Source organism: Micromonospora yongxingensis, assembly GCF_052601155.1.
Window position 1 is genome coordinate 1 of sequence record NZ_JBQXEO010000009.1, and the last position, 111,186, is coordinate 111,186.

Sequence of the window (111,186 nt, forward strand, 5' to 3'; positions counted from 1 at the left end):
CCACCCCCCCCCCCCCCCCCTTCCGCGTCCCCCCCACCCGGCCCGGCCGGAACCCCCCGGTTGATCATGAAGTTGTTGCCGGTTTCATCGGCGGGTCGAGGCAACAACTTCATGATCAGCGGGGCTGGGGCTGGGCCGGGGGGTGAAGGGGGTGCCTAGGTGGGGGGTGGCCAGGAGGGTGGGGGAGTGGGTCTGGAGGGCTCCTGTTCGCGAGAGGCGGGCGAGATCCGGGTCCACCTCGTGGGCGTATGCCAGGTTGGGATCTATCAGTTGCACGACGTGCACCAGCAGGTCGCCGGTGAGCAGCATGCGTTCGTCGGCCGACGTCAGGAGCACCGACTGGTGGCCGGGGGTGTGCCCGGGGGTGGGCAGCAGGCGTACCGACGGGGTGAGGGTGGTCTCGCCGTCGACCACCCGGAGCTGGCCGGTGGCGCGCAACGGCGCGACCAGGCCGGCCGGCAGCCACGGGTTGATCGTCTCCGCCGCGTCCAGCTCGGCGCGCTGCACCAGGTAGCTCGCGTTCGGGAAGTACGGCCGCGACGGCGTGCCGGTGACCGCCCAGCCGATGTGGTCGCTGTGCAGGTGGGTCAGGACGACCGTGTCGACGTCGTCCGGGTCGATCCCGGCGGCCGCGAGTTCGGCGGGCAGCCTGCCGGGGACGGGTGCCCAGCTCGCGGCGGGCGCGTCGGCCGGACCGATCCCGGCGTCGACCAGGGTGACCGGCCCGTCACCGGCGCGGATCGCGAAGCTGCGGAACGGCAGCCACCACTGCCCGTCGGCCGTCACCGAGGAGGGGTCGCGCCGGTCGGCCTCCCGCCAGTGCGCCGCCGTGGCGTGCGGGAACGCCTCCGTCCGGGGCTGGAAGAAGGCCCCCTCCCCGTCGGTGAGCGCGGTGACCGTGATAGACCCGAGGGTGCGGCTCAGTGGCATCGGGCGATGATGTCAGGGAACTTCTGCGCCGTGCAGCCCGGTTTCGCCGGCCGGTCGAGGCCGGCTGGGGGCTGCCGGCCCGTTTCCAGTACGCTCGTACTGCTTGGCTTGAGCACGTGTCCCCCGAGAGGAGCGCCGGCCGATGGCGAAGATCAAGGTAAACAACCCGGTCGTGGAGCTCGACGGCGACGAGATGACCCGGATCATCTGGAAGCAGATCCGGGAGCAGCTGATCCTGCCCTACCTCGACGTCGACCTGCACTACTACGACCTGTCGATCCAGCACCGCGACGAGACCGACGACCAGGTCACCGTCGACGCCGCCAACGCCATCAAGGAGCACGGCGTCGGCGTCAAGTGCGCGACCATCACCCCGGACGAGGCCCGGGTCGAGGAGTTCGGCCTGAAGAAGATGTGGCGGTCGCCCAACGGCACCATCCGCAACATCCTCGGCGGCGTCGTCTTCCGCGAGCCGATCATCATGTCCAACGTGCCGCGGCTGGTCCCCGGCTGGACCAAGCCGATCATCATCGGCCGGCACGCCCACGGTGACCAGTACAAGGCCACCGACTTCGTCGTCCCCGGCCCGGGCACGGTGACCATCACCTACACCCCCGCCGACGGCGGCGCGCCGATGGAGATGGAGGTCGCCAACTTCCCGGGCGGCGGCATCGCCATGGGCATGTACAACTACGACGAGTCGATCCGGGACTTCGCCCGGGCCTCGTTCCGGTACGGCCTGGACCGCAACTACCCGGTCTACCTGTCCACCAAGAACACCATCCTCAAGGCGTACGACGGCCGGTTCAAGGACCTCTTCGCCGAGGTGTTCGAGAACGAGTTCAAGGCCGAGTTCGACGCCGCCGGCATCACCTACGAGCACCGGCTGATCGACGACATGGTCGCCGCCGCGCTCAAGTGGGAGGGCGGCTACGTCTGGGCCTGCAAGAACTACGACGGCGACGTGCAGTCCGACACCGTCGCGCAGGGCTTCGGCTCGCTGGGTCTGATGACCTCGGTCCTGCTCTCCCCGGACGGCCGCACCGTCGAGGCGGAGGCCGCCCACGGCACCGTCACCCGGCACTACCGGCAGTACCAGAAGGGCGAGAAGACCTCGACCAACCCGATCGCGTCGATCTACGCCTGGACCCGGGGCCTGGCCCACCGGGGCAAGCTGGACGGCACGCCGGCGGTCACCGAGTTCGCCAACACCCTGGAGCAGGTCATCGTCGACACCGTCGAAGGCGGCCAGATGACCAAGGACCTCGCGCTGCTCATCTCGCGCGACGCCCCGTGGCTGACCACCGACGAGTTCATGAACGCGCTCGACGAGAACCTCGCGCGCAAGATCGCTGCCTGATCCAGGCGTACCGCAGTACCGGAGCCCGTCGGCACCCGCCGGCGGGCTCCGGTGTGTCCCGGGTCGACACGCCGCCCGCGTCACCGCGACCGGCGCGCCTCGTTGACCAGGATGGACGAGATGCCAGTCGCGTCCAGGAAGGTTGACCGCGGTCGACCGCGGCATGCGTGCCGATCAGCCAGCCTTCCCGGCTGTGTCGTGCACAGCCAGCCGTCCCTTCCCTGCGGGGGGCCCTGTCCCGGGCCCCCCGCGCCCTGTCTCCCGCCCCGGCTCAGGCGGCGCGCAGAAGGTCGGCGGCCCGCTCGGGCGAGATGTCGTTGATGAAGACACCCATCCCCGACTCGGAGCCCGCCAGGTACTTCAGCTTGTCCTTGGCCCGCCGGATGCTGAACAGCTGAAGGTGCAGGTGGCCCAGCTCGCGGTCGATCCGCACCGGCGCCTGGTGCCACGCCGAGATGTAGGGCATCGGCATGTCGAACAGGCCGTCGAAACGGCGCAGCAGATCCAGGTAGAGCGGCCCGAAGGCGTCCCGCTCGCTGTCGCTGAGCGCCGGAATGTCCGGCACCACGCGGTGCGGCGCCACGTGCACCTCGAACGGCCAGCGGGCCGCCGCCGGGACGAACGCCGTCCAGTGCTCGTTCTCGACGACCACCCGGTCGCCGGCGGACCGCTCGGCGGCCAGCACGTCCGCGTACAGGTTGCCGCCGCCGGTCCGCTCGGCGTGCCGGCGTGCCGCGGCCAGCAGCGCCCGGGTGCGCGGCGTCACGAAGGGGTACGCGTAGATCTGCCCGTGGGGGTGGTGCAGGGTGACGCCGATCTCGACGCCCCGGTTCTCGAAGCAGAACACCTGCTCCACGCCGGGCAGCTCACCGAGCACCTCGGTCCGGTCGGCGAGCGCGTCCAGCACCGTGCGGACCCGGCGCGGGGGGAGGCTGGCGAAGGAGGCGTTGTGGTCGGAGGTGAAGCAGACCACCTCGCACCGGCCGAGGCCCGGCCGGACCGGGGTGAACGGCGTGATCTGCCCGGGCTCGTCGGCCACCCGGCCGCTCAGCGACGGGAACCGGTTCTCGAAGACCACCACGTCGTAGTCGGGGGCCGGGATCTCGGTCAGGCGGTCACCCACCGACGGGTCGAGGGGGCACTCGTTGGCCGGCGGGAGGAAGGTGCGGGTCTGGCGGTGCACGGCGACCGCGACCCACTCGTCGGTCAACGGGTCGTAGCGCAGCTGGGAGGCGGGAGGCGGCGGAGGCAGGTCCCGCCGGTCGGGCTGGTCGCGGACGGCGTCGTCGCGCTCGTCGAAGTAGATCAGCTCCCGGCCGTCGGCCAGGTCGATGGCGGTGCGCTTCACGGCGCCGTCCCCTCACTCGTCGGCGTGCCGGTCACGCGGCCCGCCCCTGTCGCCTTCACCATGATCAATTCGCCCACCTGTTCACCGAGTACCCGTCGTGCGGGCGGAGGCAACCGGTCGTCGCTGACCAGTAGGTGTGCCGCGGCCAACTCGACGATCGACGAGATGCCGACCGTGCCCCACTTGGTGTGGTCGGCGAGCACCACCAGCCGGTCCGCCGCCGCGACCAGCGCGCGGTCGATCTCCGCCTCCATCAGGTTCGGGGTGGTGAAGCCGGCCCGTTCCGTGATGCCGTGCACGCCGAGGAAGAGCAGGTCCAGGTGCAGTGCCCGGACGGCGGCGACCGCGAGGGGGCCGACCAGCGCGTCCGACGGTGTGCGTACGCCGCCGGTGAGCACCACGGTCTGGTCCGGCCGGCCGCCGGCGTGCAGGATCTCGGCCACCGGCAGCGAGTTGGTCACCACGGTCAGGCCGGGCACGTCCACCAGCCTGCGGGCCAGTTCGGCGGTGGTGGTGCCGGCGGAGAGCGCGACCGCCGCGCCCGGCCGGACGAGTTGGGCCGCCCGGTCGGCGATGGCGGCCTTCTCCGGCAGTTGGCGGACCGACTTGGCGTGGAAGCCCGGTTCGTCGGTCGAGCTCGGGCCGGCCGCCGTGGCACCACCGTGCACCTTGGCCAGCAGCCCGCGCTCGTGCAGCGCCTCCAGGTCGCGCCGGATGGTCATGTCGGACACGCCGAACTCGGTGGCCAGCTCGGTCACCCGGACGCCGCCGGTCGACCGGACCCGCTCCAGGATGGCCGCCTGCCGCTGCTGAGCGAGCATCGCCGTGCCTCCCCGGGGGTCCACGTACTCTCACGCGGTCAAACGTGTTCCAACAAGAATGAACACTAGCGCGTAGCCCGCAGCGGTGGAAGAAACGGGGGTACGGCGACGCCTCAGGCCGACGGGACCTTCAGCTCCACCCAGCCGGTCTCGGTCAGGTGGTGCAGCACGGCCTGCACCGCCTCCGGCACGCTCAGGTCGGTGGTGTCCACGACCAGGTCGGCGTCGGTCGGCACCTCGTACGGGTCGTCGATGCCGGTCATGCCGGTGAGCAGCCCGGCCCGGGCACGCGCGTACAGGCCCTTGCGGTCCCGCTGCTCGCACACGTCCAGCGGGGTGGCGACGTGCACCAGCACGAAACCCGCCCCGGCGGCCAGGGCCATCTCCCGCGCCGTGGCACGGGCCGCCGCGTACGGGGCGATCGGGCAGCAGATGCCCACCCCCCGGTGCCGGGCGATCTCGGCCGCCACCCAGCCGATCCGTCGGACGTTGAGATCCCGGTCGGCCTTGCTGAAGCCCAGCCCGGCGGAGAGTTCCCGGCGCACCACGTCCCCGTCGAGCAGGGTCACCGTCCGGTCGCCGCTCTCCCGCAACGCGTCCGCCAGCCCTCGGGCGATGGTCGACTTGCCGGAGCCGGAGAGGCCGGTCAGGAAGACCACCAGACCTCGGTGCCGACGGGGCGGCCGGGCCCGCGCCAGCTCCTTCGCCACCGCTGGCGGCGTGTGCCACTCCGGCAGCGGGAAGCCCCGGTCGAGCAGGTCGTCGATCTCCTCCTGCGTCAGCGCGAGACGGCGGTTGCGCGGCGGGATGTCCTCCCGCCAGCGCCACTGCCCGTCCCGGTTGTCGTACGCCAGCTCACGCGGCACCAGCACGCGCAGCCCGGCACCGGAGAGCATCTCGCCGGTGGAGAGCAGGTGGGTCACGCCGTACGCGGCGGAGACCCGGGCGCGCAGCAGCGCGTCGCTGATCTCGTCCCGCCGGTGCGACAGCGGCACCGCCACCAGGGTGGCCGGGGGCATCCGGTCCCGGGCGGCGAAGATGCTGCGCACCAGCGCCTCCGGCGGGAGACCGCCGGCGCCACCCTCACCCACCGGGATCATCACCAGCAGGTGCGCGGCCAGGGTGCGGGCGGCGTGGGCGATCTGGGCGAGCTGGGGCCGGTGCAGGGGCCGGTCGGCGATAACCCCGAGCACCCGGCCCGGGGGCAGCAGCGCGCGGACCTCCTCCGGGCTGCGGCGCAGCCGCTGGAACGGGCCGTGGCCGCCGTCGCCCAACCGCCGGACCTGGCCGCCCACCCCGGCCACGCCGTCGCGGACCGGCCAGACGTCGGCCACGTCGAGGGCGGCCGCCGGCGCGCCCTCGCCGTCGGTCAGCACCAGCGCCCGGCGGGCCGGGTCACGCGGATCGAAGCTCTGCGCCAGCGCGGCCGGCACCTGGAGGGTCACGGCGACCTGCCACGACGTGCCGTCGGCCAGCCGACTGCGCCGGCTGACCGACACCAGGTCGGCGCGGGTCATGAAGCCGGTCAGGGGGGCGTACGCACCGGTCAGCAGCAGCTCCAGATCCGCCAGCTCACCGGGACGCGGCGTGTACGCCGGCGCGTCCCGGAGCACCTCGTCGGGCAGCACCCAGCCGTTGCTCATCCACACCCCCCACTCGCTGACCGGCACACAGTTTCGCAGCCGACCGCCGATCGGTCGAGGGTGCCACTCCACGACCGGGGCGGGCGGATCAGCGGCGGATCCGGCGACCCACCGCCGACCGCAGCCAGTTCCAGGGCATCCGCTCGTCACGGATCCGGGGCGGCGCACCGTCGGCCCGGCAGATGAACAGCATCGGTAGCTGGGCGTCCTCGGTCCAGCCGGCGTTGGTGACCCGTGCCTTGAGGAGCCAGCTGCCCCGGGTGCGGCCGCCGTTGAGGGCGCCGAAGTCGATCGTGGTGGTGGCCCGGTGCACCAGGTGCACGGTGTCCGCCTCGGTCGGGTCGGCGACACGTTCGGTGCTGAACTGCACCGGCAGGAAGATTTCGTCCCCGGTCTCCCGGCGGCGGGCGACCACGTCCAGCCGGGCCTTGCGCACCTGGGCCGTGGAGTCGAGCACCTCGGGGGCGATCTCGTCCACCGGCAGCACCAGCACGTCCCGGCCGTCGTCGGTACGGAACGAGATCGGCCGGTCCGCCGAGCGCAGTTCCGCGGCGACGGTCACCGTGACGGAACGGTCGGCCAGTTGGTGGTCCTCGATCCTGCCGTGCGCGGCGATGCCCGCCTCCCAACGTGCCAGCCGGCGCAGGTCCGCGAACCGGCCCCGCTCCGTCAGGTACGCCACGGCCCGTTGCATCGGCGGCAGACCCGCGGCGACGCCGGGGGCGAACCGGTCCTGGATGACCTTCTGGCTCTCCAGTGCGACCTGCTCCAGCCAGTCCTCGGGGGCGGCCAGCAGCCGCTTGCCGCGCAACCGGTTGAGCATCTCGTTGCGCAGCCACCGCCGGTGCAGCCGGTCCCGCAGCGGACCGGGTTCGGTGTTGGCGTCCACGATGTCCAGCGCGTCGCGGACGCTGGCGAAGTAGCTCGAAGGGTCCAGCCGGGCCGCGGTGACGTTGCGCGCGTCGCCCCGCTGCGCGTGGTGGTAGCAGGTGTAGTCGGACAGCACGGAGGTGTGCCGGGACAGGAAGTAGGCCCGCACCACCAGGGAATGGTCCTCCAGGCGCCGCTTGCCGCCCTCCGGGAACCGCAGCCCGTGCTCGTTGAGGAACGACCGGCGGAACAGCTTGTGGCAGGTGAGGCTGTCGATCAGCGGGGCGTTCTCCAGGGTGGCGTTGAAGCGGTTCTTGCGGAACAACTCCCGCGGCACACCGCGCCCGTGCCCGGCCATCTTCCCGATCACGATGTCCGCGTCGTACGTCTTCGCGCACTCGTAGAGCCGCTCCAGTGCCTGGTCGGCGAACCAGTCGTCGTCGTCGGCGAAGAAGACGTACTCGCCGCGGGCCCGTTCGATGCCCAGGTTGCGCGGGCGCGACGGCCAGCCCGAGTTCTCGGTGTGCAGCACCGTGATGTGCGGGTGCGCGGCGGCCAGCCGGTCCAACCGTTCGCCCGTGTCGTCGGTCGAGCCGTCGTCGACGAAGATCGCCTCGAACTCGCCGGCGGGCAACGACTGGCGCAGCAGCGAGGCGACGAGCTTCTCGATGTGCCGGCCGCAGTTGTACGCCGGCACCACCACACTCACCTTGGGGACGCCCACCTCGACCATCACGATCCCTCCCGCGTCGGCGGCCGGATATCCCCGGAACACTGCCCGGTGAACGGAGAGTGAATGGTGCCATCTTCGATGGACGATTCCGGCGGCGGGGTACGGCGAAACCACCGACCGGCGCAAACGTCGCCGACGGACCCTAGGGGTTCGTCGTACACAGGATCAGGGGAGTGCCGGGGGCGCGCCGGTGTCCGCGGTGGCCATGGACTCCCTACGCTGGGCACCGTGACACTGATCGCGACCCAGTCGCTCACCAAGACGTACGGAGGTCGGGTCACCGCGCTCGCCGACCTCACCGTCGCCGTCGAGCCCGGGATCATCGGCCTGGTGGGCGCGAACGGCGCCGGCAAATCCACGTTGATCAAGATCCTGCTCGGCCTGATCGCTCCGACCAGCGGCCAGGTCTCCGTGCTCGGCATCGACCCGACCGCCGACCCGGCGGCCGTCCGCGCCCGGGTCGGCTACATGCCCGAGCACGACTGCCTCCCGCCGGACCTGTCCGCCGCCGAGCTGGTCACCCACCTCGGCCGGATGAGCGGTCTGCCCCGCACCGCGGCCCGGGAGCGGGCCTCGGAGGCGTTGCGGCACGTCGGGCTCTACGAGGAGCGCTACCGCCCGGTCGGCGGCTACTCCACCGGCATGAAGCAGCGGGTCAAGCTCGCCCAGGCGCTCGTGCACGACCCGGACCTGCTGCTGCTCGACGAGCCCACCAACGGCCTGGACCCGGCCGGCCGCGACGCCATGCTGGCGCTGGTGCACCGGATCGGCACCGAGTTCGGCATCTCCGTGCTGGTCTGCTCGCACCTGCTGGGCGAGGTCGAGCGGATCTGCGACACGCTGATCGCCATCGACGGCGGCAAGTTGCTGCGCGCCGACCACATCTCCGCGATGACCACCGCCACCGACGTGCTCGCCGTGGAGGTCAGCGAGGGCACTGAGGAACTCGCCGCCCGGCTCGCCGAACTGAAACTGCCGGTCGCCCGGGACGGGAGACTGCTCCTCGTGCCGCTCGCCGACGACGGCACCTACGACCTGATCCTCGGTGCGGTCGCCGAACTGGACCTGCCACTGCACCGACTGGACCAGCGCCGGCACCGGGTGGCCGAACTCTTCGCCACGAGGGAGCTCACTCATGCCTGAGTCGACCGCAGCCGCCGTGCGCCCCGCGCCGACCGGCGTCATCCACGACATCGGCTACCAGCGCTACCGGGGCCTGCGGCTGGGCCGCCGACAGGTCTTCGGCGCGCTGTACCTGCACGGTCTGCGCACCGCCTTCGGCTTCGGGCGCAGTGCCAAGGCCAAGATCTTCCCGTGGCTGGTCGTCGGCATCGTCTCCCTGGTCGCGGTGGCCCTGGCCGCGGTACGCAGCCAGATCGGCGAGCCGGTCGCCACGTACGCCCAGTTCGCCGACGCGATGAGCTGGCTTGTCATCTTCTTCGTCGCGGTCGTCGCTCCGGAGCTGGTCTCCCGGGACCTGCGCAGCGGTGTGCTGCCGCTGTACTTCTCCCGGCCGCTGCCGCGCGCCGACTACGCGCTGGCCAAGCTGCTGGCGCTGGTCACCGCCCTGTGGCTGCTGCTCGGCGGACCGCAGTTGCTGATGTTCCTGGGTGCCGCCTTCACCACCAAGCAGGGCATGCGCGGGGTGTGGAACGAACTGCTCGACCTGCTGCCCGGGCTGCTCTACGCCGGGCTGTGGGCGGTGGTCTTCGCCTCGGTCGGTCTGCTGGTCGCCTCGCTGACCGGCAAGCGCGCCTTCGCCGCCGGTGGGGTGGTGGCGGTCTTCCTGATGACCACCCCGATCGTCGGGGTGCTGAGCATCCTGCCGTCGCGCGCCGCCAACGAGCTGGCCGGGCTCGCCTCGCCCTCCACGCTGGTGCAGGGGGTGGGCATCTGGTCGCTGGGTGACCTGCTGGTCGAGGGCGATCCGGGCGAGATGATGATCGGCGGGTTCGGCCCGGTCTACGCCCTGGCCGCGGTGCTGTTGGTCGCCGGCGCGACCGCCCTCCTGCTGGCTCGCTACCGGAAGGTCGCCTCCTGATGAGCACGCTGAGCCTGACCGGGGTGTCCCGGTGGTACGGCAACGTGGTCGCCGTCAACGACATCAGCATGGCCCTGGGGCCGGGCGTGACGGGGCTGCTCGGCCCGAACGGCGCCGGCAAGACCACCCTGCTGCACATGATGGCCGGGTTCCTCGCCCCGTCGCGCGGCACGGTCACCCTCGACGACGAGCCGACCTGGCGTAACCCCGACGTCTACCGGCGGCTGGGGCTGGTCAGTGAACGGGAGGCGGTGCAGGGTTTCCTCACCGCGTACGAGTTCGTGCTGGCCAGCGCGAAGCTGCACCGGCTGGCCGACCCGGCGGCGGCGGCCCGGCGGGCGATCGACCTGGTGGAGCTGGAGTCGGCGCAGGACCGCCGGATCGGCACGTACTCCAAGGGCATGCGGCAGCGGGCCCGGGTGGCCGCCGCATTGGTGCACGACCCGCAGGTGCTGCTGCTCGACGAGCCGTTCAACGGGATGGACCCGCGCCAGCGGCTGCACATGATGCAGCTGCTGCACACCCTGGGTGACGCCGGCCGGACGATCCTGTTCAGCTCGCACATCCTGGAGGAGGTCGAGCAGGTCTCCGGGACGGTCCAGGTGATGGTGGCCGGGCGGTTGGCGGCCTCCGGCGACTTCCGGACCATCCGCCGGTTGATGACCAATCGCCCGCACGTGTTCGCGGTGCGGTCGACGAACGACAGGGCGCTGGCCGTCGCGCTGATCGCCGAGCCGTCGGTCAGTGGGGTCGAGTTGGACCCGACCGGCCTGACCGTGCGGGCCGGTGACTACGGCGCCTTCACCCGGGCGCTACCCCGGATCGCGCTCAAGCAAGGCATCCGGGTGCGCCAGCTGGTGCCGTCCGACGAGTCCCTGGAGAGCGTCTTCTCCTACCTGGTGGAGGCCTGACATGTCGACCGTTACCTGGATCACCGCGCGCGGGCTGTTCGGCCGGCGCCGGTTCCTGCTGCTGCTTCCGTTGCCGTTGGTGCTGCTCGGGCTGGCCGTGCTCTGCCGGTCGCTGGGGGTGGACCCGGGCGAGTGGGGGCCGCCGGTGCTGGTCGGCCTCGGGCTGGCCGTGGTGCTGCCGGTGGTCGCGCTGATCATCGGCACGGGCGTGCTGGGCGCCGAGATCGACGACGGCACGGTGGTGCACATCCTGACCAAGCCGCTGCCGCGCTGGCAGATCGTGCTGCCCAAGCTGGCGGTCGCCGCCGGGGTCACCGCGGTCACCGTCGCGGTGCCGCTCTACGTCGCGGGCGTGCTCGCCGATTCGGTACGCCTCGGCCTGGCGCTGGCCGCCGCGGCGGCGCTCGGCGCGCTGGCGTACTCGGCGTTGTTCCTCGCGCTCAGCCTGGTCACCCGGCGGCCGGTGCTGCTCGGCCTGGTCTACGTGCTGATCTGGGAGGGGCTGCTGGGCAACTTCGTCAGCGGCACCAAGGTGCTCTCCATCCAGCAGTACGTGATCGCCCTCGCCGACCGGATCGCACCCACCGGGTTGCTGGAGACCACCGTCTCGGTGCCGGTGGCGTCGGTGATGACCGCGCTGGTCAGCATCGGCTTCACGGTGCTGGCCGTCGATCGTCTGCGCTCGTTCAGCGTGGCCGGCGAGACGAGCTGAGCCCGGTGCCAGCCGCTGATCCGGCCAGCCGCAGCCAGCCGGTAGGGCTGGCCGGATGTACCGGCGGGGGTGCCACGGGCCACGCTGGTGGGCGTGAGCGTCGAAGCGGAGCGGACGTCGTTGGCTGAGCCGTACTCCCGAAGCAGCCGGCCCTGGTTGACCAGCCTGGCGGTCGCCGGGCTGGCCTGCGCCACGGTCGCGACGGCCGCCCAGGGCAGCGGACGGTTCCACTGGTGGGCGGGGTTCGTCCTGATCCCGGGCGCGCTGATCGCGGCCAGCGGCGGGCCGCTGCTGGCCCGGCGCGGCGGTCGGGCCTTCGCCGGGTTCGTCATCGCCTCCGTCGGGACGCTCGTGTTCGCGGTGGGCGCGCTGCTGATGTTCGGCGTGATGAGCCGGGGCTGGCCGGTGCTGGTGGTGCTGCCCTGCCTGGCCGTCGCCGGCACCTACCTGTGGCGGGCGGCCCATCCGCTGGCCCGCGGCCTGCACCGGGCGGTGGCCCTGCTCGCGCTCACCGGCGCGCTGGTCGGGGTGACCCTGCAACTGATCCGGGCGGATCTGATCCACCTGAAGACCGGCTGGTGGGGCGGGTTCATGATGCTGGCCGGGGCGATCGTGCTCGGCAACGCGGTCGAGCTGACCCGGCACCGGATGCAGTACCGGCTCCAGGCGATCACCCTGCTGGTCGGGCCGGCGGTGGTCGCGATCCTGGTCGGCCTGCGCTTCCTGCGCGGCTGGTGACCGAACCGCCCACCGCCACCCCTGCGGCGCGGGTGGCGGCGGCGGGGGTCAGAAGGCGCAGGCGATGACGAGTTCCGGGGTGCGGTCGGGGAGCAGGTCGAGCTTGCCGATCCGGCCGGCCGCGCGCAGGTCGTCGGCGACCAGGGTGAGCTGCTCCAGCAGCGCCGCCGGTCCGAGTGCCTCGGCCAGCGGCACCTCCGCCTTCATCGACAGCTTCCGCTCCGACTTGGCCCGACGCACCTGGCTCAGCGCGTCGCCGGCCAGCCGCAGCAGCGCCGGGTCGCCCGTCCCCTCGATCGTCCGGGCCACCTCGTAGGTGGTGGGCCACGGCGCCTGGTGCACCGAGCCGTACCGCCACCAGGACCAGATCTCCTCGGTGACGTACGGCAGCACCGGGGCGAACAGGCGCAACTGCACCGACAGGGCGGAGGCCAGCGCGGCCCGTGCCGAGTCGGCGGCCGCTCCGGTGCCGTACGCGCGCTCCTTGACCAGCTCGATGTAGTCGTCGCAGAACCGCCAGAAGAACGCCTCGGTCACCTGCAACGCCGCCGTGTGGTCGTACGAGTCGAAGGCGGAGCCCGCCGCGGTGACGACGGTGGACAGTTCGGCGAGCATGGCCCGGTCCAGCGGGGCTGTCGCGGGGGTGCGCAGCGCGTCCGCCGCGCCCAGCCCCAGCGCGAACTTCGACGCGTTGAGCAGCTTGGTGGCCAGCCGACGACCGACCTTGATCTGCGCCGGGTCGAACGCCAGGTCCATGCCGGGCTTGCCGCTGGCCGCCCAGTAGCGCACCGCGTCCGAGCCGTGCTGCTCCAGCAACGCCAGCGGGGTCACCACGTTGCCCTTGGACTTGGCCATCTTCTTGTGGTCGGGGTCGAGGATCCAGCCGGAGAGCACGGTGTCCCGCCAGGGCAGCACGTCGTGCTCGAAGTGCGAACGGACCACGCTGTCGAAGAGCCAGGTCCGGATGATCTCCTGCCCCTGCGGGCGGAGGTCCATCGGGAAGACCCGGGCGAACAGGTCCGGGTCGGTTTCCCAGCCGCCGACGATCTGCGGGGTCAGCGACGAGGTGGCCCAGGTGTCCAGCACGTCCGGGTCGCCGACGAAGCCGCCCGGCTGGCCACGCTGCGACTCGTCGTAGCCGGGCGCCGGGTCGCTGGACGGATCGACCGGCAGCGCGGACTCGTCCGGCGTGAGAGGGTGGGACCAGTCCGGCTCGCCAGCGTTGTCGAGCCGGTACCACACCGGCACCGGCACCCCGAAGAAGCGCTGCCGGCTGACCAGCCAGTCACCGGTCAGGCCGGCCACCCAGTGGTCGTAGCGGTGCTTCATGTGTGCCGGCACCCAGTTCAGCTCCTCGCCCCGGGCCAGCAGCGTCGCCCGCAGCGCGTCGTCCCGACCGCCGTTGCGCACGTACCACTGCCGGGTCGAGACGATCTCCAGCGGCCGGTCGCCGCGCTCGTAGAACTTGACCGGGTGCGTGATCGGGCGCGGCTCGCCGATCAGGTCACCCGCGTCGGCCAGCATCCCGACGATCGTCCGGCGTGCGGCGTTGACGGTCTGCCCGGCCAGTGCCGCGTACGGCTGCGCCGGCACACCGGCCGGCGGCTCGGGGAGCAGCCGACCATCCCGGCCGATCACGACCCGGGTGTCCAGCCGCAGCTCGCGCCACCAGGTCACGTCGGCCAGGTCGCCGAACGTGCAGACCATCGCGATCCCGGTGCCCTTGCCCGGGTCGGCGAGCGGATGGGCGTGCACCGGCACCTCGACGTCGAACAGCGGGCTGCGCGCCGTGCCACCCACCAGGTCGGCGTACCGCTCGTCGTCGGGGTGGCAGACCAGTGCCACGCAGGCCGGCAGCAGCTCCGGCCGGGTGGTGTCGATGAGCACCTCGCGCCCGTTCGGCCCGGTGAACCGCAGCCGGTGGTAGGCGCCGGGGCGCTCCCGGTCCTCCAGCTCCGCCTGGGCGACCGCGGTGCCGAACCCGACGTCCCACAGCGTCGGCGCCTCCGACTGGTACGCCTCACCCCGGAGCAGGTTGCGCACGAACGCCCGCTGGCTGGTCGCCCGGGCGACCCGGCCGATCGTGGTGTACGTCAGCGACCAGTCCACCGACAGCCCGAGTCGCCGCCAGAGCGCCTCGAAGACCTGCTCGTCGGCGACGGTCAGCCGCTCGCACAACTCGATGAAGTTGCGCCGCGAGATCGGGGTGGGGTTGCGGCGTGCCGCCTCGTCGACCGGCGCCGCCGGTGGCCGCCACACCGGGTCGTACGGCAGCGCCGGGTCGCAGAGCACCCCGTACACGTTCTGCACCCGGCGCTCGGTGGGCAGGCCGTTGTCGTCCCACCCCATCGGGTAGAAGACGGCCTTGCCGCGCATCCGCTGGTACCGGGCCGTGGTGTCGGTGTGCGTGTACGAGAAGACGTGTCCCATGTGCAGCTCGCCCGATACGGTCGGCGGCGGGGTGTCGATCGCGTACACGTCCGCCCGCTGCTTCGAGCGGTCGAACGCGTACGTGCCCTCCTCCTGCCAGCGGCGCGCCCAGGTCTCCTCGAGCCCGTCCAGGGTCGGACGCTCGGGGACGCCGGCGCGGGCCGTCCTCGCCGTATCGGTCATCCTGCGATCGTAGGCACCGCAGGGGTGCCGGGCCACGCAGTTGCGGCCGGGACACGACGGCCAGTCCGGGACCGACTGCCTGCTAGCGGTCGTCGGCCGGCGGCTCCGGATGAAGCCGGTGGGCGATCGCGGTCAACTGGCGGATCAGGTCGCTGCGACTGTCCGCCGCCCAGGCCACGCAGACCCGGTTGGGGCCGATGTCGGCGATCAGGGTGTGCCGCACGTCGGGACGGCTGTAGAAGAGCGCGGTGGACAGCGGCAGGACGACCACGCCGCGCCCGGCGGCGACGTACTCCAGCTTCTCCTCGACGGTCCGCACGGACCGTTCCGGCAGGCGCTCGCCGGCCCGCAGTTCGGTGGCGACGTCCCGCCACTCCGGCACCGCCCCGGGGTCCTGGAGCAGGTGCTCGTCGGCCAGGTCGTGGATGCTCACCCGCTGCTTGCCGGCCAGCCGGTGGTCGGCCGGAACGACGACGACCCGTGGCTCGTCGAAGAGCGGCTCCAGGGCGAGGTCGCGCGGGTCCAGCGGCAGCCGGACGTACCCGGCGTCGACCCGTCCGTCCCGGATCACCTCGGTCTGGTCGTCCCATCCGGTGCGGACCACCTCGACCTCCAGGCCCGGGTTGGCCTCGCGCAGCGCGCGTACCTCGGCGGTGACGGTGAGGCCGGGCATGAACCCGATCCGGAAGGTGCGGGCGCCACCCCGGGCGGTGCTGAGCACCCGGCGGCGTAGCGCACCGGCCCGGGCCAGCAGCACCGACCCGTCCGCGCGTAGCTGCTCGCCGGCCGCCGTCAGCTCGGTGCGGCGCTGGTCCCGGTGCAGGAGCTGCGCGCCCAGCTCACGCTCCAACGCCCGGATCTGCCGGGACAGCACCGGTTGGGCGATGCGCAGCTCCGCGGCGGCCCGGCCGAAGTGCAGGTGCTCGGCGACCGCCAGGAAGTAGCGCAGTTTCCGCAGGTCGACATCGGCGCTCACGGCAATACCCTACGGGTATCACAGCCGACCAGGCGGGTCTTGGACGGTGCGGTGGGGGCGGACGCAGGGTTGGCGCAGGCAATCCGCGAGAGAGGCATCCACCCCATGAACACCAGTTCCCTGCGCTCCCGGCACGTCGTCGTCCTCGGGGGCACCTCCGGCATCGGCCTGGCGACGGCGCGCGCGGCCGCCGAGGCCGGTGCGGTCGTCACCGTCGTGTCCAGCAACCCGGCCAGCGTCGAGAAGGCGCTCGCCGAGCTGCCGGAGGGCGCACACGGCCACGCCGTCGACCTGACCGACGCCGCCGCCGTGGACCGGATGTTCGCCCGGCTGGTGGCGGAGGTCGGCCCGGTCGACCACCTCGCCTACACCGCTGGCGAGCCACTGGCCCTGATGTCCCTGGACGAGCTGGACGTGGACCGGGCGCGGCAGTTCTTCGAGCTGCGTTACTTCGGCGCGCTCGGCGCTGTCCGGGCCGCCGCCCCGCACCTGAGCGACGGGGGCTCCGTCACGCTGACCACCGGCACCGCCTCCGCCCGGCCCGGTCCGGGCTGGTCGGTGGCGGCCAGCATCTGCGGCGCGACCGAGGCGCTGACCCGCGCCCTCGCCGTCGAGCTCGCACCCCGCCGGATCCGGGTCAACGCGGTCGCGCCGGGCGTGGTCCGCAGCCCGCTCTGGGCCTCGATGCCCGAGGCGGACCGGGAGCAGCTCTACCGCCAGTCCGCGGCGTCCGTGCCGCTGGGCAGGGTCGGGGAGGTCGACGACGTCGCCTCGGCGTACCTGTTCACCATGGTCAACCCGTTCACCACCGGGACGGTCCTCACCGTCGACGGCGGGTCGGTGCTCGCCTAGACCAGTGAGTCGCGCCACTGCCGGTGCAGCGCCGCGTACCGGCCGCCGGCCTCGGCCAGCACGGCGGGCGGGCCGTCCTCGACGACCCGCCCACCGTCGAGGACGAGCACCCGGTCGGCGGTCTCCACGGTGGAGAGTCGGTGCGCGATCACCAGGGCGGTCCGGTCCCGCAGGATCGTGCCGAGCGCCCGCTGCACCAGCCGCTCGGTCGGCACGTCCAGCGACGACGTCGCCTCGTCCAGGATCAGCACGGTCGGGTCGGCCAGGAACGCGCGGGCGAACGCGACCAACTGCCGCTGCCCGGCGGAGAGCCGGCCGCCGCGCCGGTGCACCTGCGTGGCGTACCCGTCGGGCAGCGCGGTGATGAACTCGTGCGCGCCGATGGCCCGGGCGGCGGCCTGCACGGCGGCGTCGTCGGCGCCCGGCCGACCGAACCGGATGTTCTCCGCCACGGTGCCGCTGAACAGGTGGTTCTCCTGGGTGACCAGCACCACCGCGCGGCGCAGGTCGGCGTCGCTCACCGCACGCAGGTCGATGCCGTCCAGCCGCACGGTGCCGGTGTCCGGGTCGTGGAACCGGGCGACGAGCTTGGCGACGGTCGACTTGCCGGCGCCGGTCGGCCCGATCAGCGCGACGGTCTGCCCGGCGGGCACGGTCAGCTCCAGCCCGGAGAGGATCGGGGTGTCGGCGCGGTAGCCGAAGGTGACCGCGCCGAAGGCGATCTCACCGCGGCCGACGCCGGTCGGCAGCGGCACCGGCCGGGCCGGTTCGGCGACCGCCGGCCGCTCGTCCAGCACGCCGGCCAGCTTCTCCAGCGCCGCGGTGGCCGACTGGAGCGAGTTGTAGAACTGGCTCAGCTCCTGCATCGGCTCGAAGAAGCGGCGCAGGTAGAGCAGGAACGCGGCGAGGACCCCGACCTCCGTCCGCCCGCCGAGGACGCGCCAGCCGCCGTAGCAGAGCACCACCGCCACCGTGACGTTGCCGATCAACTTGATCGCCGGGGAGTACGTGGCGATCAGGCGGAACGCGTGCAGGCTGGCCTGCCGGTAGTCGTCGCCGAGCGCCACGAAGATCCGCTGGTTGCGGGGCTCCCGGCGGAACGCCTGCACCGCGCGGATGCCCCGCATCGACTCGACGAAGTGGACGATGACCAGGGCGACCGCCTCGCGGGTCCGCCGGTACGCGCCAGCCGACGCCCGGGCGAACCAGCGGGAGAGCCAGAACAGGAACGGGAACGCGAACAGCGTCACCGCGGCCAGCGGCAGATCCAGCCAGAGCAGGATGGCCGCCACCGAGAGGATCGACAGCGCGGCCAGCACCAGGCTGTCGATACCGCCGTCGACCAGCTCGGCGATCGAGTCCAGGTCACTGGTGAGCCGGGAGACCATCCGGCCGGATGTGTACCGCTCGTGGAAGCCCACCGACAGTCGCAGGAAGTGCCCGAACACGCGCTGCCGCAGGTCCAGCAGGACGGCCTGGCCGATCCGGGCGGACAGGGCGAGGAATCCGCGGCGGGCCACGTACTCGGTGGCCGCGGCGACGGCGAACGCCCCCGCCACGGCGGCCAGCGGCCTGGCGTCACCGGCCCGCAACGGCGCGATGGCCCGGTCGATGCCGACCATGACCAGGTACGGGCCGGCCATCGCGGCCGCGTTCTGGGCCAGCAGCAGGCCGACCGCGGCGGCGAGTCGACCCCGGTGCGGGCGGAGCAGGTCGGCCAGCAGCGTCCGGCTGAGCCGGCGCAGCCGGGTCACCGCCTCGGGGGTGGTGTCCTCGGCCCGGCTCCGGTCGGCCTCCGGGTCGGTGGCCGTCCCGCGCCAGCGGGAGAGTTCCGGTTCTTCCCCCGGCGGTGGGTCGGCCTCCTCCCGAACGGTCACGACCGCACCAGCCCCCACCCGTCCGACGTGGACGAGGCGGACGTGGTCGGCCCGGTCGGCGGTGGCTGCCCGGCCGGCGGCTCGGCGGCGAGGAGTGCCCGGTACTCCGGCACGGTGGCCAGCAACTCGGAGTGCCGGCCGATCGCGGCGATCCGCCCGCCGTCGAGCAGGGCGACCCGGTCGGCCAGTGCGATCGTCGACGGACGGTGCACCACCAGCAGCGCCGTGCAGTTCCGCAGCACCCGCCGCAGTGCCGCCTCGACCAGCGCCTCGGTGTGCACGTCGAGGGCGGACAGCGGGTCGTCCAGCACCAGCAGTGCCGGACGGCCGAGCACCGCCCTCGCCAGCGCCAACCGCTGCCGCTGCCCACCGGACAGCGACAGCCCCTGCTCACCCACGCGGGTGGACAGACCCCACGGCAGGTCGTACGCGAAGTCGGCCTGGGCGAGCGCGAGAGCGGCCCGGACCTCGTCGTCGCCGGCCTCCGGGTGCCCCAGCGTCAGGTTCTCCCGCACCGACATGGAGAAGAGCGTGGGCTCCTCGAAGGCCACCCCGACCAGCCGGCGCAGCGAGTCCAGCCGGAGGTCGCGCAGGTCGTGCCCGTCCAGGGTGATCCGACCGCCGGTCACCTCGTGCAGTCGGGGCACCAGGGAGAGCAGCGTGCTCTTGCCGCAGCCGGTCGCGCCCACCAGGGCCAGCGTCTCGCCCGGCTCGATGGTCAGGTCGATCTCGCGCAGCACCGTCTCCGTGGTGCCCGGGTACCGGAACGCCACCCGTTCGAACCGGAGCCGGCCGTGGACCGCGTCGCGTGCCATCGCGAGCGCCCCCGGCCTGTCCACGATCTGCGGTGGGGTGTCCAGCACCTCCTGGACCCGGTCGGCGGCCGTGGCCGCCTCCTGACCGTTGGCGATGATCCAGCCGAGGGTCTGCACCGGCCAGATGAGCATCAACTGGAGGCTGACGAACGCGACCACCTCACCGATGGTCAGCGCGCCCTCGGCGGCGGCGGCCGCCCCGGCGACCAGCACCACGCCCAGGGTCAGATTGGGCACCAGGTCCAGCAGCGCCGCGGTGTTGGCCAGCAGGCGGCCCTTGCGTACGCCGGTGTCGTGCAGCCGCCGGGCGCCACCGGCGAAACGGGCGGCCAACTCGGGCCCCCGGCCGTACGCCTTCATGGTGCGCAGGCCCTGCGCGGTCTCCTCGACCAGGGTGGCCACGTCGCCCTGCTGGTCCTGCATCCGGCGGGACGCGCTGTGGTAGTGCCGCGCGAAGCGCCGGGTGATCAGCAGCAGCGGCACCGTGCTGGCCGCCACCAGCAGCCCGAGCGTCGGGTGCAGGCGGATCAGCAGCACGACCACCACCACGTAGGTGGTCAGGTTGAGCACCAGGAAGAACACGCCGAAGGAGAGGAACCGGCGGATCACCGACAGGTCGCTGGTGATCCTCGACAGGAGCTGACCGGACTGCCAGCGGTCGTGGAAGCTGGTCGGCAGCCGCTGCAGATGGGCGTAGACGTCGGCGCGCAACGCCGCCTCCATGCCCACCGCGGAGGACGACTGCACCCAGCGCCGGATGAAGATCAGCACCGCCTCGACCACGCCGAGCAGCAGCGCGAGGCCACCGAGCTGGAGCAGCCCGGCGGGCTCGTGCCGCGCCACCGGCCCGTCGACCACCCGCTGCACCACCAGCGGTACGGCGATCCCGGCCGCCGTGCCGGCGAGCCCCGCGAGCATCAGCCAGGCGAACTCGGCGGCGTACGGGCGCAGGTAGCGGCGCAGCCGCCAGAGGTTGTGCACGGGGTTTGGGCCCGCGGCGACCCGGGCGGCCGGGTTGCCGACGCTGTCCGCAGGCACTACCCGACGGTAGCGTCTATGTCTGTCGATGCTTGTGTCAGCTTGTTGTCAACCGTCGCTCATGACCGAGAAGCCACTTCTTCACGTCCAGCCCCCAGCGGTAGCCACCGAGGCTGCCGTCGGTGCGCAGCACCCGGTGGCAGGGCACGAACAGCGCCGCCGCGTTGCGGGCGCAGGCGGCCGCGGCGGCCCGCACCGCCGGCGGCCGGCCGGCCAGCGCCGCGTACCCGGTGTAGGTGACCGGGGTGCCCGGTGGGACGTCGCGCAGCACCTGCCAGGCGTGCGCCATGAACTCGCCGCCCGTGCGCTGCCGCACCGGCACCGCGTCGATGGCGGTGAGGTCACCGTCCAGGTAGGAGCGGACGGCCGCGCTGACCGGACCGAGGTCGGTCCGCTGCCGAAGCGGCGCCCGCAGGGTCGGGTGGATCAGGGGCAGCAGCGCCGCCGGGTCCGGGGTGAAGCCGGCCGCCAGGACCTCGCTGTCGGCGTCGGCGAGGACGCTCAGCGGGCCGGCGGGGGTGTTCAGTGTGGTGCTGTCGATGGTCATGCCGCTCTCCAGAGTCTGATCGTGGCGTAGGACCGCCAGGGGCGCCAGCGGTCGGCGTACGCGTCGAGGGTCTTGGGGTCGCCGGGCAGGCCGAGCGCGGTCGCGCCGCGCCGGACCGCCAGGTCGGTGGGGAGCAGGACGTCCGGGTCCCCGAAGGCGCGCATGGCCAGGTAGCCGGCCGTCCAGGGGCCGATGCCGGGCAGCGCCAGCAACCGCCGAACGCTCTCCTCCCGGTCGCCACCGGGCGCGAGGTCCAACTCCCCGTCGACCACCGCCCGCGCCAGCGTCCGTATGGTCTCCCGCCGCCCGACAGGCATCCCGAACCCCTCATCCGGCACCCCCAGCACCTCCTCCGCGCTGGGAAACCCCCGGAGCCCCTCGTCCCGGTGATCATGAGGTTGGCCGGGCTCCAGGTCCCCGTCCGGCCCGCCGACATCATGATCGAGGCGGTCGCGGGCGGCCAGCAGGCGGGTGAGGGTGGTGCGGGCGGAGGTGACCGAGACCTGCTGGCCGATGATCGCGCGGACCGCCAGCTCGAAGCCGTCCACCGCGCGGGGGACCCGGATACCCGGTTCGGTCGCGACCGCCGGGGCGAGCGCCGGGTCGGCGGCGAGCGTGGCGTCGACGGCGGCCGGGTCCGCGTCCAGGTCGAGCAGCCGGCGGCAGCGGGCCACCGCCGGCGCCAGGTCACGCAGGTCCGCCAGCCGCAGCGTCGCCGCCACGTGCCCGTCCGCCGGGGTCAGCGCCACCTGACCGGCGCCGTGCGGCAACCGCAGACCCCGGTGGTACGTCCCGTCACGGACCTCCTCCACGCCGGGCAGCGCCCGCACGGCGAGGAAGTCCAGCAACGCCCGGGCGTGCAGCGGCGGGCGGTACGCCAGCCGGAGCGTGATGGTCCCCGCCCCGGGCGGCGTCTGGTGCCGGCCACGGGCCGCGCGCAGCTCGGACGGGGCGGTCGCGTACACCTCGCGGACCGTGTCGTTGAACTGCCGCACGCTGCCGAACCCGGCGGCGAACGCGATCTCGGCCATCCCGAGGCCGGTCGTCTCGATCAGGATCCGGGCGGTCTGCGCCCGCTGTGCCCGGGCCAGGGCCAGCGGCCCGGCCCCCATCTCGGCGCGCAGCATCCGGTGCAGGTGCCGCTCGGTGTAGCCGAGCTTCGCGGCCAGCCCGGGAACGCCGTCCCGGTCGACCACTCCGTCGGCGATCAGCCGCATCGCCCGGCCGACCACGTCCGCGCGGACGTCCCACTGCGGGGAGCCCGGTGCGGCGTCCGGCCGGCAGCGACGGCAGGCCCGCAGCCCGGCACCCTGGGCCGCGGCGGCGGACGGGAAGAACCGGACGTTCTGTCGCTTGGGCGTGGTCGCCGGGCAGGACGGCCGGCAGTAGATCCCGGTGGACGTCACACCCGTGTAGAACCAGCCGTCGAACCGCTGGTCACGGCTGTCCACAGCCCGGTAGCACCGCTCGAAGTCCATCTCCACGCCACCGATGATGCCCCGCTCGCCGGGCTTCCGGCTGGCGGGAATCGGACCTGGGCGTGCGCCACCCGGCAACCGCGCCCGGGTGGCCGTCAGCGGCGACGCCGATGCGGCTGGCCGGACCGCGCCGACTGGCCGGCCCGTGCGGGCTGGCTCGACCGTGCGGGCTGACCGGACCGGGCGGGTCGGGCGGTCAGCAGCGCCGGCCGGAACACGCCGTCCGGGTCGTACCGTCGCCAGAGCCGCCGCACCCGGGCGCCGGTCTCACCCGGGTAGATCCGGGCGAACCCGGTCGGGTCCGGCCGGCTCTCGAAGTTGACGTACGCGCCGTCGGCCCGGCCGGCGACGCCCCGCCACGCGGAGTCCAACGCCGCGCCACCCTGCGGAGGGAACACCGAGGCAACGACCAGGGTGTTCTGGTGCCGGTGTGCGTAGGCGGTCGCGTCCGGTGCCACGTCGTTGACCGCCCCGCCCACCGAGCGGAGCTGGACCACGGCCCGGCCGGGCCCGGTCACCGCGCGCATCAGGGCCCGTGCGCCGGCGTCATCCAGCCCCGTGAACAGGCCGTTGGTGGTCGTGCCCCGCTGCTGACCGACGTTCGGGTGCAGGTGCGCGGTCGGCACCAGGGCCGGGTAGGGCAGCAGGTCGGTGCGGTGTTCGAGGAGCTTCCCGATGGCCAGCAGCGGCTCCACGGCGGGTCGGGCGCGGCGCAGGCTCTCGGCGGCGACCACGGCGGTGATGGACATGAGGGCCGACCGTCCCTCCGCGTACAGCACGGCACCGGCGGACAGCTCTCGTGGAGCCTGCGCCAGGTAGTCCGCCCACTCCCGGACGGTTCGGCCGTCCGGGTGCGCCTCGACGACCAGCTGCGCCACCCCGACGTTGCGCTGCTCGGTGGCTTCGATCTCGAACGCCACCACGATCCCCGCCCCCGCACCGGCGCCCCGGACCAGCCAGAACAGCTCCGGCTCGTGCTCGGCGTCCGCGCGCACCTGCGTGCCGTCCGCGAGCACCACCTCCACCGCCCGGACGCGGTCGATGGTGAGGCCGGACGAGCGGACCAGCCAGCCGACACCGCCGCCGGTGGCCAGGCCGCCGACGCCGACGTTGCCGTAATCGCCCGAGCTGATCACCAGGCCGTACGGCGCCAGCGCGGCGGCCACGTTCGCCCAGCGGGCGCCGGCCTCGACCCGGACCAGCCCGGACCGCTCGTCGAGTACCTGCACCCGGTTGAGCATCGACAGGTCGATGACCAGGCCGCCGTTGTTGGAGCCGGCGCCGGAGAGGCCGTGCCCGCCGCTGCGGACGGCGATCGGCAGCCGCTGCTCGCGTGCGTAGCGGATCGCGGCGACGACCTGCGCGGCGTTCTTCGGCAGCAGGATGCCGGCCGGCGACGCCGTCGTGGTGTACGTCGAGCGCAGTTGCGCGTACCGGCGGTCGCCGGGTGTGACGAGCTGCCCGGTGAGCGACCCGGGGACCCGGGCCAGCGCTGCGCTCATCGCCGCCCCCGCAGCTCGCGGACCGCTGCTGCGGTGCGGGCCTGGTATGGCGTCGCGTCCCGTTCGTCCACGGACGGATCGGGGCTCAGGCCGACGGCGATCGGGTGTCCGTGAACGGTCATGGCCCAAGAGTGGGCGGACCACGCCCGTCTTTGCCAACCCGAGGTGACCAGGATCTCCGGCCGTCGCGCCCCGGCGGCTCGGTGCCGACGTGGTGGCTCCGACAGCGCCCGCCGGTCGGGCCGGGCGGGGGTGCGCCCGGCCCGACCGGCCCTGGTCATGTCGCCGGGCTGGGCACCGCGACCGGCTCGGACGGGCTCGGCTTGACCGTCGGCCCGGGCCGGCCGGGTACGCCCGGCGCCGCGGGTGCGCCGCCCGGCACCCCGGGCACGCCCGGCACAGCGATCGGCCCGGACGGGCTCGGCGCGCCCGCCGGTCCGGGTCGGCCCGGCACACCGGGCGGGCCCGGCGCGACCGGCCCGGGCTCGACGGCCGGCCCGGACGGGCTGGGCGCGGGCAGGTCGGGCTCGACCGCCGGGTTGGGCGCGGCCGGTCGGGGCTGGTCCGAGCCGGTCCCCGCGAGGGCGAGCGGGGTGGCGATCAGGATCGCCGCGAGGGTGCCCACCGCCCCCATCGTCACCGTGGCGCGGCGACGGTTGCGCACCCGCCGTTCCGCTCGGCTCAACTGGTCATGCACGATCGGTGCCTCCTCGGCCAGGTCGGTGAGGGTGGAGCGGATGAGGTGCTCGAAGGAATCGGTCATCGCCGTACCTCCAGCAGTTCGATCTCCGGCAGGAGTTCCCGCAGTCGGGTGACCGCCCGGTGGGTACGGCTGCGCACGGTGCCCACCGAGCAGCCCAGCAGCTCGGCGACCCGTGCCTCGGGCAGGTCCTCGTAGTAGCGCAGGACCACCACCGTGCGCTGCGCCGGCGGCAGGTGGCGCAGCGCGGCCCGCATCGCCAACCGCACGTCGGACCCGCCACTCGGATCGGCGCCGACCGGTTCGTCCGCCGGGTTGAGCGGCGTCTCCCGCCAGCGGCGCAGTCGCCGCCACCAGCTGACCTGTTCGCGGTACATCACCACGCGCAGATATCCCTCCGGGTCGGCGTGCCGGATGCTTCCCCACTTCGGGATGGTCCGCGCCAACGCCGACTGGAACAGGTCCTCGGCGGCGTTGCGGTTCCCGGTCAGCAGGTACGCGACCCGCATCAACGCCGGAGTCCGGCTGGCGACGAACTCGGCCAACCGGGCTCGCTCGTCCTCGTCCACCCACCACCCCGTTTCGTTGTCACCGATACAGACGCCCCAGGTCAACCTTGCTATCCACGTTCGAGGGCGGATTTTCCGCCCGAAAGTGTCGGTCGTGGGGGGTAACGTCCGGCCACCAACTCAAGAAGGGGTGCGGCGATGGCGAGCGTGGCGGGTCGGGCGGCGGCGTCGACACAGGGCGCGTTCCCGCCGCTGCCCCGTGCGGTGGCGCAGTCCTTCTACCGGCGGATGCGGGCCGTGGCGCCGGCCGCCGTCGGGGCCATCGAGCGCGATCGGGCGGTCGACGCCGAGGTGACCTTCGCCGACACCGCGTGCGGTCGGCTGGCCCGCTCGCTGGACGACGCGGGCCTGCGGGCGCTCGGCATGTGGACACACCACTGGTGCATGCGCTTCTACGACGACGACACCCGCGTCGGCCGGCGGCTGGTTCGCCAGATCGCCGCCCGGCCGGGGTTGGGCTGGACGGCCGACGAGGTGCGCTGGATGCTGCGCGAGTCCGTCCTGGCCGGCCCGGCTGCCGCCGAACGGTTCACGCTGCCCCGCGCCGCCGCCGCGCAACTGCCGCCGGGGGAGCTGTCTCCGGTCACCTGGCCCGACGGCGAGGTGGCCGTCTGCGACCGAGCGGCCCGCACGACGCCAGCCGATGAGCAGACCGAGGACCAGGCCGCCTCCGAGCCCGCCGAGGCCCAGTCCCGCGCGCTGGCTCTGGTGCCCCGCCAGCGTCGCGCCGGCTGAGCCGAGGCCCCACCGACCCGGCCGAGGGTCGGGCAGCGCGGCGGCGGGTGATCGGCCGGCGGCCGGCTGCGGCAGGATGAACGCGTCCCGCACCGACGGAAGGACGCACATGCCCGCCAGCGAACCAACCATCCTCGCCACCAGCATGGGTTTCTTCCGCGGCGACCGAGGCCCTCTCGACCTGCGTCCCAGCCCGGTCTTCGAGCTGGCGGCCGAGCTGGCCGAGGCCGGTCCGCAGCCGCGCGTCTGCTACCTCGGGCAGGCCGTCGGGGACCAGCCCACGTCGCTGACGGCCATCTACGGCGCGTTCGCCGACACCCGGTTCCGGCTGTCGCACCTCGCCCTGTTTCCGATGCCGAACGTCGAGGACGTTCGCGCCCACCTGCTCGCCCAGGACGTGATCTGGGTGGGCGGCGGCAGCGTCGCCAACCTGGTCGCGGTCTGGAGGGTGCACGGGCTCGACGAGATCCTGCACGAGTGCTGGCAGGCCGGCGTGGTGCTGGGCGGCGTCTCCGCCGGATCGATCTGCTGGCACGTGGGCGGGGCCACCGACAGCTTCGGCCCCCGACTGCGCGGCTTCACCGAGAGTCTGGGCTGGCTGCCGTACGGCAACGGGGTGCACTACGACAGCGAAGGCCAGCGTCGACCGCTCATGCACGAGCTGGTCGGCGACGGGACGCTGCCCACCAGCCACTGCACCGACGACGGCGTGGGCCTGGTCTACCGGGGCATCCGCCTGGTCGAGGCGGTCGCCGACCGCGAGGGAGTCTCGGCGTACGAGGTCAGCCGTGGCGCGGACGGCAGCGTCCGGGAGGCGATCATCGCCCCCCGCCTGCTCGGCTGAGGACGTGGCCGGTCAGACCCGGTCCTCGAAGGCGGCGCAGACGGTCGCCCGCACCTGCGGGCCCTCGATCGCCCGCAGCAGCTCCCGGGCCAGGGCGATCTGGTGCCCCTCGTCGACCGAGCCGGCCATCGGGGTCAGCTCCACCCGCCACCGGAAGTAGAGGTAGTCGTCCTCGTCGGTGGCGGCCAGCTGCGGGTCGGCGCCCTCGTTGGGGTTGATCTCCAACAGGTTGCCCCGAACGTCGACCGAGTCCCGTCGGTAGGGCACCGCGTCGGGCAGCCCGGTGCGGATCCGGTCCAGCAGCTCCGCCTCCGTCAGCGGGCCGTCGACCATGATGAGGAACTGCAACGTCGTCTGCACGTCTGCCACCTTGCCAGATGCCCAACCGCTCAATCGAGCGGGAGGAACGGACCGTTGTCGAACTTGCCGCCCCGGCGCAGCACCGAGAACTGCACCTTGTGCGGCACGTGGCTGTCCATCAGCTCGCGGCGCAGGTGGGTGAACTCGGTGCCCAGGTCGAAGCTGGCGAGCTGCCCGTTCTCGTTGATCCGGCGCAGCATGGTCTTGCGCAGCCGAGTCCCGGCCGGTGCCCGGGACAGCGAGCGTTCCGCGAGGTCGAAGAAGGTGGCGTCGTCGACGATGAGCGCCACGTCGATGTCCGAGTCCGGACGGGCGGTGCCGCGTACCCGGCTGCCGTGCGCGACCAGGTCGCCGTCGGGGAGGCCGGCCTGCCGCTGGGTCTGCCGGGCGCCTCGGGCGAACCGGGTCCACTGCCGCTCGGTGAAGCCCTGGGGGATCCGTCGCGCGGCCCGGGTGCCCGCCTGTCCGGCTGCCTCGCCGGCCACGTCATCGGCTCTGCGCATCGCGCTCCGGGCGGCCTGCGCGACGATGCCACGGGCGGCCGTCGCGGCCCCGTCCGGCAGGTCCCGTCGCCCGGTCACGCCGGCCCGCCCGACTGTCGGCGGCGGAGCACCGCGTCGAAGACCTGCGCCAGCTCGGCGGCGTCCTCACCGGCGTGGTGCGTGTGCGGCACGTCGTGCAGGCCCAGTTCGTGCTTGATCTTGCCCTTTCTGGTCTGGACCCATTCGCTGCCGGTCAACCCCATCCAGTAGCTGCGCAGATCGACGCCGGAACCGGTCGCCCCGAACGGGCTGTGGCCGACGAAGCGGACGAAGTACCAGTGCACGAACATCCCGTCCCAGACGGCGGGTGCGGCGAGGAAGACCGGACGGCCGAGTCGGCGAAGACCGTTGACCCAGGTCGCCGCGGCGGTCATCGCCTCCTGCGCGCTGGGCGCCTCCCGCATAAGGCGGTCCCGGTCCAGGCCGGAGACGGCCAGCGCCGCCGGTACGAACTCGTCGGAGATCGGGCGCAACTCGGTGTAGAAGGCAAGCTCCGGATGGCCGGACACGGCCATGCCCAGCGAGATCATGCTGTACGGCCCGGGGATCGGGCCGTCGGCTTCCACGTCCACGGCGATGTACAGCTCGGGCAGGGTCGAGGTCATCCCAGGACCACTCCGATCGCCTGGTCGACCAGCATGCCGAGGACCATGTCGGTGAGCTTCTTGAAGATCGGGATCTCCAACAGCGAGGCACCGAACGTCGGTGCGGCCGTCGCGATCGCCTGGATGATCTGCACCAGCAGGATGACCAGTTGAACGATGACGTTGATCTTCAGCGCGAGGACGATGATCGCGCACACGAAGAGCGTCGCGGCGACCATCCGCGCCCCGGCGCCCCCGTCACGGAGCACCGAGATCGCCGAGCCGCCGCTCTCCCAGCGCTGCTGGAACGCGGCGAGCGCGTCGCCCTGGTTGCCGTCCAGCACCCGTTGCGCGGCCGCCGCACCGTCGGCCGCCGCCTGCTGGAGCGAGTCGGCCAGTTCCATCCACATCTGACCGAGCTCGAACAGCTTCGTCTCGTCCGACTTGGGCCAGGTGTAGCCCAGCTCGTTCAGCAGGCCGGCGAGTTCGCCGGGCAGCATGATGCCCATCGACGCCCCTACCAGCTCATCGTGGTGAACTGGGCGTCGTTGTCCTGCTCGACCAGGTCGTACTGGTCGGCCATCAGGCCCAGCCCGTCGCCGAAGCCGCGCAGTCCTTCGACGACCGAGCCGAGGCACTCCGCCGCGATCTCCTCGGCCGCCTGGTACGACATGCCGATCAGACCGCCCACGTCGTCGTCACCGAAGATGTCGCCCATCGCGGCCGTCCGCGCCCGCAGCGCCTCCCACTGAGCGGCGAGCTGCTCGGCCACCTCGGTCAGGTGGCTGCCGCCCTGGCGTAGCGCTGGTGGATGCACCTGCAGGTTCTCGGGCACGTCGTCACCTCGCTGACTGCTGGATGCGCCGCACCGCGTCGGTGAGCGCCTCGGTCATCGCGGCCATGCTCCGCACGGACTCGTTCTGCAACTCGTCGAGCGTTCGGTCGAGGGCCACCGTGTCCACCGGGGGCGCGTCCACGGATGCCTCGCCGGCCTGGAGCCGCAGGTCGTCCAGGGCGGCGTTGACCGCCAGGGTGATCTGCTCGCCGAGCAACTCGGCGCCCATCCGCAGGGCGCGTGGGTCCACCGTCACCGACTCGACCCGCTGGCCGACCATCACCACCTCGACCTGGCCGCCCGCCGCGGATCCGGTGCCCCGCGCCGGTTGACCGGCCGAGCCGTCGTCGGGAACCTGGCCGGTCGTACGCATCGACGCCAGTGCCTGTCGGGTCTGCTGGAACAACCGGTCGAATTCGGCCACCTGGTCCACAACGCCTCCTACCGCTCGCCGCATCGAGAGGGTAGCAACGGGTCACCACCGCCGGGACCCGCCGAAGACCGACGATCGAGCGGGCCAAATCGGAGCCGCGTGGACCGGCCCCGACAGCAGCGGCGTAAGCTGGCCCGTCGTGAGTCTCACCATCGGCATCGTCGGCCTGCCCAACGTCGGCAAGAGCACGCTTTTCAACGCGTTGACCAAGAATGACGTGCTGGCGGCGAACTACCCGTTCGCCACCATCGAGCCCAACGTCGGCGTGGTCGGGCTGCCCGACGAGCGGCTGGGCAAGCTGGCCGAGATCTTCTCCTCGCAGAAGGTGCTGCCGGCCCCGGTGTCGTTCGTCGACATCGCCGGCCTCGTCCGCGGCGCGTCGAAGGGGCAGGGCCGGGGCAACGCCTTCCTGGCCAACATCCGGGACGCCTCGGCGATCTGCCAGGTGGTCCGGGCCTTCTCCGACCCGAACGTGGTGCACGTCGACGGCAAGGTCTCCCCGGCCGACGACATCGAGACGATCAACACCGAGCTGATCCTCGCCGACCTGCAGACCCTGGACAAGGCGCTGCCCCGGTTGGAGAAGGAAGCCAAGCTCCGCAAGGACCGGGCCGCCGCGGTCGCCGCCGCGAAGCAGGCCATCGAGGTGCTCGACGGCGGCACCACCCTGTACTCCGGGGCCGCCGCCGCCAAGATCGAGCTGGAGCACCTGCGCGAGCTGCACCTGCTGACCACCAAGCCCTTCCTGTACGTCTTCAACGTCGACGAGGCCGAGCTGGCCAATGAGGCGTTCCTCGACGAGTTGCGCGCGCTGGTCGCCCCCGCCGAGGCCGTCTTCATGGACGCCAAGATCGAATCCGAGTTGGTGGACCTTCCCGAGGAGGAGGCCCGCGAGCTGCTGGAGTCGATCGGGCAGAACGAGCCCGGCCTCAACCAACTCGTCCGGGTCGGCTTCCGCACCCTCGGGCTCCAGACGTACCTGACCGCCGGGCCAAAGGAGGCGCGGGCCTGGACCGTCCCGGTCGGCGCCACGGCGCCGGAGGCCGCGGGTGTCATCCACTCCGACTTCCAGCGCGGCTTCATCAAGGCCGAGGTGGTCTCGTACCACGACCTGGTCGAGCATGGTTCCATGGCGGCGGCCAAGGCGGCGGGCAAGGTCCGCATCGAAGGCAAGGAGTACGTCATGCAGGACGGCGACGTGGTCGAGTTCCGCTTCAACGTCTAGTGCCGGTCCGGCGCCTGAAAAGATGCCCGTCCGCACGTCGCCCCCGATCACGGCCGGCTCGACGTCTCCGATGACCGGCGACGCGTGGTGCTCGTCGGCACCGCTCTACGGTGCGGAAGTGCCCGAGGCGTTGGCGACAAGGGCCGAGGCGACATCACGGAGCTTGCGGTTGGTGTCCTGCGAGAGCTTGGCGAGGATGGCGAAGGCCTCGTCGGGGGTGCAGCGTCGCTCGCCCATGATGATGCCCTTGGCCTGTTCGATGACGGCCCGGTTCGCCATCGCGGCCTGCATGTGCCTGGCCAAGGTCGCCTGGGTGTCGTAGAGGTGGACGTTGGCCAGGGCCACGGCGGCGTAGCCGGCGAACGTCTGGGCCAGGATCATCGCCTCCTCGTCGAAGGCGTCAGGCTCGGTGCCGTAGATGTTCAGCGCGCCGGTGACTTTGTCCTGCACCGGCAGACCGATCGACAGGGAGCTGCTGGCACCAGCTTCCCGCGCCCGCTTTGCCCAGTCCGGCCATCGGCTCTCGTTGGACATGTCCGGGACCGACAGGGTCTCCGTGGCTGCCGACGCGTCCAGGCAGGGGCCGTGGCCTCGCTCGTACTGCCACTCGTCGAGGGCGAGTGCCAGCTCGCCGGTGAAGGCGGCGGTGTGCGCGTCGTCCCCTCGGACCAAGGTGACAGAAACCTCGCTGGCGCCCGGGATGGTGCGCTTGGCCAGCTCGGCGATCTTCGCCAGCACCGCATCCAGGTCGACGTCGGCGAGCTTGATGCTGCCCAGCTCGGCGAATGCGTTGTTGGGATCCATCGCTTGGGTGTCAGTCATGACGGCGTGTCCTTACGGGAAGGCACATCACCGGAACCGTGAGCGGTCGCCGAGCGGCATGCGGTGGTCACTGCAAGGACCCTCGGGGAAGGCTCCGGGACCCGCGCCGCTATTTGACGCCGGTTCGTCGACGTCGTCGGGCGCCGACCACAGATCTTCAGCCTACGCGGGTCACGCTCAGATCGACATCGTCACCGTGGGCGTCTGGCCGTTGATCGCCGGTCACGAGCGCAGAGGGGGACGTCGCGTGCGCGCGGGGTTCAGGGGAGCCGACTCGACCCGCGTAGGCGGGCTGGCTCGGGCATGCCCGGCGTCAGTCCGGGTACCTGCCGACCGTGACCTTCTCGATTGCCGCGCGGTGTCCGCGTACCGGCCAGCTCGGGGTGGGAGCCCTGACGGCCAGACCCGCGGTCGGCAAACTCGTCGCACACGTGCACCACGGCGGTGGTGCGGTGGCGACCCAGGCCACCCCCAACCCGTTCCTGGCCTACGACGGCCTGCCGCTGCTCGGCGAGGGCCGCTCGCCGCAGGACGTCCTGAACGAGCTGCTGGCCCGGGACCCGGGTCGGGAGGTGCGGCAGGTCGGCATGGTGGACCGCCAGGGCCGCTCGCACGCCTTCACCGGCTCCGCCACCAGGGACTGGGCAGGGCACTGCGCCAGGGCGGGTTACGCGGTGCAGGGCAACCGCCTGGTCGGCCCGGAAACCCTCGCGGAGATCGTCCGGGTGTTCGAGGACAGCGAGGAACTCGACCTGGCGGAGCGGCTCGTGCTGGCCATCGAGGCCGGCGAGGAGGCCGGCGGTGACCGGCACGGTGCGCGGTCGGCGACCGTGACGGTGGTCGGTGATCAGCCGTACCCGCTCTGGGACGTGCGGGTCGACGACGCCGAGCATCCGGCACGGGAGCTGCGCCGGCTGCATGGCGTCTTCCAGGAGGAAGTGCTGCCGACCATCCAGCAGTTGCCCACCCGCGACGACCCCATGGGCGAGGCCGCCCGGCAGTCGCTGGGGTAGCCCCCTTCCGGCCCTGGCCGAGCGGCCCGGCCCGTCGGCGGCCGCTACCGCTCGGCCCAGACGCCCAGCTCGTTGCCGCTGGGGTCGGTGAAGTGGAATCGCCGGCCACCGGGGAACTCGTAGGGCCCGTTCACCACCTGCCCGCCGGCGTCCGTCACCGCCTGCACCGACCGGTCGAGGTCGGCCGAGTAGAGCAGCACCAACGGGCCGCCCGGCCGGACATCCTGGTCGAGACGCAGGCCGCCCACCTCCGCGCCGGAGTCACCGTGCGGGCTGCGGATGCCCGCGTATCCCGGCCCGTAGTCGTTGAACTGCCAGCCGAACGCTTCGGCGTAGAAGCGTTTCGCCTGGTCGAGGTCGGTGACAGTGAGTTCCACGTAGTCGAGGGCGTGGTGCCGGTGCGGAGATGGCTCAGACATGCCCCGCATTCTGCGTCCCGGGTACGACAGAGCCGCCATCTGCAACTTAAGGCTGCGCAACGAGTGTCGACTGTCGTAGGTTGATGCAACCAAAGGTTGCTAATAGGCCGCCACAACGACGGAAGGAGAACGACATGGTCGACATCCTGCACCAGGTCGGTGTCGTCGCCCCGCTCGACGACGTCTACCGAGCGGTGGCAACTCCAGAGGGCATCGCCGGCTGGTGGTCGACAGACACGACGGGCAAGAGCGAGGTCGGCGGGCAGGTGGCCGTCCGGTTCGGCGACTCCGGTGGGTTCGACCTGGAGATCCTTGAGCTGGACCCCGCCGACTGGGTGCGGTGGCGGGTCGTCGGCGGCCCCCAGGAGTGGATCGGCACCGAGATCAGCTGGCGTTTCGACCAGCGCGGCGAGTACACGATCGTCAATTTCACGCACGAGGGCTGGCGCGAGCCGGTCGAGTTCATGTACGAGTGCAGCACCAAGTGGGCGACGTTCCTGATGAGTCTCAAGGAGCTTGTGGAGACGGGGCGCGGCCGGCCGGCGCCGGACGACGTCCAGATCAGCGACGGGCACTGACCTCGGCGACCGCTGAACCGCCGGGGGATCGCGCGATCCGTCCCGAGATCGCGAACCAGCCGGCGATCAGGCCGAGGGCCACGATCGCCGCGTCGCAGAACAGCAGCGTCGGACGCGCGCCGATGGCGCCCACCAGAGGGCCGCCCAGTGGCATCGTGCCAGCTGACCCGGCCGAGGCCGTGTGCATCAACAAACGTCGCTGCCAGCAGAATCAGCTCAGGGCGGAAGCCGGCCCTTCTGCCGGACGGAGGTCGACTCCGGCGCGCCACAGCGAACCCGGCACCGGAGTCGACCAACCGCCGCTATCCGGCGCGGTAGACGGAGATGTGTGCTGTGCTGTCCGCGTCGAACGGGCGCCGGTGCCAGTCGGCGTACCGCTCGGTGAGCCGGAGCCCGGCCTGCTGCGCCATCGCGTCGATCTGGTGCGGCCAGGCGTACCGCATGGCGAAGGGCTTCAGGTGCACGCCCTCGCCGTCGAAGGTGATGGTCTGCCGGATGAAGCGCTGCGCCGGTCGGTCGTACCGGTGCAGCCGGATCGTCGCGGAGTCCTCCGTCACGGCACGGACCTGCACCTGCTCGTCACGGTCGAAGCTGCGCGGGTCGGGCACGAACGCCTCGACGACGAACGCGCCGCCGGGCGACAACACCCGGGCGACATTGCGGAAGCAGTCCGCCTGCCGCTCGCCCTCCACCAGGTTGAACAGCGTGTTGTAGACCAGGTACGCCAGGCGGAACGGGCCTGCGACGGGCACGTCCGCCATGTCGGCCACCACCACCGGAATCTGCTCGCCGCCGGGCTTGGCCCGCATCTCCGCCAGCATCTCCTCGGACGCCTCGACGCCGTGCACGGTGAGGCCACGTTCGGCCAGCGGCAGGGCGACCCGGCCGGTGCCGATCGCCAGTTCCAGAACCGGCCCGCCGTCGGCCAGGTCGGCCAGGAAGTCGACGGCCGGAGTCGGGTCCGGGTTGGGTCCGTCGTCGTAGCCGGCGGCCCACAGCCGGCCGAACAGGCCGGGATCGTCGAAGACCGACATCAGCGGCCTCCGGGGTTGGTGTCAGTGGCGCGCAGCCGCGCCGTGGTCAGGGGAGCAGATCTGTTCACGAAGTCTCGATTCCTCAGGTCGGATGACGTTGGGTCGGAGGAACTTCGTCGAGTCAGGCATGGCGGCTGCTCCCTTCGCGCGGCTGTCGGGTGAGGACACCAGAGGACGCCGGGGCCCGGCAAGGCATTTACCTCGGCCGGGCCCCACGCCGTCGATGCGGTCAGGAGATGTGGTGCAGGATCACGTTGTGCACGTGGTGGCTCTTCTGCGCGCCCCGGAACTCCACCTCGTACGTGTGCGTGCCGACGTGGATGGCGATCGCCCCGGTGGAGAAGAACGTGCCACCCCAGGACTTGTTGCTGACCACGCTCACGCTGGTGATCTTCGAGTACGGGATGCTGGTGATCGCATGCCGCTTTCCGACGAAGGAGCGGTCCTGGATGATCACGCGCCGGTCGGTCAGCCCGATGAACCCGGTGCCGGTGCCGACGGCGTCGTAGACGGCGATGATCTGCTCACCGTCGAGGAGTCCACTCTCGATCTGCTGGACCTGCTCCTTGCGGTCGTACGCGATGTTCGCCATGCGGACCAGGCTAGGCAACCGGCGCCAGCCGAGCGGCGTGGGCGATGACCAGCAACTCGCCGTCGCCCTGGCCGACCGGCTCGCGGTGCCAGCCGCCGTGGACGCGGTCGACGGTGAAACCCGCCGCCCCCAGGGAGTCGCGCAGCTCCGCCTCGGTGCGGAACCGCAGTGTGGCCGAGCTGAGCAGTTCCTCCCCGTCGGCGAAGTGGTAGTGGTGGGTGAAGCTGACCGCGCCGCCGCGTACCCCGGTGACCTCGGTCCACGCGCGGACCTCGCCGCCGTCGGGCAGCGTGATCCGCCGCTGCGAGTCGACCGGGTTCCACCGCTCCCAGCGGCGGTCCGCCGGGTCGCGGGCGTCGAAGACCAGCCGGCCGCCGGGCACCAGCGCCCGTCGCAGGTCGGCGAGGGTACGCGCCCACTCCGCGTCGTCGACGAGGAACTGCGCCACGTGGCTGGTCAGCACCGCCACGTCGAAGGCCCCGTCCGGCAGCAGCGCCGAGGTGCCCTCGATCCAGGTCACCCGTTCTCCGCCCGGCTTCGCGCGGGCGGCGGCCAGGGACGCGCCGGCGGGGTCGACACCGGTGACGGTGTGGCCGGCGGCGGCGAGGGCGACGGTCAACCGGCCGGTGCCGCATCCCAGGTCGAGGACCCGCGCGGCGGGAGTCTCGTCGACCACCGACCGGAAGAAGTCGTCGTCCGGCCCCCACGTGCATTCGGCGTCGTAGACCTGGACGAGCCGGCGGTGGCGGAACTCGCCGTGCCTCATCGGGCGTTCGACTCGGTCGCGGCGCGGACGAACTCCCGCACCCGGGCGGTGTCGTTGCTGGCCAGCCAGACCGGCCCGCGCTCGATCGGGGGCGCGTCGTGGATCGGCACGTACGCCACGTCGGGGCGCGGGTAGTAGCGCCGGGTGTGCTCGCCCACCGGCAGCACGCCACGGCCCAGCGCCACCAGGGACAGCATCTCGGAGAAGGTGTTCCCGGTGGGGCCCTTCGGCACGGGCCGGCCGGACGGGGTGTGCTCCGGTGTGCGGTCCCGCTTGAACTCGGTTGAGGTCACGGCCGGGTACTGCACCACCGGATGGTCGGCGAGCACCTCCAGCGACACCGACGGCTCCCGGGTGAGCGGGTGGTCGGCGGCCACGGCCAGCACCCGGTCCTCGGAGAGCAGCGCCGGGCCGGTGGCCATCCCGTCGAAGGGGTACGAGGCGATCAGCACGTCGGTGGAGCCGTCGAGCAGGCCGGAGCGGGTGGTGGCCAACTGAGCCTCGTGCACCTCGACCCGGCAGTCGGGGTGCCGCTCGGTGAACAGGGCGACCGCCCGGAGCAGCACCGGCGCCGTCCACTCGCCCAGGAACGCCACCCGCAGCGTCCCGGTGACGCCTCGTCCGGCGTCGACCGCGCGTCGGACCGCCTCGTCCATGCCGGCCACCAGCGGGGCCAGCTCGTCGGCGAGCTGCCGCCCGATCGGGGTGAGCGCGACGACCCGGCTCGTTCGGGCGAAGAGCGGTGCGCCGATGCGGCGCTCCAGCTTCTTGACCACGTGGCTGACCCGGCCGGTGCTGATCCGCAGCCGTTCGGCGGTCCGGCCGAAGTGCAGTTCCTCGGCGAGGGTCAGGAACGTCTCGACCTCGTACCGCTCCAGCACGCCGCTCCCACCGTTGACCTGTGGGCAACGATCGTAGCGGCATCGGCTCTTGGTCGGCGACGCCCGTCAGCGCATCGTGAACCCCGGCAAAGGAAACCTCTCGACCGAAGGGCACTCGCGATGAGCATCGACGACTACCTGGCCGGCCTGCCCGGTCCGCTGCGGGAGATCGGGGAGAAGCTGACGCCCATCGTCACGGCGGCCCTGCCCGGTGCGACCGGGGCGATGTGGCACGGCCACCCGGTCTGGGGCCTGGGCGACCGGCCCGGCCGGAACCCGGTCTGCCTGCTCAAGGCGTACCGGTCGGATGTCACGTTCGGTCTGTGGCGTGGGCAGGAGATCACCGACCCGTCCGGGCGGCTGGTGCCCGGCGCGCGGGCGATGGCGGTGGTGAAGCTGCGTGGGCTCGCCGACATCGACCCGGGGCTGTTCACCGGCTGGCTGCGTGCGGCGGCCGCACTGGAGGAGGCGTGAGTGCGGTGCGGGTGACCGGGTTCGACCATCTGGTGCTGACCGTCGCCGACGTGGAGCGGTCCCTGGATTTCTACTGCGGCCTGCTCGGGCTGGCGCCGGTACGGGTCGACGAGTGGCGAGCCGGCAGCGTCCCGTTTCCGTCGGTGCGGATCGGTCCGGAGAGCATCATCGACCTGGTCCGTGGCGACCGGCGGGGCGCCAACGTCGATCACTTCTGCCTGGTGGTGGCACCCCTGGACTGGTCCGAGGTGATCGACTCGGGCGCCTTCACGGTGTTGACGGGGCCGGTCGGCCGGTTCGGTGCCCGGGGCTCGGCGACCTCGATCTACGTCCGCGACCCGGACGGCAACTCGGTGGAGCTGCGCTGGTACCCGCAGGACCCGGCCGCCGATCGGTGAGCCGCCGGTCGGCGACGCGGAAGCCCCGCGCCACCCGCGGGAAGCGGGTGGCGCGGGGCCACGGGGGGACGGTGCGTCAGTGGTCGCTGCGCGGGTCGTGGTCGGTGCTGCGGCTGCCGGACTTGGCGAGACCCCGGCTCACCAGGTAGCCGATGGTCAGCAGGGTGATGTACCACCAGGCCTTGTCGGCGGCGAAGTAGTCGCCGCCGTTGTTCGCGGCACCGTCGCCGACGGCGTTCGAGGCGATCAGCACGCCGATCACGGCCAGCAGGTAGACGGCCAGCTCGGTGGTCTTCCAGGACGGCTTGGTCTCGTCGCCGTGCCGGTGGACGCGGCGGACGTCGTGCTGGCCGGCGTGCTCGACGTGGTCGTTGGCGCGGTTCTGGATGGGCGCGGTCATGTCAGCTCCTGAAAAGCGCAATATGAGAGGTTCACTCCGTTGCGGGGCGGTTATCTGCTCCCGCGCCGGATTGATACCCCTGCGTCTTTCAGGAAAACCTGAGATTCCAGCAATCTCTCAGCGGAGCTTCAGGACTCGGTGACGGTCCGGTAGACGTCCTCGATCCGGGCCGCCAGCAGGACGTCGCCCTCGGTCAGCGGCTCCCCGTTGCCGTGCCCCACCCGGATCTGGGTGCTGTCCGCGTGGCGGCTGATCTCGGGCCGCAGGTGCAGCGCGTCGGCGACCACCTTCACGCGTTCCGTCAGCGCCGCGTGTTGGGTATCGTCGATCACGAGAGTCCGCCGGATCTGCTCGCCTTCCCGCGTCCAACCAGATAGCAAGGTCAACGCGTCGGAAAGGTAGTCGTGCTTGGCTCGGCTGTTGAACAGCACGCGCATCACCGCACCCCCCAAGCGCCGTTGCCGGCTTGTGGCCAAATCGTCGCCATCCCGTGTCTTGTCGGTGCCCTCTAGTCTGTCGTCGCGTGGAAGGGGTGTCCACGCCCACACTTCCGGGTTCTCCTGGCCTAGCGGCCGGCTTCGGTACCCAAACCGCCGATTGATCTGGCACCCTGGACGCCCGTGCGGACCGAACGGGCGAATGGTGGCGGGCAGGCCGAACGACGGGACCTGAAGGTGGTCGTCGGCGCGGCGATCATCCGGGACGGGCGGGTGCTGGCCTGTGCGCGTTCCGCCCCACCTGAGGTGGCCGGGATGTGGGAGTTCCCCGGCGGGAAGGTCGAGCCGGGCGAGGCCGAGACCGACGCGTTGGTCCGGGAGTGCGCCGAGGAGCTGGCCGTACGCGTGGAGATCGGCGACCGGGTCGGGCGCAACGTGCGGATGGCGCACGGCCGCTCGGTGCTCAAGGTGTACGCCGCCCGCCTGCTGGACGGCGAGGAGCCGCAGGCACTGGAACACTCCGCGCTCCGCTGGCTGGCGGCGGACGAGCTGGACTCGGTCACCTGGCTTCCGGCCGACGCCCCGATCGTCGCCGCACTCCGCCCCGTCCTGAGCAGGCCCAGCCGTCGGCCAGCCCGGCCACCCGCCGGTTGACCAATGAGGTTGGCGGGCTCGTTGAGCCGTGAACCCTCGCCAGTCCCATGATCAACGCCGGAGTGCGGAACGGGGGCCGACGGCATCAGCCGCGGCCCCCGTTCCTGTGGTCGTGCTCAGTGCTTGTCCTGCTCCGGGTGGGCGAAGTTGAGGTGCTCCGGAGGCAGCGGGAAGGTCACGTCGTCACCGAACGGCGACGGCGCGGCGGCCCGGTCGAAGGTGAGCTCCGTCAGCGGGAGCCGGCCCCGGTCGTCGACCGCGGGCGCGGTCGGGTGGGGCACCTCCCGGTGCCAGTTGACGCCGCTCTGTGCCTGCGCCTCGGCCTGCGGGTCGTGGGAGCCACCCGCGTGCGAGTGGACCCCGCCCCGGCTCGTACTCGGCGGCGTCGCCGAGCCCTGGCGGGCGGTGGTCACGCTGGTCTGGGGCGTCTCGCCCCGACGGAAGATCTTGCTACCAAGCCACACAAGGGGATCGTACCTGCGGTCGACGACCCGCTCCTTCATGGGGATGATCCCGTTGTCAGTGATCTTGATGTGCTCGGGGCAGACCTCCGTGCAGCACTTGGTGATGTTGCAGAAGCCGAGGCCCTGTTCGGCCTGCGCGTACTCCTTGCGGTCCGTCCGGGCGTCCAGCGGGTGCATGTCCAGCTCGGCCGCCCGGATGAAGTACCGCGGCCCGGAGAACGCCTGCTTGTTCTCGTCGTGGTCGCGGATCACGTGGCAGACGGTCTGGCACAGGAAGCACTCGATGCACTTGCGGAACTCCTGCGAGCGCTCGACGTCGACCTGCTGCATGCGGTAGTCGCCCGGAGCCACGTCCGCCGGCGGGGCGAACGCCGGCGTCTCCCGGGCCTTCTCGTAGTTGAACGAGACGTCCGTGACCAGGTCCCGGATCACCGGGAACGTGCGCAGCGGGGTGACCGTGACGGTCTCCTCGTCGCCGAAGGTCGACATCCGGGTCATGCAGCCCAGCCGCGGCTTGCCGTTGATCTCCATGGAGCAGGAGCCGCACTTGCCGGCCTTGCAGTTCCACCGGCACGCCAGGTCGGGCGCGTCGGTGGCCTGCAGGCGGTGGATGACGTCGAGGACAACCTCGCCCTCGTTCACCTCGACCATGTAGTCCTGCAGGTCGCCGCCGGTCTCGTCGCCCCGCCAGATCCGGAACTGACGCTTCGCGCTCATCGGTTGTCCGCCTCTCCAGCGTCGGGGACGAGGGCGTCGAAGTCGGCGAGCTCCTCGTCGGTGAGGTACTTGGCCAGCTCCGCCCGGTCGAAGAGGCCGATCAGCTCCGGCCGCATCTTCGGCAGCGGCTTGCGGGTCAGCCGCACGGTGTCGCCGTCCAGCGCGCAGACCAGGTTGACCTGCCGCCACTTCGGCTCCATCGCCGGATAGTCCTCCCGCGTGTGCCCGCCGCGCGACTCCTGCCGCTCCAGCGCCGCCTTCGCGGTGCACTCCGAGACCACCAGCATGTTGCGCAGGTCGAGTGCCAGGTGCCAGCCCGGGTTGTAGCGCCGGCCACCGGCCGCGCTCACCTTGGCCACCCGCTCGCGCAGTTCGGCCAGCCGGCCCAGCGCGTCCTCAAGCTCGCCGTGACGGCGGATGATTCCTACTAAATCTCCCATGACCGCCTGGAGGTCCTGCTGGAGGGTGTACGGGCTCTCGCCGGTGTCCCGCTGCAGCGGGGCCAGCGCCGTCTCCACCGCGGCCTCGACGGCGTCCACGGCCACCTTCGGCCGGGCCGGCAGCCCGTCGGCGTAGCTCGCCGCGTGCCCGCCCGCCCGCTTGCCGAAGACCAGCAGGTCGGACAGCGAGTTGCCGCCCAGCCGGTTCGAGCCGTGCATGCCGCCGGAGACCTCACCGGCGGCGAAGAGCCCCCGCACGTGGCCGAAGGCGGCACCGGAGTCCGGGTCCACCTCGACGCCGCCCATCACGTAGTGACAGGTCGGCCCGACCTCCATCGGCTCGGCGGTGATGTCGACGTCGGCCAGCTCCTTGAACTGGTGGTACATCGAGGGGAGCCGCCGGCGGATCTCGTCGGCCGAGCGCCGGCTGGCGATGTCCAGGAAGACGCCGCCGGCGGGGGATCCCCGGCCGGCCTTGACCTCGCTGTTGATCGCGCGGGCCACCTCGTCACGGGGCAGCAGCTCCGGAGGGCGGCGGTTGTTGTCCGGGTCGGTGTACCAGCGGTCCGCCTCCTCCTCGGTCTCCGCGTACTGCTTGCGGAAGACGTCGGGGACGTAGTCGAACATGAACCGCTTGCCCTCGGAGTTCTTCAGCACGCCGCCGTCACCGCGAACCGACTCGGTGACCAGGATGCCCTTCACCGACGGCGGCCAGACCATGCCGGTCGGGTGGAACTGGAGGAACTCCATGTTGATCAGAGTGGCCCCGGCGCGCAGCGCCAGCGCGTGACCGTCCCCCGTGTACTCCCAGGAGTTCGAGGTCACCTTGTAGGAGCGCCCGACACCGCCGGTGGCCAGCACCACGGCCGGCGCCTCGAAGAGGACGAACTCCCCGGACTCCCGGTAGTAGCCGAACGCGCCGGCGACCCGGTCGCCGTCGAGCAGCAGCTCGGTGATGGTCGTCTCGGAGAACACCTTGATCCGGGCGTCGTACGAGCCGAACTCGCGCTTGTCCTCCTGCTGGAGGGAGACGATCTTCTGCTGGAGGGTGCGGATCAGCTCCAGGCCGGTCCGGTCACCCACGTGCGCCAGCCGGGGGTACTCGTGACCGCCGAAGTTGCGCTGCGAGATCTTGCCGTCCTTGGTGCGGTCGAAGAGCGCGCCGTACGTCTCCAGCTCCCAGATCCGCTGCGGCGACTCCTTCGCGTGCAGCTCGGCCATCCGGAAGTTGTTGAGGAACTTGCCGCCCCGCATGGTGTCCCGGAAGTGCACCTGCCAGTTGTCCCGGCTGTTCACGTTCCCCATCGCGGCGGCGGCGCCGCCCTCGGCCATCACCGTGTGCGCCTTGCCGAACAGCGACTTGGAGATGATCGCGGTCTTCTTGCCGGCGAGCCGGGCCTCGATCGCCGCGCGCAGACCGGCGCCGCCGGCCCCGATCACGACGACGTCGTAGTGGTGTCGTTCGATTCGCGTGGTAGTGGTCATGTCAGGGGCCCTTTAGTTGATGAACCGCAGGTCGTTGAACCAGCCGGCCGCGATCGCCATGATGTAGAAGTCGGCCAGCGCCAGGGTGCCGAGGGTGATCCAGGCGAGCTGCATGTGCCGGACGTTCAGCGCCGAGACGAACGTCCAGGCCTTGTACCGCACCGGGTGCTTGGAGAAGTGCTTGAGCCGGCCGCCGATGATGTGCCGGCAGGAGTGGCAGGAGATGGTGTACGCCCAGAGCATCACCACGTTGACCAGCAGGACGATGTTGCCCAGCCCGAAGCCGAAGCCCTTCGGCGAGTGGAAGGCGAGGATCGCGTCCCAGGTGTTGATCAACGAGATGATCGCGGCGGCGTAGAAGAAGTAGCGGTGCAGGTTCTGGCCGAGCAGCGGGAACCGAGTCTCGCCGCCGTACGAGGCGTGACCGTCCGGCACGGCGCAGGCCGGCGGGGACAGCCAGAACGACCGGTAGTACGCCTTGCGGTAGTAGTAGCAGGTGAGCCGGAACAGCAGCAGGAACGGCAGGGTCAGCGCGGCGTCCGGAATGATCCACCAGCCGGGTAGGAACCGGCCGAAGTGCGAGGCGCCCTCGACACACCGCTCGGTCACGCAGGGCGAGTAGAACGGGGTCAGGTAGTGGAACTCGTCCACCCAGTACCACTTGTGCATGAAGACCCGGACCGTCGCGTACGCCACCCAGGCGCTGAGCCCGATCACCGTGATCAGCGGGGCGAGCCACCAGCGGTCGGTACGCAACGTTTTCGCCGCGATGGCGGCGCGGGCCCGCGCTCCCCGCGGCCTCGTTGCCGTTGAAGTCATTCGAGTCGTCTCCTCGACGGGCCCGTACGGGCGGGCTGATCTTTCTCCGGTCGGCACGCGGACCGGCGAACCCGCACCCGCTGCCACGTCATGCGCACACCAACGACCACGCCGGATCGACCGACGCAGCTAAGTGACACACGTTACGCCGATCTCTGCGGGCCGTCCGCGCAAGGGAGTGTCCCGTGTGTCTGGCCTGCGGAAAAGCCCTGGCACGCTGATCGATGACGGGTTGTTAAGAACGTCACTGCCCGATCAGCCGGAAGCGCCTCCGGTGAAGTGCCAGGACGCCAGCCGCACCGACGGCGCCTCCCACCAGACACCGTCCACCCGGTCCGGTTGGCGCACGGGCCGCGCGCCAAGCCCGAGCACCGCGCCCGGCCCGAGCGCCCGAGGGTACGACTCGGTGAACCGCAGGTCGCGCACCGCCCGCACGACCGTGCCGTCCTCGACCAGCCAGACGCCGTTGCGGGTCAGCCCGGTGACGACCAGGCTCTTCGGGTCGAGCACCCGCGTGTACCAGAGGTCGGTGACCAGCAGCCCGTGGCGTACCCCGGCTATCAGCGCGGCGGTGTCCGCGTCGACCACGGCACCGGCCGCCGTGCCGGTGGTGCTCCGGCCCACCGCGCTGGCCGGCCCGGCCGCCGCACCGGACAGGCGCAGGTTGCGGGCCATCGGACCCCACGTGGCGCCACCCGCGACCGCGTGCCCGGTGGACTCCGCGCCCGCCTCGGCCGCGGTACGCCGGTCGTGCGCCACCGCCCGCGTCGTGCCCGCCTCGACCAGGGTCAGCGCCCGCCGGCCGGTGCCCTCGGCGTCGAACGGCAGCCCCGACGCGCCCAGCGGATCGTCCACCAGGGTCACCGCCGGGTCGAACTGGGCGGCCCCGGGCTCGGCGAACGACTGCCGCTCGGCGTACCGCTTGCCGTTGAAGCCGTACCAGGACAGGTTCTGCAACAGGTCCGCCACGGCGGCCGGCTCGAAGACCACCTCGTAGCGCCCCGGGGGCAGCTCGACCGGGTCGGCCGCCGCCTGCGCCTGCGCCGCAGCCTGCGCGCCGAGCTCGGCGCCGTCGAGGTCGGACAGCCGGTCGGCGCAGCGCCGGGCCACCCCGTCCGCGCCGTCGCGGCGGGCGATGCCGTCCATCGCCGCCTCGGCGGAGCGGCCGGACGCGCTGTGCCCGGCGGTGTTGGCGAACGCCGACGAGCGGTGCGCGGTGCGGCAGTAGCCCGCTGCGCTGAGGTGACCGGCGGCGGCCACGAAGGCACGGACGAGGTCGGCCCGCTGATCCGGCTCGGCGTGCGCGGTGGCCTCGTCGACGGGCGGGGCGGCCGGCGCGGGCGTGGGCGGTGCGAGCCCCGGCCAGCCCGGATCCGGTGGGCAGAGCCGCGCCGCGGCCAGGGTGCGCTCGACCAGAGCGCCCAACCCGTCGGCGGTGACCACGCTGCCACTGCCGGCGGCGGTCCGCCCGTCGACGTGCAGCCGCAGCCGGACCCCGACAGTCGACTCGGCGACGTTCTGGTGGATGGCCGAGTTGGCGAACCGGGTCAGCGCCAGATCGGCCCGGGTCACCACCGCCTCGGCCTGCGTGGCCGGGCCGCCGAGGCGCCGCACCAGCTCGACGACCTGCCCGGCCAGCTCCAGCTCCGTCGACCTCATGCCGACACCCCCACCCGGACGTTGCGGAAGCGGGCCGGAGCGGCAGGGTGGCCGGTGTGCCCGGTCTGGCCCGGCTGGCCCTTGCCGCAGTTGGGCGTGCCCCAGGGCACCGTCTCGCCGGAGAGCATGTCCATGGAGCGCCAGAAGAGCGGGCCGATCCCGGTGTAGGTGGGGTTGCGCAGCATCCGCCCCCGTCGACCCTTCTTGATCTCCCAGCCGACCTCGCAGCCGAACTGGAAGTTGAGGCGCTTGTCGTCGATCGACCAGGACCGGTTGAGGTCCATCAGCACCCCGTCGTCGGTGGCCGCGATGATCTCCTCCAGCGTGTGCGGGCCGGGCTCCAGGCCGACGTTGGTCATCCGCACCATCGGCAGCCGCGCCCACCCGTCGGCCCGTACGCTGCCGCCGTAGTCGAGGCTGGCCATGGCGGCCGAGTCCCGACCGGCGAGCACGCCCACCCACCGCCCGTCGCGGACCGCGTCCCGCTTGACCGCGGGCGAACCCTCGTCGTCGAAGCCGAAGCTGCCCAGCGCGCCCGGGATGGTCGGGTCGATGGTGATGTTCATCAGCTCGGAGCCGTAGCGCAGTGACCCGAGCTGGGCGAGGTCCAGCCAGGACGTACCGGCGAACGCGGCCTCCCAGCCGAGGATCCGGTCCAGCTCGATGGCGTGCCCGACCGACTCGTGGATCTGCAGGGCCAACTGCTCACCGCCGAGGATCAGATCCGTCTCGCCGGCCGGGCAGGGTGGCGCGGTGAGCAGCGCCCGGGACTCCTCGGCGATCTGCGCGGCGTGGGCGGCCAGGTCGAGCGACTCGACCAGCTCCCAGCCGGTGGTGCCGTACTGCCCGCGGTAGCTGGGCCAGGAACGCCGCTGCGTCTCGCCGGCACCGATCGAGGTGGCCGAGATGCCACCGCCGCACTCGCGGATCCGCTGGTCGATCCGGTGGCCCTCACTGGACACGAACCACTTGGCGGTGTCCCAGATCTGGTAGAGCCCCTCGGCCAGGTCGGCGCCGTGCTCTGCCATCGTGCGGGTCGCGCCGACCAGCAGGTCGCCCTTGTCCGACAGCGGCACCCCGAGCGGGTCGATCTGGCAGCCCGACGCCCAGCTCGCGGTGACCGCCTCGACCGGCACCAGGTCGACGGGCGGGCCGGGCACCCGCGCGCTCGCCTGGGCGGTCCGCGTCGCGCGCCGGCCGGCGTCGCGGGCGGCGGCGTCAGAGAGATCGGGTACGGCGTGGAAGCCCCAACTCGACCCGACCAGCGCCCGCACGCCGAGGCCGATGCTCTCGTCCTGGGTCAGCTCCTCGATGTCGCCGTTGCGGGCGGTCATCGACTCGTAGCGACGGTGCATCACCCGGGCGTCGGCGTACCGGGCGCCGGCGTCGAGGGCGGCCTGGACGGCGGCGGTTGCCGCGTCGAACTCGGTCATGCGACCGACCCTAGGCCAGCCGGCCGACACCCGTCAGGGGAGCAGATCCTCCGGCCGGATCGTGGCCTTCACCGGCTCGGTCAGCTCCAACACCTCGCCGACCCTGGTCGTCGACCGCTCCACGTAGTGGGCGCCATGTCGCTGGTACAGGCGCAGGGTCAGGGGCTCCTGCTCGACGAGCAGGTACCACTCGATGCTGGCCCCGGCGTACAGGTGCGGCTTCAGCACCCTGTCGATGGTGGCGGTGTGTGGTGCGGTGTCCTCACCGACCAGCAGGACCGCGTCCGCCGGCACGCAGTCGGCCGTGAGATCCAGCTCCGCCGTCACCACTAGGTCGGGGTTGAGGATCCGCGTGCTGTCCAGCCGCAGGTTGATCACCGGGAGCAGGGTGCGGTCCGCTGCTGCGCAGCCGGGTTCCAACGCGGCTGCCAGGCCACCGACGATCACCTGGTGCCGGACCGACGGCGGTGGCCCGATGAGCAGGCTGCCGTCGAGGAGTTCTATCCGCTGGGCGGTCTCACCGAGGGCGAGGTACTCCGACTCGGGCCATGGCAGCGCGCGGCCAAGAATGCCGCAAGATCGCGCAACATCCTGCTTGTAGTGGTATCGGCGCGTCGGCCATGCCACGACTACCTGGTTCGAGCGTGACCTTGGCGGCGGTGGGCGTTCCAAACCCCGCTCCTGCTCTCGGGGGCGGTGTTCGTCGTCAAGATTCGCGCCGTATCGGGGATGTTGCTGCTTCTCGCGTGTCGGAGGCAGCAACACCCGGCAAGTTGCGTAGCGCTGGGCACGGGACACGGTGCACGAGATGAATGGGTGTGGATGGCGAGGTGAGGGGGTGTTCAGGCCGATGCCGACTCGTTACGCTCGGGCCCGCTGACAGGTGCCGACTTTGTAGCTTATTTTCACCCTCGGGACTTTGCTGTAAGTTCTCTTCGTCACTGAGGGAGGCGGCCGTGGACAGCTCGGATCCGGCGCCGTCCGGGGGACCGGACGACCGTCCCACCGTGCCGGAGCAGCGCACCGGCCAGGATGCCTACCTGCGGGTGAGCGACCTGCGGGTCCGGTTCGACACCGAGGACGGTGTGGTGCGCGCCGTCGACGGCGTGTCGTTCGCCGTCGAGCGGGGCCGAACGCTCGGCATCGTGGGTGAGTCCGGCTCGGGCAAGAGCGTCACCTCGCTGGCCATCCTCGGCCTGCACGACCCCAGGCGGACCACCATCACGGGGGAGATCTCCGTCGGCGGCCGGCAGGTGGTCGGCCTCGGAGACGAGGAGGTACGCCGGCTGCGCGGCCGGGACATGGCGATGATCTTCCAGGACCCGCTGTCGGCGCTGCACCCCTACTACACGGTGGGCCGGCAGATCGCCGAGGCGTACCGGGTGCACCACCCGAAGGCCGGCCGTCGGGAGGCCCGCAAGCGGGCCGTGGACATGCTGGACCGGGTGGGCATCCCGCAGCCGGCACGGCGCTTCGACCAGTACCCGCACGAGTTCTCCGGCGGTATGCGCCAGCGGGCGATGATCGCCATGTCGCTGGTCAACGACCCGGCACTGCTGATCGCCGACGAGCCGACCACCGCGCTGGACGTGACCGTGCAGGCGCAGATCCTGGACCTGCTCGCCGATCTGCAGGCCGAGTTCCACTCCGCCATCATCCTGATCACCCACGACCTCGGCGTGGTCGGTCAGGCCGCCGACGAGGTGCTGGTCATGTACGGCGGACGGGCCGTCGAGCAGGGCAGCGTCGAGCAGGTGCTCCGCTCGCCGCAGCACCCGTACACCTGGGGGTTGCTCTCCAGCGTGCCGTCCCTGCACGGCGACGCGGACGCGGACCTGCTGCCGATCCGCGGCAACCCGCCCAGCCTGATCAACCTGCCGCCCGGCTGCGCCTTCCACCCGCGTTGCCGGTACGCGGACCGCCCCGGTGACCAGTCCCGCACCGAGGTGCCCGAGCTGCGCCCGGGCGGTGCGGACGGCCACCTGGTCGCCTGCCACCTGACCGCCGAGGAGCGCGCCGCGTTCTACGCCGAGGACGTCGCATCCGTGGGGGTGGCCCGATGACCGACGAGCCGCTGCTGCGGGTCCGCGGCCTGACCAAGCACTTCCCGGTACGCCAGGGGCTGCGCGCCACCGGCCTGGTGCGCGCGGTGGACGGGCTGGACTTCGACGTGCGCCCGGGCGAGACGCTCGGTCTGGTGGGGGAGTCGGGCTGCGGCAAGACCACCACCGGCCGGATGCTGGTGCGGCTGCTGGAGCCGACCGCCGGCACCATCGAGTTCGCCGGGCGGGACATCACCCACGCCGGTCGCCGTGAGCTGCGCCCGCTGCGCCAGGACCTGCAGATCATCTTCCAGGACCCGTACGCCTCGCTGAACCCCCGGCACACCGTGGGTCGGATCGTGGCGATGCCGTTGCAGGTCAACGGGATCAAGCCGCCGGGCGGGATCAAGGCCCGGGTGCAGGAGCTGCTGGAGCTGGTCGGGTTGAACCCGGAGCACTACAACCGGTATCCGCACGAGTTCTCCGGGGGCCAGCGGCAGCGCATCGGCATCGCCCGCGCGCTGGCCCTGCGGCCCAAGCTGATCGTCGCCGACGAGCCGGTCTCCGCGCTGGACGTCTCGATCCAGGCGCAGGTGGTCAACCTGCTGCGCGACCTGCAACGGGACCTCGGTCTGGCGTTCGTGTTCATCGCACACGACCTGGCCGTGGTGCGGCACTTCTGCCAGCGGGTCGCGGTGATGTACCTGGGCCGGATCGTGGAGATCGGTGACCGGGCCGACATCTACGAGCGTCCGCAGCACCCGTACACCCGGGCGTTGCTCTCGGCGATCCCGGACGTCACGCGGCTCGGCCCGGCCGGCCGGATCCGGTTGACCGGCGACGTGCCGACCCCGCTCGACCCACCCTCGGGCTGCCGGTTCCGTACCCGGTGCTGGAAGGCGCGGGACATCTGCGCGACCGAGGAGCCGGCGCTGGTGCCGCGCGACGGCGGCGACCAGGCCACCGCGTGCCACTTCCCGGAACCAGCCGGCGCCGGCCTGCAGGCGGAGGCCGCTGTGGCCGTCGCCGAGCCGGCGGGTCGCGGGGCCGGAGCCAACGTCGAGGAGGTGTCGCCGTGAGCCTGTCCCCCGTGGAGGGTGTGGCGCTGGCCGAGATCGAGTCGGGCACGGGCGAGCCCGCGACGAAGGGCGTGGTCGGCCGCTCACCCGGTCAGCTCGCCTGGCTGCGGCTGCGCCGGGACCGGACGGCCATGGTCAGCGGCAGCCTGCTGGTGTTCTTCATGCTGCTGGGGCTCGCCGCACCGTTGATCGAGATGGTCTACGGGATCGGCCCGCGCGAGCAGTTCCAGAACCTGCTGGACGGCTTCGGCATGCCGCTGGGCTACGCCGGTGGCGTCACCGGGGAGCACTGGTTCGGCCTCGAACCGGGGCTGGGCCGGGACATCTTCATCCGGCTGATCTACGGGCTGCGGACCTCGCTCTTCATCGCGTTCGCCGCCGCCCTGATCACCGCGACGATCGGTGTCGTGCTCGGTGCCCTCGCCGGTTACCTCGGTGGCTGGCTCGACGCGGTGATCAACTGGATCACCGACCTGACCCTGGCCATGCCGTTCCTGATCATCGCGTTGGCGCTCACTCCCACCCTGACGCTGCGCTTCTACGGCGAGCGGGGGCAGGTGTCCTCGGCCTTCGGGGTGGGCGTGCTGATCGCCGTCTTCGCCGTCTTCGGCTGGACCAGCACGGCCCGACTGGTACGCGGGCAGGTGATCGCACTGCGCGAGCGGGAGTTCGTGGAGGCGGCCAGGGCCAGCGGCGCCGGGCTGGGGCACATGCTCTTCCGGCAACTGCTGCCGAACATCTGGGCGCCGATCCTGGTGTCGTTCTCCCTGGCGGTGCCGCAGTTCATCACGAGCGAGGCCGCGCTGTCGTTCATCGGCGTCGGCCTCAGCGACGAGACGCCCAGCTTCGGCCGGATGATCTATCGCAGCCTGGACTTCCTCCAGACCGACCCGGCGTACGTGTTCTTCCCGGGCATCATGATCTTCGCGCTGGTGTTCGCCTTCAACCTCTTCGGTGACGCGTTGCGCGACGCGCTCGACCCGAAGTCGTCCCGGTAGGGGGTGTCCCATGGCGCGATTCCTGATCAAGCGGCTCTTCTCCGCCACGCTGACCCTGTTCGCGGTGAGCGTGCTGACCTTCCTGATGTTCTTCGCCCTGCCGCGCGACCCGGTGACCGGCATGTGCCCCAAGAACTGCAACCCGGAGCGGTTGGAGCGGGTGCGCGACGACCTGGGCCTGAACGACCCGCTGGTCAGCCAGTACGCCGGCTACATGAAGGGCATCGTGACGGGGCGCGACCTGGGCAGCGCCCAGGGCGGCCGGTGCGACGCGCCCTGCCTGGGCTGGTCCTACGTCAGCAACGAGGCGGTCTCGGACACCATCGCCCGGGTGCTGCCGGTGACGTTGAGCATCGTGATCCCGGCGGCCATCCTCTGGCTGCTGCTCGGGGTGGGGCTGGGCATGGTCTCGGCGCTGCGCCGGGGCACCTGGCTGGACCGGGCCGCCATCGGTTTCTCGTTGACCGGCGCCTCGTTGCAGCTCTACTTCGTGGGCGCGGTTCTGCTGCTGGTGTTCGTCTACAACCTGCGTCTGCTACCGGTGCCGAGCTACACCTCCCTCTTCGACAATCCGGCGAAGTGGGCCAGTGGCCTGGTGCTGGCCTGGGTGGCGTTGGCCTTCCTCTTCTCGGCCATCTACGCCCGGCTGTCCCGGGCGCAGATGCTGGAGACACTGTCGGAGGACTTCGTCCGCACCGCGCGGGCCAAGGGTCTGGCCAAACCGACGGTGTACGGGCGGCACGCGCTGCGCGCGGCGATCACCCCGGTGGTGACCATCGCCGGCCTGGACGTCGGTGGTGCGCTCGGCGGGACGGTGATCACCGAGACGACCTTCGGCATCCAGGGGCTGGGCCGCACGGCGGTGGACGCGGTGCGCTCGGGTGACCTGCCCACCATCATGGCCACCGTGCTGATCGCGGCTGTCTTCGTGGTGCTGGCGAACGTGCTGGTCGACCTGCTCTACGCGGCCATCGACCCACGGGTCCGGCTGCGCTGAGCCGGGCGTTCGGCCGGGGTGTCCACCACCCGGCCGGCGGCGAAATTTATCGACAACTGTTACACAATTTGTAGGTTTTCTTCTTTACGATCCTCGAGACGTCGGCGGTTCTCGCCCCGACGAACCGCACGGCACATGGGTGAAGGAGGTACTTCATGCGACCACGCGTGGCGGCCGCCGCTGGCGGCGCGATCGCTCTGGTTGTGGCATTGGGTGCGTGCTCGGAGAACACGGGCGAGGGCACCACGGTGGACACCAACCGGCAGCAGACCGGGGTCATCGCGACCGACCCCAAGGACTCGCAGGGCCCGGCGGCCGAGGTGAGCGGCGCCGCGAAGGGCGGCACCTTCACCATCATCCGGGAGACGCCGATCTCCCACCTGGACCCGCAGCGGACGTACTCGTTCGCGGGCCTGATGACGAACCCGCTTTTCGCGCGTTATCTGACCACCTGGAAGGACGACGGCAAGGGCGGCCTGGTCCTCGTCGGCGACCTGGCGGAGACGCCGGGCAAGAACGTCAACAACGACTGCAAGGTCTGGGAATTCACCGTCAAGGACGGGGTGAAGTTCGAGGACGGCCGCCCGATCACCTCCAAGGAGATCGCGTACGGCATCGCCCGCTCCTTCGACCCGGACCTCTCCGGCGGCCCGACCTACATCCAGGAGTGGCTGGCCGACAGCCCGAACTTCGACACCAAGTGGGACTTCAAGAAGAACAAGACCTCGCTGCCGCCCGGCCTGAGCACCCCGGACGCCAAGACGCTGCGCTTCGAGTTCGCCAAGCCCCGCTGTGACCTGCCGTTCGCGGTCTCGCTGCCGACCACGGCGCCGCTCCCGCCGGACAAGGACACCGGCGTCGACCTGGACAAGCAGCCGTTCTCGTCCGGCCCGTACAAGGTCGCCAAGAACCAGGTCGGCGTGCAGATCACCCTGGACCGCAACACGAACTGGGACCCGAACACCGACCCGGTCCGGCACCAGTACCCGGACCAGTTCGTGTGGAGCTTCGGCCCGACCGCGGACGCCGCCAACAACCGGGTGATCGCGGACAACGGCGCCGACCAGAGCGCGCTCGCCTTCAACGCCGTGCCCGCGTCGCTGGTCGCCCGGGTGGCCGGGGACGCCGCGCTGAAGTCGCGCAGCATCCTCTCGCCGACCCCGAGCGCCAACCAGCTGGTGATCAACAACCAGCGCGTCAAGGATCTGAAGGTCCGCCAGGCGCTCAACTACGCCATCGACCGGGAGGGGATGGTCAAGGCGCTCGGCGGCCAGACCGTCGCCTCGCCGCTGACCACGCTCATGCCGCCGGCCACCATCGGCTACAAGGCGTACGAGGCGTACCCGGCAGGCCCCAACGGCAACGTCGAGAAGGCCAAGGAGCTGCTCGGCGGCCAGACGCCGGAGCTGGTCCTCGGTGTCGCCGACAACTCGACCGAGCAGCAGCAGGGCGCACAGCTCAAGGCCAACCTGGAGCGCGCCGGCTTCAAGATCACGCTGCGGAACATCTCGGACGACGCGAAGCTCGACGAGATCAAGAAGAAGGACAACCCCTGGGACCTGTACCTCGGTAACTGGGCGGCGGACTGGCCGAGCGGGGCCTCGATCCTGCCGGTGCTCTACGACGGCCGCACGATCAAGGCCGAGGGCAACAGCAACCAGTCCTACTTCAACGACCCGACGATCAACGCCGAGATGGACCGCATCCTGGCGCTGCCCCCGGCCGACCAGGGCCCGGAGTGGGCCAAGCTCGACGAGCGGATCATGAAGGAGCACGCCCCCGTGGTGCCGCTCTTCGTGGACGTGGCCTACAACGTGCACGGATCCAAGGCCGGTGGGGTCTTCATCTCCAGCGTCTTCGGCTACCCGTCGTTCGTCAACGCGTACGTCAAGCCGTAAGTCACACCGCAGACCAGAAGGGTTCCCTCCCGACAGCGTTGTCGGGAGGGAACCCTTCTGTTATTGCTGGGCAGGTCAGCAGTGCGAGTCGATGGTGACCGCGATGATTCAGCGGCAGGTCGATGCAGCGGGACGCTGTATAGCGCGCCTCGCGGCAGATCCGATACTCGATCAGCGTGAGCGCCGGACGCCGGGATGGCCGGATGCGCTGCTCCCCTGCACGGCGGGTCAGGCCCGGATCCGCAGGTAGAGAAAGCAACATCGCCTGACGAGAGGAACGGATGGCTTGCCGGCAGGGATGATGGGGTTGTCGAGACTCAAATCATCTGTTGTCGGGAAGCACCCGTTCGGTGAAGAGGATACGTGGTTTGGCAGGCCGGGTGAGGACGCTCAATGAACATTCGCGTCACTACAACGGTCGGCGCCCCATCGGGCGCTGCAGTTGCAGCCCAACGATCCGACCGTCCCGTCGTTGACCTGACCCACCAGCGGATCAAACGCCGGCCCCACCTTGTAGAGGGGCGACGCCATCGTAGGCACCGGTGACGGTCCTGAGGAGCTCGACATTGCTCGGGTAGGTCGCCGAGAGGAGTTCGCGTATTACGGGTTCACGGTCATAGTCGTCGGCCAGACGTAAGCCGAGGATGACGTTGGCCATCATGCCGGCGGCGAGGGTCTGACTGGCTTGTTCGGGTGTGAGCTGGCCGCGGTTGACGAGCACTCGGTAGACGCGGAGGAAGCCGTCTCTGGCGAGTGGCCCGATCTCCGGATCGGTGCCGGCGGTGAAGGCGTGCGCGAGGCAGAGTTGCAATCCCTGCTCCTCGAACAGTTGAAGGTAGGCGACACCGAGACGCGGTGCGAGGTCGCCAGGTGCGTCGTCGTCGATCGTCTGCTCGAACACCTCGACCACTCTGTCGAGCGCGTGCTCGATCGCGGCTCGGATGAGCGCGTCTTTGCTGCCGAACAGGGACACCACGTAGGGCTGGCTCACGGCGGCCTCGCGGGCGATGTCTGCCGTGGTTGTTGCGGCGAAGCCCTTGCTGCCGAAGATCCGGATCGCCGCAGCGAGCACGGAAGCGCGTCGCTGGGACGAGGAGATTCGTTTCTGGCCCATGGTTGACATGTTATCAATCAATCAATAATCTTTCGATGCGCTGCTGATCGGCCAACCTCGGCGGGAGCACCGGCGATCGCGGCGATCGGCTCCAGCCGTGCCTTCTCATGTGCGGTGTCACGTCGCGGATGGTGCGGCACAGCTCGCCGATGGGGCGTGACACTGTGCAGTCCGGCACGATGAGAGGACCGGGTATGGACGTGCTGATGTTCGCCACCGTCGCGGTGCTGGGGTTCACGGCGTGCGCCGAGTTCGGCTCCTATGCTTTTGTGCATCCGGTGGTCAAGCGTCTGGCGCCGCGTGACCACATCCTGGTCGAACAGGGTCTGCTGCGTACCTTCGGGATTGTGATGCCGGTGCTGATGACGGCTTCGCTCGTGCTGGCTATCAGCTACGCGGCCCGCCCTGATGGGGCGGGGTTGCCCGAGGTGTTGCGTTGGGTTGCGGCCGCGACCTGGGCCACGGGCATCGTCACGACCGTGGTCGTGAACGTGCCGATCAACCTGTCCACACTGCGCTGGGACAAGGATTTCCCTCCGGAGCGCTGGCAAGAGCGCCGTAACCGCTGGGAGTGGTTTCAGGGATACCGTTCGTGGGCCTATCTCGCGGCCTTCCTGCTCGTCGCTCTCTCGGTCGCCACGGTCGGCTGAGAGAGTGTCGGGTTACCCGTTGACCACGTGAAGTGAGTTGACGGGATCCGTTGTGGTGTAGGGGATTACAGAAGCGGATACCGGATCAAGTGCGACCGGCTTGCCGACGGTCAGTCGCGGCCAGTACCCGCCTGGTTTTGGATGCGGTGCCCGTGGGACGAGGTGGCGTGGCCTCATGACACGTCAGGTCAGGAGTTCGCGGGCCAGGGCCTCGGTCCACCACCGTTCGACTTGATTGGGCTGCCAGCCGCGTTCGCCAGTCAGTGTGGTGTAGACGTCGATGTTGCAGATCGCCGCATAGATATCGACGGCCGACGGAACGTCCAATCCTTGCCGGAGAACGCCGCCCGGCCACGACGAGAACACCTGGATCCTGGTCTCGTCCCCCCGCTGACGGCCGTCGCGGTAGGCGGTCGCCAGCGCGGGCTCGGTGCGGCCCGCCTCGCGCACGAGCGCGATGATGTCACCGGCGCGCTCGAAGAGGCGCCGGTCGTAGCCGGCCATCGCCGCGAGTTGCCGCACCGGATCGTTCTCGGCCCCTTCCAGTTCGGCGAGCGACTGCGATGGATTCGCGGCGATGTCGGCTGCGTCGGCCAGCGCTTGGATCAGCCCGGTCTTGTTCCCGTACACCGCGTAGACGGTCGGCACCGAGACCCCGGCCTCCCGTGCCACGTCACGTACCGTGGTCGCCGCCCAGCCGCGGGAGAGGAACAGTCGACGAGCGGCGCTGGCGATCTCACCCCTGGTCTCTGCAGCTTGCGCCGCCCGGCGCAGTGACTCGTACCTGCGCCTGCCTGTCTCGGCGGTCATGACTTGCCCCCTTCGGTTTCCGGACCTTATATTGAATGTGTGTCGCGTAAACTCAGCGTCGGAATCACCTGGACGTTCTCGCGGATCGCCGGACTCGCCGGACTCGGCTTCGCCATCCTGATCGCCTCCACCAACGCCTTCCTGGTGCCAGCCGGCCTGCCCCATACCGGCGCAAAGACCAACGACGTTGTCCAGTTCTTCACCACCCAACAGGACACCGTCAGCCTCGCCTCAGCACTCGCACCGATCGCCTGGGCGCTGGCCACCCTGTTCGGCGCCGGCGCGGTCTCCGTGCTGTGGCGAACCGACCGCGAGCACGGCACAGCCTGGTCCCTGGTCGGATTCGCCGGGGTGATCATGCAGAACATCACCTTCACCGGCGTGATGGCCACCCGGCTCGCGCTCGCGTCAACGACCGCGCAGGACAGCAGCACGATCGCCGGACTCTGGGCACTACACAACGCGCTGTTCATCTTCAACGGCACCTTCCTGGCACTGGCAATGACCGGCCTGTCCATCAGCGGCCGACGCGCCGACCTGATCCGCCGCTGGCACAGCGGGATCGGCCTGCTTGCCGCCGCACTCCAGTTCGGCTCGGCCGTGCTGAGCCCTCTGGTCATCGACGACCCCGGTACGGTCAGTCTCCTCGGCCTTGTCGGCTGGCTGATCTGGGTCGTGTGGATCGTCGCCTACAGCATCACCCTGATCCGCCTGACATCCGTTTCCATCCAGGCGATACCGAATAACCGACGCACCGGTCCCGTTGAGTCATTTCGATCAGACCATCGGCAGGCCGATCTACCCGACGGCCAGCGTCGCCATCCAGCACAGCAGCGCGTCGAACCGCCGGAGAGCGCGCAGGCATAGACATCCGCTCATCGGCATGAGCGGGCGTATCGGCTCCCATAATGCGGTTGCCGGCGGGGCAGCAATGTTGGTCGGTGGGGCGGCGTCGGATGATGCGATTCCGCGCAGCCGGCTGCGGATTAGTTGGCGAAGCGTGCTATTCGGGCGAGGTGTTGTACTGGTCGAGCGTCGCCTTGGACGTGGAGGCATCCCGGAAGGTCAGCTCCCACGGGCCGGTGTTGACGTCCATGTCCTTGCCGAACCCGACCCATTTCCCGGCCATTCGTCGGCCGGTGGGCTCGACCAGTAGCTGGATCGCGCCGTGGTACCGGGCTCCCCGGTAGTAGCCGGCGGGGTCGGTCTGCTCCACCCAGGTGCCGGTAACCACGGCACCGTCCACGGTGAGATCCATTGACAGCGACGATGCTGCCGAGCCAGGCAGGCTTCGCACGGTCAGTCGGTCCCCGTGCTGGAGTACGACCACGAAGTGCTGGCCGGCGAATGATTCTCCCCGGCCGCTGGAGTGGTACTGGTAGCGGCTGAGCCAGACGCCCTCGTACGACCCGTGGACTGCGAGTGGCTTGGGCGTTGGCGTGGCCAGGTTAGCCATGGGCGAGGACAGGTCGTGCCCGCCGTGCTGGTCATCGACGACCTGGCCATTGGGTATCGCGGCGAAGCCGAGCAGCGAGACCGGCAGACCGGTGACGACCTCCAGGGCGCGGGCGTACACGGGCCTTGGTGCGGCGATCGCGCCAGACTCCCAGCGCTGGACGAGTCTCTTGTTGGCGTCGTTGGGCTCGCCTACGCGGCGGCCAGCGGCCTGGAGTGCGCGGGCGAAGTCGTCCTGGCTCATGCGCATCCCGGTGCGGACCGCGCGTAGGGCGGTGTTCGGGGCATTCATGTTCGCCACGATAGCGCTATGTCGTCTTAACGTCGCCATGAATGTGCCCGGGATGTCGCACTCTGTGCCGTCGCGCCTGGCGACGGCTCGGCGTCATTGTGGACGGCACGCGACGGCTGAGCCTGCCGGTGCGCCCAGCAGCGGAGGTGAATGTGCCCAGTTCTGACGACGAACCGGTCAGCAGGGGCGAGCAAATCGATGCCGCCGAACGGGAAGAGGCTAAACGGCGGTTGCTCGCGCAGGCCGAGGCGGAGCGGATACCGGTGCAGGAGACGACTCGGGCGGTGCCGGACCGGCGGTGGCGTGGTGAGCCGTGAGCCGTTGCCGATCGGTCGGCGGGTCGCCTACCTGCGGATGCGGCGGAGGTTGTCGCAGCAGTCGTTCGCGGATCGGTTGGGGAAGTCGAAGAGTTGGGTGGACAAGGTCGAGCGTGGGGCCCGTTCCCTGGAACGGGTGTCGACCATCCGGGAGATCGCGGCCGTGCTGAGGGTCGATGCCGCAGTCCTCCTCGGTCGTGATGTCCAACCTGCCGGGTCGGCTGAGCGTCGCGAGGGCGTGGCGCGGATTCGGGCGGCACTGTCGGCGTACCCAATGGCTTTTTGTCGCCCGACGGACCGGGAGGTGATGTCACCCGATGGGTTGGCTCGGGAGGTTTTGCATGCGTGGATGACCTACCAGCACGCCCGGTACCCGCGTCTGGTCGAGCTGCTGCCCACGGTGGTGACCGAGGTTCACCGCGCCCACGCCCAGGACCCGGAGGCCGGGCGGGCGGCGGTGGTGGAGGCGTATCGGGTGACGGCGGCGCTGCTGGTCAAGCTGGACGAGGGGAGTCTCGCCTGGCTGGCCGCTGACCGGGCGATGTCGGCCGCTGCCGGTGACCGGGTGCTGCTGGCCTGCGCGGCGGTGCAGTTGGGCCAGGTACTGCGGGCATCGGCGAGGGCGGGGCCGGTGATGCTGGCCGCCGCTGCCCAAATCGCGCCTGGCACGCCGGAAGAGATGTCGCTGCGGGGATCGCTCCTGGTGCAGGCCGCTCTGATCGCGGCCAGGGCCGCTGACGATCGGGTGGCCGGTGACCTGCTGGACGAGGCCGCCAAGCTGGCCGTCCAGGTGGGCGACGGGCACGACCATCATCGGACGGCGTTCGGGCCGACTGCTGTCGAGCTGGCGCGGGTTGCGGCCGCACTGGAGTTGGGCGACGGGCCGCAGGCGGTTGCCCGGCACGAGGAGGCGATTGGGCGGGACGGGTGGCGGTGGCTGCCGGTCGAGCACCGTGCCGCGCACCTGATCGATGCGGCGCGCGCCTACCTCCAGACGGGCGACCCCGCCAACGCAGCCCGGGTCCTGTTGCGTGCCGAACGCATCGCACCCGCCGAGATCCGCCACCGACCAACCGCCCGAGATGTGGTCGCCCAGGCCGCACGCGATCTGGACGCCCCAGCCACGATCACCCAGCTTGCCATCAACCTCGGGGTGCTCTGACATGACAGTGCCGTCGACGGACCGCCCCGGGTGGGTGCGGAGGAAGCCGAGCACGTAATGGTCGTGACCGCGCACAGCAGGCTCAGCGATGACACGTCCGCGCCGAAGTCATCGAGCGGGCACACTTGTGAGGGCACGACGGCGTCAGAGGGGGCTTGGATGCGCTGCGGCAAGTGGAAGGGCACCGTTCTGGGCACGGTGGCGGTCCTGGCCGCGATGCTGTTCACCGGCTGCGACGCGGGCGGGCAGAGCGAGCCGGAGCCGATCGACGCGTCGATGAAGGAAGTGCTCAAGGAGTACCAGCCCCGCTTCGAGCAACGGCGCGTGGCGCTCGCCGCGGCGGTGGCGAAGGTGCCCGAGAAGGGCGTTGGCAAGGCATCGTGTGCCCGGACGCTGGACCCGCGGCCGGAGTTCATCTGGTTCGACCACACCAGCAAGGTCCTGGACAGCTACAACAGCCCGGACAAGGGCGGAAACGTCGACATCGTGGCGACGACCGAGGCCGGAGCGCCGGAGCAGATAGTGGACAATCCCGGGTCGACCCTCAACAGGTTCGCCGTGCCGCCGGGCTGGCTCGTCCGCGGCCTCTGGATTACCGGCCCGCAGGGACCACTCGGCACCAACGAATTCAAGGTGACCAGCCAGTACGGCTACGAGCCATACCTCGGGGTCGAGAAGGACCCGGTCCAGAGGCTCCGGAAAATCCTCGACCTCGGGCTGCACAAGCGCTACGTCGTGCTGTACCGCGTGACGACCTTCACCTTCCCCGACGCCGAGGGCCGGGACACTGTGCGGGCCGACGTGTTCCTCGCCGACCTGGAAAAGGGCGACCTGCCCTGCCAGTTGGTCGCGGACGGCTCTCGCTACGGCACGAGCGGTGGACCGGTGGGCTGGGTCTCGCTCACCCCGTACGAAGATATGCAGACCAGTTTTCAGATCCACATCAGCGACAAGCTGAGGTCCCTGACCCGCCCCTGACTTCCGACGCGGCTGAACGGCCGGCAAGCACGCGCCGGTGGTGCCGCTCTTCGTCGACGTGGCCTACAACGTGCAGGGGTCCAAGGCCGGCGGGATCCTCATCTCCAGCGTCTTCGGGCATCCGTCGTTCGTGAACGCGCACGTCAAGCCGTAAGCCACACCCAAGGCAACACGGGTCCCCTCCCGACAGCGCCGTCGGGAGGGGACCCTTCTGTTTCTGCGGAACAGGTCACTGCGCGATCCCCGGCAGCGCCTCAAACGGTAGGGGTGGCCGCATGGTCGAGATGGGGGCCAGCGTCAGTGCGTTCCAACGCTCAGCAGGACAGGCTCGAAGCTATTCGCATTCGTGTCTGGAGGAACTCATGTCAGGTGCAAAGGGCTATGTCAGTCGACGCGCTGTGCTTCGTGGCGCTGCCGTCGGTGTAGTGGGAGCCGGGCTGGCGTCGGCCCAGGCGGCGTACGCGGGCAACGGGTCGGCTGCTGGCCTGCTAGGCGAGGATGCGGTGGACGCCGTGGCCTCTGGGCTGGACCGTGACCTGATCGAGTTGCGCCGTGACATCCACCGGCACCCGGAGACCCCGGGCCAGGAGCAGCGGACCGCAGAGGTGGTGGCCCAGCGACTTCGCGCGGCCGGCCTCGACGTCACCACGGGTGTCGGCGGCCATGGGGTCGTGGGAGTCCTCAGCGGTGCCCGTCATGGCCGGACGGTCGCCTACCGGTCGGACATGGACGCGGTACCGCCGAGCGATCAGGTGGGAGGTGGCACGCAAGCGGCTCACCTGTGTGGGCACGATATGCACACGGCTGTGGGCGTGGGTGTCGCGGAGGTGCTGGCGCGTCTGCGCAACCGGCTCGCGGGCACGGTGGTGTTCGTTTTCCAACCTGCCGAGGAGACGCTCACCGGTGCCGCCGCGATGCTCGACGACGGCGTGTTCGCCCGAGTCCGTCCATCGGAGATCCATGCCATGCACTGCGGTCCCTTCCCGGTCGGCCAGTTCGTTGTCACGCCCGGGTTCGGACTTCCTGGCCAGGACCGCGGCGTCATCACGCTCGTGGGGCGTGATGCGACGGCGCGGGCGCGACGGCTCGCCGCCGAGATCGGCGGGCTCAGCACCGTGTCCCGCCCAGCGACCTCCGGGGACCTCGAACGGCTCGTGGCCGACATCCAGGCACCTGACGGGCCGTTGGCCGAGTTCGTCTTCATGCAGGCCCAGGTCTCCGAAGCCGAAGGCCGGGCCGAGGTGCGGTTGTCGTACCGTTGCTGGCCGGAGGACCGGCATATTGCCATCCGCGAGGACATCCGTCGACTCGCAAGCTCCGACGGCCAGGCATCGGTGGCGTTTCCGAACGACCCGTTTCCCGCCATGGTCTGTCCCGAGCGGGAAGGCCAGGCCCTGAAGCGGTACCTCCGACAGGCTGCAGGGCGCGACCGGGTGCGGACGTTGCATGCCGCGATCCCGTTCAGCGGCGAGGACTTCGCGCTGTTCCTGGACCGGCTTCCTGGCACGTACACCTTCCTCGGCGTCCGTGCGCCCGGCGCCGCCATCGAAACGAGTTATCCGCATTTCGGCGCCTTCGACCCGGACGAGCGGGCCATCGGCCACGGCGTCCGCGCGATGGCGGGTTGGCTCGCCCGGCGTACCCGCTAGCGACATCAGCGACAAGCTGAGGTCCCTGACCCGCCCCTGACTCCCGATCCGTCGGACAAGGCCACGCGACGCCGCCGACAGATCACCGTAGGTGGGTACGGAGGAAGTCGAGCTCCAGGGGGAGCAGGCGCTCGGCGGTGCCGTTCGCGGCCATGTGGGTGGCACCGGTCAACGGCAGCACGGAGTGCGGTCGGCCGGTGGCCAGCAGGGCCGCGGAGAGCCGCAGGGTGTGCGCGGCCACCACGTTGTCGTCGGCCAAGCCGTGCACCAGCAGCAACGGCCGGGCCTGGTCCGGGGCGGTGACCGGCTCGGCGGCCATCTCGACCAGTGAGTGGTGCGCGTAGACCTCCACCCCGTCGTCCGGGAGACCGAGATAGCGCTCGGTGTACGCGGTGTCGTACAGCGCCCAGTCGGTCACCGGGGCGCCCGCGATCCCGCACCGGAACAGCTCCGGGTGGCGCAGCACCGCGAGCCCGGCCAGCCATCCCCCGAACGACCAGCCGCGCACCCCCACCCGACCCAGGTCCAGGTCGGGATGCTTGCCGGCGAGTGCGGTCAGCGCGTCGATCTGGTCGGTCAGGATCACGTCGGCCATCCGCCGGTGGATCGCCTTCTCGAACGACGGCGCCACCCCCGGCGTACCCCGGTTGTCGATGGTCACCACCGCGAACCCGGCGTCGGCCCACCACTGCCGCTCCAGCCAGGCAGCCCGGGCGGCCACCACCTCCTGGTGCCCCGGGCCGCCGTAGATGTCCAGCAGCACCGGCAGTCGCCGGCCCGTCACGTGGTTGTCCGGGTAGAGCACCGCCGCCGGCAACCGCCGGTCGGTCACCCGCTCCAGCAGCGGCAACGGCGAGTACGGAGGGGTGGCCGCGAACGACCTCAGCTCGGCCAGCTCCTGATCGCCGCGACGCACCGTCCAGCGCACCCCGGCATGGTCCAGCGACGCGACACCGACCGCCAGCACGTCGCCGCCCACCGCAGCGGTGTACCAGCCGGAGTCGGTGGTGAGCCGGCGCGCGTCCACCCCGCCGCCGATCGTCGTCCGGACCCGGAACAGGTGCCGCTCGCTCGGCTCGCCGTCGCTCGCCTCGACCAGCAGATCCGCCGGGCCGGGGCCGTTCGGCAGTCGACCCACCACCCGTCGCACGTACAGCGAGGGCGGCGTGAGCAGGGTGCCGTCGGCGAACAGGCACCGCGCGTCGTACCCGTCGTGGGCCAGCTCGCCGCCGACCAGCACCCGGCCGTCCGGCAGGTGGGCCGGCGTGCCGGCGATGGGCTCCACCCAGCGCGGGTCGGCCAGCTCGGCGTGCACCTGCGTCTCGCCGGTCCGCGGGTCCACCGCCAGCACCAGCCCGTGCTGCTGCGAGCGGCGCAGCACGGTGATCAGCGGGCTGCCCTCGCCCCAGCTGACCGCCGTCAGGTACGGGTAGGTCTCCCGGTCCCAGTGCACGTCGACCCAGCCGTCGTCCAGGTCCAGCAGGTGCAGGCTGACCTCCGCGTTCGGCCCACCCGCCCGGGGGTACGCGACGGCGGTGGGCGGGGTGGTCGGCTCGGCCGGGTCGTGCAGGTGCCAGCGGTCCAGCCGGGACTCGTCGACCCGGGCGGCGAGGATCGAACGACCGTCCGGCGCCCACCAGTAGCCCCGGAACCGGCCGAACTCCTCGGCCGCGATGTGCTCGGCCAGACCCCAGCTCACCCCGGCGTCCTCGCCGGCCAGCAGGGTGTCGGTGCCGTCGGACTCGATCACCCGCAGCTCGCCCCGGCGGACACCCTCGGCCGCGTCGGTGACGTACGCCAGGCGCTGCCCGGTCGGGTCCGGTCGTGGGTCCAGCACCGGGCCGAGAGCCGCCACCTCCACCACGTCACCGTGGACCAGGTCCGCCCGGAACAGCCGGCCGGCCAGCGCGAACACCGCAACCCGGCCGGCGGCGTCCAGCGCGTACGAGCCGATGCCCGAGGCGCTGAGCCGCAGCCGCTCGCGCAGGGCACGCTCACCGGGGGAGAGCGAGCGGGCGTTGTCGGCGTCGCCGAGCAGGGTGGCCGGGTCGGCGACCAGCCGCTCCTCGGCGGTGGCCACGTCCAGCAGCCAGAGCGCGTCCGCTGGGTCCTCGGGGCCGGCGGAGCGCAGGAAGATCACCCGGGAGCCGTCCTGCGCCACCGAGACGGCACGCGGTGCGCCGTGGCTGAACCGGCGGGTGCGGGCGGCCAGCTCCGGAAAGTCCACACGCCAAATCGTAGAGCCGTGGCGGGCGTGATGTGGCCGACCTGGGCGGACGCGTCAGCGACTCCCGGGCGGAACCGCCGGTTAGAGTGACCGTCGTGACGACGTTGCCCGACCGCCGCCTGCTGCTGGTCCACGCGCACCCCGACGACGAGTCGATCGGCACCGGCTCGACGATGGCCCACTACGCCGCCGCCGGTGCGCACGTCACGCTGGTGACCTGCACCCTCGGCGAGGAGGGCGAGATCCACGTCCCGGCGCTGGCGCAGCTCGCCGCCGCCGAGGCCGACCAGCTCGGCGGGTACCGGATCGCCGAGTTGGCCGCCGCCTGTGCCGCGCTCGGCGTCAGCGACCACCGCTTCCTCGGCGGCGCCGGCCGCTACCGCGACTCGGGGATGATGGGGCTCGCCACCAACGAGCACCCCCGCGCCTTCTGGCAGGCCGACCTCGACGAGGCCGCCGGGCACCTGGTGGAGATCATGCGGGAGGTACGCCCGCAGGTGCTCGTCACGTACGACCCCAACGGCTTCTACGGCCACCCCGATCACATCCAGGCGCACCGGGTGGCGATGCGGGCCGTCGAGCTTGCCGCCGCCGAGGGCTGCGCCCCGCTCAAGGTCTACTGGACGGCCCTGCCGCTCAGTGTGCTGGAAGCCGGCATGACGCACTTCGCCGAATCGTCGGACAACCCGTTCGCCGGCATCGAGGACCTCGCCGACCTGCCCTTCGGTACTCCGGATGACCAGATCGCCGCCCGGATCGACGCCACCGACCAGCACACGGCCAAGGAGGCCGCGATGCGGGCGCACGCCACCCAGATCCCGGCGACCTCGTGGCTCTACTCGATCGCCGGCAACTTCGGGGGCGAGTTCATGGGCGTGGAGTTCTTCACGCTCGCGGTCGGCGAGAAGGGCCCGGGCGCCGGTCCGTACGGCTGGGAGGACGACCTCTTCGCCGGGCTGCCCGAGGCCACCGCCCCCGACCGGTCCCCGGTCGCCGCGGCCGGTTCCCGGTGACCCTGCCCGCCGCGCCGGTGTCGGTCGTGGAACACCAGGACACCCCGCCTCCGGCGGGACCACCGCCGCGACTGCTGGACCTTGGCCTGCGCATTGCCGGCGCGATCGTCGTGGTGGTGGCCGGCGTGCTGACCGGGGTGCTGGAGCTGTTGTTCGCCACGGCCCGCGTCGGCGGGCAGTTGATCGGCGTGTCGGTGCTGCTCGCCGTCGGCGCCAACATCGCGCTGAGCTGGTTCGCGCACGAGGTCGTCGGCCGCCGGTGGGCGGTGGCGCTGCCCGCGGTGCCGTGGTTCGCGCTGATGGCGGTGGCCGCCGTCCGCACCACCGAGGGCGATCTGCTGCTGGCCGGTGACAACTGGGTCGGCCTCGCCATGATCGTGGCTGGCGCGATGACCTTCGCGGTGATGGGCTTCCGGCAGATCCTCGCGCCGCCCGCACTCGGAGGCTGATGACGCCACCCAGGTACGGGTGGTAGATATTCCTGCCAGAGATGCGGCCCCGCAACGGGGCGTACGGCAGGAGGTCGTGCGATGGACAGACGGTGGCGTGACGTCGGAGTGCTCGCGGGGGCGCTGTTCGCGGTCAACGTGGTCGCCCGGCTGGTCATCCGGCTCGGCTTCGACGGTGACGACACCGCCGCCGACCGGGTGTCGCTGGCGATGTTCGCGGTGATCGGGCTGATCCTGGCCGTGGTCGCCTTCCGCTGGGGTCGCCGCCGACCGCTGGGCGACTGGGCGGCCGACATGGCGGTCGTGATCCTGGTGGCGATGGCGCTGACCGTGCTGGTCGGGCCGCTGCTCGTCGGCCACAACCCGTTCGCCGGCGGTGCGGGCACGTTCTTCGCCCAGATCTGGCTCTACCTGCTCGCCAGCGGCGCCGGCGTGCTGGTCGGGTACCTGGTCCTCACCGCGCTGGGGCGCGACTACCGCTCCCAGCAGCTCAAGCGGTACGCCGAGGTCAAGGCCGCCAAGCCGCGCCGGGTCGTCCGCCGCTAAGCGGCCCTCGACGGGCGGCTGGCGGTGATCGACTCGGCTTCCAGGAAGGTGGGGCGTCCGGGCGAGGTGGATCCCCCGATTTCCTGGAACCCGAGTCGATCGCACCCAGCGGGGTCAGTGCGGGGCGACGCGCGTCAGGTAGGTGTGGTGGGTGGTGAAGCCGAGCCGCTGGTAGAGCGCCACCGCGGCGGTGTTGCGCTGCTCGACCTGGAGGAACGCGTGGGTCGCGCCCAGCGCCGCGCCCCAGTCGGCCAGCGCGGCGATCACCGCCTGCGCCAACCCCTGCCGGCGAGCCGCCGGCAGCACCTCGATCAGGCTGAGCCCGAGCCAGCGGCCCTGCCCCGTCACCGTGCCCCGGCCGATCGCCACCAGCCTGCCGTCGGCGGCGTACGCGTGGGCGAAGCGGACCTGGTCCACGGCGGTGAGCACATGCCGGGCGGCGTCCGGGAGCCCGCCCTTGCGGCCGGCCGCGACGGCCAGCCACGCGTCCGACGGCGCGGCGACCAGCTCTATGCCCACCCCGGCGGCCGGTGACCCCGCAGCGGGCCGGGCGCCCAGGGGGAGTGGCGTGGTCTGTACGAGCGTGGGCGGGCGGCTGCCCCAGCCCCGGTCGTCCAGCTCGGCGCCGACCGGCGCGGCGAGCGGCAGCGGTGTGTTGATCATCGCAGGCTGGCCGTGCGCGGCGTACCAGCGCTCGACCGCGTCCACCGCCGCCGGCAGCGGCCGGTCCGGGTCGCCGATCGGCAGCGCGGAGTTGGCCCGACCGGTCCAGCCGTCGGCCGTCCGGAGCAGCCATTCGCCGAGCCGGTCCCGCGTCGGTGCCGGCCAGGCCTCGTCGGCGGCGCGCTCCAGCGCCACCACGGCGGCGGCGGTCGGCCGGCGGGTCGGCGGCACGCGCTTGGCCCGGTGCACCTGCGTGACCGGAACCCGCAGCGGACCCTGCGCCGTGGCCAGCGTGAGATGAGTCTCGCTCAGCTCCACCAGCTCGCCCAGGGCGTCGGAGAAGAGCGGCCGGCCTTCGCGAATCCCCACAATCCGGCGGACCACGATCCGGTGTCCCACATCCTGCTGTCGGAGCACGATCGACCCCCTCCCCGGCGAGATACTAGGCTCTTACCGTCGCGGGAGATCGCGGCGTGTCTTGCGGAGGAGAAGACCGGTGACCTACATCATCGCCGAGCCGTGCGTGGATGTGCTCGACAAGGCATGCATCGAGGAGTGCCCGGTCGACTGCATTTACGAGGGCAACCGGATGCTCTACATCCACCCCGACGAGTGCGTCGACTGTGGTGCCTGTGAGCCCGTCTGCCCCGTGGAGGCGATCTTCTACGAGGACGACGTCCCGGAGCAGTGGAAGGACTACACCGGCGCCAACTACGAGTTCTTCGAGGACCTGGGCTCGCCCGGGGGCGCCTCGAAGATCGGCAAGGTCGAGAAGGACGCGACCTTCGTCGCCGCGCAGCCGCCGCGCGGCGAGGGCCACTGAACCGGCCCGCGCCGGTCTCGTCGCGGCTGCCCGAGTTCACCTGGGACACCCTGGACGCCGCGGCCACGCTGGCCGCGGCGCATCCGGAGGGCCTGATCAACCTCTCGATGGGCACGCCGGTCGACCCGGTTCCCGAGGTGATCCGGCAGGCGCTCGCCGACGCGTCCGACGCCCCCGGCTACCCGCTGACCGCCGGCACGCCCGCACTGCGGGACGCGATCGCCGCGTGGGTCGCCCGGGCCTGTGGCGCGGGGGTCGACGGCCTCGGCGTGTTGCCGACCATCGGCTCCAAGGAGCTGGTGGCCTGGCTGCCCACCCTGCTCGGCATCGGCCCGGACGACGTGGTGGTGGTGCCGTCGGTCGCGTACCCCACCTACGAGGACGGCGCCCGGCTGGCCGGCGCCACCGTCGTCCGCGCCGACTCGCTCACCGCGGTCGGGCCGACCCCCCGCGTACGGCTGGTCTGGGTCAACTCGCCCGGCAACCCGACCGGTCGGGTGCTGCCCGCGGCGCACCTGCGCAAGGTGGTCGACTGGGCACGGGAGCGTGGCGCGGTGGTCGCCAGCGACGAGTGCTACCTGCCGCTCGGCTGGTCGGCCGAACCGGTCTCGGTGCTGTCCCCGGAGGTCTGCGGCGGCAGCTACGACGGGGTTCTCGCCGTGCACTCGCTCTCCAAGCGGTCCAACCTCGCCGGCTACCGGGCCGGCTTCGTGGCCGGCGACCCGGCGCTCGTCGCCGAGCTGCTGAAGGTCCGCAAGCACGCCGGCATGATCGTCCCCGCGCCGGTGCAGGCCGCCATGGTGGCCGCGTTGCAGGACGAGCGGCACGCCGACGAGCAGCGGGAGCGCTACCGCGCGAGGCGTTCGGTGCTCACCGACGCGTTCACCGGTGCCGGCTTCAGGGTCGAGCACTCGGAGGCCGGTCTCTACCTCTGGCTCACCCGGGGTGAGGACTGCTGGCAGACGGTCGACTGGCTGGCCCGACGCGGCATCCTGGTCGCCGCGGGCGTCTTCTACGGACCCACCGCCCGCCAGCACGTCCGGGTGGCGCTGACCGAGTCCGACGAGCACGTCGCCGCGGTCGCCGGCCGGCTGCGGGCCTGACCCCGGGCGGCCCGGCGATGACCGACGGCGTGACCGGGCGGTACGCCGGGGTGCGGGCGGCCGTGGTCGGCACCGGCCTGATCGGCGGTTCGCTGCTGCTGCGCCTGGCCGACGCCGGCCTGGACGTGGCGGGTTGGGATCCGGACCCGGCGACCCGCGAGCAGGCCACTGCCCGCGGCGTGACGGCCCCGGCCACGATCGAGCAGGCCGTGGCCGGCCGGGACGTGGTCTTCCTCTGCGGCCCGCTGCCCACGCTGCCCGGGACGCTGGCCCAGGTGGCCGCCGTGACCGCGCCCGGCTGCGTGCTCACCGACGTCGGCAGCACCAAGGTCGAGGTGGCCGAGGCCGCCGCCCGGCTCGGGCTCACCGACCGTTTCGTGCCCGGGCACCCGATGGCCGGCGCGGAGTCCGCCGGCCTGACCGCCGCCGCCGCGGACCTGCTGGCCGGTGCCGCCTGGGTGCTGTGCCCGGCTCCCGGCGCCGCGACGGGCGCGTTCCGGTGGCTGACCGGGCTGCTGGTGGAGCTGTTCGCCGCCCGGGTGGTGCCGATGTCCGCGCCGGCCCACGACTCGGCGGCGGCGCTCGCCTCGCACGTGCCGCATCTGCTCGCCGGTGCGCTCGCCGGAGCGGCGCAGCGGGCGCCGCTGCGCGACGCGGTGCTGGCGCTGGCTGCGGGCAGCTTCCGGGACGGCACCCGCGTCGCGGGCACACCGGCGGAGCGGACGGCGAACATGCTGCTCGGCAACCGGGACCGGGTGCTGCACGAGCTGGCCGAGGTCCGGATGTTCCTGGATGAGCTGGCCGACGCGCTGACCGCCGGAGACGCCGCCGCGCTCACCTCCCGGTACGCGGAGGCCCGCGCGGCCCGGTCGACGCTGCTCGACCGGCGCTTCTCCGCACAGAGCCGCGAGTTCCCCGCCGGCGGCGATCGTGCCGCCGAGGTGACCTGGCTACGCGGGCTGGGCGACGACGGCGGGCACCTGACCGGGTGCCGGGTCGGCCCGGACGTCGTCGCCTACACGGCATGGCTACCCGTGGCTGACTAGGGTGAGGGACATGGTGGTCGACGGTCCGGTGGTGCAGGTGCGCGGCGAGGCGTACCGGGAGGTGCCGCCCGAGCTGGCCCGTTTCGCGGTCACCGCGACGGCCCGGGACCGGGACCGGGAGGCGACCCTGACCCGGCTCGCCGAGCGGGCCGCCGCGATCCGGGTGCTGCTGGAGGGCGCCGGGCCGGTGGTGGCCCGGCGGGAGACCGGTGACCTGCGGGTCCGGCCGGAGACGCGGCGCTCGGGCGAGCGGGTGGTGGCCTGGCACGGCAGCGTCACCACCACGGTCACCGTCACCGACTTCACCGCCCTCGGCGAGCTGATGCTCCGGCTGGCCGACCAGGACCAGGTCGAGGTGGCCGGTCCCTGGTGGGAGCTGCGCCCGGACAGCCCCGCGCACCGCGAGGCGCGGCACGCCGCGATCAGCGACGCGATGCTGCGCGCCCGGGAGTACGCGGAGGCGCTCGGCGCCCGGGTCACCTCGCTGATCGAGCTGGCCGACGCCGGTCCGGGCGACCGACCGATGTTCGCCCGCGCGGCGTACGCCGGGGATGCGGGTGGCGGCCCACCGGAGCTGGAGTTGGATCCGCAGCCGCAGACCGTCCAGGCGGCCGTGCGGGCCAGGTTCACGATCAGCGACCCGGTTCTGAGCTGATGCCGCCGGCCCGGGTGCTGTCGATCGACGAGTTGGTGGCCCGCGCGCGGTCGTTGGCCGAGGGCGGGCCGCGTCAACTGCTCGGCATCGCCGGGGCGCCGGGCGCCGGGAAGTCGACGCTGGCCGAGCAGATCGTGGCGGCGGTGGGCCCGAGCGCCCGGTTGGTGCCGATGGACGGCTTCCACCTGTCGCAGTCGCAGCTGCTCCGGCTGGGCCGGGCGGACCGCAAGGGCGCGGCGGACACCTTCGACGCCAACGGGTACGTCTCGCTGCTGCGCCGGTTGCACCGACTGGAGCCGACCTCGGTCTACGCGCCGGAGTTCCGCCGGGAGCTGGAGGAGCCGGTGGCCGGGTCGATCGAGGTGCCACCGTCGGTCCGGCTGGTGGTGACGGAGGGCAACTACCTGCTGCTGCCGGACGACCCGTGGCAGGAGGTCGGGCAGTTGCTGCACGAGGTCTGGTTCCTCGACCTGGACGCCGAGGTGCGACAGCGTCGGCTGACCGCCCGGCACGAGGCGTTCGGGCGGTCGCCGGAGGAGGCGCGCGCGTGGGCGCTGGGCACCGACGAGGCCAACGCCGCCCTGGTCACCGGCACCGCCGACCGGGCCGACCTGGTGGTCCGGCTGCCCGAGCCGCCGCCGGTCTGAGTGGAGCCGCGGCGGATCAGTCGAGCTGACGCACCGCCCGGGCCGGGTTGCCGACCGCGACCACGTTGGCCGGCAGGTCCCGGGTGACCACTGCGCCGGCGCCGACGACCGTGTTCGCGCCGATCGTCACCCCGGCCAGCACGATCGCGCCGCCGCCGAGCCAGACGTTGTCGCCGATGGTGATCGGCTTGGCCGCCTCCCACTTCTCGCGGCGCGGACCGGGCTCCACCGGGTGGGTCGGGGTGAGCAGCTGCACGTTCGGTCCGACCTGGACGTCCGCGCCGAGGGTGATCGTGGCGACGTCCAGGAAGACCGCGTTGTAGTTGACGAAGCTGCGTGGCCCGATACGGATCTGCCAGCCGTAGTCGCAGTAGAACGGTGGCCGGACCCAGGTGCCCTCGCCCACCTCGCCGAGCAGGTCGCGCAGCGCCGCGAGTCGAGCCGCCTCGTCCGCCGCGGGGCTGGTGTTGAAGCGTTCCATGAGCCGGGCGGCCCGGCCCAGGTCAGCGATGATCTCGGGATCGTCGGCCAGGTAGGGCTCGCCGGCGAGCATGCGGTCCTTCATGGAGGTCACTGCTCGATCATGCCGGCCCGGGGTCAACAAGGTTGTTTAGTTTGTCATATTTGCGGGCTTCCATCCGCATACTCGGTATGCAATTCTGACGGTTGTCAATGTGGTTCCTGTGGTAACGACGCTCCACCGAGGAGGATCCGTTGCACCACGCAAGAAGAATCGCCGCACTCGGCCTCGTGTCCGTACTGGCGCTCTCGGCGCCGGTCCCCGCCGCTGCCTCCGCCGCCGCCCCCGGTACGCCGGGCCGGGCGGACCTGCCGACCCGCCCGGCCGCCCCCGGCGGCCCCACCGCCGACCGATCGGCCACGGTCACCCTGATCACCGGCGACCGGGTGACGGTCACCGCGTCCGGCGCCGCCGTCCAACCGGGCGCCGGCCGGGAGGACGTACGGTTCCTCGTCCGACGCGAGCGGGGCCACCTCTCGGTGACGCCGCAGGACGCGTTGCCGCTGCTCCGCTCCGGCCGGGTGGACCGGCGGCTCTTCGACGTCACCGCGCTGGTCGAGGCGCGCTACGACGACGCCCACCGTGACACCCTGCCGCTGCTGGTCTCGTACGGCTCGACGGGCAGCGCCCGGAGTGCCCCGGGCACGCTGCCCGGCGCGCGGGTCACCCGCGAGCTGCCGGCGATCCGCGGCGCGGCCCTGAGCACGGGCAAGTCCTCCCTGGGCGCGGTCTGGGCGACGGTCACCACCGGCCCCGGCGCCGCCCGGCTCGGCGCGGCGGGGGGCGTCGAGCGGATCTGGCTGGACGGTCGCCGCCGGGTGACTCTCGACCACAGCGTGCCGCAGATCGGCGCGCCCACCGCATGGTCGGCCGGGTTCACCGGCAAGGGCGTGTCCGTCGCGGTGCTGGACACCGGCGTCGACGCGAGCCATCCCGACCTTGCCGGCAAGGTGGCCGAGGCGCGCAACTTCACCGAGGTCCCCGACGGCCGGGACGTGATCGGTCACGGCACCCACGTGGCCTCCACCATCGCCGGCAGCGGCGCGGCCTCCGACGGCCGGTACCGGGGCGTCGCGCCGGACGCGACCCTGCTCGACGGCAAGGTCTGCGAGGACACCGGCTGCAGCGACTCGGCGATCCTCGCCGGCATGCAGTGGGCCGCGGTGGAGAAGAAGGCCGCGGTGGTCAACATGAGCCTCAGTGGCTGGGACACCCCCGAGGTCGATCCGTTGGAGGAGGCGGTGCAGACCTTGACGGCGCAGACCGGCACGCTCTTCGTGACCGCCGCCGGCAACGACGGCGCGGACGGGTCGGTCGGCTCGCCGGCCAGCGCCGACGCCGCGCTCGCCGTTGGCGCGGTGGACCGCGATGACGAACTCGCCGACTTCTCCAGCCGGGGCCCCCGGGTCGGCGACGACGCGCTGAAGCCGGACATCACGGCGCCGGGCGTCGACATCGTCGCCGCACGCGCCGCCAATGGTGTGATCGGCGAGCCGGTGGGGGAGCGCTACGTCACGCTCTCCGGCACCTCCATGGCCACTCCCCACGTGGCCGGGTCGGCGGCGCTGCTGGCCCAGCAGCACCCGGGCTGGCGGGCCGACCGGCTCAAGGCCACCCTGATGGCCGCCGTGAAGCCGCACGCGACGCAGACCGCCTACCAGCAGGGCGCCGGGCGGGTCGACGCCGCCCGCGCGATCACGCAGACGGTCAGTACCGACCCGGTGAGCGTCTCGTTCGGGCGCACCCTCTGGCCGCACGGCGACGACACCCCGATCACCCGCACGGTGACCTGGCGCAACGACGGTCCGACCCCGGTCACCGTGGACCTGAGCATCGAGGGCGCCGGCCCGGGCGGTCGCGCGCTGCCGGCCGGCCTGTTCCAGTTGGGCGCCAACCAACTCACCCTGCCGGCGGGCGGCACGGCCGCCACGACCGTCACCACGGACACCCGGCTCGGCGACGCCGACGGTTACTGGACCGGGCGGATCGTGGCCCGGTCGGGTGCGGCGGTCGCGGTCACCCCGCTGGCCGTGAACCGGGAGGTGGAGAGCTACACGCTCACCGTGGAGCACCTGAACCGCGCCGGCGCGCGCACCGCGGACCACTGGACCCTGCTGCTCGGGATGGACACCTTTGGCTCCTGGGACCTCGTCAGTTCCGACGGGGTGGCCACCGTGCGGGTGCCCAAGGGGCACTATGGCCTGAGCGGTCTCGTCTTCGAGCCCGGTCCGGATGATGAGCAGCGCGGGATGTCCCTGTTGATGCAGCCCGAAGTCACCATCGAGCGGGACACGCGGATCGTCGTGGACGCCCGCCGGTCCAAGCCGGTGCGGACGACCGTTCCGGACCGGACCGCCGTCCCGCAACTGATCGATCTCAGCGGCAACTTCAACGCCGAGGACGGCAGTGGGTACGGGGTCGGGCTCTGGGCGGACACGTTCACCGGCCTGACCAGCGGTCAGCTCGGCAAGCCGATCTCCGCCGACCGGTTCGTCGCCACCGTCAGCAGCCAGTGGACCAGGTCGGACCCGGCCAACAGCCCGTACCTGTACGCGCTGGCCGAAGCGATCCCTGGCCGGATGCCCACCGGGTTCGTCCGCGACTACACCCGACGGGACCTGGCCACCGTCGTGCACCGGTTCCGCGGTGGCTACCCGGGCATGGAGGCCGAGCGGATCGTGTACCCCGCGCTGGGGTACAACGTCGGTAGTTCCGCCCTGGTCCTGCCCACCGTCGTGCCCGGTCAGCGGGTCGAGTACTACAACACCAAGGGCGTGAAGTGGGAATCCGAGGTCTACTTCGGAACGGTGGACGAGGACGGATGGTTGATTCCGAAGGCAGTGCTCTTCTCCACCCCCACCGCGTACCGGGCCGGGCGGACGGTGCAGGAGATCTGGAACCAGGCGCCGTACTCGCCGTCCTTCCCGAACCCGCGCTGGCCGTACCAGAGCGTCAGCCGGGTCGGCGACACCATCGTGGTCGACGTGCCGATATTCAGCGACGCGGCCGGGCACCCGGGCGCCTCGCTGAGCGACAGCGAGCACACCAAGCTCTGGCGCAACGGCAAGCTGGTCGGCGAGAGCGAGTACGCCGGCTACGGAGAGTTCACCGTGCCGCCGGGTAGGGCGGACTACCGCCTCGTCACGTCGTCGAAGCGAAGCTTCACCGACCTGAGCACCGAGGTGGAATCCAGCTGGACCTTCCGGTCGGGGCACGTCGCCGGTGAGACGCCGGCCCGACTGCCCCTGTCGGCGGTCCGCTTCGCTCCGCCGTTGCGGGTCGACAACAGCGCTCCGGCCGGTCAGGGCTTCGTCGTCCCGGTGCGAGTGCAGCGGCAACCCGGCGCGCCGGCCGCCCGGGTGGAGAAGCTCGCTGTCGACGTCTCCTACGACGGCGGGAAGAGCTGGGACAAGGCGAAGCTGGTCCGCACCTCCACCGACGGCTGGTCGGCCCTGTTGCAGCATCCGGCTGGCGCCGGCTACGTGTCGCTGCGGGCCACCGCCCGGGACACCGCCGGCAACACGGTGACCCAACAGATCATCCAGGCGTACCGGCTGCGCTGAGGCGTACCCCGTCCGGGTCCGCGGCGCGGTGCCGCGGACCCGGCGGGGCCGTCAGTCGTTGGCGTGCAGCGCGGCGTTCAGCTCGATGCCCCGCCCGGTGCGCGGCCGGGCCTCCAGCGCGCCGGTCACGGAGTTGCGCCAGAACAGCAGGCCGTCGACGCCGGACAGCTCCCGGGCCTTGACCACCCGGCCGTCCGGGAGGGAGATCTTGGAGGCGGCGGTGATGTAGCAGCCCGCCTCGACCACGCAGTCGTCGCCGAGGGAGATGCCGACACCGGCGTTCGCGCCGATCAGGCTCCGCTCGCCGATGCTCACCTTCTCGGTGCCGCCACCGGAGAGCGTGCCCATGATCGAGGCGCCACCGCCGACGTCGGAGCCGTCGCCGACCAGCACGCCCTGCACGATCCGCCCCTCCACCATCGAGGTGCCCACGGTGCCGGCGTTGAAGTTGACGAAGCCCTCGTGCATCACGGTGGTGCCGGCGGCCAGGTGGGCGCCGAGGCGGACCCGGTCGGCGTCGGCGATCCGCACACCGGAGGGGACGACGTAGTCGGTCATGCGGGGGAACTTGTCCACCCCGTACACCGCCAGGTGGCGACCGGCGGCCCGCTCGATCACCCGCAGCTCGTCCACCCGCTCCGGGGGGCACGGCCCGGCGGAGGTCCAGGCCACGTTGGCCAGCTTGCCGAAGATGCCGTCCAGGTTGAGCTGGTTGGGCCGGACCAGGCGGTGCGAGAGCAGGTGCAACCGGAGGTACGCGTCCGGGGCGTCCTTGATCGGGTCGTCCAGCGAGCCGATCACGGTGACCACCTGCACGGTACGCAGACCGGGCAGCGGCCGGTCGCCGAGCGCGGCCGGCGGCAGGTCCAGCACGTCCGCCTTGTCCTCACCGGCGACCAGCGGCAGCTCACCCAGGCCCAGCTTGCCGGTCGGGTACCAGGTGTCGAGCACCTGTTCGTCTGCGGTGACGGTGGCAAGGCCGATGCCCCAGGCGGAATCTGCGGACGTCACTGTGTCACCTTTCGGTCGCGGCCGGGCCGGCCTCTGCTCACGACTGCGGGGCTCGCGAACTCACCGCCCGCGCTCGCCTCCGAGGCACGCACGCTCACTCTTCGCGCTGCCAGACCTGAAGGTACCGTGCGAACCATGGAGAACCCGCTGACCCCCGAGGTCCTCGCCGATCCGGTGGCGCTGACCCGCGCACTGGTTGACATAGAGTCCGTGTCCCTCAACGAGAAGGCGATCGCCGACTGCGTCGAAGAGGTGCTGCGGGGCGTACCGCACCTGACCACCCACCGGCACGGCAACACGGTGATGGCGCGCACCGACCTGGGTCGGTCGCAGCGCGTCGTGCTGGCCGGGCACCTGGACACGGTGCCGCTGAACAACAACTTCCCGTCGACCATGCGCGGCGACCTGATGTACGGCTGCGGCACCTCCGACATGAAGTCCGGTGTCGCGTACGCCCTGCACCTCGCGGTGACGCTGCCCGATCCGCGCTACGACGTGACGTACTTCTTCTACGAGGCCGAGGAGATCGAGTCGAGGTACAACGGGCTGAACCTGGTCGGCCAGGCGTACCCGGAGTGGCTGGAGGCGGACTTCGCGGTGCTGCTGGAGCCCACGTACGGCATCGTCGAGGCGGGCTGCCAGGGCACGATGCGGGCCATCGTGACGACCACGGGGGAGCGGGCTCACGCGGCGCGCTCCTGGCACGGGGTGAACGCGATCCACGCCGCCGGTGAGGTGCTGCGGCGGCTCCAGGCGTACGAGGGGCGCCGGGTCACCATCGAGGGGTGCGACTACCGCGAGGGTCTGAACGCGGTCCGGATCACCGGCGGCGTCGCGGGGAACGTGATCCCGGACCACTGCGAGATCGAGGTCAACTACCGGTACGCCCCGGATCGCGACCCGGCGGCGGCGGAGGCGCACCTGCGGGAGGTCTTCGCGGGATTCGAGCTGGCCGTGACCGACGCGGCGGCCGGCGCGGCCCCGGGGCTGGAGGCGGCCCCGGCGAAGGAGTTCCTGGCGGCGGTCGGCGCGGCGCCGATCGGCAAGCTGGGCTGGACGGACGTGGCCCGGTTCGCGGCCATGGGCATCCCGGCGCTGAACTTCGGCCCGGGGGACCCGAACCTGGCCCACCACAAGGACGAGCACGTCGAGATCACCAAGATCCGTGACGGTGCCGCAACCCTGCACCGCTGGCTGGCCCCGGCCTGATCCCGTTCCCGGTGATCAAGAGGTTTGCGTCAGCCGGGCCCGTTGTCGGCGACGCAAACCTCTTGATCAGCTCCGGAGGGTGCGGGGGCGGCGAGGGGCGGGTCCAGTTGGCGGGTGCGGCGGCGCTCCGCCACCACGTCTCGGATCCGTCGCTGCATCTGGCGACGGATCCGGATCATCTCGCTGTTGCTGATCACGCTGTCTCCTCCCCCGAAGGCGCGCGCCCGGGCATACCCGGTATGTGAATAGTAAGACGTACGGGGAAGCCGATTAGTTGCCCAAGATCTCAAACTATTTCTCGGCGTCCCCGCCCCGGCCACCCGACAGGTGCCGCTCCACTACGGTTGCTCCATGAGCCAGAGCAACGGGCGGGAGGCCGGCCGCGGTCCGGGACAGGAGCGGCACCGGGGCGCCGTCACGCTCCGCCGGGGAGCCATCCCGAGCAGCACAGCCGATCAGCGGCTGCTCGACTCCAGCGGGCGGGGCGACTGGAAGACCAGGGACGCCTGGCGGGCGCTGCGCATCCTCTCCGAATTCGTCGAGGGCTTCGACACCCTCGCCGACCTGCCTCCCGCGGTGAGCGTCTTCGGCTCCGCGCGCAGCGGCCCGGACACCGCCGAGTGCCGGTTGGCCGAGGAGTTGGGCGGCGCGCTGGCCCGGGCCGGCTACGCGGTGATCACCGGAGGTGGGCCGGGGGTGATGGAGGCCGCCAACCGGGGCGCCAGCGAGGCCGGCGGGCTCTCCGTCGGGCTCGGCATCGAGCTGCCGTTCGAGCAGGGCATCAACGAATGGGTCGACCTGGCCATCGACTTCCGCTACTTCTTCGCCCGCAAGACCATGTTCGTCAAGTACGCGCAGGCGTTCGTCGTGCTGCCCGGTGGGTTCGGCACCATGGACGAGCTCTTCGAGGCGCTCACCCTGGTGCAGACCGGCAAGGTCACCCGGTTCCCGGTGGTGCTGATGGGGGTCGCCTACTGGCAGGGGCTGCTCGACTGGCTGCGCGACACGATGGCCGCCGACGGCAAGATCGGTCCGGTCGACCTGGAGCTGATCTGCCTCACCGACGACGTCAACGCGGCGGTCCGGCACATCGTCGAGTCCGAGGCGGCGCTCTCCGCCGAGCAGGAGGCGGTCCGCGACGAGGCCGTCGCCCGTACCGCCGCCGACCAGCAGACCGCCGCCGAGCAGGCGGCCGAGCAGTCGCGGGAGGGCTGATGGCGGCCATCTGCGTCTTCTGCGCCTCCTCCCGCACCCTCGACCAGCGCTGGCTGGACCTGGCCACCGAGACGGGTGCCGAGTTGGCCCGGCGCGGGCACACGCTGGTCAGCGGCGGCGGGTGTGTCGGCATGATGGGCGCGGTCGCGGACGGCGCCCGGTCCGCCGGCGGGCGCACGCTGGGCGTGATCCCGCAGGCGCTGGTCGACCTGGAGGTCGCCGACCTGCGCTCGGACGAGCTGCTGGTGACCGACTCGATGGCCAGCCGCAAGACCCTCATGATCGACAAGTCGGACGCGTTCCTCGCCCTGCCCGGTGGGCTCGGCACCCTGGACGAGCTGTTCGAGGTCTGGACGACCGCCACTCTCACCCTGCACACCAAGCCGATGGTGCTGGTCGACACCGACGGCTTCTACCGGCCGTTGCTGGACTGGCTCGGCACGCTCGCCGACCGGCACTTCCTCAAACCGGCCGGCCTCGACCTCCTCACCGTGGCCGACTCCATCCCCGCCGCGCTGCGGGCACTGGAGTCCCGCCTAACCTGACCCCGCACCCTCCGGCCTCCGGCCGACCCACCCCGTCGATCATGAGGTTGGCCGCGCCGTCGTCGGCGTGTCGCACCGCCAACCTCATGATCGATGGAGGTGGATGGGGTGGAGTGGTGGGACGGGTTCGGTGTCGTATGGGCGTGATGGGATGAGCTGATGCAGGCGTACCGGTTGGTGCGGCGGTCCGGGGGGCCGGCGCGGGGGGACGGGGACGCGCAGACCGGCGGCACCGTGGCCGCCGGTGGCGTCGACGTGCCCGGCGGCGGTGCGGCGGTCGGCAGCCATGACGACGAGCGCGCAACCGAGGCTCGGGTCGGCGGGGCCGGCCGACGGGTCGATCCGGCGCAGACGGAGGTGGTCGGGCACACCGGCGGGCCGATGCTGGTGCTCGGCGGGCCGGGCACCGGCAAGACCAGCACCCTGGTCGAGGCCGTCGCCGCCCGGGTTGCCGAGGGGGTCGATCCCGAACGGATCCTGGTGCTCACCTTCGGCCGCCGAGGAGCCACCGCCCTGCGCCAGCGGATCGAGGCGCGGGTGGCGCAGGACGGCCACCGTGTGCTGCGCGAGCCGCTGGTCCGCACCTTCCCGGCGTACGCCTTCGGGCTGCTCCGCCGGGCCGCCGCCGAGCGTGGCGAACCGTCGCCCCGCCTGCTCACCGGCCCCGAGCAGGATCTGATCATCCGCGAGCTGCTGGACGTGGTGGGCGAGGAGCCCGAGGACGACCCGGTCGGCTGGCCGACCGATCTGCGCCCGGCCCTGCGGACCAGGGCCTTCGCGGGCCAGCTGCGCGACCTGCTCATGCGCGCCGCCGAACGCGGCGTGGGCCCGGTCGACCTGGCCCGGCTGGGCGAGAAGCTCGGCCGCGCCGACTGGCCGGCGGCCGCCCGGTTCCTCCGGGAGTACGTCGCGGTGCTCGCGCTGCGCGACGTCAGCAACCGGGGCTCGATCGCGTACGACCCGGCCGAGCTGGTCCGGGCCGCCACCGGGCTGCTGCGCGACGACGAGGAGCTGCTGGCCGCCGAGCGTCGCCGGCTCGCCCACGTGTACGTCGACGAGCTGGCCGACACCGACCCCGCCCAGCTCGAACTGCTCTCGGTGATCGCCGGTGGGGGCAAGTCGCTGGTCGCCTTCGCCGACCCGGATTCCTCGACGTACGCCTTCCGGGGCGCCGATCCGGCCGGCGTGACCACCTTCCCGCACCGGTTCCGGACGGCCTCCGGGGCGCCGGCCGCGCAGGTGCTGCTGACCACCTCCTACCGCGCCGGGCCGGGCCTGCTCGCCGCGATCGCCCGGCTGGGCCGCCGGCTGCGAGGGCCGGCGGCACACCGCCGGCTGCAACCCCTGCCGGACGCCCCGACCGGCGTGGTCGAGGTGCACACGTTCCGCTCGGCGACCAGCGAGGCCGCCTGGCTGGCCCACGCGCTGCGCTCCGCCCACCTGCTCGACGGCGTGCCCTGGTCGCGCATGGCGGTGCTCGTGCGGTCGACCGCGTTGCAGCTGCCCAGCCTGCAACGGGCACTGCACGCGGCCGGCGTGCCGACCGTGGTGCACGGTGAGGACCTGCCGCTGCATCTGCAACCGGCGGTGGCACCCCTGCTGCTTCTGCTGCGCTGCGCCCTGGAACCGGACCGCCTGGACGAGGAGGCGGCGGTCGCGCTGCTGCACTCCCCGCTCGGCGGGGCCGATCCGCTGGCCGAGCGGCGGCTGCGGCAGGGCCTGCGCGCGTTGGCGCTGGCCGGCGGTGACCGGCGTCCGTCCGGGGAGCTGATCGTCGAGGCGTTGCGTGACCCGGCCGAGCTGGCCGGCATCGACCGGCGCTGGGCGGAGCCGGCGCAGGCGGTGGCCGGGCTGCTGGCCACCGCCCGGGACATCGCCGCCCGTCCCGGCGCGACCGCCGAGGACGTGCTCTGGGCCGTCTGGCAGGCCAGCGGGCTGGCCGAACGGTGGGCCGGCGCCATCGGGCAGGCGCCGCCGGCGGCCGGTGAGGGTGATCTGGCCCGACGGCGACGGGCCGAGGCGGCCGACCGTGACCTGGACGCGGTGCTGGTGCTCTTCGACGCGGCGGCCCGGTTCACCGACCGGCTTCCCGGCGCCCGCACCGAGGTCTTCCTCGACCACGTGCTGGGCCAGGACCTGCCGGCGGACACCATCGCCCCGACCGCCGACCGGGGCGCGGCCGTCCGCCTGCTCACCGCACACGCCGCGAAGGGTCTGGAGTGGGACCTGGTCGCGGTCGCCGGGGTGCAGGAGGGCATCTGGCCGGACCTGCGTCTGCGCGGCAGCCTGCTCGGCTCGGAGCGCCTGGTCGACGTGCTGGCCGGCCGTTCCGTCGGCGGCGCGACCGTCGCGAACGTGGTGGGTCAGACCTCCGCGCTGCTCGACGAGGAACGCCGCCTCTTCCACGTGGCCGTCAGCCGGGCCCGGCACCGGCTGCTGGTCACCGCCGTGGCGTCGGCCGCGGTTGGCGGCGACGACCACGAGGAACAGCCGAGTCGCTTCCTCCACGAGCTGGGTCCCACCGCGCCGCCGAGCCCACCGGGCGGCACCGGGCCGGTCGACCCGCCCACACCACCCGGGCCCCGCACCGGCCCGCCGACCAGCGGTCCCACCGACGACGGCAGCCCGGCCGCGCCACCCACCGGCGACGGCACCCCCGGCGCCGCGCCCACCAACGGCGGGTCGGCCGAGGTGAAGACCGTCGACGCGGCGGCGGGGGAGGACGGCGAGCCGGCCCGGCCCGGTGCGCTGCCGGTCACCCGGCCACCCCGGGCGCTCACCCTGCCGGCGCTGGTGGCCGAGCTGCGTACCGCGATCACCGACCCGAATGCGCCGGCGGCCCGGCGGCGCGCCGCGGCCACCGAGCTGGCTCGCCTCGCCGCCGCCGGCGTGCCCGGCGCGCACCCCGACGACTGGTGGGGGCTGCGGGCGCTCTCCGACGACCGTCCACTGGTCGATGAGGGTGAACCGGTGCGGGTCACCCCGTCGGCCATGGAGAGCGCGCTGCGGTGCAGCCTGCGCTGGCTGCTGGAACGGCACGGCGGCAGCGGCCCGACCAGCACCGCCCAGGGGGTGGGCAATCTGGTGCACGCCGCCGCGATGCTCGCCGAGGACGCCAGCGCCGACCGGGGCGCCCTGCTCGACTACGTGGCCGCGCGGTTCGACGCGATCGAGTTGGCGGCCCGGTGGATGGCCGGCCCGGAGCGGGAGCGCGCCGAGGCGATGGTCGACAAGCTGCTGCGCTGGCTGGCGACCAACCCGCGCCGGCTGCTCGCCATCGAGCACGAGTTCGCGGTCCGCCTGGACGACCCGCACCGGCCCGTCGACCTGACCGGTCGGGTCGACCGGCTGGAGGTCGACGACGACGGGCGGCTGGTGGTTATCGACCTCAAGACCGGCAAGTCCACCGCGGTCACCGGCACCGACCTGGCCGAGCACCCCCAACTGGGCGCGTACCAGGCGGCGGTGGAGGCGGGGGCGTTCGCCGAATTCGGCGACGAGTCCGGCGGCGCCGCGCTGGTGCAGCTCGGCACGTCGGCCAAGGACGCCCGGGAGCAGAACCAGCCGGCGGTCGGCGAGGGACCGGCGGCAGGCTGGGCGACCGCGCTGGTCCGGCGGACCGCCGATACGATGGCAGCCGCCACGTTCGCCGCGGTGGCCAACTCGAAGTGCCGGGTCTGCCCGGTGCGCACCAGCTGCCCGGTCTCCGGGCAGGGGCGCCAGGTCGTCGAACCGCCGACCACCCGGAGCTCCCGTGAAGGCGAGGAGTGAGCGTGCGATTCGCGCAGTCACGAACGACGTCGCCGTGAGCGCGAGGTGTATGCCGGTCGTGCGCGCCCCGCAGCCGCGAGCCGAGGCGGCGCCGTGACCCAACCCACGCTCTTCGGCACCGGTCCCGCGCCGGCGCCCCGACTCGCCGACGCTGGCCCCCGCTACACCCCGGTGGAACTGGCCAAGCTGCTGCGGTTGCCGGCGCCCACCCGGGAACAGGCCGCCATCATCGCCGCCCCGGTGGAGCCGTTGCTGGTGGTCGCCGGGGCCGGGTCCGGCAAGACCGAGACGATGGCCGCGCGGGTGGTGTGGCTGGTGGCCAACTCGTACGTGCGCCCGGAGCAGATCCTCGGGCTGACGTTCACCCGTAAGGCGGCCGGCGAGCTGGCCCACCGGGTACGGACCCGGCTCGACCAGCTGATCCGCCGCCTCGGCCGGCAGGGCCGGGACCCGCTGGACGATCCGCTGGCCGGCGAGCCCACCGTCTCCACGTACCACTCGTACGCCGGGCGGATCGTCACCGAGCACGGGCTGCGGGCGGGCTACGAGCCGTCCACCCGGCTGCTCACCGAGGCGTCCCGCTGGCAGCTGGTCGACCTGCTGGTGCGTAACTACGACGGCGACATGTCCGAGGTGGACCGGATGCCGAGCACCATCACCGACGCGGTGCTGGCGCTCGCCGGGGAGCTGGACGAGCATCTGGTCGCCCCGGACGAGCTGGCGGCCTGGACCGGACGGTTCTTCGCCGAGGTGCAGTCCCGGCCGGGACGGGTCTACGCCGACGTGCGCAAGGCGCTCGCCCTGCAACAGACCCGGCTGCGCCTGCTGCCGCTGGTCCGTGCGTACGCCCGGCGCAAGGAGGACTTCGAGGCGATGGACTTCGCCGACCAGCTCGCCCGGGCGGCCCGGGTCGCCCGGGACCACCCGGCGGTCGGCGAGATCGAGCGGGACCGCTTCCGGGTGGTGCTGCTCGACGAGTACCAGGACACCAGCCACGCCCAGGTGGTGCTGCTCAACGCCCTGTTCGGCGGCGGGCACCCGGTGACGGCGGTGGGGGACCCGTGCCAGTCGATCTACGGCTGGAGGGGGGCCAGCGCGGGCACCCTGGACCGGTTCCCGACCGAGTTCGCCCGGGCCGACGGCGAGCCGGCCGTGGCGCTCGGGCTCACCACCAGCTGGCGCAACCGGCCGGAGATCCTCCGGGTGGCGAACGCGCTGTCCACCCCGCTACGCGCAGCCGGTGCCCGGGTGCCGGAGCTGCGCTCCGCGCTGACGGTCCGGGACCCGATTCCGCACCGCAGCCCGGGTGGGGCCGCGGGTGGCACCGTGCACTGCGCGCTGCTGCCCACGTACGCCGACGAAGCGGACTGGATCGCCGACAGCGTGCTCGCGGCGTGGCGTGGCGCGGCCCGGATGCCCGGCGCGGCGCCCGAGCACATCCCGGTGGCGCAGCGCCCGACGACCGCGGTTCTGGTGCGGGTCCGCAGCCAGATCCCGGCCATCGAGTCGGCGCTGCGCGACCGTGGCCTCCCGGTCGAGGTGGTCGGGCTGGGTGGTCTGCTGGACACCCCCGAGGTACGCGACGTGGTCTGCACGCTGCGGGTGCTGGCCGACCCGACCGACGGCGCCGCCCTGCTGCGGCTGCTCACCGGTGCCCGCTGGCGGATCGGGCCGCGTGACCTGGTGGCCCTGCACCGGCGGGCGCGGGCCATCGCCAACGCCCGGCGGCAGGTGGCCGCCGACGAGGCGTCCGAGATCAGTCCCGACCTGCTGGACGAGGCGACCCTGGTGGAGGCGCTGGCCGACCTCGGCCCGGCGCAGGCGTACTCGGCGGAGGGGTTCGCGCGGCTGCGCGCGTACGGCCGGGAGTTGGCGCTGCTGCGCTACCGCCTGGACCAGGCACTGCCGGACCTGATCGCGGACATCGAGCGGACCATCGGCCTGGATGTGGAGGTCGCGGTGCGCGCCGGCCGGGACGGCGCCGGCGACGCCGGTCTGGCCCGGGGGCACCTGGACGCGCTCGGCGACGTGGCGGCCCGCTTCAGCGGCGAGACCCCTGGTGCGACGCTCGCCGGCTTCCTGTCCTATCTGGCCGCCGCGGAGGACGAGGAGCGCGGCCTCGCTCCCGGCGAGGTCGAGGTGGTGGAGGGCGCGGTGCAGGTGGTCACCGCGCACGCCGCCAAGGGGCTGGAGTGGGACGTGGTGGCGGTGGCGGGGCTGAGCCGTGGGCTGTGGCCGGGGCCGGTACGCAACTCCGACCACTGGCTGGGCGGGCTGGGCGTGCTGCCGTTCCCGCTGCGCGGCGACGCCGACGGGTTGCCCGAGCTGGCGCTGGACGAGGCGGCGGACCAGCGGGCCGTGGCCCGGGCGGTGACCGACTTCACGGACGCCTGGCGGGCCCACGACGAGCGGGAGGAGCGCCGGCTGACCTATGTGGCGGTGACCCGGCCGCGCCGGCTGCTGCTCTGCTCGGGCTACTGGTGGGGCGAGGGGACCAAGCGGCCGCGCGGCCCGTCGGTCTTCCTGCGCGAGGTGTACGACGCCTGCCTGGACGGCGGCCCGGGGCACCTGGTCGACGCGTGGGCGCCGGAACCGACCCCGGACGCGACGAATCCGACCGCCGAGGTGGTGCTCCGCGCCGAGTGGCCGGCCGACCCGCTGGGCGGGCGTCGGCCGGCGCTGGCGGAGGCGGCCGCGCTGGTCCGCCGTCTGATGACCGACGGGCCGGCGGAGGTGGTGATCGCCGGTGTGCCGGAGGTGGACCCGGAGGTGGCGCGTTGGCAGCGCGAGGCGGATCTGCTGCTCGCCGAGCGGGCCGAGTTGACGCGGCTCTCCGGCGCGGTCGAGGTGGCCCTGCCCGGCCAACTGACCGTCACCCAGCTGGTCGCGTTGCGCCGCGACCCGGCGGCGCTGGCCCGGACGCTGCGTCGTCCGGTGCCCACCGAGCCCAACCCGTACGCCCGTCGCGGTACGGCCTTCCACGCCTGGCTGGAGCAGCGCTTCGGCGCTGACCGGCTGCTCGACCTGGACGAGTTGCCGGGTGCGGCCGACGCGGATGCCGCGCCGGACGAGGCGCTCGTGGAGCTTCAGGAGCGCTTCCTGGCCAGCGAGTGGGCCGACCGGGCGCCGGTGGAGGTGGAGGTGCCGTTCGCCACGGTGATCGCCGGGGTGGTGGTCCGGGGGCGGATGGATGCCGTCTTCGCCCGGCCGGGCGGCCGGTTCGACGTGGTCGACTGGAAGACCGGTGCGCAGCCCTCCGGTCCGGCGGCGGAGGTGGCCGCGGTGCAGTTGGCCGTCTACCGACTGGCCTGGGCGGAGCTGGCGGGTGTGCCGGTCGACCGGGTGGGTGCGGCGTTCCACTACGTCCGGCACGGGGTGACGGTGCGCCCGGCCGACCTGCTGGACGTGACCGGGCTCACGGCCCTGATCGCCAGGTTGCCCGAAGATTCCGTCCAACATTGACCTCGGGGCGAAAATCCGTGGTAGGTTGAACGGGTTGCAGTTTTGGTTACCAGAGACTCTGTGTGCGCCTGGCGGGATTGTGGCCCCAGGCGCTCTTTGTTGTGTCCGGAGTTCTCCGGGCGGGGCGACCAGAAGCGACAGGCGATTCGCGCATTCCCGCGCGGAGCGCTCCTCTTCGGGCTCGCAACAAGTGCGAGTCCGACGTTCCGTCAAGGAGACGAAACACATGGCTATTGGCACCGTGAAGTGGTTCAACGCTGACAAGGGCTTCGGCTTCATCACCCCGGACGGCGGCGGCGCTGACGTCTTCGCACACTTCTCGGCGATCCAGTCCTCCGGCTACCGGAGCCTGGACGAGAACCAGCGGGTCGAGTTCGAGGTGACCCAGGGCCAGAAGGGCCCGCAGGCGGAGAACATCCGCCCGATCTGATCTTCGGATCGGTCGGCACTACCCGCTGCGCCCTCCGGGCGCGGTGGTGACGGGACCGGCCCGCCCCGCCGTCGACCTGCGTGAGCAGGCGGCGGCCCGGCGGCGGGCCGGCCCGTACAACCTTCGGTTCGTGCTTGTGAGTCCTGGCGGTCTTTGTCCGCCGGTGACAGCGCCGTTCTCGGCGCCCTCCCTCGACACGTGCCGCGTCGAGGAAGGCTTCTGCGTGACCACTGTTATTCCTTCGTTCGCCCATACCGGTCTGGCGCCGGCGCTGCTCAGCGCGCTGACCGCGCAGGGCATCACGGAGCCGTTCCCGATCCAGTCGGCCACGCTGCCCGACTCGCTCGCCGGTCGGGACGTGCTCGGCCGGGGTCGCACCGGCTCCGGCAAGACCCTCGCCTTCGGGCTTCCGCTGCTCTCCCGCACCGCCGGCCGCAAGGCCCGGCCGGGTCGCCCGCTGGCCCTGGTGCTGGTGCCGACCCGGGAGCTGGCCCAGCAGGTCACCACCGCGCTCGCCCCGTACGCACGGGCTGTCGGGCTGCGCTGCGCCACCGTCGTCGGCGGGCTGTCGTTGCAGCGTCAGGCGGACGCCCTGCGCGCCGGCACCGAGGTGGTCGTGGCGACCCCCGGCCGGCTGCACGACCTGATCAACCGCGGCGACGCCCGGCTCGACCAGGTCGAGATCACCGTGCTGGACGAGGCCGACCAGATGGCCGACATGGGCTTCCTGCCGCAGGTCACCAAGCTGCTGGAGCAGGTCGCGCCGCAGGGGCAGCGGATGCTGTTCTCGGCGACCCTGGACGGCGGCGTGGACCGGCTGGTCCGGCGCTTCCTGAGCAGCCCGGTGACGCACTCCGTCGACCCGGGCACCGCCACGGTGACCGCGATGACCCACCACGTGCTGCACGTCGACGCGGTGGACAAGCCCGACGCCCTGACCCGGATCGCCGCCCGCGAGGGCCGCACCATCCTGTTCATGGGCACCAAGCACCGCGCCGACCGGCTCGCCCGCCAGTTGCTCTCCAAGGGGGTACGCGCGGCCGCGCTGCACGGCGGCAAGTCCCAGCCGCAGCGCACCCGGATCCTGGAGCAGTTCCGCAACGGGCAGGTGACCGCCCTGGTCGCCACGGACGTGGCGGCCCGGGGCATCCACGTCGACGGCCTGGACATGGTCGTCAACGTGGACCCGCCGACCGAGGCGAAGGACTACCTGCACCGGGGCGGCCGCACCGCCCGGGCCGGTGAGTCCGGCAGCGTGGTCACCCTGGTCCTGCCCGAGCAGCGCCGGGACGTGTCCCGCCTGATGGCCACCGCCGGCATCCGGCCCGAGTCGGTCCAGGTGCGCCCGGGCGACGGGGCGCTGGCCCGGGTGACCGGTGCCCGCGAGCCGTCGGGCGTGCCGGTGACCATCGCCGCACCGCCGCCGGCCGCCGGCCGGGGACGTACCGCCGGTGGACCGGTCGCCGACGGTGGCGCCCGCCCCGCGCACCGCGCGTCGGGCCGGTCCCGCCGCCCGCGCCGCCCGCGCACCGTCTGATCCGTACACCGCAGACCGACCCGCCCCGCTTCGGCCGGGCGGGTCGGTCTGTCTGTGCCGCCGTCCTGGTGCGGGTGGTTGCCCGTCCGGCGGTCGGCTGCGTCGGTAATCAGCCTCGGAGGGGTCGGTTGCCTGACTGTGCCACGGCCGTCGGTGGTCGAAGCTGACCCGCGGGGGGAGGCCGGGCGGGGGACCCGGCACGGGAGGGGTGACCATGGCGGGCGAAGCCGGCTCGGGGGCACTGCGCGAACTGATCCTGGTGGTCGCGGTCGCGCTCGCCGGGCTGTTGCTCGCCATGGTTGCGGCCTTCGCACCCTGGCATGCCACCCCGGCGGGTAACGCTCCCGCCGGTCTGGTGGAGCTGCACACCCCCGGCGACCCGGGCTCCGGTCCGACGGTCGCACACGTGGGTTGAGCAGCGGCCGGACCGACCGGTGCCGGCGGAGGGGCAGGCCCGGTCAGGATCGGTACGAGGTGTGGTCGGGTCGGCGGGGCACCGGCCCGACCACACCGCCTCGTCGTGACGGCCCTCGAACGCCTGGCGCGTGACGCTCGGCCATGCCGTCGGACCAGGCGGTCAGAAGGCCGTGGGGGCGCGGTCGGTGAGCAGGTCGGCGAGGGTGGTGCTGTCGACCACGGTGGCGATCGCCCCGTGCACCGCCAGCCACACGTCGGTCAGCCCGGCGGCCACCCCGTGGTATCCGGCCCGCTCGGCCGGCAGCCCGCGCACCGTGGTCAGCGAGCCGCCGACCGCTCGCAGCACGTCCCCGACGGTGATCTCGTCGGCGGGGCGCGTCAGCGCGTACCCGCCGTCGCTGCCCCGGTGGCTGAGCAGCAGGCCTGCCCGGCGCAGGTCGAGCAGGATGCCCTGGAGGAAGCTGAGCGGTATCTCCTGCACCTCGGCGAGACTGGCCGCCTTCACCAGCTCGCCGCCACCACCCTCGCCGCCGCCGCCGTGACCGGCGGCGACGGCGAGCATCGCCCGGAGCGCGTAGTCGCTGCGCGCGGAGACGTACACGTCACTGACCAGCCTGGTCCAGTACGCCCCAGCGGCGTCGGATCGCCTTGTCCGCCGCACCGAAGGCGGCGTCCACGACGAGGCCGAGCACCAGGATGACGATCATGGTGGAGAGCAGCCAGGGCGCGTCGGACAGCTCGCGGGAGTAGGTGAGCTGGGCGCCGAGTGAGGTCTGCGAGATGCCGACCACGATCAGCTCACCCGCCATCAGGCTGCGCCAGGAGAACGCCCACCCCTGTTTGAGCCCGGCGACGATCGCCGGCAACGCGGCGGGTGCGATCACGTACCGGTAGAGGTTGAGACCCCGGGCGCCCAGGTTGCGACCCGCGCGCAGCAGCAGCGGGGGCACGTAGTCCACACCGGAGATCACCCCGTTGGCGATGGACGGTGCCGCGCCGAGCACCACCACGAAGAAGATCGCCTTCTCGCTCAGCTCGAACAGCAGGATGGCCAGCGGGAACCAGGCGATCGACGGCATGGTCTGCAACGCGGTGATCATCGAGCCGATGGCGGCGCGGAGCACCGTGGACCGGGCCACCGCCAGGCCCAGCAGCAGGCCGACCGCGACGGAGAAGACGTACCCGACGGCGGCCCGGCGCAGCGTGGTGAGCAGGCCCTCCCAGAGCTGCGGCCCCTGGGCCTGGGCCAGCAGCTCACGTCCGACGACCAGCGGCCCGGGCAGGGAGTACGGCGGTTTCCAGCCCGACCACACCACCACCTGCCACGCCGCGATGACGATGGCGAGGGCGGCCAGCTTGGGCCAGGTGGCCGCCCAGAGCCGGCTGCCCCGGGATCTTTCCTTGTCCCGGCCGGCGATCTCCAGCGCGTCGAGGCCGGATATCTGCGCGTCGGTGCGCGCCGTACTGGTGAGGGTGTCACTGGCCATGGCGGCCCACCTCCGTACGGAGCCGCTCGGTGACCTCGGCGGCGATGGCGGCGACGTCGGGGGAGTCGATCCGCCGCGGGCGCGGGATGTCCACCTCGGTGGAGTAGATGATCCGGCCAGGGCGGCTGGACAGCAGGATGATCCGGTCGGCCAGCCGGGCGGCCTCGCGGACGTTGTGCGTCACGAAGAGCACGGAGAGTTTGCGCTCGGACCAGATCCGTTCCAACTCGTCGTGCAGGATGTCCCGGGTCATGGCGTCCAGCGCGCCGAACGGCTCGTCCATCAGCAGCACCGGGGTGTCCAGGGCGAGCGTGCGGGCCAGTGCGACCCGCTGCCGCATCCCACCGGACAGCTCGTGCGGGCGCTTGCGGCCGAAGTCGGCCAGGTGCACCGTCCGCAGCAGTTCGGCGACCCGTTCGCGGCGCTCGGCCCGGGGGAGCCCGCGCAGCTTGAGCGGCACCTCCACGTTGGCCTCGACGGTCAGCCAGGGGAACAGCGCCGGCTCCTGGAACATCAGCCCCGGGCTGGCCTGGCCGGCGAGCCCGATCTGCCCGCCGGTTGGCCGGTCCAGCCCGGCGACGAGGTTGAGCAGGGTGCTCTTGCCACAGCCGGACGCCCCGACCAGGCAGACGAACTCACCCGGCGCCAGGTCGAGTGACACCCCGTCCAGGGCCAGTACGGCGTTCGCGCCGCGTCCGTACACCTTGGTCACGCCGGCGAGCGCGACCGCGGTGGTCGCGCTCCCCGGCGCCGTCGTGGTCGACGTCATGGCTGGACGACCTCGGGCTTGCCCTGCGCCTTCAGGGCGGTGTTGAGGTACGTGAGGTCGTACAGGCCCTTGAGGTCCACCGGCTCGGTCAGCCCCACGTCGACGGCGTGGTCGAGGCCGGCCTTGAGCGAGGTGGAGATCGGGTCGTTGGTGAACTCCAACGTCGGCCACGCCTGCTTGATCAGCTTCAGGTCCAGCGGCTTGCCGGTGATCTTCCCGATCGCGTCGGAGATGGCCTGCTGGGCCTCGTCGGGCTTGGTGTTGACGAACTCGTTGGAGGCGACCTGACCGTCGACCAGCTTCTGCACCACGTCCGGGTGCGCCTTGAGGAACTTGGTGCTGACCAGCAGGTTGGTGATGACGAATTTCCTGTCCGGCCACAGGTCGCGCTCGTCGACCAGCACCTTGCCTCCGGCGTTGACCAGCCGGGAGACGAACGGCTCGGGCACCCAGGCGCCGTCGATCGCGCCACTGTTGAACGTCTCCACCGTCTGGGCGTTCTCCTGGGGCACGATCTTGACGTCGCCGCCACCCTCCTTGGTGGTGGTCAGCCCCTGCTGCTTGAGCCAGTAGCGGATCGCCACGTCCTGGGTGTTGCCCAACTGCGGGGTGGCGATCTTTTTCCCCTTCAGGTCCTGGACGCCGGTGATGCCGGGCTTGACCACCAGCGCCACGCCGCCGGAGGCGGCACCGGAGACGACCCGGACGGCCTCGCCCCTGGACTTGGAGAACGCGTTCACGGTCGGGTTCGGACCGATGTAGGTGGCGTCCAGCGCTCCGGAGAAGACCGCCTCGATGGCGGCCGGGCCGGCGTTGAAGGTCTTCGGGTCCAGCTTCACGTCCGCGCCGAGCTTCTCGGCGAAGATGCCCTTCTCCACGCCGACGACGGCCGGTGCGTGGGTGATGTTGGGGAAGTAGCCGAGTCGCAGCGTCACCGGGCCGGAGCTGCCGCCCGCGCCCTCGCTGTCGTCGCCGCACGCGGCGGTGCCCAGGGTCGCCGCGCCGAGGGCGGCGATGGTGGCCAGGGTGACCAACCGGCGCAGAGGAAGCCGTCTCATCGTCCATCCAATCCGCAGTATTCCTACTTAGTTGGTAGGAAGAGTGGGCCAGGCCGTGGTCAGCGTCAAGAGTCATCCACATGCCGGGAAGCCGCGTCTCAGATATGTCGGCATTTCCTACTGGCTTGCTAGGGTAAGCGGCACCTCGGCGACCGGTAGAGAGGCGAATTCCCGATGACCTTCCACTGGTTCCTGCCCACCTCCGGCGACGGCGACCAGGTCGGTGCCGCCACCGTCACAGCAGGTGCCGCCCGACACGACCGGGCCGCCACCGTGGCGTACCTGGCCGAGGTCGGCCGGGCCGCCGAGGCACACGGCTTCGCCGCCGTGCTCACCCCGGTCGGCGCCGGCTGCCCCGACCCGTGGATCGTCTGCGCGGCGGTCGCCCAGCACACCGAGCGCCTCGGCATGCTGGTCGCCGTCCGGGCCGGCTTCGCGCTGCCGACCCTGATCGCCCAGCAGGCCGAGGCGTTCCAGGCCGTCTCCGGCGGCCGGCTGTCGCTCAACATCGTCACCGGCGGCGACCCCACCGAGCAGCGCGCGTACGGCGACTTCCTCGGGCACGACGACCGGTACGCACGCACCGGAGAGTTCATCGAGGTGCTCCGCCGCGCCTGGGCCGGCCGGCCCTTCGACTACTCCGGCGCGCACTACCGCGTCGACGGTGGTGGCCTCGCCAACCCCCTGACCGACCCGCCGCCGGTCTACTTCGGCGGAGCGTCGCAGGCCGCCGAGGCCGTGGCCGCCCGGCAGGCCGACGTCTACCTGATGTGGGGCGAGCCGCCGGCCGCGATCGCCGCGCGGGTGAACCGGATCCGGGCGTTGGCCGCCGAGCACGACCGCACCCTGTACACCGGCCTCCGACTGCACGTCATCGCCCGGCCCACCAGCGCCGAAGCGTGGGCCGAAGCCGACCGGCTGCTGGCCGGGATGAGCCGCGAGCGGATCGCCGCCGCCCAGGCCCGGTTCCGCCGGATGGACTCCGTCGGGCAGGCCCGGATGGCCGCGCTGAACGCCGGCCGGACCGACGGGCTCACCGTCGCACCGAACCTCTGGGCCGGAGTCGGCCTGGTCCGCGAGGGTGCCGGCACCGCGCTGGTCGGCAGCTACGCCGAGGTCGCGGCCCGCATCGACGAGTACGCGGCGCTCGGCGTGGACGAGTTCGTCCTTTCCGGCTGGCCCCACCGGGAGGAGGCCGAGCGGGTCGGCGCCGAGGTGCTGCCGCTGGTGGCCAACCCGGTGGCGGCGGCTCCGCGGAGGTCGCCGGTGGCGGGGGTGCCGACGCGCTAGGGTCGATCCCGTGGCGGCGCGGAGATCCAGAATTCCAGCGACGAAGTACCCGGTCGAGCGGTTCACCCTCGACAACGGCCTGCGGGTGGTCCTCACCCCCGATCGCAGTGCCCCGGTCATCGGGGTGGCGGTGGTCTACGACGTCGGCATCCGGTCCGAGCCGGAGGGGCGCACCGGCTTCGCCCACCTCTTCGAACACCTGATGTTCCAGGGCTCGGAGAATCTGGAGAAGCTGGCCCACTTCCGGCACGTGCAGGGCGCCGGCGGCACCTTCAACGGTTCCACCCACCTGGACTACACCGACTACTTCGAGACGCTGCCGAGCAACGCGCTGGAGCGCGCGCTGTTCCTGGAGGCGGACCGGATGCGCGGCCCCCGGCTGACCGAGGAGAACCTGCGCAACCAGGTCGACGTGGTCAAGGAGGAGATCCGGGTCAATGTGCTGAACCGGCCGTACGGTGGGTTCCCCTGGCTGACCCTGCCGCCGGTCATGTTCGACACCTTCCCCAACGCGCACGACGGCTACGGCTCCTTCGACGACCTGGAGTCGGCGACCGTCGCCGACGCCGCGGACTTCTTCCGCCGCTACTACGCCAGCGGCAACGCGGTGCTGGCGGTCAGCGGCGACATCGACGTGGCCGAGGCGGCCGAGCTGGTCACCCGCCACTTCGGTGACGTGCCGGCCCGTCCCGCACCGCGGCGGCCCGACTTCACCGAGCCCGACCTGACCGCTGAGCGCCGCACCTCGTACACGGACAAGCTGGCGCCGCTGCCGGCGGTGGCCGGCGCCTGGCGGGTGCCCGACCCGGTCACCGACTTCGCCGGCTACCTGCCGTACGTGGTGCTGGCCGAGGTGCTGACCGACGGCGACGCGTCACGGTTGGTCGAGCGGCTGGTCCAACGCGACCGCACGGTGACCAGCCTCGGCGGCTACCTCGGTTTCATGGGCGACCCGTTCGACGTGCGCGACCCGACGGCGCTGCTGCTCCAGGCGCACCTGCCGCCCGGCGGCGACGTGGACAAGGTGCTGCGCACCATGGACGAGGAGTTGGACCGACTGGCCACCGACGGGCTGACCGAGGGCGAGCTGGCCCGGACCCAGGCCCGGATGGCGACCCACCTGCTGCGGGACACCGACGCGGTGCTCGGCCGCGCGCTGCGGATGGCCGTCCTGGAACAGCAACGCGGCGAACCGGGGCTGCTCAACGACCTGCCCCGGCTGGTCGGCGAGGTCACCGAGGAGCAGGTCCGGGCCGCCGCGGCCACCCTGCGTCCGGAGCGCCGCGCCGCGGTCGAGGTCATCGCCGGAGGTTCCCGATGACCGCCACTGTCGTGCCCGGGCCGCGTACGCTGCCGCCGCTCGGCCCCACCCGAAAGCTCAAGGTGCCCAAGCAGGCCGAACGCACACTGCGCAACGGCCTCACCGTGATCGCGGTACGCCGACCCGCTGTGCCGCTGGTCGAGCTGCGGCTCTGGGTCCCGTTCGGCCGGGCCCACCTGGCGCGAGGGGCGATGCTCTCGCAGACCATGCTCTCCGGCACCGAGTCGATGACCAGCGTGCAGATCGCCGCCGAGCTGCAGAAGGTGGGCGGCGGGCTCTCCGCGGGCGTCGACCCGGACCGGCTGATGCTGTCCGGCGCCGGCCTGGTCACCGGCCTGGACCGGATGCTGGAGCTGCTGGCGGAGGTGCTGACCGGTGCCAGCTATCCCGGCGACGATGTGGCCACCGAGCGGGACCGGCTCATCGACCGGATCCAGGTGGCGCAGAGCCAACCGGCGCACCTGGCCCGGGAGGCGCTGCTGAAGCGGATCTACGGTCGGCACCCGTACGCCACGCAGACCCCCCAGCCCGGCCAGATCCGTGCCGTCCGGCCGGCGGCACTGCGCAGCCTGCACGCCGAGCGGGTCCACCCGGCCGGTGCGCAGCTGGTGGTCGTCGGCGACGTGCAGCCGGAGCGGGCACTGGACGCGGCCGAGCGGGCGCTCGGCGACTGGAAGGGCGCCGGCCGCACGGCCGAACTGCCGCCCACCCCGCCGCTGGAGCCGGGGCCGCTGCTGCTGGTCGACCGGCCCGGCTCGGTGCAGTCCTCGTTGCGGATCGCGCTGCCGGCCGTGTCGCGCACCCATCCCGACCACGCTCCGCTGCAACTGGCCAACCTGGTCTTCGGCGGCTACTTCTCCTCCCGCTGGGTGGAGAACATCCGCGAGGACAAGGGCTACACGTACGGCCCGCACTCGGTGATCGAGCACTCGGTGGCCGGGTCCGTGCTGGTCGCCGCCGCCGAGGTGGCCACCGAGGTCACCGGCCCGGCGTTGCTGGAGACGACGTACGAGCTGGGCCGGCTGGCGTCGTTGCCGCCGAAGCCCGAGGAGCTGGAGCAGGCCCGCCAGTACGCCCTCGGCACCCTCCAGCTCGGCATGTCCACCCAGGCCGGGCTGGCGGCGCTGACCAGCGTGTACGCCGGCAGCGGACTGCGCCTGGACTTCCTCGCCGAGTACGCGGCCCGGCTGGCGAAGGCGACCGTCGACGACGTCGCGCGGGCGGCGGCGCAGTATCTCGCGCCGGCCCGGGCCGCGGTGGTGGTGCTCGGTGACGCCGAGCGGATCACCCCGGGGCTGGCCGCGCTGACCACGGTCCGGACCGAGCCGGTGCCGCAGTGAGTCGGCCGGCCACGCGGGCCGGGGAGGGCGCGGCGTGAGCGGGGAGATGGCGCCGCCGCTGGCCCGGTCCACGCTGGACCGGGCCGCACACCGGCGCGGCGATTCGCAGTGGCTGACCGAGGCGTGGCTACGCGCCCGGGTGCTCCTGCTCGACTCGACCGACGAGGGGCGGACGCTGGCCCGTACCGAGGCGTCGCCTCCGGCGCTGGTGCTGTTCCGGGCGGCCGACGTCCCGGCCGGGTCCGAGTCGATCGCGATGTTCCTCGGTGTCGAGCCGGACGGGGTGCCGGTCTTCGCGGTCGACACGCCGCTGCCGGCGTTGCCGGGCACCCGGGCGGTCAACCTGCGTGAGGTGGGCCACCTGCTTCCCGACCGGGAGGCCGGCATCTTCACCACCGCGCTGGCGTTGGTCAACTGGCACACGCGGCACGGCTACTCGGCGGCCACCGGGGCGCCGACCGCGATGGACGAGGCCGGCTGGTCCCGGGTGGACCGCAACGGCGGGCGGGTCTGGCCGCGTACCGACCCGGCGATGATCGTGCTGGTGCACGACGGTGTCGACGGTCCGGACGGGCGCTGCCTGCTGGGCAACAACGCCGGCTGGCCGGGCACCCCGGGCGGTCGGCGCTATTCCTGCCTGGCCGGTTACGTGGAGCCGGGGGAGTCGGCCGAGGCCGCCGTGCTGCGCGAGGTCCGCGAGGAGGTGGGCATCGGGGTGGAGCGCATCGGGTACGTGGGCAGCCAGGCGTGGCCGTTCCCCGGTTCCCTGATGCTCGGGTTCCTGGCGACCGCCGACCCGGCCGACCCGGTGCGGGTCGACCCGTCCGAGATCGCGTACGCCCGCTGGTTCTCCCGCCGGGAGATCGGGGCGGCGCTGGCCGGGCGGACCGTGGACGTGGGCGACGGCGCGCAGTTGATCCTGCCGCCGCCGTCGTCGATCGCGCTGTTCCTCATCCATCGCTGGCTGGACGGCTGGGTGGACACCGACCGTTGAGCACGGTCCCGGCCCGCGGCCGCCGTTGCCGCGGCGGTCGCGGGCCGGGAACACGGGCCGTCGTGATCGGCTGGGGCGAGAAACGCGGCGGGGGAGCCGATCCGATCACGACGGACGTCTGGTGGGTCAGGTGCCGGTGCGGCCTGGTCGGAGCCGGAAGGCGGGTCGGGCGTCGCCGAGTGGCAGGACCTTGACCCGTTGCTTGCCGGCGCGGACCGCGCCGACCGTGGCCAGGGCCCGGGCCAGCAGCAGCGCGGCGTCCCGGTCCTCGGCGTGCACGGTCTGCCGGCGTGGTTCGGGCGTGGTCGTCTCGTCGCGGAGTCGGTGGCCGTCGGCCCAGGCGGCGGCGATGTCCCCGTCTGCGACGGCGCGGATGTCGGTGCGAACGATCAGGAACCGCATGAGGGTCTCCGGATGAACGGCGACGGATGAGCCAGTGTGGAAGTTCCACGTACTCGAAGGCCATGTTACGCCGCGTGTTCATCTCAGCAACTGAAACGCGCCTATCGGTTTTGAGCCTCGTCTGATCGGCGGATGGCTGGTCAGCGGGGTCGGCGGCCGGTAACGCGACGGGGCCGCCGGCAGTACGCCGACGGCCCCGTTCCGGTTGCCGGATCAGTTCAGATCGAACTGGCCCTTCTTGGCTCCGGTGATGAAGCCGAGCCATCCCGCCCGGTTGAACAGCAGCACCGGGCCGCTCCGGTCCTTGCTGTCGCGCAGTGCGACAGCCGACGGCCCGGTGCCCAGCGGGGCGACCTCCACGCAGTTGGAGGTCTGGCTACGCGTGCTGGTACGCCACGGGGCATCCGCCAGGTGGTGGGCGGGGACGGACGGTGTGTTGCGGATGTCGTTCATGGTTCGCTCCTGATGTGAACCGCTCCGATGGGACGAGTGGTGCCGCACGCCCCGACGGAGGGTCCCCCGTGGATCACCGTTCCGTCAGCCGCCCCGAGGCCCGGCGGCGTTGGGTCGGCGCCGTTGTCGGCCCGAACGCCACTGTGGATGGGGGCGGCGCCTCGGTCAGCCGTCCCGTCGCCTCGATCAGCCAGGAGAGGGTGTCCGAGGCGTTCAGTGCCGCCGTGCATAGCCACTCGAACACCACTTTATAGCGATTTAGTGCGATTGCCTCGGTCGACATGACGTCGGTGAACCCCCCTTCGATGGTCAGCGTCTCCGGATCGAGCGGATCGGCGAACCGGTAGAGGGAGAACGCGGTCGGCGGAAGGTACCAATGGCCGATCTGGGTGTCCCGCAGCAGCACGTGCAGCGTCACGTTCGGCAGAAGGGCCAGCTCGCAGAGCTGGACCAGTTGCTCGCGCAGCACCTCGGGTGGCCCGGCCCGGCGGCCGAGGGCCGCCTCCTCCAGTACCGCCGTGTAGCGCGGCGCGTCGGGCTCGCGGGTCAGCAACGACTGGCGGGCCAGCCGCGCCTGCACCTCGGTCTCCGGCTCCTCGCCCGGCGCCGGCTCGCCAGCACCCTCGGCGACCTGACGGGCCGAGACGATCCGGACCTGGGCGTACCCCGGGGTCTGCAACAGCCCCGGCACCAGCACGGGGTTGTACTCGGAGATCTCCACGCAGCCCGCCTCCAGCTCGGCCCAGCCGCGCTGCTGCTGGGTCATCACCGGAAAGTTCTTCAGCCAGCCCCGCATGTCGCCGGCCTCGCCGGTGATCCCGAGCAGCTCCGTCCGCAGTGCCTCGTCGGCGCCGTAGAGGGTGAGCAGATCGGCGACATCCTGCGGGTCGGGTCGGCTGCGACCGTTCTCCAGGCGGGACAGTTTGGACGCGGAGGCCCAGCCGATCCGCTCGATGACCTGATCCCCGGTGAGGCCCGCGGCCTCGCGCAGGCGGCGCAGCTCTACGCCCAACCGGCGACGACGCAGGATCGGGCTGGGTGCGGCAGGAGGCACGGTGTCCTCTTTCCCGTCGACCGCCGCAGACGCGACGGTAACTGTATGAAATTCGCCCCCCACGGTCAGTATGGACGGCGCGACCGGCGTCGGAGGTTCCGGCGGGGGCGTGTCTTGCAGAAAAACAGCACCACGGGTACGCCGGAGAGCGGCGGACCCGTGGTCGCGGCCCCGTCGACCACGCTCACCCGCGTACGCCATCCCGCCGGAGGGACCCATGCGCACCGTCCTGCGCCGACCCGACTTCCGCCTGCTCTTCGGCGGTCTGCTGGCCAGCATGACCGCCGAGTCGATCCTGCTGCTCGCGCTCGCCATCTGGGTCAAGGACCTGACCGGCTCCGACGGGCTCGCCGGCGCAACGATCTTCGCGGTCATCGCCCCGATGACGCTGGCGCCGCTGGTCGGCTGGTTCGTCGACCGCTACCCGCGCCGGCCCTTCTTCGTGGCCGCGAACCTCGTCACCGCGGCGCTGCTCACTCCGTTGTTCACGGTCCGGGACTCCGGCGACGTCTGGCTCGTCTACCTGGTGGCCGCCCTGTACGGCCTGTCCTACATCACGCTCAGCGCCGCGCTCAGCGGGCTGATCCGGCAGTTGGTGCCGGTGGAGCTGCTGGCCGAGGCCAACGGCGTGCTGCAGACCGTACGACAGGGGCTGCGGCTGATCGGCCCGCTCGCCGGCGCGGCGCTCTACGCGGCGATCGGCGGGTGGGCCCTGGCCGGGATCGGGATGGTTGGCTTCCTGACCGCCGCGGCGGTGGTGGCCGCGCTGCCCACCCCCCACCGGGCGCCGCCGACCGTGCGGCTGCGCTGGCCGGCCGAGCTGGGTGCCGGGCTGCGACACCTGGCCAACGAGCCGGCCCTGCGCCGGGCACTGCTCGGCTACGGGCTCGGGTCGCTGGTGATGGGCTTCAGCGAGTCGCTCATCTTCGCCTACGTCGACCAGGGGCTGGACCGGGACGCCGCCTTCGTCGGCGTGCTGGTCACGGTGCAGGGCGTGGGTGGGCTGCTCGGTGGGCTCTGCTCGCCGACGCTGGTCCGCCGGCTCGGCGAGGTCGGCACGCTGGCCGCCGGGGTCGCGCTCTTCGGGCCGGCCGCGCTCGCGCTCGCGTACCCCGATCTGCGGCTCGGGTTCGCTGCGGTGCTGCTGGCCGGCGTCTCGCTCCCGCTGACCATGGTGGGCCTGCACACGCTGATCCAGCGGCGTACCCCACCGGGGCTGGTCGGCCGGGTGGCCGCGGCCACCGAGGCGGTGGTCAGCGGGCCACAGGCGTTCTCCATCGGCGCGGGCGCCCTGCTGGTCGGGTTCGTGGACTACCGGGCACTGTTCGCGCTGATCGGGGTCGCCACCATGGCCGCTGGCGGCTTCCTCTGGCGGGGCCGGCACCTGAGCGCGCCGTCCGGTGCCCGCCCACCCACGCCACCGACCCGCCCGACGCTCCCGGCGCCCCGCCGCCCGGCCGACGACGCCGACCGGCAGGTGGCGACCGGCACCCAGCGGCCACCGGGGCGGTGACGGACAGCGGACACGACGAGCGGCCGCCCCGCGTGGGGCGGCCGCTCGTCGATGGTGACCCGCCGTCAGGCGGTGAGGGTCGCCAGGTGCTGCTTGACCTGAGTGATCGAGGGGTTGGTCAGGGCGCTGCCGTCGGCGAAGCGCAGCGTCGGCACCGTCTGGTTGCCGCCGTTGACGCTCATCACGAACTCCGCGGCCTTCGGGTCCTGCTCGATGTCGACCACCTCGTACCCGATGCCCTCCCGGTCGAGCTGCGACTTCAGCCGGTGGCAGTAGCCGCACCAGGGGGTGGAATACATCGTCAACATGCGGATCCTCCAACTCCTCCGGCCGCCGGCTTGCGGATCAAGCCGAGGCTGTTCGCTGCAACGTCCGGGGTAGCTGAGATGATTCCTGGTTGTGGTGGTTCACTCAGCGTCGGAACGCGTGCTCGCCGGGCTGGACCCGGAGCAACGCTCCGCGGTGACCGCACCCGCCGGCCCGGTCTGCATCCTGGCCGGCGCCGGCACCGGCAAGACCCGCGCGATCACCTCCCGGATCGCCCATCGGGTGCTCTCCGGTGAGATCTCCCCCCGGCACGTGCTCGCGGTCACCTTCACCGCCCGGGCGGCCGCCGAGATGCGACACCGGATCTCCCTGCTCGGGGTGCACGGTGTGCAGGCGCGGACGTTCCACGCCGCCGCACTGCGTCAGGTGCGCTACTTCGCTCCCCGGCTGCTGGCCGGCCGGGCCATGCCCGAGCTGCTGGACAGCAAGGTGCGCCTGGTCACCCTCGCCGCCGCCCGGGTGGGCCTGCGTACCGACCGGGCCGCCGCGCGCGACCTCGCCGGCGAGATCGAGTGGGCCAAGTCGTCGCTGGTCGAGCCGGGCGAATACGTGGTGGCGGCGGCACGGGCGCTGCGCGACACCCCGCACGAGCCGGCGAAGGTGGCCGACGTGTTCGCCGCGTACGAGCAGCTCAAGCGCTCCAACGGCGTGATCGACTTCGAGGACATGCTGCGCGCCGCGGTGTGGGGCATCGAGGAGCACTCGGACGTCGGCGAGCAGGTCCGTGGCCAGTACCGGCATTTCGTGGTCGACGAGTACCAGGACGTCAACCCACTCCAGCAGCGGTTGCTGGACGCCTGGCTGGCCGGCCGGAACGACCTGACCGTGGTCGGCGACGCCAGCCAGACGATCTACTCGTTCACCGGGGCGACCTCGGCATATCTGGTCGACTTCCCGCGCCGGCACCGCGGCGCCACCGTGGTCCGGCTCGTCCGCGACTACCGTTCCACCCCGCAGGTGGTCGGGCTGGCCAACGCGGTGATCTCCCAGGCCCGGGGCACCGAGGCGCGGCTGCGACTGGAGTTGAGCGGGCAGCGCCCGCCCGGTCCCGAGCCGGACCTGCGGATCTTCACCGACGAGCCGGCCGAGGCGAACGCGGTGGCCGCACGCTGCCGGACGTTGATCGACTCGGGCACGCCGGCGAAGGAGATCGCCGTCCTGTTCCGGACCAACGCGCAGTCCGAGGCGTACGAGAAGGCGCTCACCGAAGCCGAGGTGCCGTACGTGGTGCAGGGCGCGGAGCGGTTCTTCGAGCGGACCGAGGTGCGCCAGGCGATGGTCGCGTTGCGCGCGGCCACCCGGTCGATCCCGGGTGAGACCCCACTGCCGGCCGCCGTCGTCGAGGCGCTCACCGCGGTCGGCTGGGCCCCGGACGCGCCCCCGGCCGGCGGCGCCGCCCGCGAGCGGTGGGAGGCGCTGGCCGCGCTGGTCCAGCTCGCCGAGGAGTACGCGGCCACCCCCGAGGTGCTGCCGATCGGCGAGGCGGCGTCGGTGGAGCGCGCGGTCACCCTGTCCGACTTCACCGAGGAGCTGGCCCGCCGGGCCGCCCAGCAGCACGTGCCGACGGTGGACGGGGTGACACTGGCGTCCCTGCACTCGGCCAAGGGGCTGGAGTGGGACGCGGTCTTCCTGGTCGGGCTCGCCGAGGGCACCCTGCCCACCACGTACGCCAAGACCGTCGAGCAGGTCGAGGAGGAGCGCCGTCTGCTCTACGTCGGGATCACCCGGGCCCGGCAGTGGCTCTGGCTGTCGTACGCCGCCGCGCGCTCGCCGGGCGGACGTGCCCGGCGGCCGTCGCGGTTCCTGCCCCAGCTGGACCGCTCCGGTGGGACCGAACGGGCTGGCTCCGGCACCGGCCCGGCCCGGCGGCCCGAACGGCGCCGGACCCAGATCGTCTCCTGCCGGATCTGCGGGGCCACGCTGCTCGCCGGCCCGGACCGGAAGCTGGGCCGCTGTCCCACCTGCCCGTCCGATATAGACGATGAGCTGCACGAACGCCTGCGGGAGTGGCGTCAGCGGGTGGCCGGTGCGCAGAAGGTGCCCGCGTACGTGGTCTTCACGGACGCCACGCTGACAGCGCTGGCCGAGCGACGGCCGGGCCGGCCGGAGGAGCTGATCGCCATCGCCGGCATCGGCCCCCGCAAGTTGGGCCTCTACGGCGAGTCGGTTCTGGCGCTGGTGGGGGGCGCGGGGGTGGACGACGTCTGCCCGGAGAAAACTTTCGAAATCTCGTCGTAAATTCGTTTGCCCTCGCCCCGGCGCGAGGAATAGCCTCAGGACACACCACGCGAGCGGCGCCATTCCGGCTGCTCACGAGGTTGGTCCAGTCGATTCGAGGAACGTGAGGGAGGTGGCACCCGTGAAGATCTTCACCTATGAGCGTCTGGCGGCGATGCCCGCTGCCCACGCTCCGCTGTCGGCTGTCCGGGTGGCCCTCACGGCCCCACGACCGTCGGTTCCGCAGGTGCACCAGGTTCAGGCCGAGCTGACCCTGACCGTCGGAGTCAACGGGACCAGTGGCATCACGGGCAAGGGCATTCAGGGCGCCAAGAAGCGCATGGATGTCCGCGGCGTTCCACCTCGAGGTAGACCGGTCTGACCATCAGACACCGGCTCACCTCGAGGCCGCGGAACCCGCTTACCGGGATCCGCGGCCTCAGTTTTTTGCCCCGCCGAAGTACGTCGGAATGCGATCCACGAGATCGAAGTGTGAGAGAGAGGTGACCGGGCGATGAGTCTGGCGTTGGCCCCCATCGACGTGAGCGTCGAGATGGAGGCGAACCTGCCCTGCCGGAAGTTCGACCCCGACCTGTGGTTCTCGGACTCGCCTGCACAGCTCGAGCTGGCCAAGTCGCTCTGCGGGGACTGCCCGCTGCGCGTCGAGTGCCTGGCCGGAGCGGTGGAGCGAGCGGAGCCGTGGGGCGTCTGGGGCGGCGAGATCTTCGAGCGTGGCGCGGTCGTCCCGCGCAAGCGGCCCCGTGGCCGTCCGCGCAAGGAGGACGTCGCCCGTGACGCCGAGCTGCGGGTCGAGGCCGAGGCACGCCTGGCGGCCAGTGGGCTGTCCGAGGTGCGTGGCGCGGTCCGGTTGGCGGCCTGACATGTTCCCGATCCGTACCAACTACGCCGGTGTCACACCGGCAGCGAGTGAGAAGACGATGCTGCACGTACCGACTGGAGCCTTCGAGATGCAACTACTCCACGAAGCGTTGTCGAGGGCTCGAATGCGCCGGCCTCAGGCCGGTCGTACCACCACGAGCACTGAGGCAACCCGTTCCGCCCGTACCGTCGCCATGAACAGCCGTAACCAGTCGGCGCGCGACCTGGGCGTTCTCTAGTACCAACCCACGAAGAAGGGCGGGTGCCACCGGCACCCGCCCTTCGCGGCGTGAGAGGGCGGTTGCTCAGGCCACGGGCGCGAAGCCGGGCAGCCAGCGCTCCAGGATGCTCCGGTACGGGGCCTTCGCCTCCAACTGGCAGAGCACCCCGATCGACCCGAGGGTCACCCGGTGGATGAGCAGGTAGGACGGCGGCAGGTTGAGCTGCCGGCTCAGCTGGTAGGCGGGGGAGCGGGGGCTGGCCAGTCGGGCCGCCTCGGCCCGCAGCCATGCCCGGGTGAACCGGAACCCGTCGGCGGCGATGGGCTCCAGGATCGGACGGAGGAAGTCGAGCACCTCCTCGGCGTCGATCTCCGTGGTCGCGCCGATGAAGCCCTCCGACCGCAGCCCGGCCACGACCCCGTCGGCGTCGTTGCGCAGGGCCAGCGCCGCGATGCGACCGATCGGCTCCGGTGTGCCCTCCGGCATCCGGGCCACGGCACCGAAGTCGATCACGCCGAGCCGGCCGTCGGGCAGCAGCCGGAAGTTGCCCGGGTGGGGGTCGGCGTGCAGCAGCCCGGCCCGCTGCGGCGCCGACAGGTGCAGGGTGGCCATCAGCCGGCCCGCCTCGTCCCGCTGCTCCTCGGTGCCCTCCCGGATGATGTCGGCCAGCGGCGTGCCCGTCACCCATTCGGTGACCAGCACCCGGGGCGACGCGGAGACCACCGCCGGGATGTAGATCTCCGGGTCGTCGGCGTACGCGGCGGCGAACGTGCGCTGCGACTCGGCCTCCAGCTCGTAGTCCAGCTCCTCGGTGATCCGCTCGCGCAGCTCGGTCAGGAGCGGCTTGACGTCCAGGCCCGGCTGGATGGCCCGGAACATCCCGCCCAGTCGGGAGAGCTGCTTGAGGTCGGAGAGCAGCGCGTCACCGGCGCCCGGGTACTGGATCTTGACGGCCACGTCGCGGCTGTTGGGCTCGCCGGACGGCCCGTACCCCGGTTCGCGCCAGCGCGCCCGGTGCACCTGACCGATGCTCGCGGCGGCGGCCGGGGTGTCGTTGAACTCGACGAACCGGTCCCGCCAGTCCGGGCCGAGCTGCTCGGCCAGCACCTTGTGCACGCTGGCGGCCGGCAGCGGCGGCGCGGCCTCCTGGAGCTTGGTCAGGGCCTGGCGGTAGGGGGCGGCGATCTCCTCCGGCAGGGCCGCCTCGAAGACGGACAGCGCCTGCCCGAACTTCATCGCACCGCCCTTGAGCTGGCCCAACACACTGAAGAGTTGCTCGGCGGTGCGCTGCTGGATCTCTGCGGAGATCACGTCGGAGGCGAGCCCGGTGACACGCTTACCCATGCCGAGAACGGTCCGGCCGGCGAAGCCGAGCGGCAGAGCGGCGAGCTTGGCGGTCCGGGACACGGCCCGGCGCGGGATGTCGGTCACCCGGTCATTGTTACCGACCGGAGGGCCCCGCTGCTGCTCTGCGGCTGGGCTGGTGCCCACACCCGGCTCCCGGAACACCCGCACGCCGGATGTGGCGGCCAGCCCCGGCGGCGGAAACGGCCCGCGCCGACGATCTCCATGGCGCCGCCCAGCGTCTCCGGGCTGCCGCCGTCGAGCTGGGTGAGCGCTTCGGCCAGCGCGTACCCGGTGGCGGCGAGGAGCGTGCCGGTCGCGCCGGCGGCCACCGGCTCGGCGGCCGCGAGTTGGGCGGCGAGCCGTGGCCAGGCCGGGTCGCGGTCGGCGCGGTGCAGCTCGACGCAGTGCAGGCAGGGGCCGACGGGCGGGCGGACCAGTGGGCCGATGACCGGTACGCCCTCGCGCAGGGTGACCAGCAGGTGCGGCTGGCGGCGCTGGGCGAGACCGGCGGCGAGCAGCGCGGGTGGGCGGTCCGTGCCGAGCTGGATCACCAGGTCGACGCGGGTGGGCCGGCCGGGGTGGGTGCCGGTGCCCGGCGCGGCGCGGTCGACGGCGGCCCGTACCGCCGGGGCCAGCGGCCGGCCCAGCTCGGCGGCGGGGATGCCGGTGCCGATCAGGTCGATGGGGCGGACCGGGCCGGTGAGGTGGGGGATCACCTGCCCGACGCCGGACTGGGCCAGCGCCACCGCCAGCGGGCCGCCGAGCGCACCGGTGCCGGTGAGCAGCACGCGGGCGGCCAGCCGCCGGCGCAGGACCTGCGCGGGTGTGCCGGGCAGTCGGGCCGCGGCCAGGGCCAGCGCGGCGGACTCGGCGGCGAGGCGGGCGCGGGTCTGGCCGGCCAGGTCGCGGGGGAGCAGGTGGTGCGCGGGCACCAGCAGGCCCGCCGCGCGCAGGGCGTCGAGCAGGCTACGCGCCTCGTCGGTGGAGACCTGGGTGGTGGCCGCGTACGCCAGCACGGCTCGCTCGCTGCGGGTGCCGTCCAGCAGGTCGAGCAGGTGGGCGGCGCGCGGGTTGGCCAGCTCCAGCAGCACGGCCGGCCCCGGGCCGACGCCGAGCTGAAGGGTGTGCCGGTCGCGCCAGAGCCGGCTGAGGCCGGGCAGCAGCGTGGGACGGGGGAGGGCGGAACGATTCATGATGACGAATCGTGACCGTCTCCCTGCGCTCGGTCGATCGTTGTCCACAGGTGGCCGGGCGGCTGTCCAGCGCTGTCCACAGGATCCGCCGGGTTATCCACAACCCGCCGGTAGTCGTGTCGGTCACCCGACAGGCCGTCGGTCGACCGATCGCGGAACGGCAACGGGGGCGGGGTGGCCGTCGGCCACCCCGCCCCCGTCCACCCGTACGGGTCAGACCTTGGCCTTGCCGAGGATGCGGTTCACTGTTGTGCCGCACACCGGACACTTGCCCTTGGCCATGTTCATTCCGGTCTTCGAGACCTCGACGTGTCCCTCGAAGTCCCGCTTCTCCTTGCACTTCACGCAGTAACCGTTGTAGGTCGTCTGGGCCTGGTCGGCCACGGTGCCCTCCTCGTCTCGTCCGCCGGTCGATGCCGTCCCGGCGGGGTGCCCGGCGGCGGGCCACAGGGGGCGCCGACGCTGGGTCTCACTGCGCGGTCACCACTGTGACCGCTGGTCCGCGGACCCTACCCAGGTCTGGGCGGTTCCATGTCAGCTGTGCATCGACACTGTGAGCTAGTCGACGTCGAGAGTGTGCATGGCGAATTAGGTCTGATAAGTCAGTTTGGCGGGGACACGCCGGCCAAACCCTCTCAGCCACCCGTGCGGGTGCCCCCGCGGAGGCGCCGGGCGCGGTGATCACCTACGGTGGAGGGGAGTCGCGAGGTGCCGCCATCGCTGTTCACCAAGGGTGACGAGATGGCGTGCGGACGGCCCGGTCAAGAAATTTTCGGGACGCCTGGCGACCAATCACCATTTTCTGGGCGCGTGTCGTGCGGTTGACTCTTGCGGACCCCTGGTCAGTACGCATTAGCTTTCCTTCGTGACACGTAGCCGAGGCTGCGCGGGCCAGTGATGGCGGGGACGCGTAAGCCGGTCGTCGAGGTGCGGCGCAGCCAGCGTCGGCGACGCACGGTGTCTGCGTACCGTGACGGTGAGCGGGTCGTCGTCCTCATCCCGGACCAGTTCTCCCGGGCCGAGGAGAGCGAGTGGGTCGACCGGATGCTGGCCCGGCTCGCCGCCCGGGAGGGCCGGCTGGCCCGCTCCGACGACGAGTTGCTGGCTCGCGCCACCCGACTGATCGATCTCTACCTCGCCGGGTACGGCGCGAAGGCGGTGCCGGCCAGCGTCCGGTGGGTCACCAACCAGAACGGCCGTTGGGGCTCGTGCACCCCCGCCGACCGCAGCATCCGGATCTCCCACCGCGTGCAGGACATGCCCGACTGGGTCATCGACTACGTGCTGCTGCACGAGCTCGCCCACCTCATCGTGCCCAGCCACAACGCCCGGTTCTGGGCGCTGGTCGGCCGCTACCCGAAGGCGGAGCGAGCCCGCGGCTACCTCGAAGGCGTCGCCGCCGCCTCCTGTGCCCCCCTGCCGTCCTGACCCGGGGTCGCGCCTTTGATGATCGACTCGGGTTCCCTGACACCGCGGTGTCCGAGACTCGGGTCGCCGCGACATCGCTGACACGGAGTCGATCACCGGTCCCCCGCAGGGCGGGGTCGGGGCGCTAGGGTCGGACCGTGGCACGACGAGTGGTGGTGGCGTTGCTCGGGCCGGTGCACTGGTCGCCGCCCGGCGTCGACCGGGCGGCCTGGCGGGCGGCGCTCGCCGAGGACGTCGTCGACCTCCTCGCCACCCTCAACGAGGTCGAGGTCGCCGTCGCGGTGACCCCGGCCGACCGCGCCCTGGCGGACTCGCTGGTCTGGCCCGGCACGGTCGTCTACGAGGTGCCTGAGCCGACGACGGCAGCGGTGTTCGCCGCGTTGGAGGGCTACGACCAGGCGGCCGTGCTCGCCGGCGACGTGCCCGACCTGCCCGCGCTGACCGTCGGCAAGCTGCTGCGCCCGCTCACCACCCGGCCCGTCGCGGTCGCCCCGGTGGAGGGCGGCGGACCGGGCCTGCTCGGGCTGGCGGTGCGGCTACCCGTGCCCGGCTGGCTCGCCCCGCTGGACCTGGACACCGCGACCCCGGCCGACGCGCGGGCCGGTGCCCCCCGACCGCAGGACGTGGCGGTCACCGCCGGCTGGCGGCGGCTGCGCGGCCCGGCCGACCTCGCCACGCTGGACCCGGCCTTCGAGGGCTGGGAGGCCACCCGCGCTCTACTCTCCGGCTCGAGCCGGCCGGCCTGACCCGCTCATCAGCCTGACCGGCCGGGTGCCCGCCGCTGATCGGCGCGGGCACCCGCTCCGTCGTCAGGGCTTGGCGTCGCCGTCGGTGTCGGTGTCGTCCGGCTGACCCGGGGCCTTCTCCTCCGCCCCACCGGGCGCGGTGAAGTCGAAGCTGTCCAGCTCGCTCAGGTCCATGTCGTTCATCGCGAAGGCAACCGGGTCGGCGAAGTCGTCGTCCGACGGGAGCAGGTCCGGGTGGCCCCAGACAGCGTCGCGGCCCTCGATGCCGCGGTGCTGGGTGAGCGCGGCCCAGAGCGCCGCCGCCTCGCGCAGCCGACGCGGCCGCAACTCCAGGCCGACCAGCGCGGCGAAGGTCTGCTCGGCGGGACCCCCGGCGGCCCGGCGACGGCGGAACGCCTCGCCCAGCCGGACGACGTTGGGCAGCCGGTCGCTGGCGGCGCTGTCGACGACGTGGCACACCCAGCCCTCGACCAGGGCGAGTGCGGTCTCCAGGCGGGCCAGTGAGGCCTTCTGCGCCGGGGTGTCCTCCGGGGTGAAGATGCCCTCCAGGGCGATCGCCTGCATCGACTCCGGGTCGGTCGGATCGACCCGGCCCATCGCCTCCTCGATCGCCTCCCGGTTGACCCGGATGCCCGAGGCGTACATCTCCACGGCGCTGAGCACGTGCCCGCGCAGCCACGGGACGTGCTGGAACAGCCGCTGGTGGGCGGCCTCGCGCAGCGCCACGTAGAGGCGTACCTCGTCCTCGGGAAGCTCCAGCCCCTCGCCGTACGCCCGGATGTTGGCCGGGATCAGCGCGGCCGTGCCGGCCGGGCCGAGCGGCAGCCCGATGTCGCCGGCGGAGAGCACCTCCGCGGCGAGGGAGCCGAGAGCCTGACCGAGCTGGCCGCCGAAGAGCGCACCACCGAGCGTGGCCACCATCGACTGCATCGGGCCGAGCTGGGCGCGCGCCTCCGGTGGCACCAGGTCGCCCATCGCGCCGACCATCCGGCTGGCCACCGGGTCGCAGAGCTTGCGCCACACGTCCAGCGTCTTGAAGATCCACTCATTGCGGTTCCAGGCCACCGGGGACTGGATGCCCGACGGCCACGCCGAGGCGGGCTCGAGCCACAGGTCGGCCAGGCGCAGCGCCTCCTCGACCGCGTTGCGCTCGTAGGGCGACACCGCCGGGTCGCCGGCGGCCGCGAGCTGGCTGGCCGCCACCTGGCGAGCCAGGTCCCAGTTGACCGGCCCGCTGCCCGGCGCGGAGAGCAGGTGCTGCAACTGCGACATGAACTGCTGCATCTGCGCGGGATCGTTGGGGTCTGGTGGTTGCCCACCCGGGAGCGCGAAACCGAACGGAATATCAGGCACGACGTCTACGGTACGCGCGCGACGCCCCAGGTCGCCGCCGCTGGCGTTGCGCTGAGGGCGAAGTCGCGCGGCGCATCCGGCAGGCGGACCCGAAGCGGTCGGTACGCTCTGCCGCATGAGACGTCGTGGCCTGACGGTCCTGCTCGGTGCCCTGTTCACCGCCCTGCTGAGCATCGGGGTGCTCCGGGCGCCGATCCCGTACGTGGTGCTCGGCCCGGGCCCGACGGTCAACACCCTCGGTTCGGCCGACGGCAAGGAGGTCATCCAGATCTCCGGGCGGGAGACGTCCACCTCCGCCGGCCAACTGCGGCTGACCACGGTCGGGGTGCAGCCCACGGTGCGGCTGCGGGGGGCGATCGCCGGCTGGTTCTCCGACGACGAGGCGGTGGTGCCGCGCGAGCTGGTCTACCCGCCGGGGGAGTCGACGGAGCAGGTCGAGCAGCGCAACGCGGAGGACTTCAAGGCGTCGCAGACCAGCGCCGAGACCGCCGCGCTGCGCGAGCTGGGCTTCCCGGTGCAGGTGGTGATCAAGTCGGTGGCCGCGGACGGCCCGTCCGCCGGGGCGCTGAAGGTCGGCGACGTGGTCACCTCGGTCGACGGTCAGCCGGTGCCGCTGGCCTCGAAGCTCACCGAGCTGATCCGGGCGAAGCCGGCCGGCACGGCCCTGACCATCGGCTACACGCGCGACGGTGTTCCGGCCACCGCGACGGTGACCAGTCGCGAGCAGGACGGCCGGCCGCGGATCGGCGTCGAGATAGACCAGCAGCAGCCGCACCCGTTCACGCTCGGAATCGATCTGGAGGACATCGGCGGGCCGAGCGCCGGCCTGATGTTCGCCCTGGGCATCATCGACAAGCTGACGCCGGCCGACCTCACCGGCGGCAAGATCATTGCTGGTACCGGCACCATCGACGACGCGGGCACCGTCGGCCCGATCGGCGGCATCGCCCAGAAACTGGTCGGCGCGAAGCACGCCGGGGCCAAGGTTTTCCTGGTGCCGGCCGACAACTGCGCCGAGGCGGTCCGCAATCCGCAGCCCGATCTGCCGCTGCTGCGGGTGGGCTCCCTAGACGAGGCGCTCACCGCGCTGGACACGCTGCGTTCGGGAGGCCAGCCGACCCGCTGCTGACTCGCGTGACCGTGCCCCGACACGTTCAGGAACACCCCGTACTCTGGGTGCCTGGTCGGAGCCGATCACATCGAGCGTGCGGAGCCAACAGTGGTCATGCGTAGCAGCAGCCCCCTTCCGAGGATGAGCCGGCGCGGGCGCGTCACCATCGCTGTCCTGGTCGGGGTGTTCGTGCTCTTCACCCTGCTCGGCTGGGGTGTCCAGGCCTGGACGGACTGGCTCTGGTTCGACGAGGTCCGCTACACCGAGGTCTTC

General features: G+C 72.3%; 109 protein-coding genes and 4 pseudogenes (1 of these 113 only partly in view). 55 read left to right on the forward strand and 58 right to left on the reverse strand.

What is annotated here, in order from left to right; translation table 11 throughout:
- Positions 1-84 precede the first annotated feature (84 nt).
- Positions 85-930 carry an MBL fold metallo-hydrolase gene (locus ACTWLT_RS13190; protein ID WP_445318644.1) on the reverse strand — a complete coding sequence of 282 codons (846 nt, stop codon included), beginning with the start codon at positions 928-930 and terminating at the stop codon, positions 85-87.
- A gap of 142 nt (positions 931-1,072) precedes the next feature.
- Here ACTWLT_RS13190 and ACTWLT_RS13195 point away from each other — a divergent pair, with 142 nt between their 5' ends.
- Complete coding sequence (locus ACTWLT_RS13195) at positions 1,073-2,290, forward strand: NADP-dependent isocitrate dehydrogenase (RefSeq protein WP_445318645.1); 1,218 nt, start codon at positions 1,073-1,075, stop codon at positions 2,288-2,290.
- A gap of 271 nt (positions 2,291-2,561) precedes the next feature.
- On the opposite strand, the gene galT is transcribed toward ACTWLT_RS13195, so the two are convergent.
- From galT to ACTWLT_RS13215, 4 genes are all read right to left on the reverse strand, one after another.
- On the reverse strand, positions 2,562-3,638 hold the full coding sequence (gene galT, locus ACTWLT_RS13200; protein WP_445318646.1) for a galactose-1-phosphate uridylyltransferase: 1,077 nt from the start codon (positions 3,636-3,638) through the stop codon (positions 2,562-2,564).
- Positions 3,635-4,459 carry a DeoR/GlpR family DNA-binding transcription regulator gene (locus ACTWLT_RS13205; protein WP_445318647.1) on the reverse strand — a complete coding sequence of 275 codons (825 nt, stop codon included), beginning with the start codon at positions 4,457-4,459 and terminating at the stop codon, positions 3,635-3,637. Before ACTWLT_RS13205 ends, galT begins: the two co-directional genes overlap by 4 nt.
- A gap of 113 nt (positions 4,460-4,572) precedes the next feature.
- Complete coding sequence (cysC, locus tag ACTWLT_RS13210) at positions 4,573-6,102, reverse strand: adenylyl-sulfate kinase (RefSeq protein WP_252418961.1); 1,530 nt, start codon at positions 6,100-6,102, stop codon at positions 4,573-4,575.
- A gap of 88 nt (positions 6,103-6,190) precedes the next feature.
- Positions 6,191-7,705: a glycosyltransferase family 2 protein gene (locus ACTWLT_RS13215; protein WP_445318781.1), complete on the reverse strand. Its 1,515-nt coding sequence runs from the start codon at positions 7,703-7,705 to the stop codon at positions 6,191-6,193.
- A gap of 228 nt (positions 7,706-7,933) precedes the next feature.
- On the opposite strand from ACTWLT_RS13215, the gene ACTWLT_RS13220 reads away from it, so the two are divergent.
- From ACTWLT_RS13220 to ACTWLT_RS13240, 5 genes are all read left to right on the forward strand, one after another.
- Positions 7,934-8,848 carry an ABC transporter ATP-binding protein gene (locus ACTWLT_RS13220; RefSeq protein ID WP_445318648.1) on the forward strand — a complete coding sequence of 305 codons (915 nt, stop codon included), beginning with the start codon at positions 7,934-7,936 and terminating at the stop codon, positions 8,846-8,848.
- Positions 8,841-9,746, forward strand: a complete 906-nt coding sequence (locus ACTWLT_RS13225; RefSeq protein ID WP_445318649.1) for an ABC transporter permease — start codon at positions 8,841-8,843, stop codon at positions 9,744-9,746. Before ACTWLT_RS13220 ends, ACTWLT_RS13225 begins: the two co-directional genes overlap by 8 nt.
- Positions 9,746-10,657 carry an ABC transporter ATP-binding protein gene (locus ACTWLT_RS13230; RefSeq protein WP_196919716.1) on the forward strand — a complete coding sequence of 304 codons (912 nt, stop codon included), beginning with the start codon at positions 9,746-9,748 and terminating at the stop codon, positions 10,655-10,657. The genes ACTWLT_RS13225 and ACTWLT_RS13230 overlap by 1 nt, the downstream gene beginning before the upstream one ends.
- Before the next feature lies 1 nt (position 10,658).
- Complete coding sequence (locus tag ACTWLT_RS13235) at positions 10,659-11,369, forward strand: ABC transporter permease subunit (protein ID WP_445318650.1); 711 nt, start codon at positions 10,659-10,661, stop codon at positions 11,367-11,369.
- A gap of 93 nt (positions 11,370-11,462) precedes the next feature.
- Positions 11,463-12,107 (forward strand): hypothetical protein, encoded by a 645-nt coding sequence (locus tag ACTWLT_RS13240; protein ID WP_252418966.1) that lies wholly within the window; start codon positions 11,463-11,465, stop codon positions 12,105-12,107.
- Positions 12,108-12,155: 48 nt separating this feature from the next.
- On the opposite strand, the gene valS is transcribed toward ACTWLT_RS13240, so the two are convergent.
- Complete coding sequence (valS, locus tag ACTWLT_RS13245; protein ID WP_445318651.1) at positions 12,156-14,720, reverse strand: valine--tRNA ligase; 2,565 nt, start codon at positions 14,718-14,720, stop codon at positions 12,156-12,158.
- 82 nt (positions 14,721-14,802) lie between these two features.
- Positions 14,803-15,696: a LysR family transcriptional regulator gene (locus tag ACTWLT_RS13250; RefSeq protein ID WP_445318652.1), complete on the reverse strand. Its 894-nt coding sequence runs from the start codon at positions 15,694-15,696 to the stop codon at positions 14,803-14,805.
- A gap of 105 nt (positions 15,697-15,801) precedes the next feature.
- Here ACTWLT_RS13250 and ACTWLT_RS13255 point away from each other — a divergent pair, with 105 nt between their 5' ends.
- The gene (locus ACTWLT_RS13255; protein ID WP_445318653.1) at positions 15,802-16,548 is read left to right on the forward strand and encodes an SDR family oxidoreductase; all 747 of its coding nucleotides are present in this window, start codon (positions 15,802-15,804) and stop codon (positions 16,546-16,548) included.
- Here the strand turns inward: ACTWLT_RS13255 and ACTWLT_RS13260 are convergent.
- From ACTWLT_RS13260 to ACTWLT_RS13300, 9 genes and pseudogenes are all read right to left on the reverse strand, one after another.
- Entirely contained in the window at positions 16,545-18,425 is a 1,881-nt protein-coding gene (locus ACTWLT_RS13260) for an ABC transporter ATP-binding protein (RefSeq protein WP_445318654.1), read from the reverse strand. The genes ACTWLT_RS13255 and ACTWLT_RS13260 overlap by 4 nt on opposite strands.
- The gene (locus ACTWLT_RS13265; protein ID WP_445318655.1) at positions 18,422-20,278 is read right to left on the reverse strand and encodes an ABC transporter ATP-binding protein; all 1,857 of its coding nucleotides are present in this window, start codon (positions 20,276-20,278) and stop codon (positions 18,422-18,424) included. Before ACTWLT_RS13265 ends, ACTWLT_RS13260 begins: the two co-directional genes overlap by 4 nt.
- A gap of 37 nt (positions 20,279-20,315) precedes the next feature.
- The gene (locus ACTWLT_RS13270) at positions 20,316-20,825 is read right to left on the reverse strand and encodes a methylated-DNA--[protein]-cysteine S-methyltransferase (protein WP_445318656.1); all 510 of its coding nucleotides are present in this window, start codon (positions 20,823-20,825) and stop codon (positions 20,316-20,318) included.
- Positions 20,822-21,202, reverse strand: a pseudogene (locus ACTWLT_RS13275) (DNA-3-methyladenine glycosylase family protein); the annotation flags it as partial. The pseudogene ACTWLT_RS13275 and the gene ACTWLT_RS13270, both read right to left, overlap by 4 nt.
- Positions 21,203-21,282: 80 nt before the next feature.
- Positions 21,283-22,309 (reverse strand): annotated as a pseudogene (locus tag ACTWLT_RS13280) (bifunctional transcriptional activator/DNA repair enzyme AdaA); the annotation flags it as partial.
- Between the two features lie 89 nt (positions 22,310-22,398).
- Positions 22,399-23,805 carry an FAD-binding oxidoreductase gene (locus tag ACTWLT_RS13285; protein WP_445318657.1) on the reverse strand — a complete coding sequence of 469 codons (1,407 nt, stop codon included), beginning with the start codon at positions 23,803-23,805 and terminating at the stop codon, positions 22,399-22,401.
- Positions 23,802-23,927: a hypothetical protein gene (locus ACTWLT_RS13290; protein ID WP_445318658.1), complete on the reverse strand. Its 126-nt coding sequence runs from the start codon at positions 23,925-23,927 to the stop codon at positions 23,802-23,804. Before ACTWLT_RS13290 ends, ACTWLT_RS13285 begins: the two co-directional genes overlap by 4 nt.
- Positions 23,928-24,082: 155 nt before the next feature.
- A complete protein-coding gene (locus ACTWLT_RS13295; protein WP_445318659.1) occupies positions 24,083-24,568 on the reverse strand; it encodes a hypothetical protein in 486 nt (161 codons plus the stop codon).
- The gene (locus tag ACTWLT_RS13300; protein ID WP_252418975.1) at positions 24,565-25,074 is read right to left on the reverse strand and encodes a SigE family RNA polymerase sigma factor; all 510 of its coding nucleotides are present in this window, start codon (positions 25,072-25,074) and stop codon (positions 24,565-24,567) included. Before ACTWLT_RS13300 ends, ACTWLT_RS13295 begins: the two co-directional genes overlap by 4 nt.
- Before the next feature lie 138 nt (positions 25,075-25,212).
- Between ACTWLT_RS13300 and ACTWLT_RS13305 the strand changes: the two are divergent.
- Both ACTWLT_RS13305 and ACTWLT_RS13310 read left to right on the forward strand, forming a co-directional pair.
- Positions 25,213-25,644 (forward strand): annotated as a pseudogene (locus ACTWLT_RS13305) (hypothetical protein); the annotation flags it as partial.
- A gap of 274 nt (positions 25,645-25,918) precedes the next feature.
- Positions 25,919-26,653 (forward strand): Type 1 glutamine amidotransferase-like domain-containing protein, encoded by a 735-nt coding sequence (locus ACTWLT_RS13310; RefSeq protein ID WP_445318660.1) that lies wholly within the window; start codon positions 25,919-25,921, stop codon positions 26,651-26,653.
- Positions 26,654-26,665: 12 nt separating this feature from the next.
- Here ACTWLT_RS13310 and ACTWLT_RS13315 read toward each other — a convergent pair whose 3' ends face one another.
- The 6 genes from ACTWLT_RS13315 to ACTWLT_RS13340 are packed head-to-tail and all read right to left on the reverse strand — an operon-like array spanning position 26,666 to position 29,407.
- The gene (locus ACTWLT_RS13315; protein WP_445318661.1) at positions 26,666-27,013 is read right to left on the reverse strand and encodes a hypothetical protein; all 348 of its coding nucleotides are present in this window, start codon (positions 27,011-27,013) and stop codon (positions 26,666-26,668) included.
- A gap of 29 nt (positions 27,014-27,042) precedes the next feature.
- Positions 27,043-27,594: a nucleotidyltransferase domain-containing protein gene (locus tag ACTWLT_RS13320; protein WP_445318662.1), complete on the reverse strand. Its 552-nt coding sequence runs from the start codon at positions 27,592-27,594 to the stop codon at positions 27,043-27,045.
- The gene (locus ACTWLT_RS13325) at positions 27,591-28,160 is read right to left on the reverse strand and encodes an exonuclease (RefSeq protein ID WP_445318663.1); all 570 of its coding nucleotides are present in this window, start codon (positions 28,158-28,160) and stop codon (positions 27,591-27,593) included. Before ACTWLT_RS13325 ends, ACTWLT_RS13320 begins: the two co-directional genes overlap by 4 nt.
- Positions 28,157-28,648 carry a WXG100-like domain-containing protein gene (locus ACTWLT_RS13330; RefSeq protein ID WP_445318664.1) on the reverse strand — a complete coding sequence of 164 codons (492 nt, stop codon included), beginning with the start codon at positions 28,646-28,648 and terminating at the stop codon, positions 28,157-28,159. Before ACTWLT_RS13330 ends, ACTWLT_RS13325 begins: the two co-directional genes overlap by 4 nt.
- Before the next feature lie 8 nt (positions 28,649-28,656).
- On the reverse strand, positions 28,657-28,974 hold the full coding sequence (locus ACTWLT_RS13335) for a type VII secretion target (RefSeq protein WP_252418981.1): 318 nt from the start codon (positions 28,972-28,974) through the stop codon (positions 28,657-28,659).
- Positions 28,975-28,978: 4 nt separating this feature from the next.
- Entirely contained in the window at positions 28,979-29,407 is a 429-nt protein-coding gene (locus ACTWLT_RS13340) for a YbaB/EbfC family nucleoid-associated protein (protein ID WP_445318665.1), read from the reverse strand.
- Between the two features lie 139 nt (positions 29,408-29,546).
- On the opposite strand from ACTWLT_RS13340, the gene ychF reads away from it, so the two are divergent.
- Positions 29,547-30,632 carry a redox-regulated ATPase YchF gene (gene ychF / locus ACTWLT_RS13345; RefSeq protein WP_445318666.1) on the forward strand — a complete coding sequence of 362 codons (1,086 nt, stop codon included), beginning with the start codon at positions 29,547-29,549 and terminating at the stop codon, positions 30,630-30,632.
- Between the two features lie 105 nt (positions 30,633-30,737).
- Here the strand turns inward: ychF and ACTWLT_RS13350 are convergent, their stop codons facing one another.
- Positions 30,738-31,454 (reverse strand): ANTAR domain-containing protein, encoded by a 717-nt coding sequence (locus ACTWLT_RS13350; RefSeq protein ID WP_445318667.1) that lies wholly within the window; start codon positions 31,452-31,454, stop codon positions 30,738-30,740.
- A gap of 335 nt (positions 31,455-31,789) precedes the next feature.
- Between ACTWLT_RS13350 and ACTWLT_RS13355 the strand changes: the two genes are divergently transcribed.
- Positions 31,790-32,467 carry a DUF1028 domain-containing protein gene (locus ACTWLT_RS13355; protein ID WP_445318668.1) on the forward strand — a complete coding sequence of 226 codons (678 nt, stop codon included), beginning with the start codon at positions 31,790-31,792 and terminating at the stop codon, positions 32,465-32,467.
- A gap of 44 nt (positions 32,468-32,511) precedes the next feature.
- On the opposite strand, the gene ACTWLT_RS13360 is transcribed toward ACTWLT_RS13355, so the two are convergent.
- Positions 32,512-32,886 (reverse strand): VOC family protein, encoded by a 375-nt coding sequence (locus ACTWLT_RS13360; protein WP_445318669.1) that lies wholly within the window; start codon positions 32,884-32,886, stop codon positions 32,512-32,514.
- A 134-nt stretch (positions 32,887-33,020) separates the two neighbouring features.
- Here ACTWLT_RS13360 and ACTWLT_RS13365 point away from each other — a divergent pair, with 134 nt between their 5' ends.
- Positions 33,021-33,464: an SRPBCC family protein gene (locus ACTWLT_RS13365; protein WP_445318670.1), complete on the forward strand. Its 444-nt coding sequence runs from the start codon at positions 33,021-33,023 to the stop codon at positions 33,462-33,464.
- Here the strand turns inward: ACTWLT_RS13365 and ACTWLT_RS13370 are convergent.
- The 5 genes from ACTWLT_RS13370 to ACTWLT_RS13390 all read right to left on the reverse strand — a co-directional run bounded on the left by ACTWLT_RS13370 (position 33,448) and on the right by ACTWLT_RS13390 (position 36,737).
- Positions 33,448-33,597, reverse strand: a complete 150-nt coding sequence (locus ACTWLT_RS13370) for a hypothetical protein (RefSeq protein ID WP_445318671.1) — start codon at positions 33,595-33,597, stop codon at positions 33,448-33,450. The two genes, ACTWLT_RS13365 and ACTWLT_RS13370, sit on opposite strands and share 17 nt — an antisense overlap.
- 169 nt (positions 33,598-33,766) lie before the next feature.
- A complete protein-coding gene (locus tag ACTWLT_RS13375; protein ID WP_445318672.1) occupies positions 33,767-34,498 on the reverse strand; it encodes a class I SAM-dependent methyltransferase in 732 nt (243 codons plus the stop codon).
- 229 nt (positions 34,499-34,727) lie between these two features.
- Positions 34,728-35,090, reverse strand: a complete 363-nt coding sequence (locus ACTWLT_RS13380; RefSeq protein ID WP_007464929.1) for a PH domain-containing protein — start codon at positions 35,088-35,090, stop codon at positions 34,728-34,730.
- A gap of 10 nt (positions 35,091-35,100) precedes the next feature.
- Positions 35,101-35,856 (reverse strand): class I SAM-dependent methyltransferase, encoded by a 756-nt coding sequence (locus ACTWLT_RS13385; RefSeq protein ID WP_445318673.1) that lies wholly within the window; start codon positions 35,854-35,856, stop codon positions 35,101-35,103.
- Positions 35,853-36,737 carry a LysR family transcriptional regulator gene (locus ACTWLT_RS13390; protein WP_445318674.1) on the reverse strand — a complete coding sequence of 295 codons (885 nt, stop codon included), beginning with the start codon at positions 36,735-36,737 and terminating at the stop codon, positions 35,853-35,855. The genes ACTWLT_RS13385 and ACTWLT_RS13390 overlap by 4 nt, the downstream gene beginning before the upstream one ends.
- Before the next feature lie 120 nt (positions 36,738-36,857).
- On the opposite strand from ACTWLT_RS13390, the gene ACTWLT_RS13395 reads away from it, so the two are divergent.
- Positions 36,858-37,211 (forward strand): DUF1801 domain-containing protein, encoded by a 354-nt coding sequence (locus ACTWLT_RS13395; RefSeq protein ID WP_445318675.1) that lies wholly within the window; start codon positions 36,858-36,860, stop codon positions 37,209-37,211.
- Positions 37,208-37,609 (forward strand): VOC family protein, encoded by a 402-nt coding sequence (locus ACTWLT_RS13400; RefSeq protein ID WP_445318676.1) that lies wholly within the window; start codon positions 37,208-37,210, stop codon positions 37,607-37,609. The genes ACTWLT_RS13395 and ACTWLT_RS13400 overlap by 4 nt, the downstream gene beginning before the upstream one ends.
- Before the next feature lie 76 nt (positions 37,610-37,685).
- Here the strand turns inward: ACTWLT_RS13400 and ACTWLT_RS13405 are convergent, their stop codons facing one another.
- Both ACTWLT_RS13405 and ACTWLT_RS13410 read right to left on the reverse strand, forming a co-directional pair.
- Complete coding sequence (locus ACTWLT_RS13405; RefSeq protein ID WP_252418994.1) at positions 37,686-38,009, reverse strand: hypothetical protein; 324 nt, start codon at positions 38,007-38,009, stop codon at positions 37,686-37,688.
- Positions 38,010-38,137: 128 nt separating this feature from the next.
- Positions 38,138-38,446 (reverse strand): 4a-hydroxytetrahydrobiopterin dehydratase, encoded by a 309-nt coding sequence (locus ACTWLT_RS13410; RefSeq protein WP_252418995.1) that lies wholly within the window; start codon positions 38,444-38,446, stop codon positions 38,138-38,140.
- Positions 38,447-38,629: 183 nt separating this feature from the next.
- Here ACTWLT_RS13410 and ACTWLT_RS13415 point away from each other — a divergent pair, with 183 nt between their 5' ends.
- A complete protein-coding gene (locus tag ACTWLT_RS13415; protein WP_445318677.1) occupies positions 38,630-39,100 on the forward strand; it encodes a (deoxy)nucleoside triphosphate pyrophosphohydrolase in 471 nt (156 codons plus the stop codon).
- 116 nt (positions 39,101-39,216) lie between these two features.
- Here the strand turns inward: ACTWLT_RS13415 and ACTWLT_RS13420 are convergent, their stop codons facing one another.
- From ACTWLT_RS13420 to ACTWLT_RS13445, 6 genes are all read right to left on the reverse strand, one after another.
- The gene (locus ACTWLT_RS13420; RefSeq protein WP_445318678.1) at positions 39,217-40,281 is read right to left on the reverse strand and encodes a succinate dehydrogenase/fumarate reductase iron-sulfur subunit; all 1,065 of its coding nucleotides are present in this window, start codon (positions 40,279-40,281) and stop codon (positions 39,217-39,219) included.
- A complete protein-coding gene (locus tag ACTWLT_RS13425; protein WP_445318679.1) occupies positions 40,278-42,206 on the reverse strand; it encodes a fumarate reductase/succinate dehydrogenase flavoprotein subunit in 1,929 nt (642 codons plus the stop codon). Before ACTWLT_RS13425 ends, ACTWLT_RS13420 begins: the two co-directional genes overlap by 4 nt.
- A gap of 12 nt (positions 42,207-42,218) precedes the next feature.
- A complete protein-coding gene (gene sdhC, locus ACTWLT_RS13430) occupies positions 42,219-43,025 on the reverse strand; it encodes a succinate dehydrogenase subunit SdhC (protein ID WP_252418999.1) in 807 nt (268 codons plus the stop codon).
- A gap of 255 nt (positions 43,026-43,280) precedes the next feature.
- A complete protein-coding gene (locus ACTWLT_RS13435) occupies positions 43,281-44,684 on the reverse strand; it encodes a TldD/PmbA family protein (RefSeq protein ID WP_445318680.1) in 1,404 nt (467 codons plus the stop codon).
- Positions 44,681-46,117: a TldD/PmbA family protein gene (locus tag ACTWLT_RS13440; protein ID WP_252419001.1), complete on the reverse strand. Its 1,437-nt coding sequence runs from the start codon at positions 46,115-46,117 to the stop codon at positions 44,681-44,683. Before ACTWLT_RS13440 ends, ACTWLT_RS13435 begins: the two co-directional genes overlap by 4 nt.
- A gap of 33 nt (positions 46,118-46,150) precedes the next feature.
- Positions 46,151-46,744, reverse strand: coding sequence for a Uma2 family endonuclease (locus ACTWLT_RS13445; protein ID WP_445318681.1), 594 nt, complete (start codon positions 46,742-46,744; stop codon positions 46,151-46,153).
- A gap of 380 nt (positions 46,745-47,124) precedes the next feature.
- On the opposite strand from ACTWLT_RS13445, the gene ACTWLT_RS13450 reads away from it, so the two are divergent.
- The 5 genes from ACTWLT_RS13450 (at position 47,125) to ACTWLT_RS13470 (ending at position 53,131) form a co-directional block, all read left to right on the forward strand.
- Positions 47,125-48,180: an ABC transporter ATP-binding protein gene (locus ACTWLT_RS13450; protein ID WP_445318782.1), complete on the forward strand. Its 1,056-nt coding sequence runs from the start codon at positions 47,125-47,127 to the stop codon at positions 48,178-48,180.
- The gene (locus ACTWLT_RS13455) at positions 48,177-49,238 is read left to right on the forward strand and encodes an ABC transporter ATP-binding protein (protein ID WP_252419003.1); all 1,062 of its coding nucleotides are present in this window, start codon (positions 48,177-48,179) and stop codon (positions 49,236-49,238) included. The genes ACTWLT_RS13450 and ACTWLT_RS13455 overlap by 4 nt, the downstream gene beginning before the upstream one ends.
- On the forward strand, positions 49,235-50,236 hold the full coding sequence (locus tag ACTWLT_RS13460) for an ABC transporter permease (RefSeq protein WP_445318682.1): 1,002 nt from the start codon (positions 49,235-49,237) through the stop codon (positions 50,234-50,236). The genes ACTWLT_RS13455 and ACTWLT_RS13460 overlap by 4 nt, the downstream gene beginning before the upstream one ends.
- Before the next feature lie 10 nt (positions 50,237-50,246).
- Complete coding sequence (locus tag ACTWLT_RS13465) at positions 50,247-51,233, forward strand: ABC transporter permease (protein WP_252419005.1); 987 nt, start codon at positions 50,247-50,249, stop codon at positions 51,231-51,233.
- A 155-nt stretch (positions 51,234-51,388) separates the two neighbouring features.
- Positions 51,389-53,131 (forward strand): ABC transporter substrate-binding protein, encoded by a 1,743-nt coding sequence (locus ACTWLT_RS13470; RefSeq protein WP_445318683.1) that lies wholly within the window; start codon positions 51,389-51,391, stop codon positions 53,129-53,131.
- A 493-nt stretch (positions 53,132-53,624) separates the two neighbouring features.
- On the opposite strand, the gene ACTWLT_RS13475 is transcribed toward ACTWLT_RS13470, so the two are convergent.
- On the reverse strand, positions 53,625-54,245 hold the full coding sequence (locus ACTWLT_RS13475; RefSeq protein WP_445318684.1) for a TetR/AcrR family transcriptional regulator: 621 nt from the start codon (positions 54,243-54,245) through the stop codon (positions 53,625-53,627).
- A gap of 194 nt (positions 54,246-54,439) precedes the next feature.
- On the opposite strand from ACTWLT_RS13475, the gene ACTWLT_RS13480 reads away from it, so the two are divergent.
- Entirely contained in the window at positions 54,440-54,895 is a 456-nt protein-coding gene (locus ACTWLT_RS13480) for an anthrone oxygenase family protein (RefSeq protein WP_196926089.1), read from the forward strand.
- A 183-nt stretch (positions 54,896-55,078) separates the two neighbouring features.
- Here the strand turns inward: ACTWLT_RS13480 and ACTWLT_RS13485 are convergent, their stop codons facing one another.
- A complete protein-coding gene (locus ACTWLT_RS13485) occupies positions 55,079-55,705 on the reverse strand; it encodes a TetR/AcrR family transcriptional regulator (RefSeq protein ID WP_445318685.1) in 627 nt (208 codons plus the stop codon).
- 39 nt (positions 55,706-55,744) lie between these two features.
- Here ACTWLT_RS13485 and ACTWLT_RS13490 point away from each other — a divergent pair, with 39 nt between their 5' ends.
- On the forward strand, positions 55,745-56,572 hold the full coding sequence (locus tag ACTWLT_RS13490) for a hypothetical protein (RefSeq protein ID WP_445318686.1): 828 nt from the start codon (positions 55,745-55,747) through the stop codon (positions 56,570-56,572).
- Between the two features lie 136 nt (positions 56,573-56,708).
- On the opposite strand, the gene ACTWLT_RS13495 is transcribed toward ACTWLT_RS13490, so the two are convergent.
- A complete protein-coding gene (locus tag ACTWLT_RS13495; RefSeq protein WP_445318687.1) occupies positions 56,709-57,452 on the reverse strand; it encodes a helix-turn-helix domain-containing protein in 744 nt (247 codons plus the stop codon).
- Between the two features lie 198 nt (positions 57,453-57,650).
- On the opposite strand from ACTWLT_RS13495, the pseudogene ACTWLT_RS13500 reads away from it, so the two are divergent.
- From ACTWLT_RS13500 to ACTWLT_RS13510, 3 genes and pseudogenes are all read left to right on the forward strand, one after another.
- Positions 57,651-57,941, forward strand: a pseudogene (locus ACTWLT_RS13500) (helix-turn-helix domain-containing protein); the annotation flags it as partial.
- A gap of 177 nt (positions 57,942-58,118) precedes the next feature.
- On the forward strand, positions 58,119-58,931 hold the full coding sequence (locus ACTWLT_RS13505) for a hypothetical protein (protein WP_445318793.1): 813 nt from the start codon (positions 58,119-58,121) through the stop codon (positions 58,929-58,931).
- A gap of 57 nt (positions 58,932-58,988) precedes the next feature.
- Positions 58,989-59,909, forward strand: coding sequence for a hypothetical protein (locus tag ACTWLT_RS13510; RefSeq protein WP_445318688.1), 921 nt, complete (start codon positions 58,989-58,991; stop codon positions 59,907-59,909).
- A 488-nt stretch (positions 59,910-60,397) separates the two neighbouring features.
- Here ACTWLT_RS13510 and ACTWLT_RS13515 read toward each other — a convergent pair whose 3' ends face one another.
- Positions 60,398-60,607, reverse strand: a complete 210-nt coding sequence (locus ACTWLT_RS13515; protein ID WP_252419097.1) for a hypothetical protein — start codon at positions 60,605-60,607, stop codon at positions 60,398-60,400.
- Positions 60,608-60,634: 27 nt separating this feature from the next.
- On the opposite strand from ACTWLT_RS13515, the gene ACTWLT_RS13520 reads away from it, so the two are divergent.
- Positions 60,635-61,558, forward strand: coding sequence for a M20/M25/M40 family metallo-hydrolase (locus ACTWLT_RS13520; RefSeq protein WP_445318689.1), 924 nt, complete (start codon positions 60,635-60,637; stop codon positions 61,556-61,558).
- A gap of 82 nt (positions 61,559-61,640) precedes the next feature.
- On the opposite strand, the gene ACTWLT_RS13525 is transcribed toward ACTWLT_RS13520, so the two are convergent.
- A complete protein-coding gene (locus ACTWLT_RS13525; protein ID WP_445318690.1) occupies positions 61,641-63,785 on the reverse strand; it encodes a S9 family peptidase in 2,145 nt (714 codons plus the stop codon).
- A gap of 86 nt (positions 63,786-63,871) precedes the next feature.
- On the opposite strand from ACTWLT_RS13525, the gene mshB reads away from it, so the two are divergent.
- The 3 genes from mshB (at position 63,872) to ACTWLT_RS13540 (ending at position 65,793) form a co-directional block, all read left to right on the forward strand.
- Positions 63,872-64,798, forward strand: coding sequence for an N-acetyl-1-D-myo-inositol-2-amino-2-deoxy-alpha-D-glucopyranoside deacetylase (gene mshB, locus ACTWLT_RS13530; protein ID WP_445318691.1), 927 nt, complete (start codon positions 63,872-63,874; stop codon positions 64,796-64,798).
- Positions 64,795-65,247 carry a hypothetical protein gene (locus tag ACTWLT_RS13535; RefSeq protein WP_252419012.1) on the forward strand — a complete coding sequence of 151 codons (453 nt, stop codon included), beginning with the start codon at positions 64,795-64,797 and terminating at the stop codon, positions 65,245-65,247. Before mshB ends, ACTWLT_RS13535 begins: the two co-directional genes overlap by 4 nt.
- An 81-nt stretch (positions 65,248-65,328) precedes the next feature.
- Positions 65,329-65,793: a hypothetical protein gene (locus ACTWLT_RS13540; RefSeq protein ID WP_445318692.1), complete on the forward strand. Its 465-nt coding sequence runs from the start codon at positions 65,329-65,331 to the stop codon at positions 65,791-65,793.
- 114 nt (positions 65,794-65,907) lie between these two features.
- Here ACTWLT_RS13540 and ACTWLT_RS13545 read toward each other — a convergent pair whose 3' ends face one another.
- Positions 65,908-66,873 (reverse strand): GNAT family N-acetyltransferase, encoded by a 966-nt coding sequence (locus ACTWLT_RS13545; protein WP_445318693.1) that lies wholly within the window; start codon positions 66,871-66,873, stop codon positions 65,908-65,910.
- 79 nt (positions 66,874-66,952) lie between these two features.
- On the opposite strand from ACTWLT_RS13545, the gene fdxA reads away from it, so the two are divergent.
- Genes fdxA through ACTWLT_RS13570 form a run of 5 tightly spaced genes read left to right on the forward strand, consistent with a single transcriptional unit; the run spans position 66,953 to position 70,730 of the window.
- On the forward strand, positions 66,953-67,279 hold the full coding sequence (fdxA, locus tag ACTWLT_RS13550; RefSeq protein WP_007464872.1) for a ferredoxin: 327 nt from the start codon (positions 66,953-66,955) through the stop codon (positions 67,277-67,279).
- Positions 67,276-68,382 carry a succinyldiaminopimelate transaminase gene (dapC, locus tag ACTWLT_RS13555; protein ID WP_305884721.1) on the forward strand — a complete coding sequence of 369 codons (1,107 nt, stop codon included), beginning with the start codon at positions 67,276-67,278 and terminating at the stop codon, positions 68,380-68,382. The genes fdxA and dapC overlap by 4 nt, the downstream gene beginning before the upstream one ends.
- 17 nt (positions 68,383-68,399) lie before the next feature.
- Positions 68,400-69,428: a prephenate dehydrogenase gene (locus ACTWLT_RS13560; RefSeq protein WP_445318694.1), complete on the forward strand. Its 1,029-nt coding sequence runs from the start codon at positions 68,400-68,402 to the stop codon at positions 69,426-69,428.
- Between the two features lie 13 nt (positions 69,429-69,441).
- On the forward strand, positions 69,442-70,083 hold the full coding sequence (locus ACTWLT_RS13565) for an SIMPL domain-containing protein (protein WP_445318783.1): 642 nt from the start codon (positions 69,442-69,444) through the stop codon (positions 70,081-70,083).
- Positions 70,083-70,730, forward strand: coding sequence for a nucleoside/nucleotide kinase family protein (locus tag ACTWLT_RS13570; RefSeq protein ID WP_252419017.1), 648 nt, complete (start codon positions 70,083-70,085; stop codon positions 70,728-70,730). Before ACTWLT_RS13565 ends, ACTWLT_RS13570 begins: the two co-directional genes overlap by 1 nt.
- Positions 70,731-70,746: 16 nt before the next feature.
- On the opposite strand, the gene ACTWLT_RS13575 is transcribed toward ACTWLT_RS13570, so the two are convergent.
- The gene (locus tag ACTWLT_RS13575; protein WP_445318695.1) at positions 70,747-71,304 is read right to left on the reverse strand and encodes a sugar O-acetyltransferase; all 558 of its coding nucleotides are present in this window, start codon (positions 71,302-71,304) and stop codon (positions 70,747-70,749) included.
- A gap of 176 nt (positions 71,305-71,480) precedes the next feature.
- Here ACTWLT_RS13575 and ACTWLT_RS13580 point away from each other — a divergent pair, with 176 nt between their 5' ends.
- On the forward strand, positions 71,481-74,813 hold the full coding sequence (locus tag ACTWLT_RS13580; protein WP_445318696.1) for a S8 family serine peptidase: 3,333 nt from the start codon (positions 71,481-71,483) through the stop codon (positions 74,811-74,813).
- Between the two features lie 51 nt (positions 74,814-74,864).
- Here the strand turns inward: ACTWLT_RS13580 and dapD are convergent, their stop codons facing one another.
- A complete protein-coding gene (dapD, locus tag ACTWLT_RS13585; protein WP_252419020.1) occupies positions 74,865-75,824 on the reverse strand; it encodes a 2,3,4,5-tetrahydropyridine-2,6-dicarboxylate N-succinyltransferase in 960 nt (319 codons plus the stop codon).
- Positions 75,825-75,959: 135 nt separating this feature from the next.
- Between dapD and dapE the strand changes: the two genes are divergently transcribed.
- Positions 75,960-77,033 (forward strand): succinyl-diaminopimelate desuccinylase, encoded by a 1,074-nt coding sequence (gene dapE, locus ACTWLT_RS13590; protein WP_445318697.1) that lies wholly within the window; start codon positions 75,960-75,962, stop codon positions 77,031-77,033.
- A gap of 29 nt (positions 77,034-77,062) precedes the next feature.
- Here dapE and ACTWLT_RS13595 read toward each other — a convergent pair whose 3' ends face one another.
- On the reverse strand, positions 77,063-77,230 hold the full coding sequence (locus ACTWLT_RS13595; RefSeq protein WP_252419022.1) for a hypothetical protein: 168 nt from the start codon (positions 77,228-77,230) through the stop codon (positions 77,063-77,065).
- A 154-nt stretch (positions 77,231-77,384) separates the two neighbouring features.
- On the opposite strand from ACTWLT_RS13595, the gene ACTWLT_RS13600 reads away from it, so the two are divergent.
- The 7 genes from ACTWLT_RS13600 (at position 77,385) to ACTWLT_RS13630 (ending at position 88,408) form a co-directional block, all read left to right on the forward strand.
- Positions 77,385-78,248, forward strand: coding sequence for an LOG family protein (locus ACTWLT_RS13600; protein ID WP_445318698.1), 864 nt, complete (start codon positions 77,385-77,387; stop codon positions 78,246-78,248).
- Positions 78,248-78,793: an LOG family protein gene (locus ACTWLT_RS13605; RefSeq protein WP_445318699.1), complete on the forward strand. Its 546-nt coding sequence runs from the start codon at positions 78,248-78,250 to the stop codon at positions 78,791-78,793. Before ACTWLT_RS13600 ends, ACTWLT_RS13605 begins: the two co-directional genes overlap by 1 nt.
- A gap of 159 nt (positions 78,794-78,952) precedes the next feature.
- Positions 78,953-82,564 carry an ATP-dependent helicase gene (locus ACTWLT_RS13610; RefSeq protein WP_445318700.1) on the forward strand — a complete coding sequence of 1,204 codons (3,612 nt, stop codon included), beginning with the start codon at positions 78,953-78,955 and terminating at the stop codon, positions 82,562-82,564.
- A 93-nt stretch (positions 82,565-82,657) separates the two neighbouring features.
- Positions 82,658-86,026 carry an ATP-dependent helicase gene (locus ACTWLT_RS13615; RefSeq protein ID WP_445318701.1) on the forward strand — a complete coding sequence of 1,123 codons (3,369 nt, stop codon included), beginning with the start codon at positions 82,658-82,660 and terminating at the stop codon, positions 86,024-86,026.
- Between the two features lie 226 nt (positions 86,027-86,252).
- Positions 86,253-86,456, forward strand: coding sequence for a transcription antiterminator/RNA stability regulator CspE (cspE, locus tag ACTWLT_RS13620; protein ID WP_101369720.1), 204 nt, complete (start codon positions 86,253-86,255; stop codon positions 86,454-86,456).
- 223 nt (positions 86,457-86,679) lie between these two features.
- The gene (locus ACTWLT_RS13625; RefSeq protein WP_252419027.1) at positions 86,680-87,993 is read left to right on the forward strand and encodes a DEAD/DEAH box helicase; all 1,314 of its coding nucleotides are present in this window, start codon (positions 86,680-86,682) and stop codon (positions 87,991-87,993) included.
- 214 nt (positions 87,994-88,207) lie between these two features.
- A complete protein-coding gene (locus tag ACTWLT_RS13630; RefSeq protein ID WP_445318702.1) occupies positions 88,208-88,408 on the forward strand; it encodes a hypothetical protein in 201 nt (66 codons plus the stop codon).
- 162 nt (positions 88,409-88,570) lie between these two features.
- On the opposite strand, the gene ACTWLT_RS13635 is transcribed toward ACTWLT_RS13630, so the two are convergent.
- The 4 genes from ACTWLT_RS13635 to ACTWLT_RS13650 are packed head-to-tail and all read right to left on the reverse strand — an operon-like array spanning position 88,571 to position 91,724.
- Complete coding sequence (locus ACTWLT_RS13635) at positions 88,571-89,011, reverse strand: RrF2 family transcriptional regulator (RefSeq protein ID WP_252419029.1); 441 nt, start codon at positions 89,009-89,011, stop codon at positions 88,571-88,573.
- 1 nt (position 89,012) lies between these two features.
- Positions 89,013-89,897 (reverse strand): ABC transporter permease, encoded by an 885-nt coding sequence (locus ACTWLT_RS13640; RefSeq protein WP_445318703.1) that lies wholly within the window; start codon positions 89,895-89,897, stop codon positions 89,013-89,015.
- On the reverse strand, positions 89,887-90,666 hold the full coding sequence (locus ACTWLT_RS13645) for an ABC transporter ATP-binding protein (protein WP_445318704.1): 780 nt from the start codon (positions 90,664-90,666) through the stop codon (positions 89,887-89,889). Before ACTWLT_RS13645 ends, ACTWLT_RS13640 begins: the two co-directional genes overlap by 11 nt.
- Positions 90,663-91,724 carry an ABC transporter substrate-binding protein gene (locus ACTWLT_RS13650; protein WP_445318705.1) on the reverse strand — a complete coding sequence of 354 codons (1,062 nt, stop codon included), beginning with the start codon at positions 91,722-91,724 and terminating at the stop codon, positions 90,663-90,665. The genes ACTWLT_RS13645 and ACTWLT_RS13650 overlap by 4 nt, the downstream gene beginning before the upstream one ends.
- A 174-nt stretch (positions 91,725-91,898) precedes the next feature.
- On the opposite strand from ACTWLT_RS13650, the gene ACTWLT_RS13655 reads away from it, so the two are divergent.
- The 4 genes from ACTWLT_RS13655 to nudC are packed head-to-tail and all read left to right on the forward strand — an operon-like array spanning position 91,899 to position 96,669.
- Entirely contained in the window at positions 91,899-93,014 is a 1,116-nt protein-coding gene (locus ACTWLT_RS13655; RefSeq protein WP_445318706.1) for an LLM class flavin-dependent oxidoreductase, read from the forward strand.
- 10 nt (positions 93,015-93,024) lie between these two features.
- The gene (locus ACTWLT_RS13660) at positions 93,025-94,335 is read left to right on the forward strand and encodes a M16 family metallopeptidase (RefSeq protein WP_445318707.1); all 1,311 of its coding nucleotides are present in this window, start codon (positions 93,025-93,027) and stop codon (positions 94,333-94,335) included.
- The gene (locus tag ACTWLT_RS13665; RefSeq protein ID WP_445318708.1) at positions 94,332-95,675 is read left to right on the forward strand and encodes a M16 family metallopeptidase; all 1,344 of its coding nucleotides are present in this window, start codon (positions 94,332-94,334) and stop codon (positions 95,673-95,675) included. The genes ACTWLT_RS13660 and ACTWLT_RS13665 overlap by 4 nt, the downstream gene beginning before the upstream one ends.
- A gap of 46 nt (positions 95,676-95,721) precedes the next feature.
- Entirely contained in the window at positions 95,722-96,669 is a 948-nt protein-coding gene (gene nudC / locus ACTWLT_RS13670; RefSeq protein ID WP_445318784.1) for an NAD(+) diphosphatase, read from the forward strand.
- 126 nt (positions 96,670-96,795) lie between these two features.
- Here nudC and ACTWLT_RS13675 read toward each other — a convergent pair whose 3' ends face one another.
- The 3 genes from ACTWLT_RS13675 to ACTWLT_RS13685 all read right to left on the reverse strand — a co-directional run bounded on the left by ACTWLT_RS13675 (position 96,796) and on the right by ACTWLT_RS13685 (position 98,578).
- A complete protein-coding gene (locus ACTWLT_RS13675; protein WP_252419036.1) occupies positions 96,796-97,071 on the reverse strand; it encodes a hypothetical protein in 276 nt (91 codons plus the stop codon).
- Positions 97,072-97,284: 213 nt separating this feature from the next.
- A complete protein-coding gene (locus ACTWLT_RS13680) occupies positions 97,285-97,524 on the reverse strand; it encodes a DUF397 domain-containing protein (protein WP_252419037.1) in 240 nt (79 codons plus the stop codon).
- Between the two features lie 73 nt (positions 97,525-97,597).
- Positions 97,598-98,578 carry a helix-turn-helix domain-containing protein gene (locus ACTWLT_RS13685; RefSeq protein WP_252419038.1) on the reverse strand — a complete coding sequence of 327 codons (981 nt, stop codon included), beginning with the start codon at positions 98,576-98,578 and terminating at the stop codon, positions 97,598-97,600.
- Positions 98,579-98,795: 217 nt separating this feature from the next.
- Here ACTWLT_RS13685 and ACTWLT_RS13690 point away from each other — a divergent pair, with 217 nt between their 5' ends.
- Positions 98,796-100,091 (forward strand): MFS transporter, encoded by a 1,296-nt coding sequence (locus ACTWLT_RS13690; protein WP_445318709.1) that lies wholly within the window; start codon positions 98,796-98,798, stop codon positions 100,089-100,091.
- A 65-nt stretch (positions 100,092-100,156) separates the two neighbouring features.
- Here ACTWLT_RS13690 and ACTWLT_RS13695 read toward each other — a convergent pair whose 3' ends face one another.
- Complete coding sequence (locus ACTWLT_RS13695) at positions 100,157-100,399, reverse strand: mycoredoxin (protein ID WP_151492942.1); 243 nt, start codon at positions 100,397-100,399, stop codon at positions 100,157-100,159.
- A 91-nt stretch (positions 100,400-100,490) separates the two neighbouring features.
- On the opposite strand from ACTWLT_RS13695, the gene ACTWLT_RS13700 reads away from it, so the two are divergent.
- The 3 genes from ACTWLT_RS13700 (at position 100,491) to ACTWLT_RS13710 (ending at position 103,515) form a co-directional block, all read left to right on the forward strand.
- On the forward strand, positions 100,491-102,656 hold the full coding sequence (locus ACTWLT_RS13700; protein WP_252419040.1) for an ATP-dependent DNA helicase UvrD2: 2,166 nt from the start codon (positions 100,491-100,493) through the stop codon (positions 102,654-102,656).
- Positions 102,657-102,777: 121 nt separating this feature from the next.
- Entirely contained in the window at positions 102,778-103,017 is a 240-nt protein-coding gene (locus tag ACTWLT_RS13705) for a hypothetical protein (protein WP_252419041.1), read from the forward strand.
- Between the two features lie 132 nt (positions 103,018-103,149).
- Complete coding sequence (locus ACTWLT_RS13710) at positions 103,150-103,515, forward strand: WhiB family transcriptional regulator (protein WP_252419042.1); 366 nt, start codon at positions 103,150-103,152, stop codon at positions 103,513-103,515.
- Between the two features lie 304 nt (positions 103,516-103,819).
- On the opposite strand, the gene ACTWLT_RS13715 is transcribed toward ACTWLT_RS13710, so the two are convergent.
- The 3 genes from ACTWLT_RS13715 to ACTWLT_RS13725 form a co-directional block, all read right to left on the reverse strand.
- Positions 103,820-105,166, reverse strand: coding sequence for an ABC1 kinase family protein (locus ACTWLT_RS13715; protein ID WP_445318710.1), 1,347 nt, complete (start codon positions 105,164-105,166; stop codon positions 103,820-103,822).
- Entirely contained in the window at positions 105,163-106,275 is a 1,113-nt protein-coding gene (locus ACTWLT_RS13720) for a TOMM precursor leader peptide-binding protein (RefSeq protein WP_445318711.1), read from the reverse strand. The genes ACTWLT_RS13715 and ACTWLT_RS13720 overlap by 4 nt, the downstream gene beginning before the upstream one ends.
- Before the next feature lie 213 nt (positions 106,276-106,488).
- Positions 106,489-106,659 carry a DUF5679 domain-containing protein gene (locus tag ACTWLT_RS13725; RefSeq protein WP_167457767.1) on the reverse strand — a complete coding sequence of 57 codons (171 nt, stop codon included), beginning with the start codon at positions 106,657-106,659 and terminating at the stop codon, positions 106,489-106,491.
- A 513-nt stretch (positions 106,660-107,172) separates the two neighbouring features.
- On the opposite strand from ACTWLT_RS13725, the gene ACTWLT_RS13730 reads away from it, so the two are divergent.
- Together ACTWLT_RS13730 and ACTWLT_RS13735 are read left to right on the forward strand one after the other, a co-directional pair.
- The gene (locus ACTWLT_RS13730; protein ID WP_252419045.1) at positions 107,173-107,703 is read left to right on the forward strand and encodes a M48 metallopeptidase family protein; all 531 of its coding nucleotides are present in this window, start codon (positions 107,173-107,175) and stop codon (positions 107,701-107,703) included.
- Between the two features lie 137 nt (positions 107,704-107,840).
- A complete protein-coding gene (locus tag ACTWLT_RS13735) occupies positions 107,841-108,449 on the forward strand; it encodes a hypothetical protein (protein WP_445318712.1) in 609 nt (202 codons plus the stop codon).
- 63 nt (positions 108,450-108,512) lie between these two features.
- Here ACTWLT_RS13735 and ACTWLT_RS13740 read toward each other — a convergent pair whose 3' ends face one another.
- Positions 108,513-109,733, reverse strand: coding sequence for a zinc-dependent metalloprotease (locus ACTWLT_RS13740; RefSeq protein ID WP_510182482.1), 1,221 nt, complete (start codon positions 109,731-109,733; stop codon positions 108,513-108,515).
- 184 nt (positions 109,734-109,917) lie between these two features.
- Here ACTWLT_RS13740 and ACTWLT_RS13745 point away from each other — a divergent pair, with 184 nt between their 5' ends.
- Complete coding sequence (locus tag ACTWLT_RS13745) at positions 109,918-110,931, forward strand: YlbL family protein (RefSeq protein ID WP_445318714.1); 1,014 nt, start codon at positions 109,918-109,920, stop codon at positions 110,929-110,931.
- Between the two features lie 96 nt (positions 110,932-111,027).
- Positions 111,028-111,186 carry the start of a UPF0182 family membrane protein gene (locus ACTWLT_RS13750; RefSeq protein WP_445318715.1) on the forward strand. The gene runs 2,835 nt beyond the window's last position, so only the first 159 of its 2,994 coding nucleotides appear in the window; it begins with the start codon at positions 111,028-111,030; its stop codon lies off the right edge, out of view.

Bases quoted from the DNA above. Each gene is read 5' to 3' on its own strand.
- cysC (WP_252418961.1), bottom strand. From the start codon at position 6,102: ATGAGCAACGGCTGGGTGCTGCCCGACGAGGTGCTCCGGGACGCGCCG.
- ACTWLT_RS13435 (WP_445318680.1), bottom strand. From the start codon at position 44,684: ATGAGGTCGACGGAGCTGGAGCTGGCCGGGCAGGTCGTCGAGCTGGTG.
- ACTWLT_RS13480 (WP_196926089.1), top strand. From the start codon at position 54,440: ATGGACGTGCTGATGTTCGCCACCGTCGCGGTGCTGGGGTTCACGGCG.
- ACTWLT_RS13745 (WP_445318714.1), top strand. From the start codon at position 109,918: ATGAGACGTCGTGGCCTGACGGTCCTGCTCGGTGCCCTGTTCACCGCC.
- ACTWLT_RS13230 (WP_196919716.1), top strand. From the start codon at position 9,746: ATGAGCACGCTGAGCCTGACCGGGGTGTCCCGGTGGTACGGCAACGTG.
- ACTWLT_RS13675 (WP_252419036.1), bottom strand. From the start codon at position 97,071: ATGCGGTTCCTGATCGTTCGCACCGACATCCGCGCCGTCGCAGACGGG.
- dapE (WP_445318697.1), top strand. From the start codon at position 75,960: ATGGAGAACCCGCTGACCCCCGAGGTCCTCGCCGATCCGGTGGCGCTG.
- ACTWLT_RS13290 (WP_445318658.1), bottom strand. From the start codon at position 23,927: ATGACCGTTCACGGACACCCGATCGCCGTCGGCCTGAGCCCCGATCCG.
- ACTWLT_RS13665 (WP_445318708.1), top strand. From the start codon at position 94,332: ATGACCGCCACTGTCGTGCCCGGGCCGCGTACGCTGCCGCCGCTCGGC.
- ACTWLT_RS13520 (WP_445318689.1), top strand. From the start codon at position 60,635: ATGGACGCGGTACCGCCGAGCGATCAGGTGGGAGGTGGCACGCAAGCG.
- ACTWLT_RS13285 (WP_445318657.1), bottom strand. From the start codon at position 23,805: ATGAGCGCAGCGCTGGCCCGGGTCCCCGGGTCGCTCACCGGGCAGCTC.
- ACTWLT_RS13360 (WP_445318669.1), bottom strand. From the start codon at position 32,886: ATGTCTGAGCCATCTCCGCACCGGCACCACGCCCTCGACTACGTGGAA.
- ACTWLT_RS13395 (WP_445318675.1), top strand. From the start codon at position 36,858: ATGAGCATCGACGACTACCTGGCCGGCCTGCCCGGTCCGCTGCGGGAG.
- ACTWLT_RS13425 (WP_445318679.1), bottom strand. From the start codon at position 42,206: ATGACCACTACCACGCGAATCGAACGACACCACTACGACGTCGTCGTG.
- ACTWLT_RS13295 (WP_445318659.1), bottom strand. From the start codon at position 24,568: ATGACCGATTCCTTCGAGCACCTCATCCGCTCCACCCTCACCGACCTG.
- ACTWLT_RS13650 (WP_445318705.1), bottom strand. From the start codon at position 91,724: ATGAGACGGCTTCCTCTGCGCCGGTTGGTCACCCTGGCCACCATCGCC.
- ACTWLT_RS13610 (WP_445318700.1), top strand. From the start codon at position 78,953: ATGCAGGCGTACCGGTTGGTGCGGCGGTCCGGGGGGCCGGCGCGGGGG.
- ACTWLT_RS13195 (WP_445318645.1), top strand. From the start codon at position 1,073: ATGGCGAAGATCAAGGTAAACAACCCGGTCGTGGAGCTCGACGGCGAC.
- ACTWLT_RS13485 (WP_445318685.1), bottom strand. From the start codon at position 55,705: ATGACCGCCGAGACAGGCAGGCGCAGGTACGAGTCACTGCGCCGGGCG.
- sdhC (WP_252418999.1), bottom strand. From the start codon at position 43,025: ATGACTTCAACGGCAACGAGGCCGCGGGGAGCGCGGGCCCGCGCCGCC.
- ACTWLT_RS13375 (WP_445318672.1), bottom strand. From the start codon at position 34,498: ATGTCGGTCTTCGACGATCCCGGCCTGTTCGGCCGGCTGTGGGCCGCC.
- nudC (WP_445318784.1), top strand. From the start codon at position 95,722: ATGGCGCCGCCGCTGGCCCGGTCCACGCTGGACCGGGCCGCACACCGG.
- ACTWLT_RS13655 (WP_445318706.1), top strand. From the start codon at position 91,899: ATGACCTTCCACTGGTTCCTGCCCACCTCCGGCGACGGCGACCAGGTC.
- ACTWLT_RS13365 (WP_445318670.1), top strand. From the start codon at position 33,021: ATGGTCGACATCCTGCACCAGGTCGGTGTCGTCGCCCCGCTCGACGAC.
- ACTWLT_RS13495 (WP_445318687.1), bottom strand. From the start codon at position 57,452: ATGAATGCCCCGAACACCGCCCTACGCGCGGTCCGCACCGGGATGCGC.
- ACTWLT_RS13420 (WP_445318678.1), bottom strand. From the start codon at position 40,281: ATGAGCGCGAAGCGTCAGTTCCGGATCTGGCGGGGCGACGAGACCGGC.
- valS (WP_445318651.1), bottom strand. From the start codon at position 14,720: ATGACCGATACGGCGAGGACGGCCCGCGCCGGCGTCCCCGAGCGTCCG.
- cspE (WP_101369720.1), top strand. From the start codon at position 86,253: ATGGCTATTGGCACCGTGAAGTGGTTCAACGCTGACAAGGGCTTCGGC.
- ACTWLT_RS13310 (WP_445318660.1), top strand. From the start codon at position 25,919: ATGCCCGCCAGCGAACCAACCATCCTCGCCACCAGCATGGGTTTCTTC.
- ACTWLT_RS13330 (WP_445318664.1), bottom strand. From the start codon at position 28,648: ATGGGCATCATGCTGCCCGGCGAACTCGCCGGCCTGCTGAACGAGCTG.
- ACTWLT_RS13640 (WP_445318703.1), bottom strand. From the start codon at position 89,897: ATGGCCAGTGACACCCTCACCAGTACGGCGCGCACCGACGCGCAGATA.
- ACTWLT_RS13540 (WP_445318692.1), top strand. From the start codon at position 65,329: ATGGACAGACGGTGGCGTGACGTCGGAGTGCTCGCGGGGGCGCTGTTC.
- ACTWLT_RS13190 (WP_445318644.1), bottom strand. From the start codon at position 930: ATGCCACTGAGCCGCACCCTCGGGTCTATCACGGTCACCGCGCTCACC.
- ACTWLT_RS13695 (WP_151492942.1), bottom strand. From the start codon at position 100,399: ATGTTGACGATGTATTCCACCCCCTGGTGCGGCTACTGCCACCGGCTG.
- ACTWLT_RS13255 (WP_445318653.1), top strand. From the start codon at position 15,802: ATGAACACCAGTTCCCTGCGCTCCCGGCACGTCGTCGTCCTCGGGGGC.
- ACTWLT_RS13515 (WP_252419097.1), bottom strand. From the start codon at position 60,607: ATGACGGGCACCGCTGAGGACTCCCACGACCCCATGGCCGCCGACACC.
- ACTWLT_RS13720 (WP_445318711.1), bottom strand. From the start codon at position 106,275: ATGAATCGTTCCGCCCTCCCCCGTCCCACGCTGCTGCCCGGCCTCAGC.
- ACTWLT_RS13405 (WP_252418994.1), bottom strand. From the start codon at position 38,009: ATGACCGCGCCCATCCAGAACCGCGCCAACGACCACGTCGAGCACGCC.
- ACTWLT_RS13215 (WP_445318781.1), bottom strand. From the start codon at position 7,705: ATGGTCGAGGTGGGCGTCCCCAAGGTGAGTGTGGTGGTGCCGGCGTAC.
- ACTWLT_RS13730 (WP_252419045.1), top strand. From the start codon at position 107,173: ATGGCGGGGACGCGTAAGCCGGTCGTCGAGGTGCGGCGCAGCCAGCGT.
- ACTWLT_RS13690 (WP_445318709.1), top strand. From the start codon at position 98,796: ATGCGCACCGTCCTGCGCCGACCCGACTTCCGCCTGCTCTTCGGCGGT.
- ACTWLT_RS13645 (WP_445318704.1), bottom strand. From the start codon at position 90,666: ATGACGTCGACCACGACGGCGCCGGGGAGCGCGACCACCGCGGTCGCG.
- ACTWLT_RS13465 (WP_252419005.1), top strand. From the start codon at position 50,247: ATGGCGCGATTCCTGATCAAGCGGCTCTTCTCCGCCACGCTGACCCTG.
- ACTWLT_RS13350 (WP_445318667.1), bottom strand. From the start codon at position 31,454: ATGACTGACACCCAAGCGATGGATCCCAACAACGCATTCGCCGAGCTG.
- ACTWLT_RS13440 (WP_252419001.1), bottom strand. From the start codon at position 46,117: ATGACCGAGTTCGACGCGGCAACCGCCGCCGTCCAGGCCGCCCTCGAC.
- ACTWLT_RS13205 (WP_445318647.1), bottom strand. From the start codon at position 4,459: ATGCTCGCTCAGCAGCGGCAGGCGGCCATCCTGGAGCGGGTCCGGTCG.
- ACTWLT_RS13600 (WP_445318698.1), top strand. From the start codon at position 77,385: ATGAGCCAGAGCAACGGGCGGGAGGCCGGCCGCGGTCCGGGACAGGAG.
- ACTWLT_RS13605 (WP_445318699.1), top strand. From the start codon at position 78,248: ATGGCGGCCATCTGCGTCTTCTGCGCCTCCTCCCGCACCCTCGACCAG.
- ACTWLT_RS13560 (WP_445318694.1), top strand. From the start codon at position 68,400: ATGACCGACGGCGTGACCGGGCGGTACGCCGGGGTGCGGGCGGCCGTG.
- ACTWLT_RS13325 (WP_445318663.1), bottom strand. From the start codon at position 28,160: ATGACCTCGACCCTGCCCGAGCTGTACATCGCCGTGGACGTGGAAGCC.
- ACTWLT_RS13630 (WP_445318702.1), top strand. From the start codon at position 88,208: ATGGCGGGCGAAGCCGGCTCGGGGGCACTGCGCGAACTGATCCTGGTG.
- ACTWLT_RS13225 (WP_445318649.1), top strand. From the start codon at position 8,841: ATGCCTGAGTCGACCGCAGCCGCCGTGCGCCCCGCGCCGACCGGCGTC.
- ACTWLT_RS13680 (WP_252419037.1), bottom strand. From the start codon at position 97,524: ATGAACGACATCCGCAACACACCGTCCGTCCCCGCCCACCACCTGGCG.
- ACTWLT_RS13740 (WP_510182482.1), bottom strand. From the start codon at position 109,733: ATGCAGCAGTTCATGTCGCAGTTGCAGCACCTGCTCTCCGCGCCGGGC.
- ACTWLT_RS13710 (WP_252419042.1), top strand. From the start codon at position 103,150: ATGAGTCTGGCGTTGGCCCCCATCGACGTGAGCGTCGAGATGGAGGCG.
- ACTWLT_RS13385 (WP_445318673.1), bottom strand. From the start codon at position 35,856: ATGAGGCACGGCGAGTTCCGCCACCGCCGGCTCGTCCAGGTCTACGAC.
- ACTWLT_RS13380 (WP_007464929.1), bottom strand. From the start codon at position 35,090: ATGGCGAACATCGCGTACGACCGCAAGGAGCAGGTCCAGCAGATCGAG.
- ACTWLT_RS13510 (WP_445318688.1), top strand. From the start codon at position 58,989: ATGGTCGTGACCGCGCACAGCAGGCTCAGCGATGACACGTCCGCGCCG.
- ACTWLT_RS13505 (WP_445318793.1), top strand. From the start codon at position 58,119: ATGACCTACCAGCACGCCCGGTACCCGCGTCTGGTCGAGCTGCTGCCC.
- ACTWLT_RS13235 (WP_445318650.1), top strand. From the start codon at position 10,659: ATGTCGACCGTTACCTGGATCACCGCGCGCGGGCTGTTCGGCCGGCGC.
- ACTWLT_RS13410 (WP_252418995.1), bottom strand. From the start codon at position 38,446: ATGCGCGTGCTGTTCAACAGCCGAGCCAAGCACGACTACCTTTCCGAC.
- ACTWLT_RS13270 (WP_445318656.1), bottom strand. From the start codon at position 20,825: ATGACCATCGACAGCACCACACTGAACACCCCCGCCGGCCCGCTGAGC.
- ACTWLT_RS13455 (WP_252419003.1), top strand. From the start codon at position 48,177: ATGACCGACGAGCCGCTGCTGCGGGTCCGCGGCCTGACCAAGCACTTC.
- ACTWLT_RS13475 (WP_445318684.1), bottom strand. From the start codon at position 54,245: ATGGGCCAGAAACGAATCTCCTCGTCCCAGCGACGCGCTTCCGTGCTC.
- ACTWLT_RS13570 (WP_252419017.1), top strand. From the start codon at position 70,083: ATGCCGCCGGCCCGGGTGCTGTCGATCGACGAGTTGGTGGCCCGCGCG.
- ACTWLT_RS13470 (WP_445318683.1), top strand. From the start codon at position 51,389: ATGCGACCACGCGTGGCGGCCGCCGCTGGCGGCGCGATCGCTCTGGTT.